General features: G+C 56.0%; 107 protein-coding genes and 1 other annotated feature (2 of these 108 running past the window's edge). Of the genes, 61 read left to right on the top strand and 46 right to left on the bottom strand.

Features of this window, described 5'->3' with window-relative positions; all coding sequences use genetic code 11:
- The 5 genes in view from atpH to IAE27_RS12930 are tightly spaced (at most 50 nt apart) and all read left to right on the top strand, a layout consistent with a single transcriptional unit that may run on beyond the window.
- On the top strand, nucleotides 1-354 hold the 3' portion of the coding sequence (atpH, locus tag IAE27_RS12950) for a F0F1 ATP synthase subunit delta (RefSeq protein WP_004107287.1). It extends 180 nt beyond the left edge of the window; 354 of the gene's 534 nt are visible here — the last part of the coding sequence; the start codon falls outside the window, past its left edge; it ends in the stop codon at nucleotides 352-354.
- A gap of 12 nt (nucleotides 355-366) precedes the next feature.
- Complete coding sequence (gene atpA / locus IAE27_RS12945; protein ID WP_004107281.1) at nucleotides 367-1,908, top strand: F0F1 ATP synthase subunit alpha; 1,542 nt, start codon at nucleotides 367-369, stop codon at nucleotides 1,906-1,908.
- Nucleotides 1,909-1,958: 50 nt separating this feature from the next.
- On the top strand, nucleotides 1,959-2,822 hold the full coding sequence (atpG, locus tag IAE27_RS12940) for a F0F1 ATP synthase subunit gamma (RefSeq protein ID WP_004107278.1): 864 nt from the start codon (nucleotides 1,959-1,961) through the stop codon (nucleotides 2,820-2,822).
- Between the two features lie 26 nt (nucleotides 2,823-2,848).
- A complete protein-coding gene (atpD, locus tag IAE27_RS12935; RefSeq protein ID WP_004107276.1) occupies nucleotides 2,849-4,231 on the top strand; it encodes a F0F1 ATP synthase subunit beta in 1,383 nt (460 codons plus the stop codon).
- A 20-nt stretch (nucleotides 4,232-4,251) separates the two neighbouring features.
- Nucleotides 4,252-4,671, top strand: a complete 420-nt coding sequence (locus tag IAE27_RS12930; protein ID WP_004107274.1) for a F0F1 ATP synthase subunit epsilon — start codon at nucleotides 4,252-4,254, stop codon at nucleotides 4,669-4,671.
- Between the two features lie 415 nt (nucleotides 4,672-5,086).
- On the opposite strand, the gene IAE27_RS12925 is transcribed toward IAE27_RS12930, so the two are convergent.
- The gene (locus IAE27_RS12925) at nucleotides 5,087-7,258 is read right to left on the bottom strand and encodes a right-handed parallel beta-helix repeat-containing protein (protein ID WP_049128942.1); all 2,172 of its coding nucleotides are present in this window, start codon (nucleotides 7,256-7,258) and stop codon (nucleotides 5,087-5,089) included.
- A 345-nt stretch (nucleotides 7,259-7,603) separates the two neighbouring features.
- On the opposite strand from IAE27_RS12925, the gene glmU reads away from it, so the two are divergent.
- The 10 genes from glmU (at nucleotide 7,604) to IAE27_RS12875 (ending at nucleotide 20,084) form a co-directional block, all read left to right on the top strand.
- On the top strand, nucleotides 7,604-8,974 hold the full coding sequence (glmU, locus tag IAE27_RS12920) for a bifunctional UDP-N-acetylglucosamine diphosphorylase/glucosamine-1-phosphate N-acetyltransferase GlmU (protein WP_004107268.1): 1,371 nt from the start codon (nucleotides 7,604-7,606) through the stop codon (nucleotides 8,972-8,974).
- Between the two features lie 180 nt (nucleotides 8,975-9,154).
- Complete coding sequence (glmS, locus tag IAE27_RS12915; RefSeq protein ID WP_004107265.1) at nucleotides 9,155-10,984, top strand: glutamine--fructose-6-phosphate transaminase (isomerizing); 1,830 nt, start codon at nucleotides 9,155-9,157, stop codon at nucleotides 10,982-10,984.
- Nucleotides 10,985-11,300: 316 nt separating this feature from the next.
- Complete coding sequence (gene pstS, locus IAE27_RS12910) at nucleotides 11,301-12,341, top strand: phosphate ABC transporter substrate-binding protein PstS (protein ID WP_004107263.1); 1,041 nt, start codon at nucleotides 11,301-11,303, stop codon at nucleotides 12,339-12,341.
- 191 nt (nucleotides 12,342-12,532) lie between these two features.
- Nucleotides 12,533-13,492: a phosphate ABC transporter permease PstC gene (gene pstC, locus IAE27_RS12905; protein ID WP_004107261.1), complete on the top strand. Its 960-nt coding sequence runs from the start codon at nucleotides 12,533-12,535 to the stop codon at nucleotides 13,490-13,492.
- Complete coding sequence (gene pstA, locus IAE27_RS12900; RefSeq protein WP_004107257.1) at nucleotides 13,492-14,382, top strand: phosphate ABC transporter permease PstA; 891 nt, start codon at nucleotides 13,492-13,494, stop codon at nucleotides 14,380-14,382. The genes pstC and pstA overlap by 1 nt, the downstream gene beginning before the upstream one ends.
- Nucleotides 14,383-14,429: 47 nt before the next feature.
- Nucleotides 14,430-15,203, top strand: a complete 774-nt coding sequence (pstB, locus tag IAE27_RS12895; protein WP_004107254.1) for a phosphate ABC transporter ATP-binding protein PstB — start codon at nucleotides 14,430-14,432, stop codon at nucleotides 15,201-15,203.
- 49 nt (nucleotides 15,204-15,252) lie between these two features.
- Entirely contained in the window at nucleotides 15,253-15,978 is a 726-nt protein-coding gene (phoU, locus tag IAE27_RS12890; protein WP_004107251.1) for a phosphate signaling complex protein PhoU, read from the top strand.
- Nucleotides 15,979-16,453: 475 nt separating this feature from the next.
- Nucleotides 16,454-18,100: a carbohydrate porin gene (locus tag IAE27_RS12885; RefSeq protein ID WP_200092497.1), complete on the top strand. Its 1,647-nt coding sequence runs from the start codon at nucleotides 16,454-16,456 to the stop codon at nucleotides 18,098-18,100.
- Nucleotides 18,101-18,140: 40 nt separating this feature from the next.
- A complete protein-coding gene (locus tag IAE27_RS12880) occupies nucleotides 18,141-19,307 on the top strand; it encodes an alpha/beta hydrolase-fold protein (RefSeq protein WP_064344048.1) in 1,167 nt (388 codons plus the stop codon).
- 54 nt (nucleotides 19,308-19,361) lie between these two features.
- Nucleotides 19,362-20,084, top strand: coding sequence for a glucosamine-6-phosphate deaminase (locus IAE27_RS12875; protein ID WP_004116725.1), 723 nt, complete (start codon nucleotides 19,362-19,364; stop codon nucleotides 20,082-20,084).
- A gap of 55 nt (nucleotides 20,085-20,139) precedes the next feature.
- Here the strand turns inward: IAE27_RS12875 and yieH are convergent, their stop codons facing one another.
- Complete coding sequence (gene yieH, locus IAE27_RS12870; protein ID WP_064344047.1) at nucleotides 20,140-20,805, bottom strand: 6-phosphogluconate phosphatase; 666 nt, start codon at nucleotides 20,803-20,805, stop codon at nucleotides 20,140-20,142.
- A 167-nt stretch (nucleotides 20,806-20,972) separates the two neighbouring features.
- Here yieH and adeP point away from each other — a divergent pair, with 167 nt between their 5' ends.
- The gene (gene adeP, locus IAE27_RS12865) at nucleotides 20,973-22,310 is read left to right on the top strand and encodes an adenine permease AdeP (RefSeq protein ID WP_004116723.1); all 1,338 of its coding nucleotides are present in this window, start codon (nucleotides 20,973-20,975) and stop codon (nucleotides 22,308-22,310) included.
- A gap of 84 nt (nucleotides 22,311-22,394) precedes the next feature.
- Here the strand turns inward: adeP and IAE27_RS12860 are convergent, their stop codons facing one another.
- The 8 genes from IAE27_RS12860 to IAE27_RS12825 form a co-directional block, all read right to left on the bottom strand.
- Nucleotides 22,395-22,961 (bottom strand): NADPH-dependent FMN reductase, encoded by a 567-nt coding sequence (locus IAE27_RS12860; protein WP_004116720.1) that lies wholly within the window; start codon nucleotides 22,959-22,961, stop codon nucleotides 22,395-22,397.
- A 37-nt stretch (nucleotides 22,962-22,998) separates the two neighbouring features.
- Nucleotides 22,999-23,736 (bottom strand): 4'-phosphopantetheinyl transferase family protein, encoded by a 738-nt coding sequence (locus IAE27_RS12855; protein WP_070556528.1) that lies wholly within the window; start codon nucleotides 23,734-23,736, stop codon nucleotides 22,999-23,001.
- A 148-nt stretch (nucleotides 23,737-23,884) separates the two neighbouring features.
- Nucleotides 23,885-24,844, bottom strand: coding sequence for an HTH-type transcriptional regulator YidZ (gene yidZ / locus IAE27_RS12850; protein WP_004107223.1), 960 nt, complete (start codon nucleotides 24,842-24,844; stop codon nucleotides 23,885-23,887).
- A complete protein-coding gene (locus IAE27_RS12845; RefSeq protein WP_070556526.1) occupies nucleotides 24,813-25,997 on the bottom strand; it encodes an MFS transporter in 1,185 nt (394 codons plus the stop codon). The genes yidZ and IAE27_RS12845 overlap by 32 nt, the downstream gene beginning before the upstream one ends.
- Nucleotides 25,998-26,194: 197 nt before the next feature.
- Nucleotides 26,195-26,659 (bottom strand): N-acetylneuraminate anomerase, encoded by a 465-nt coding sequence (nanQ, locus tag IAE27_RS12840; RefSeq protein WP_024274850.1) that lies wholly within the window; start codon nucleotides 26,657-26,659, stop codon nucleotides 26,195-26,197.
- Nucleotides 26,656-27,531 carry an N-acetylmannosamine kinase gene (nanK, locus tag IAE27_RS12835; RefSeq protein ID WP_070556524.1) on the bottom strand — a complete coding sequence of 292 codons (876 nt, stop codon included), beginning with the start codon at nucleotides 27,529-27,531 and terminating at the stop codon, nucleotides 26,656-26,658. Before nanK ends, nanQ begins: the two co-directional genes overlap by 4 nt.
- A complete protein-coding gene (locus tag IAE27_RS12830) occupies nucleotides 27,528-28,217 on the bottom strand; it encodes an N-acetylmannosamine-6-phosphate 2-epimerase (RefSeq protein WP_004107219.1) in 690 nt (229 codons plus the stop codon). Before IAE27_RS12830 ends, nanK begins: the two co-directional genes overlap by 4 nt.
- 50 nt (nucleotides 28,218-28,267) lie before the next feature.
- Nucleotides 28,268-29,758, bottom strand: coding sequence for an MFS transporter (locus IAE27_RS12825; protein WP_004107218.1), 1,491 nt, complete (start codon nucleotides 29,756-29,758; stop codon nucleotides 28,268-28,270).
- A 328-nt stretch (nucleotides 29,759-30,086) separates the two neighbouring features.
- Between IAE27_RS12825 and IAE27_RS12820 the strand changes: the two genes are divergently transcribed.
- Together IAE27_RS12820 and IAE27_RS12815 are read left to right on the top strand one after the other, a co-directional pair.
- Nucleotides 30,087-30,968 (top strand): MurR/RpiR family transcriptional regulator, encoded by an 882-nt coding sequence (locus IAE27_RS12820; protein WP_004107217.1) that lies wholly within the window; start codon nucleotides 30,087-30,089, stop codon nucleotides 30,966-30,968.
- Nucleotides 30,969-31,116: 148 nt separating this feature from the next.
- The gene (locus IAE27_RS12815) at nucleotides 31,117-32,007 is read left to right on the top strand and encodes a dihydrodipicolinate synthase family protein (protein ID WP_004116699.1); all 891 of its coding nucleotides are present in this window, start codon (nucleotides 31,117-31,119) and stop codon (nucleotides 32,005-32,007) included.
- Between the two features lie 65 nt (nucleotides 32,008-32,072).
- Here the strand turns inward: IAE27_RS12815 and IAE27_RS12810 are convergent, their stop codons facing one another.
- From IAE27_RS12810 to rpmH, 6 genes are all read right to left on the bottom strand, one after another.
- On the bottom strand, nucleotides 32,073-32,480 hold the full coding sequence (locus IAE27_RS12810) for a GNAT family N-acetyltransferase (protein WP_064398807.1): 408 nt from the start codon (nucleotides 32,478-32,480) through the stop codon (nucleotides 32,073-32,075).
- 140 nt (nucleotides 32,481-32,620) lie between these two features.
- A complete protein-coding gene (gene mnmE / locus IAE27_RS12805) occupies nucleotides 32,621-33,985 on the bottom strand; it encodes a tRNA uridine-5-carboxymethylaminomethyl(34) synthesis GTPase MnmE (protein WP_154022657.1) in 1,365 nt (454 codons plus the stop codon).
- A 93-nt stretch (nucleotides 33,986-34,078) separates the two neighbouring features.
- On the bottom strand, nucleotides 34,079-35,725 hold the full coding sequence (yidC, locus tag IAE27_RS12800; RefSeq protein WP_004107212.1) for a membrane protein insertase YidC: 1,647 nt from the start codon (nucleotides 35,723-35,725) through the stop codon (nucleotides 34,079-34,081).
- 2 nt (nucleotides 35,726-35,727) lie between these two features.
- A complete protein-coding gene (yidD, locus tag IAE27_RS12795) occupies nucleotides 35,728-35,985 on the bottom strand; it encodes a membrane protein insertion efficiency factor YidD (protein ID WP_004871831.1) in 258 nt (85 codons plus the stop codon).
- Entirely contained in the window at nucleotides 35,949-36,308 is a 360-nt protein-coding gene (gene rnpA, locus IAE27_RS12790) for a ribonuclease P protein component (RefSeq protein WP_004871829.1), read from the bottom strand. The genes yidD and rnpA overlap by 37 nt, the downstream gene beginning before the upstream one ends.
- 15 nt (nucleotides 36,309-36,323) lie before the next feature.
- Nucleotides 36,324-36,464, bottom strand: a complete 141-nt coding sequence (rpmH, locus tag IAE27_RS12785) for a 50S ribosomal protein L34 (protein ID WP_004871828.1) — start codon at nucleotides 36,462-36,464, stop codon at nucleotides 36,324-36,326.
- A gap of 621 nt (nucleotides 36,465-37,085) precedes the next feature.
- On the opposite strand from rpmH, the gene dnaA reads away from it, so the two are divergent.
- The 4 genes from dnaA (at nucleotide 37,086) to gyrB (ending at nucleotide 43,256) form a co-directional block, all read left to right on the top strand.
- Complete coding sequence (gene dnaA / locus IAE27_RS12780) at nucleotides 37,086-38,486, top strand: chromosomal replication initiator protein DnaA (protein ID WP_004107208.1); 1,401 nt, start codon at nucleotides 37,086-37,088, stop codon at nucleotides 38,484-38,486.
- A gap of 4 nt (nucleotides 38,487-38,490) precedes the next feature.
- Nucleotides 38,491-39,591 carry a DNA polymerase III subunit beta gene (gene dnaN, locus IAE27_RS12775; protein ID WP_004107206.1) on the top strand — a complete coding sequence of 367 codons (1,101 nt, stop codon included), beginning with the start codon at nucleotides 38,491-38,493 and terminating at the stop codon, nucleotides 39,589-39,591.
- 148 nt (nucleotides 39,592-39,739) lie between these two features.
- On the top strand, nucleotides 39,740-40,813 hold the full coding sequence (recF, locus tag IAE27_RS12770; RefSeq protein WP_004107198.1) for a DNA replication/repair protein RecF: 1,074 nt from the start codon (nucleotides 39,740-39,742) through the stop codon (nucleotides 40,811-40,813).
- 28 nt (nucleotides 40,814-40,841) lie between these two features.
- Nucleotides 40,842-43,256 (top strand): DNA topoisomerase (ATP-hydrolyzing) subunit B, encoded by a 2,415-nt coding sequence (gene gyrB / locus IAE27_RS12765; protein WP_004107195.1) that lies wholly within the window; start codon nucleotides 40,842-40,844, stop codon nucleotides 43,254-43,256.
- Between the two features lie 32 nt (nucleotides 43,257-43,288).
- Here the strand turns inward: gyrB and IAE27_RS12760 are convergent, their stop codons facing one another.
- Nucleotides 43,289-44,224 carry a LysR family transcriptional regulator gene (locus tag IAE27_RS12760; protein WP_108704370.1) on the bottom strand — a complete coding sequence of 312 codons (936 nt, stop codon included), beginning with the start codon at nucleotides 44,222-44,224 and terminating at the stop codon, nucleotides 43,289-43,291.
- Nucleotides 44,225-44,331: 107 nt separating this feature from the next.
- On the opposite strand from IAE27_RS12760, the gene IAE27_RS12755 reads away from it, so the two are divergent.
- From IAE27_RS12755 to IAE27_RS12720, 8 genes are all read left to right on the top strand, one after another.
- Entirely contained in the window at nucleotides 44,332-45,357 is a 1,026-nt protein-coding gene (locus IAE27_RS12755) for a zinc-dependent alcohol dehydrogenase family protein (protein ID WP_004107189.1), read from the top strand.
- 116 nt (nucleotides 45,358-45,473) lie between these two features.
- On the top strand, nucleotides 45,474-46,286 hold the full coding sequence (gene yidA / locus IAE27_RS12750; protein WP_004107186.1) for a sugar-phosphatase: 813 nt from the start codon (nucleotides 45,474-45,476) through the stop codon (nucleotides 46,284-46,286).
- A 243-nt stretch (nucleotides 46,287-46,529) separates the two neighbouring features.
- Complete coding sequence (gene dgoR / locus IAE27_RS12745; RefSeq protein ID WP_004107184.1) at nucleotides 46,530-47,219, top strand: D-galactonate utilization transcriptional regulator DgoR; 690 nt, start codon at nucleotides 46,530-46,532, stop codon at nucleotides 47,217-47,219.
- A complete protein-coding gene (locus tag IAE27_RS12740; protein WP_154022654.1) occupies nucleotides 47,216-48,091 on the top strand; it encodes a 2-dehydro-3-deoxygalactonokinase in 876 nt (291 codons plus the stop codon). Before dgoR ends, IAE27_RS12740 begins: the two co-directional genes overlap by 4 nt.
- Nucleotides 48,075-48,692: a 2-dehydro-3-deoxy-6-phosphogalactonate aldolase gene (locus IAE27_RS12735; RefSeq protein WP_070556516.1), complete on the top strand. Its 618-nt coding sequence runs from the start codon at nucleotides 48,075-48,077 to the stop codon at nucleotides 48,690-48,692. The genes IAE27_RS12740 and IAE27_RS12735 overlap by 17 nt, the downstream gene beginning before the upstream one ends.
- Nucleotides 48,689-49,837: a galactonate dehydratase gene (gene dgoD / locus IAE27_RS12730; protein ID WP_064370656.1), complete on the top strand. Its 1,149-nt coding sequence runs from the start codon at nucleotides 48,689-48,691 to the stop codon at nucleotides 49,835-49,837. The genes IAE27_RS12735 and dgoD overlap by 4 nt, the downstream gene beginning before the upstream one ends.
- Before the next feature lie 175 nt (nucleotides 49,838-50,012).
- Entirely contained in the window at nucleotides 50,013-51,350 is a 1,338-nt protein-coding gene (locus tag IAE27_RS12725; RefSeq protein ID WP_071845034.1) for an MFS transporter, read from the top strand.
- 51 nt (nucleotides 51,351-51,401) lie between these two features.
- Nucleotides 51,402-52,628, top strand: a complete 1,227-nt coding sequence (locus IAE27_RS12720; RefSeq protein ID WP_070556514.1) for a DUF3748 domain-containing protein — start codon at nucleotides 51,402-51,404, stop codon at nucleotides 52,626-52,628.
- A gap of 1 nt (nucleotide 52,629) precedes the next feature.
- Here the strand turns inward: IAE27_RS12720 and IAE27_RS12715 are convergent, their stop codons facing one another.
- Nucleotides 52,630-52,962: a YceK/YidQ family lipoprotein gene (locus tag IAE27_RS12715; RefSeq protein WP_024274847.1), complete on the bottom strand. Its 333-nt coding sequence runs from the start codon at nucleotides 52,960-52,962 to the stop codon at nucleotides 52,630-52,632.
- A gap of 300 nt (nucleotides 52,963-53,262) precedes the next feature.
- Nucleotides 53,263-53,337, top strand: a sequence feature (ROSE (Repression Of Heat Shock gene Expression) occurs in the 5'-region of heat shock genes and acts as an RNA thermometer to modulate expression.).
- Between IAE27_RS12715 and ibpA the strand changes: the two genes are divergently transcribed.
- From ibpA to IAE27_RS12700, 3 genes are all read left to right on the top strand, one after another.
- The gene (gene ibpA / locus IAE27_RS12710) at nucleotides 53,331-53,744 is read left to right on the top strand and encodes a small heat shock chaperone IbpA (protein ID WP_004107169.1); all 414 of its coding nucleotides are present in this window, start codon (nucleotides 53,331-53,333) and stop codon (nucleotides 53,742-53,744) included. (Overlaps the previous feature by 7 nt.)
- A gap of 116 nt (nucleotides 53,745-53,860) precedes the next feature.
- Complete coding sequence (gene ibpB / locus IAE27_RS12705) at nucleotides 53,861-54,289, top strand: small heat shock chaperone IbpB (RefSeq protein ID WP_004107167.1); 429 nt, start codon at nucleotides 53,861-53,863, stop codon at nucleotides 54,287-54,289.
- Nucleotides 54,290-54,485: 196 nt separating this feature from the next.
- Nucleotides 54,486-56,147: a putative transporter gene (locus IAE27_RS12700; protein ID WP_070556511.1), complete on the top strand. Its 1,662-nt coding sequence runs from the start codon at nucleotides 54,486-54,488 to the stop codon at nucleotides 56,145-56,147.
- On the opposite strand, the gene IAE27_RS12695 is transcribed toward IAE27_RS12700, so the two are convergent.
- Nucleotides 56,115-56,861: a GntR family transcriptional regulator gene (locus tag IAE27_RS12695; RefSeq protein WP_070556509.1), complete on the bottom strand. Its 747-nt coding sequence runs from the start codon at nucleotides 56,859-56,861 to the stop codon at nucleotides 56,115-56,117. The two genes, IAE27_RS12700 and IAE27_RS12695, sit on opposite strands and share 33 nt — an antisense overlap.
- Nucleotides 56,862-57,202: 341 nt before the next feature.
- On the opposite strand from IAE27_RS12695, the gene IAE27_RS12690 reads away from it, so the two are divergent.
- A complete protein-coding gene (locus IAE27_RS12690) occupies nucleotides 57,203-58,825 on the top strand; it encodes an alpha-glucoside-specific PTS transporter subunit IIBC (RefSeq protein ID WP_004107161.1) in 1,623 nt (540 codons plus the stop codon).
- Nucleotides 58,822-60,144, top strand: coding sequence for a 6-phospho-alpha-glucosidase (locus IAE27_RS12685; protein ID WP_004107159.1), 1,323 nt, complete (start codon nucleotides 58,822-58,824; stop codon nucleotides 60,142-60,144). Before IAE27_RS12690 ends, IAE27_RS12685 begins: the two co-directional genes overlap by 4 nt.
- Here the strand turns inward: IAE27_RS12685 and IAE27_RS12680 are convergent.
- On the bottom strand, nucleotides 60,141-61,034 hold the full coding sequence (locus IAE27_RS12680; RefSeq protein ID WP_200092494.1) for a helix-turn-helix transcriptional regulator: 894 nt from the start codon (nucleotides 61,032-61,034) through the stop codon (nucleotides 60,141-60,143). The two genes, IAE27_RS12685 and IAE27_RS12680, sit on opposite strands and share 4 nt — an antisense overlap.
- Before the next feature lie 175 nt (nucleotides 61,035-61,209).
- Here IAE27_RS12680 and IAE27_RS12675 point away from each other — a divergent pair, with 175 nt between their 5' ends.
- The 5 genes from IAE27_RS12675 to IAE27_RS12655 all read left to right on the top strand — a co-directional run bounded on the left by IAE27_RS12675 (nucleotide 61,210) and on the right by IAE27_RS12655 (nucleotide 65,877).
- A complete protein-coding gene (locus IAE27_RS12675; RefSeq protein ID WP_004107149.1) occupies nucleotides 61,210-62,925 on the top strand; it encodes a solute:sodium symporter family transporter in 1,716 nt (571 codons plus the stop codon).
- Entirely contained in the window at nucleotides 62,922-64,415 is a 1,494-nt protein-coding gene (locus tag IAE27_RS12670; protein WP_004107147.1) for a sulfatase-like hydrolase/transferase, read from the top strand. The genes IAE27_RS12675 and IAE27_RS12670 overlap by 4 nt, the downstream gene beginning before the upstream one ends.
- 235 nt (nucleotides 64,416-64,650) lie before the next feature.
- The gene (locus IAE27_RS12665; protein WP_004107145.1) at nucleotides 64,651-64,998 is read left to right on the top strand and encodes a YidH family protein; all 348 of its coding nucleotides are present in this window, start codon (nucleotides 64,651-64,653) and stop codon (nucleotides 64,996-64,998) included.
- A complete protein-coding gene (locus IAE27_RS12660) occupies nucleotides 64,988-65,350 on the top strand; it encodes a DUF202 domain-containing protein (protein WP_004107142.1) in 363 nt (120 codons plus the stop codon). Before IAE27_RS12665 ends, IAE27_RS12660 begins: the two co-directional genes overlap by 11 nt.
- Nucleotides 65,347-65,877: a hypothetical protein gene (locus IAE27_RS12655; protein ID WP_023321807.1), complete on the top strand. Its 531-nt coding sequence runs from the start codon at nucleotides 65,347-65,349 to the stop codon at nucleotides 65,875-65,877. The genes IAE27_RS12660 and IAE27_RS12655 overlap by 4 nt, the downstream gene beginning before the upstream one ends.
- Before the next feature lie 53 nt (nucleotides 65,878-65,930).
- On the opposite strand, the gene dsdA is transcribed toward IAE27_RS12655, so the two are convergent.
- Nucleotides 65,931-67,259 (bottom strand): D-serine ammonia-lyase, encoded by a 1,329-nt coding sequence (gene dsdA, locus IAE27_RS12650; RefSeq protein WP_004107134.1) that lies wholly within the window; start codon nucleotides 67,257-67,259, stop codon nucleotides 65,931-65,933.
- A 17-nt stretch (nucleotides 67,260-67,276) separates the two neighbouring features.
- Nucleotides 67,277-68,614, bottom strand: coding sequence for a D-serine transporter DsdX (dsdX, locus tag IAE27_RS12645; RefSeq protein ID WP_004116631.1), 1,338 nt, complete (start codon nucleotides 68,612-68,614; stop codon nucleotides 67,277-67,279).
- 223 nt (nucleotides 68,615-68,837) lie between these two features.
- Here dsdX and dsdC point away from each other — a divergent pair, with 223 nt between their 5' ends.
- Nucleotides 68,838-69,767: a DNA-binding transcriptional regulator DsdC gene (gene dsdC / locus IAE27_RS12640; protein WP_004107132.1), complete on the top strand. Its 930-nt coding sequence runs from the start codon at nucleotides 68,838-68,840 to the stop codon at nucleotides 69,765-69,767.
- A 126-nt stretch (nucleotides 69,768-69,893) separates the two neighbouring features.
- Here the strand turns inward: dsdC and emrD are convergent, their stop codons facing one another.
- The 4 genes from emrD to tisB all read right to left on the bottom strand — a co-directional run bounded on the left by emrD (nucleotide 69,894) and on the right by tisB (nucleotide 72,766).
- Nucleotides 69,894-71,078 (bottom strand): multidrug efflux MFS transporter EmrD, encoded by a 1,185-nt coding sequence (gene emrD / locus IAE27_RS12635; protein WP_004107131.1) that lies wholly within the window; start codon nucleotides 71,076-71,078, stop codon nucleotides 69,894-69,896.
- A 177-nt stretch (nucleotides 71,079-71,255) separates the two neighbouring features.
- Nucleotides 71,256-72,089, bottom strand: coding sequence for a DMT family transporter (locus IAE27_RS12630; protein ID WP_049591448.1), 834 nt, complete (start codon nucleotides 72,087-72,089; stop codon nucleotides 71,256-71,258).
- Between the two features lie 70 nt (nucleotides 72,090-72,159).
- Entirely contained in the window at nucleotides 72,160-72,606 is a 447-nt protein-coding gene (locus tag IAE27_RS12625) for a GNAT family N-acetyltransferase (RefSeq protein WP_016807673.1), read from the bottom strand.
- A gap of 70 nt (nucleotides 72,607-72,676) precedes the next feature.
- Nucleotides 72,677-72,766, bottom strand: coding sequence for a type I toxin-antitoxin system toxin TisB (tisB, locus tag IAE27_RS12620; RefSeq protein WP_004107126.1), 90 nt, complete (start codon nucleotides 72,764-72,766; stop codon nucleotides 72,677-72,679).
- Nucleotides 72,767-73,347: 581 nt separating this feature from the next.
- On the opposite strand from tisB, the gene ivbL reads away from it, so the two are divergent.
- From ivbL to IAE27_RS12580, 8 genes are all read left to right on the top strand, one after another.
- Nucleotides 73,348-73,443, top strand: coding sequence for an ilvB operon leader peptide IvbL (ivbL, locus tag IAE27_RS12615; RefSeq protein WP_004107123.1), 96 nt, complete (start codon nucleotides 73,348-73,350; stop codon nucleotides 73,441-73,443).
- A gap of 102 nt (nucleotides 73,444-73,545) precedes the next feature.
- A complete protein-coding gene (gene ilvB / locus IAE27_RS12610) occupies nucleotides 73,546-75,234 on the top strand; it encodes an acetolactate synthase large subunit (RefSeq protein WP_024274843.1) in 1,689 nt (562 codons plus the stop codon).
- A gap of 3 nt (nucleotides 75,235-75,237) precedes the next feature.
- Complete coding sequence (gene ilvN / locus IAE27_RS12605; protein ID WP_004107116.1) at nucleotides 75,238-75,528, top strand: acetolactate synthase small subunit; 291 nt, start codon at nucleotides 75,238-75,240, stop codon at nucleotides 75,526-75,528.
- Between the two features lie 178 nt (nucleotides 75,529-75,706).
- Nucleotides 75,707-76,300, top strand: a complete 594-nt coding sequence (uhpA, locus tag IAE27_RS12600; protein ID WP_004107112.1) for a transcriptional regulator UhpA — start codon at nucleotides 75,707-75,709, stop codon at nucleotides 76,298-76,300.
- A gap of 17 nt (nucleotides 76,301-76,317) precedes the next feature.
- Nucleotides 76,318-77,799: a signal transduction histidine-protein kinase/phosphatase UhpB gene (uhpB, locus tag IAE27_RS12595; protein WP_160887321.1), complete on the top strand. Its 1,482-nt coding sequence runs from the start codon at nucleotides 76,318-76,320 to the stop codon at nucleotides 77,797-77,799.
- A 9-nt stretch (nucleotides 77,800-77,808) separates the two neighbouring features.
- Nucleotides 77,809-79,128, top strand: a complete 1,320-nt coding sequence (locus tag IAE27_RS12590; RefSeq protein ID WP_004107101.1) for an MFS transporter — start codon at nucleotides 77,809-77,811, stop codon at nucleotides 79,126-79,128.
- A gap of 145 nt (nucleotides 79,129-79,273) precedes the next feature.
- Nucleotides 79,274-80,665 carry a hexose-6-phosphate:phosphate antiporter gene (gene uhpT / locus IAE27_RS12585; RefSeq protein WP_004107098.1) on the top strand — a complete coding sequence of 464 codons (1,392 nt, stop codon included), beginning with the start codon at nucleotides 79,274-79,276 and terminating at the stop codon, nucleotides 80,663-80,665.
- 177 nt (nucleotides 80,666-80,842) lie between these two features.
- The gene (locus IAE27_RS12580) at nucleotides 80,843-81,295 is read left to right on the top strand and encodes a DUF1198 domain-containing protein (RefSeq protein WP_004116616.1); all 453 of its coding nucleotides are present in this window, start codon (nucleotides 80,843-80,845) and stop codon (nucleotides 81,293-81,295) included.
- Nucleotides 81,296-81,379: 84 nt separating this feature from the next.
- On the opposite strand, the gene IAE27_RS12575 is transcribed toward IAE27_RS12580, so the two are convergent.
- Together IAE27_RS12575 and IAE27_RS12570 are read right to left on the bottom strand one after the other, a co-directional pair.
- Nucleotides 81,380-81,703 carry a helix-turn-helix domain-containing protein gene (locus IAE27_RS12575; protein WP_004116613.1) on the bottom strand — a complete coding sequence of 108 codons (324 nt, stop codon included), beginning with the start codon at nucleotides 81,701-81,703 and terminating at the stop codon, nucleotides 81,380-81,382.
- Nucleotides 81,687-82,046: a type II toxin-antitoxin system RelE/ParE family toxin gene (locus IAE27_RS12570; protein WP_004107091.1), complete on the bottom strand. Its 360-nt coding sequence runs from the start codon at nucleotides 82,044-82,046 to the stop codon at nucleotides 81,687-81,689. Before IAE27_RS12570 ends, IAE27_RS12575 begins: the two co-directional genes overlap by 17 nt.
- Nucleotides 82,047-82,258: 212 nt before the next feature.
- Here IAE27_RS12570 and nepI point away from each other — a divergent pair, with 212 nt between their 5' ends.
- Nucleotides 82,259-83,440 (top strand): purine ribonucleoside efflux pump NepI, encoded by a 1,182-nt coding sequence (gene nepI, locus IAE27_RS12565; protein ID WP_004107090.1) that lies wholly within the window; start codon nucleotides 82,259-82,261, stop codon nucleotides 83,438-83,440.
- A gap of 31 nt (nucleotides 83,441-83,471) precedes the next feature.
- On the opposite strand, the gene phnX is transcribed toward nepI, so the two are convergent.
- On the bottom strand, nucleotides 83,472-84,281 hold the full coding sequence (phnX, locus tag IAE27_RS12560; RefSeq protein WP_070556489.1) for a phosphonoacetaldehyde hydrolase: 810 nt from the start codon (nucleotides 84,279-84,281) through the stop codon (nucleotides 83,472-83,474).
- A 9-nt stretch (nucleotides 84,282-84,290) separates the two neighbouring features.
- Nucleotides 84,291-85,394, bottom strand: a complete 1,104-nt coding sequence (gene phnW / locus IAE27_RS12555) for a 2-aminoethylphosphonate--pyruvate transaminase (RefSeq protein ID WP_070556487.1) — start codon at nucleotides 85,392-85,394, stop codon at nucleotides 84,291-84,293.
- Nucleotides 85,395-85,534: 140 nt separating this feature from the next.
- Between phnW and phnR the strand changes: the two genes are divergently transcribed.
- The 5 genes from phnR (at nucleotide 85,535) to phnV (ending at nucleotide 90,416) form a co-directional block, all read left to right on the top strand.
- Entirely contained in the window at nucleotides 85,535-86,254 is a 720-nt protein-coding gene (gene phnR, locus IAE27_RS12550; protein WP_070556485.1) for a phosphonate utilization transcriptional regulator PhnR, read from the top strand.
- 370 nt (nucleotides 86,255-86,624) lie between these two features.
- Nucleotides 86,625-87,638: a 2-aminoethylphosphonate ABC transporter substrate-binding protein gene (gene phnS, locus IAE27_RS12545; protein WP_070556483.1), complete on the top strand. Its 1,014-nt coding sequence runs from the start codon at nucleotides 86,625-86,627 to the stop codon at nucleotides 87,636-87,638.
- Between the two features lie 5 nt (nucleotides 87,639-87,643).
- Nucleotides 87,644-88,756, top strand: coding sequence for a 2-aminoethylphosphonate ABC transport system ATP-binding subunit PhnT (gene phnT, locus IAE27_RS12540; RefSeq protein WP_070556542.1), 1,113 nt, complete (start codon nucleotides 87,644-87,646; stop codon nucleotides 88,754-88,756).
- On the top strand, nucleotides 88,756-89,616 hold the full coding sequence (gene phnU, locus IAE27_RS12535; RefSeq protein ID WP_070556481.1) for a 2-aminoethylphosphonate ABC transporter permease subunit: 861 nt from the start codon (nucleotides 88,756-88,758) through the stop codon (nucleotides 89,614-89,616). The genes phnT and phnU overlap by 1 nt, the downstream gene beginning before the upstream one ends.
- A gap of 2 nt (nucleotides 89,617-89,618) precedes the next feature.
- Nucleotides 89,619-90,416 carry a 2-aminoethylphosphonate ABC transport system, membrane component PhnV gene (phnV, locus tag IAE27_RS12530; protein WP_070556479.1) on the top strand — a complete coding sequence of 266 codons (798 nt, stop codon included), beginning with the start codon at nucleotides 89,619-89,621 and terminating at the stop codon, nucleotides 90,414-90,416.
- Between the two features lie 210 nt (nucleotides 90,417-90,626).
- Here the strand turns inward: phnV and IAE27_RS12525 are convergent, their stop codons facing one another.
- From IAE27_RS12525 to IAE27_RS12510, 4 genes are all read right to left on the bottom strand, one after another.
- On the bottom strand, nucleotides 90,627-92,006 hold the full coding sequence (locus IAE27_RS12525; protein WP_070556477.1) for a carbohydrate porin: 1,380 nt from the start codon (nucleotides 92,004-92,006) through the stop codon (nucleotides 90,627-90,629).
- 102 nt (nucleotides 92,007-92,108) lie between these two features.
- Nucleotides 92,109-92,411, bottom strand: coding sequence for a PTS lactose/cellobiose transporter subunit IIA (locus IAE27_RS12520; RefSeq protein WP_004107064.1), 303 nt, complete (start codon nucleotides 92,409-92,411; stop codon nucleotides 92,109-92,111).
- 108 nt (nucleotides 92,412-92,519) lie between these two features.
- Nucleotides 92,520-93,845, bottom strand: a complete 1,326-nt coding sequence (locus IAE27_RS12515; RefSeq protein WP_070556475.1) for a PTS sugar transporter subunit IIC — start codon at nucleotides 93,843-93,845, stop codon at nucleotides 92,520-92,522.
- An 11-nt stretch (nucleotides 93,846-93,856) separates the two neighbouring features.
- The gene (locus IAE27_RS12510; protein ID WP_004107048.1) at nucleotides 93,857-94,168 is read right to left on the bottom strand and encodes a PTS sugar transporter subunit IIB; all 312 of its coding nucleotides are present in this window, start codon (nucleotides 94,166-94,168) and stop codon (nucleotides 93,857-93,859) included.
- A 294-nt stretch (nucleotides 94,169-94,462) separates the two neighbouring features.
- Here IAE27_RS12510 and IAE27_RS12505 point away from each other — a divergent pair, with 294 nt between their 5' ends.
- Complete coding sequence (locus IAE27_RS12505; RefSeq protein ID WP_064344024.1) at nucleotides 94,463-95,404, top strand: LacI family DNA-binding transcriptional regulator; 942 nt, start codon at nucleotides 94,463-94,465, stop codon at nucleotides 95,402-95,404.
- A 23-nt stretch (nucleotides 95,405-95,427) separates the two neighbouring features.
- On the opposite strand, the gene IAE27_RS12500 is transcribed toward IAE27_RS12505, so the two are convergent.
- A complete protein-coding gene (locus tag IAE27_RS12500; protein ID WP_224250553.1) occupies nucleotides 95,428-95,724 on the bottom strand; it encodes a YicS family protein in 297 nt (98 codons plus the stop codon).
- 210 nt (nucleotides 95,725-95,934) lie between these two features.
- Here IAE27_RS12500 and IAE27_RS12495 point away from each other — a divergent pair, with 210 nt between their 5' ends.
- Nucleotides 95,935-96,897, top strand: a complete 963-nt coding sequence (locus tag IAE27_RS12495) for an Rpn family recombination-promoting nuclease/putative transposase (protein WP_070556540.1) — start codon at nucleotides 95,935-95,937, stop codon at nucleotides 96,895-96,897.
- Nucleotides 96,898-96,900: 3 nt separating this feature from the next.
- Here IAE27_RS12495 and IAE27_RS12490 read toward each other — a convergent pair whose 3' ends face one another.
- From IAE27_RS12490 to IAE27_RS12450, 9 genes are all read right to left on the bottom strand, one after another.
- A complete protein-coding gene (locus tag IAE27_RS12490; protein ID WP_004107039.1) occupies nucleotides 96,901-97,803 on the bottom strand; it encodes a DMT family transporter in 903 nt (300 codons plus the stop codon).
- Nucleotides 97,804-97,952: 149 nt separating this feature from the next.
- Nucleotides 97,953-98,261 carry a CcdB family protein gene (locus IAE27_RS12485; RefSeq protein ID WP_064344021.1) on the bottom strand — a complete coding sequence of 103 codons (309 nt, stop codon included), beginning with the start codon at nucleotides 98,259-98,261 and terminating at the stop codon, nucleotides 97,953-97,955.
- 2 nt (nucleotides 98,262-98,263) lie between these two features.
- Nucleotides 98,264-98,500, bottom strand: a complete 237-nt coding sequence (locus IAE27_RS12480) for a type II toxin-antitoxin system CcdA family antitoxin (protein ID WP_064344020.1) — start codon at nucleotides 98,498-98,500, stop codon at nucleotides 98,264-98,266.
- Between the two features lie 105 nt (nucleotides 98,501-98,605).
- Entirely contained in the window at nucleotides 98,606-100,039 is a 1,434-nt protein-coding gene (gene murP, locus IAE27_RS12475) for a PTS N-acetylmuramic acid transporter subunit IIBC (protein ID WP_200092492.1), read from the bottom strand.
- Nucleotides 100,040-100,063: 24 nt separating this feature from the next.
- Entirely contained in the window at nucleotides 100,064-100,966 is a 903-nt protein-coding gene (murQ, locus tag IAE27_RS12470; RefSeq protein ID WP_134883454.1) for an N-acetylmuramic acid 6-phosphate etherase, read from the bottom strand.
- A gap of 161 nt (nucleotides 100,967-101,127) precedes the next feature.
- The gene (locus IAE27_RS12465) at nucleotides 101,128-102,294 is read right to left on the bottom strand and encodes a multidrug effflux MFS transporter (RefSeq protein WP_004107034.1); all 1,167 of its coding nucleotides are present in this window, start codon (nucleotides 102,292-102,294) and stop codon (nucleotides 101,128-101,130) included.
- Between the two features lie 50 nt (nucleotides 102,295-102,344).
- The gene (locus IAE27_RS12460) at nucleotides 102,345-103,709 is read right to left on the bottom strand and encodes an efflux transporter outer membrane subunit (protein ID WP_004107033.1); all 1,365 of its coding nucleotides are present in this window, start codon (nucleotides 103,707-103,709) and stop codon (nucleotides 102,345-102,347) included.
- A gap of 3 nt (nucleotides 103,710-103,712) precedes the next feature.
- On the bottom strand, nucleotides 103,713-106,820 hold the full coding sequence (eefB, locus tag IAE27_RS12455; RefSeq protein ID WP_070556469.1) for a multidrug efflux RND transporter permease subunit EefB: 3,108 nt from the start codon (nucleotides 106,818-106,820) through the stop codon (nucleotides 103,713-103,715).
- Complete coding sequence (locus tag IAE27_RS12450) at nucleotides 106,820-107,944, bottom strand: efflux RND transporter periplasmic adaptor subunit (RefSeq protein WP_004107028.1); 1,125 nt, start codon at nucleotides 107,942-107,944, stop codon at nucleotides 106,820-106,822. Before IAE27_RS12450 ends, eefB begins: the two co-directional genes overlap by 1 nt.
- A 452-nt stretch (nucleotides 107,945-108,396) precedes the next feature.
- Between IAE27_RS12450 and IAE27_RS12445 the strand changes: the two genes are divergently transcribed.
- Nucleotides 108,397-108,813 (top strand): GNAT family N-acetyltransferase, encoded by a 417-nt coding sequence (locus IAE27_RS12445; RefSeq protein ID WP_070556465.1) that lies wholly within the window; start codon nucleotides 108,397-108,399, stop codon nucleotides 108,811-108,813.
- Between the two features lie 178 nt (nucleotides 108,814-108,991).
- Here the strand turns inward: IAE27_RS12445 and IAE27_RS12440 are convergent, their stop codons facing one another.
- The gene (locus IAE27_RS12440) at nucleotides 108,992-109,639 is read right to left on the bottom strand and encodes a TetR/AcrR family transcriptional regulator (protein ID WP_004107023.1); all 648 of its coding nucleotides are present in this window, start codon (nucleotides 109,637-109,639) and stop codon (nucleotides 108,992-108,994) included.
- 80 nt (nucleotides 109,640-109,719) lie between these two features.
- On the opposite strand from IAE27_RS12440, the gene IAE27_RS12435 reads away from it, so the two are divergent.
- A complete protein-coding gene (locus tag IAE27_RS12435; RefSeq protein ID WP_016809975.1) occupies nucleotides 109,720-111,216 on the top strand; it encodes an MDR family MFS transporter in 1,497 nt (498 codons plus the stop codon).
- Here IAE27_RS12435 and IAE27_RS12430 read toward each other — a convergent pair.
- The gene (locus IAE27_RS12430; protein ID WP_004116538.1) at nucleotides 111,213-112,127 is read right to left on the bottom strand and encodes a LysR family transcriptional regulator; all 915 of its coding nucleotides are present in this window, start codon (nucleotides 112,125-112,127) and stop codon (nucleotides 111,213-111,215) included. The genes IAE27_RS12435 and IAE27_RS12430 overlap by 4 nt on opposite strands.
- Nucleotides 112,128-112,229: 102 nt before the next feature.
- On the opposite strand from IAE27_RS12430, the gene IAE27_RS12425 reads away from it, so the two are divergent.
- Entirely contained in the window at nucleotides 112,230-112,856 is a 627-nt protein-coding gene (locus tag IAE27_RS12425) for a pyridoxamine 5'-phosphate oxidase family protein (protein ID WP_004116533.1), read from the top strand.
- Nucleotides 112,856-113,265, top strand: the 5' portion of a protein-coding gene (locus tag IAE27_RS12420; RefSeq protein ID WP_004107014.1) for a DUF1348 family protein. Its footprint extends 61 nt past the window's final position; 410 of the gene's 471 nt are visible here — the first part of the coding sequence; its start codon is at nucleotides 112,856-112,858; its stop codon lies off the right edge, out of view. Before IAE27_RS12425 ends, IAE27_RS12420 begins: the two co-directional genes overlap by 1 nt.

Here is a 113,265-nt window from a genome sequence, read left to right as displayed (position 1 = left end):
TTTATCGCGGTTTGTGGTGAGCAACTGGACGAAAACGGTCAAAACCTGATTCGGGTAATGGCTGAAAATGGTCGTCTGAATGCGCTCCCTGATGTTCTTGAGCAGTTCATTCACCTGCGCGCTGCCAGTGAGGCAACCGCAGAGGTAGAAGTTATTTCTGCCGCTCAGATGAGCGAAGAACAGCTTGCGAAAATCACCAGCGCGATGGAAAAACGTCTGTCACGCAAAGTTAAGCTGAATTGCAAAATCGATAAGTCTGTAATGGCAGGCGTTATCATCCGTGCGGGTGATATGGTCATTGATGGCAGCGTACGCGGCCGTCTTGAACGCCTTGCAGACGTCTTGCAGTCTTAAGGGGACTGGAGCATGCAACTGAATTCCACCGAAATCAGCGAACTGATCAAGCAGCGCATTGCTCAGTTCAATGTTGTGAGCGAGGCTCATAACGAAGGTACTATCGTTTCTGTAAGTGACGGTGTTATCCGCATTCACGGCCTGGCCGATTGTATGCAGGGTGAGATGATCGCTCTGCCGGGTAACCGTTACGCTATCGCACTGAACCTGGAGCGCGACTCCGTTGGTGCGGTTGTGATGGGTCCGTATGCTGACCTCGCCGAAGGCATGAAGGTTAAATGTACTGGCCGTATCCTTGAAGTTCCGGTTGGCCGCGGCCTGCTGGGACGTGTGGTTAACACCCTGGGTGCACCGATTGATGGTAAAGGCCCGCTGGAGCACGACGGCTTCTCTGCCGTTGAAGCTATCGCTCCGGGCGTAATCGAACGTCAGTCCGTCGATCAGCCGGTGCAGACCGGTTATAAATCCGTTGATGCCATGATCCCAATCGGTCGTGGTCAGCGTGAACTGATCATCGGCGACCGTCAGACCGGTAAAACCGCTCTGGCAATCGACGCCATCATCAACCAGCGTGATTCCGGCATCAAGTGCGTCTACGTGGCAATCGGCCAGAAAGCGTCCACCATTTCTAACGTGGTGCGTAAACTGGAAGAACACGGCGCGCTGTCTAACACCATCGTTGTGGTTGCAACCGCATCTGAATCCGCCGCGCTGCAATACCTGGCTCCGTATGCCGGTTGCGCAATGGGGGAATACTTCCGCGACCGCGGTGAAGATGCGCTGATCATTTATGATGACCTGTCTAAACAGGCCGTTGCTTACCGTCAGATTTCCCTGCTGCTCCGCCGTCCACCTGGACGTGAAGCATTCCCGGGCGACGTATTCTACCTCCACTCTCGTCTGCTGGAGCGTGCTGCACGTGTTAACGTCGAATACGTTGAAGCTTTCACCAAAGGTGAAGTGAAAGGTAAAACCGGTTCTCTGACCGCTCTGCCGATTATCGAAACCCAGGCGGGTGACGTTTCTGCGTTCGTTCCGACCAACGTAATTTCTATTACCGATGGTCAGATCTTCCTGGAAACCAACCTGTTCAACTCCGGTATTCGTCCTGCGGTTAACCCGGGTATCTCCGTATCCCGTGTTGGTGGTGCAGCTCAGACCAAGATCATGAAGAAACTGTCCGGTGGTATTCGTACCGCGCTGGCACAGTATCGCGAACTGGCGGCGTTCTCGCAGTTTGCTTCTGACCTTGACGATGCAACCCGTAAGCAGCTGGACCACGGTCAGAAAGTAACTGAACTGCTGAAACAGAAACAGTATGCGCCGATGTCCGTTGCGCAGCAGTCTCTGGTTCTGTTCGCGGCAGAACGTGGTTATCTGGCGGATGTAGAGCTGGCGAAAATCGGTAGCTTTGAAGCCGCTCTGCTGGCTTACGTCGACCGTGATCACGCTCCGTTGATGCAAGAGATCAACCAGTCCGGTGGCTATAACGACGAAATCGAAGGCAAGCTGAAAGGCATCCTCGATTCCTTCAAAGCAACCCAATCCTGGTAAAGTCTGGCGGCTTGCTTTAGGGCAGGCCGCAAGGCATTGAGGAGAAGCTCATGGCCGGCGCAAAAGAGATACGTAGTAAGATCGCAAGCGTCCAGAACACGCAAAAGATCACTAAAGCGATGGAAATGGTCGCCGCTTCCAAAATGCGTAAATCGCAGGAGCGCATGGCAGCCAGCCGTCCTTATGCAGATACGATGCGCAAAGTGATCGGTCACCTTGCGAACGGTAATCTGGAATATAAGCACCCTTACCTGGAAGAACGCGACGTTAAACGCGTGGGCTACCTGGTGGTGTCTACCGACCGTGGTCTGTGTGGTGGCTTGAACATTAACCTGTTCAAAAAGCTGCTGGCGGAAATGAAAGCATGGTCCGATAAAGGCGTTCAGTGCGAACTCGCAATGATCGGCTCGAAGGGCGTGTCTTTCTTTAATTCCGTTAGCGGTAATGTTGTCGCCCAGGTGACGGGTATGGGGGATAACCCATCCCTGTCCGAACTGATCGGTCCGGTAAAAGTGATGTTGCAGGCCTACGATGAAGGCCGTCTGGACAAGCTGTATATTGTCAGCAACAAATTTATTAACACCATGTCTCAGGTTCCAACCATTACTCAGCTGCTGCCGTTACCGGCTTCAGAAGATGGTGAGTTGAAGCGTAAATCCTGGGATTACCTGTATGAACCCGATCCGAAAGCGCTGCTGGATACCCTGCTGCGTCGTTATGTGGAATCTCAGGTTTATCAGGGTGTGGTAGAAAACCTGGCCAGCGAGCAGGCCGCACGTATGGTGGCGATGAAAGCCGCGACCGACAATGGCGGCAGCCTGATTAAAGAGCTGCAGTTGGTATACAACAAAGCTCGTCAGGCCAGCATTACTCAGGAACTCACCGAGATCGTCGGTGGAGCATCCGCGGTATAACCAGGTTAATTCGTAGAGGATTCAAGATGGCTACTGGAAAAATTGTCCAGGTAATCGGCGCCGTGGTCGACGTCGAATTCCCTCAGGATGCCGTACCGCGCGTGTACGAGGCTCTTGAGGTACAAAATGGTAGTGAGAATCTGGTGCTGGAAGTTCAGCAGCAGCTCGGCGGCGGTATTGTTCGTACCATCGCCATGGGTTCTTCCGACGGTCTGCGTCGCGGTCTGGAAGTCAAAGACCTCGAGCATCCGATCGAAGTCCCGGTAGGTAAAGCAACGCTGGGTCGTATCATGAACGTACTGGGCCAACCGGTAGACATGAAAGGCGACATCGGCGAAGAAGAGCGTTGGGCGATTCACCGCGCAGCGCCTTCCTACGAAGAGTTGTCAAACTCTCAGGAACTGCTGGAAACCGGCATCAAAGTTATCGACCTGATGTGTCCGTTTGCGAAGGGCGGTAAAGTTGGTCTGTTCGGTGGTGCGGGTGTAGGTAAAACCGTAAACATGATGGAGCTGATCCGTAACATCGCGATCGAGCACTCCGGTTACTCCGTGTTTGCGGGCGTAGGTGAACGTACTCGTGAGGGTAACGATTTCTACCACGAAATGACCGACTCCAACGTTATCGATAAAGTATCCCTGGTGTATGGCCAGATGAACGAGCCGCCGGGAAACCGTCTGCGCGTTGCGCTGACCGGCCTGACCATGGCTGAGAAGTTCCGTGACGAAGGTCGTGACGTTCTGCTGTTCGTCGATAACATCTATCGTTACACCCTGGCCGGTACAGAAGTATCCGCACTGCTGGGTCGTATGCCTTCAGCGGTAGGTTACCAGCCGACTCTGGCGGAAGAGATGGGCGTTCTGCAGGAACGTATCACCTCCACCAAAACGGGTTCTATCACTTCCGTACAGGCGGTATACGTACCTGCGGATGACTTGACTGACCCGTCTCCAGCCACCACCTTTGCGCACCTTGACGCAACCGTGGTACTGAGCCGTCAGATCGCTTCTCTGGGTATTTACCCGGCAGTTGACCCGCTGGACTCCACCAGCCGTCAGCTGGATCCGCTGGTTGTTGGTCAGGAGCACTACGACACCGCTCGTGGCGTTCAGTCCATCCTGCAGCGTTATCAGGAACTGAAAGACATTATCGCCATCCTGGGTATGGATGAACTGTCTGAAGAAGATAAACTGGTGGTAGCTCGCGCACGTAAGATTCAGCGCTTCCTGTCCCAGCCGTTCTTCGTGGCAGAAGTATTTACCGGTTCTCCGGGCAAATACGTCTCCCTGAAAGACACCATCCGTGGCTTTAAAGGCATCATGGAAGGCGAATACGATCACCTGCCGGAGCAGGCGTTCTACATGGTCGGTTCTATCGACGAAGCCGTGGAAAAAGCCAAAAAACTTTAACGCCTTAATCGGAGGGTGATATGGCAATGACTTACCACCTGGACGTCGTCAGCGCAGAGAAGCAAATGTTCTCTGGTCTGGTCGAGAAAATCCAGGTAACGGGTAGCGAAGGTGAACTGGGTATTTACCCGGGGCACGCGCCGCTGCTCACCGCCATTAAGCCTGGTATGATTCGCATCGTTAAGCAGCACGGTCACGAAGAATTTATCTACCTGTCAGGCGGCATTCTTGAAGTGCAGCCGGGTAGCACGACCGTTCTGGCTGATACGGCAATTCGTGGCCAGGATCTCGACGAAGCGCGAGCCCTGGAAGCGAAACGTAAGGCTGAAGAGCACATTAAGAGCTCTCATGGTGACGTGGATTACGCTCAGGCGTCCGCGGAACTGGCCAAAGCGATCGCTAAACTGCGCGTTATCGAGTTGACCAAAAAAGCGATGTAACACCGGCTTGAAAGTTAAAAAGCCAGTCTGGTTTCCAGGCTGGCTTTTTTTATGGCTTCGTTTCAGAAATAACAAAACTAAAAAGATGGTTTAAAAAATTTGTGATGAACATCTCATTTTTGTTGATCGTTTGGAGAATGCAGCGTAGACTTTGTTTTGTGATGTAAGTCACAAAAAATGCATCATAAAACGTAATCACTATCCAGGAAGAGATCATGAAACTGCTTAATAAAATCGTCGCTTTTTTCAGTGCTATGAACGTAACCTTCGGTACGTTCAACCACTAAGAAGTCAACTTTCCAGGCTGTTTTTGCGCTGTACCGCTAACTAAAATGACAACACATGCGGTGTGAAACAGACAGAAAGTGAAAAGGTCGCCCCAGGGCGACCTTTATGTTTTTCACGTATAGCGGGGTTAATTACGGCTGAGGAAGTTACCGGTATTGAAGCTGCCGTCAGCCTCACGTATTAGCGGGTCAGGCAGCGCCAGAGTCTGGTAATCGGCGCTGTTAATGCTTTTTCCTTGAGCGTTGATGCTTTTACCTCCGTGGATAAAGTAGTTGCTATCGTCGATATTCCCGACAACGGCATCGTCATATTTCCCCGGCTGGCTACGTAAGGAAAGGTTCTCGCTGAACGTGCCCTGGGTTTCCGGCGCGCCGTATGGGCTTGGGCGGAACAGGTAGTTAAAGCGCTGGTTATCCACCGCGACGTTGTTGACCACCACCAGCTTGCCGGGATTGAAGTTGTCGGTGAAACCGTCGAGATGGTTCCCGATGGCGATGCTGTTACGTACCTCATGAGCAACCGGCTGCCCTTCCCCGCCGAGCTTAAAACCGTTGCTGGTATTATTGCGGGCAATAGAGTTCTCGATCACCACAACGCCGTTTGCACCGTCCTCAATCTTATTAAACAGATCGAAACCGTCGTCGATGTTATCGTGCGAGTAACAGCCTTCCAGCCGGTTCCCCTCTCCTACGCGCATTTTTACGGCGAAGCCATCGGCGTTTATTTTTCCCGGATCTTCGTTGCTAAAGGATTCTGAATTCACCACCCGGTTATAGCTGGCCCACAGCGGGCGTCCAACATCCGCCGGTGAGGAAATTTGAATGCCGGTATCATCGTTACGATAAGCGGTGACGTTCTCAATCAGGTTATGGCTACCCTGTATGCGCAGGCTCTTATCCGTAATCTCTACTCCATTGATATGCCAGTAGCTGGCATCCAGCAGTAGCCCGTGTATTACCGCTTTACCGGTGGCTTTCAGGGTCTTGGTTTTGTCTTTCAGGCCGCTGGCGCTCAGAGGGATGACGGTTTGCGGGTAGTCTCCGGCGGCTAATATAATTTCCCCGCCAGCGGGTACGAGCTCGACGGCGGAGGCTAAATCCAACGGCGACTCTGCCGTGCCTTTGGCCTGCGCTTGCCCCTCAGGTGCAGCATAGAGCGTATTGCCTGTGATATTGGCACTCTGTTCCACCGTCAGCGTCTGGGTCAGCGTTTTTGCGCTGGTGGTCGGCGTAAAGGTAACTTCGAACGTGCTTTTATCTTTCAGAACGGCAGGCTGGGTAAACATCTCACCGGCTTTCACGGCTTTATCCTGCCCGATCACCACTTCATCCTGGCGAACGGTGATGCGCCCGTCACTATTGGTACGCGCCTGTAGGATGTACTTTTTGTCCTGGCTTTTTGTTCCCGAGGCAATTTGCATGACCGGCGGCCAGCTTTTAGCGATATACGGCGCAGAGGGAACAGTATTTGCCGCTGACGTGGTGAGCGAGGCGTTGCTGACGGTGATTTTAGCGTTACGAGAAGCAAAAAAACCGACGTAGTAATGTTCTTTATCCTGTTGAGCAATCAGATCGGCGTGAGGAACCTGCTGGCTTACCCATTTTTCACTGCCCGTCGCTGCCCAGGAAGTAATAAACCCGTCGTTGGTGCGTTCCAGCCTGAGCTGGAACGTCGGCGTTTGCTGTATATCGATTTTTTCTTTATAACTCTGACGCTTTATTGATGCCCCCGCATTGCCCCACGGCTGGGTTATCCCTTCCCGGCTGATAGCCTGCAGCTTAATATGCGAGTGATCTTTTTTATCCTGCGTCATAATGGCGTTCATCACCATATTGGACGCCGCCGGGAACTCTTCATAACCGACCTTCAGCGGCTGTTGACGCGGAACTCCTATTACATCGCGCACCAGCAGTCCTGCCCCTTCCTGTGCTGCCGGGCGAGCGCCATTTTCCGGGCCAAACTGATTGACGGTCACCGTTGCCTGCAGGATAAAATTCTGACTGGTCGGAAGTTGGGTATAAAAGAAGGTCAGTCCGTCGTGGGAGTTGGCAATTTTACCTCCCCGGCTTTCAATAGTAATGGGTTGGCTGAGATCGGCGACGTCCTGCGGCGTCAGTTTTTTACCGGCGATAGTGACATCATTGACGCCAATCTTTTCAGGCAGAACATTCGAGGAAAAATTGCTGTCCGTGGATTGCCCGAAGGCGATAGCGCGCCACTGAGGGCCTTCGTTGGCCTGCAGCGGTAGCGCGATCATCGTACTGCAAAGGGTTAATGCCAAAGGTATTTTGTTATTCATTCTTTTCTCCTGGGTAATTATTGATCGGCATTATCAGGAAAATGAAATGGTGTTTCTATTTATCACGTCACAATTAATGAATATTAAAACTGCGTTTTATTTTATGGGTTTTCTTTATTTACCCGCCAAAAAAACAGCAAAAGCAGAGGGATAGCCTGGCCACCCCCTCATAAAAATGATTTTTTTGCGCGAAACGGGTTTGCGCTGACTAAAAATAGCCCCCTAAAATGATGTATTGCGTGAAGCCTGCGCGTTTTATCTCCGTCTCGTTTCATGATGAAAAATATGTAGATATTTCAACGTGAAAGGCTTTTACTTTTCGTTCTAACAGCAGTCAGGATGCGTATGTCAAACAGTCCGATGAGCGTGGTGATTCTTGCCGCAGGCAAGGGTACCCGCATGTATTCCGATCTTCCCAAGGTGCTGCATTCGCTGGCCGGCAAGCCAATGGTTCAGCATGTCATTGATACGGCTAAAGAATTAGGTGCTTCCGCTGTCCATCTGGTCTACGGGCACGGCGGCGATCTCCTTCGCCAGACGCTGCACGAAGATAAGCTAAATTGGATCTTACAGGCTGAACAGCTGGGTACCGGCCACGCCATGCAGCAGGCGGCGCCGTTCTTCAAAGATGATGAAGATATCCTCATGCTGTACGGCGATGTACCGTTGATTTCCGTCGAAACATTAAAGCGCCTGCGAGAAGCGAAACCGCAGGGCGGCATCGGTTTGCTGACGGTGAAGCTGGACGATCCGACCGGCTATGGCCGCATTACGCGCCATAACGGTGCGGTAACCGGCATTGTTGAGCATAAAGACGCCAGCGAAGAGCAGCGTCGGATTCAGGAAATTAATACCGGAATTCTGGTCGCCAACGGGGCGGATCTCAAACGCTGGCTGGCTAAGCTGACCAATAATAACGTGCAGGGCGAATATTACATTACCGATATTATCGCCATGGCCTATGCCGAAGGTCGCGAAATCGCGGCAGTCCATCCTCAGCGCCTAAGCGAAGTGGAAGGCGTGAATAACCGGCTGCAGCTATCCCGCCTGGAACGCGTCTGGCAGTCTGAAAAGGCGGAAGAACTTCTGCTCGCAGGCGTAATGCTTCGCGATCCGGCGCGTTTTGACCTGCGCGGCGTGCTGAAACACGGGCGCGATGTCGAAATAGATACTAACGTTATTCTCGAGGGGCATGTTGTTCTGGGCAATCGGGTGAAGATCGGCTCCGGCTGCGTGATCAAGAACAGTACCATTGGCGATGACTGCGAGATCAGTCCTTATACCGTAGTGGAAGATGCTCATCTTGAGGCCGCCTGTACTATCGGGCCATTCGCACGGCTGCGCCCTGGCGCGGAGCTCCTGGAAGGCGCGCACGTCGGCAACTTTGTCGAAATTAAAAAGGCGCGTCTGGGGAGAGGCACGAAAGCCGGGCATCTTTCCTACCTCGGAGACGCTGAGATTGGCGATAACGTCAATATCGGCGCCGGCACCATCACCTGTAACTATGATGGCGCAAATAAACATAAAACGGTGATCGGCGATGACGTGTTTGTTGGTTCGGACAGCCAGCTGGTCGCTCCCGTGACCATCGGCAAGGGAGTCACCATTGCTGCAGGAACGACGGTAACGCGCAACGTTGCCGACGATGAGTTAGTTTTAAGCCGCGTGCCGCAGGTTCATAAACAGGGCTGGCAGCGCCCGGTGAAGAAGAAGTAACGCTTTTCTCTTTCGCCCTTTTGGGGGAAAGAGCGGGGTGAGGGGATAAAATAATCCTCCCCCCACGGCAGTGCCCATAAAAATAACCCCACTCTCTACAAGGCTCGGGGCGCCCGGAAAAACGGGTAAACAGGTTGACCGACAACGTATGGCATACAGCCAAAATCGGAATGAAAAACTATGTGTGGAATTGTTGGCGCAGTCGCGCAGCGTGATATTGCTGAAATCCTTCTCGAAGGTTTACGTCGTCTGGAATACCGCGGTTATGACTCCGCCGGTCTGGCAGTCGTCGATAACGAAGGTCATATGAACCGCGTTCGTCGCCTTGGGAAAGTCCAGATGCTGGCCCAGGCGTTGGAGGAACATCCGTTGCACGGTGGGACGGGAATTGCCCATACCCGCTGGGCGACGCACGGCGAACCCTCTGAAGGCAACGCGCATCCGCATGTTTCTGACCATATTGTGGTCGTGCATAACGGAATTATCGAGAACCATGAGCCGCTGCGCGAGCTGTTGCAGTCGCGGGGCTACGTTTTCGCCTCCGAGACTGACACCGAAGTTATTGCGCATCTGGTTCACTGGGAGCTGGAACAAGGCGGCACCCTGCGTGATGCTGTTCTGCGGACTATCCCGCAGCTTCGCGGCGCTTACGGTACCGTGATTATGGATTCCCGCGATCCGGGTACGCTGCTGGCCGCTCGTTCGGGCAGCCCGCTGGTTATTGGCCTGGGGATGGGAGAAAACTTCATTGCCTCCGATCAGCTGGCGCTCCTGCCGGTTACCCGCCGCTTTATCTTCCTCGAAGAGGGGGATATTGCGGAAGTCACCCGTCGTTCGGTCACTATCTTTGATAAATCCGGCGCCGAAGTGCTGCGCCCGGATATTGAATCCAGTCTGCAGTATGATGCAGGCGATAAAGGTATCTATCGCCACTATATGCAGAAAGAGATCTACGAGCAGCCGAACGCGATCAAAAATACCCTCTCCGGGCGCATTAGCCACGGTGAAGTTGATTTAAGCGAACTGGGCCCGCAGGCTAACGAGCTGCTGTCTCAGGTTGAGCATATTCAGATCATCGCCTGCGGTACCTCCTACAACTCAGGAATGGTTTCCCGTTACTGGTTTGAATCGCTGGCCGGTGTGCCGTGTGATGTCGAAATCGCTTCTGAGTTCCGCTATCGTAAATCGGCCGTGCGTCGCAACAGCCTGATGATCACCCTCTCGCAGTCCGGCGAAACGGCGGACACCCTCGCAGGTCTGCGCCTGTCTAAAGAGCTGGGCTATCTGGGCTCGCTGGCGATTTGTAACGTGCCAGGTTCATCACTGGTGCGGGAGTCCGATCTGGCGATGATGACCAATGCCGGGACGGAAATCGGCGTCGCTTCGACTAAAGCCTTCACTACGCAATTGACCGTTCTGCTGATGCTGGTGGCGAAACTGGCGCGTCTTAAGGGCCAGGATGCCGCGATTGAACACGATATCGTGCATGGCCTGCAGGCGCTGCCGAACCGCATTGAGCAGGTGCTCTCGCAGGACAAGCGCATTGAGGCGCTGGCTGAGAATTTCTCTGATAAACATCACGCGCTGTTCCTCGGACGTGGCGATCAGTACCCCATTGCCCTTGAAGGGGCGCTGAAGCTGAAAGAGATCTCCTATATTCACGCGGAAGCCTATGCCGCTGGCGAGCTGAAGCACGGTCCGCTGGCGCTGATTGATGCAGAAATGCCGGTGGTTGTGGTCGCGCCGAACAACGAACTGCTGGAAAAGCTGAAATCCAATATTGAAGAGGTTCGCGCCCGCGGCGGCCAGCTGTACGTCTTTGCTGACGGCGATGCGGGTTTCACCAGCAGCGATAATATGCACATCATTGAGATGCCGCACGTTGAAGAGGTGATCGCGCCAATCTTCTATACTGTACCGCTGCAGCTGCTGGCTTATCACGTCGCGCTGATCAAAGGAACTGACGTCGATCAGCCGCGTAACCTGGCGAAATCGGTGACCGTGGAATAACGGTTTTTACATCGTGAAAGGGCTGCCATCCGGCAGCCCTTTTTATTTACGGCGAACGGCGAGATCCCACCCGCTTTATGACAGTCTGTCATTTTTGCGACGCTTTTTTGCCGTCATAAAAATAAAATTTTTCGGCAATATTTTCCTCATTATCTTTATTAACAATATGATTTGTATTGTTTTTATTTATCGTAAAATCCCGCCTTTTGGCTTGTCATAAAACTGTAATAATTCGTACATTTTACTGTCACCTGTTTGTCCTATTTTGCTCACCATAGCTTCGAAACAATGGTTTACGAATCCAGCAGGAGACATTATGAACGTTATGCGTACCACCGTCGCAACAGTTGTCGCCGCGACCTTATCGATGAGTGCTTTCTCTGTTTTTGCAGCAGCAAGCCTGACTGGCGCTGGCGCAACTTTCCCCGCGCCGGTGTATGCCAAATGGGCAGATACCTATAACAAGGAAACGGGTAATAAAATCAATTACCAGGGTATCGGCTCCTCTGGCGGCGTAAAACAAATTACGGCCAACACCGTAGATTTCGGTGCCTCTGATGCCCCTCTGGCTGACGACAAACTGGCTCAGGAAGGTCTGTTCCAGTTCCCGACCGTGATCGGCGGCGTGGTGCTGGCGATCAACCTGCCTGGCGTGAAATCAGGCGAGCTGGTGCTTGACGGTAAAACGCTGGGTGATATCTACCTGGGCAAAATCAAAAAATGGGATGACGAAGCGATTGCTAAGCTCAACCCGGGTATGAAACTGCCTTCTCAGAACATCGCGGTTGTTCGCCGTGCGGATGGCTCCGGCACCTCCTTCGTTTTCACCAGCTACCTGGCGAAGGTGAACGAAGAGTGGAAATCTAAAGTCGGCGCGGGTTCAACCGTTAACTGGCCGACCGGGCTGGGCGGTAAAGGCAACGACGGCATCGCCGCGTTCGTTCAGCGTCTGCCGGGCTCAATCGGCTACGTAGAATATGCCTACGCGAAACAGAACAACCTTGCTTATACCAAACTGCTGTCTGCCGATGGCAAGCCGGTGAGCCCGACGGAAGACAACTTCGCTAACGCGGCGAAAGAAATCGACTGGAGCAAATCCTTTGCACAGGATCTGACTAACCAGAAAGGCGACAATGCCTGGCCGATCACTTCTACCACCTTCATCCTGGTTCACAAGGCTTCCAACAAGCCAGAGCAAACCGCTGAAGTGCTGAAGTTCTTCGACTGGGCGTATAAGAACGGCGGTAAAGAAGCTAATGCGCTGGATTATGCCACCCTGCCGGATAGCGTGGTTGAGCAAGTTCGCGCAGCATGGAAGACCAACGTAAAGGACAGCAGCGGTAAAGCGCTGTACTAATACCCGTCTTACGTCGAGTTACAGGGACGATGGCAGCGCTTGTTCATCCCGGGAGCATAGATACGCTATGTGACCAGGGTGAACAAGCTTGCTACCTGCCTGCAGCTCGAATTATTTAGGGTATGGCATTACCTTTGCCAGAAAGATCAGTAAACTACGATTTTTTCTGGCCCGAAACTGAAGAGTAACGTATGGCTGCAACCAAGCCGGCATTTAACCCTCCGGGGAAAAAGGGTGACATAATTTTCAGCGTGCTGGTAAAACTGGCGGCGCTGATTGTGCTATTGATGCTTGGCGGCATCATCGTCTCCCTTATCATCTCGTCCTGGCCAAGCATTGAGAAATTTGGCTTTGCCTTTCTGTGGACCAAAGAGTGGGATGCGCCAAACCAGATTTTCGGCGCCCTGGTGCCCATTTACGGGACGCTGGTCACCTCATTTATCGCGCTGCTGATCGCCGTACCGGTGAGCTTCGGTATCGCGCTGTTCCTGACGGAACTTTCACCCGCCTGGCTGAAGCGCCCGCTGGGTATCGCTATTGAACTGCTGGCCGCCATCCCCAGTATCGTTTACGGCATGTGGGGTCTGTTTATTTTCGCTCCACTGTTTGCGACTTACTTTCAGGAGCCGGTTGGCAACGTTTTGTCGACCATTCCGTTCGTTGGCGCGCTCTTTGCGGGTCCGGCGTTTGGTATCGGCATTCTGGCGGCCGGCGTCATTCTGGCCATCATGATCATTCCTTACATCGCTGCCGTTATGCGTGACGTTTTTGAACAGACGCCGGTAATGATGAAAGAGTCCGCATACGGTATCGGTTGTACAACATGGGAAGTTATCTGGCGTATCGTTCTGCCCTTTACCAAAAACGGCGTGATTGGCGGGGTGATGCTCGGACTGGGGCGCGCGCTGGGGGAAACCATGGCGGTAACCTTTATTATCGGCAACACCTACCAGCTCGATAGCGCTTCGCTGTATATGCCAGGTAACAGCATCACCTCCGCGCTGGCGAATGAGTTTGCCGAAGCGGAAACCGGACTGCACGTTGCAGCCTTGATGGAACTGGGTCTGATTCTGTTCGTTATCACCTTTATTGTTCTGGCCGCATCAAAGTTTATGATCATGCGCCTGGCTAAGAACGAGGGGGCACGCTAATGGCGACGATTGAATTACAAACCACCGCAGAGCTGGCGGAATCCCGTCGCAAAATGCAGGCGAAACGCCGCATGAAAAACCGCCTCGCCCTGACGCTATCGATGGCGACCATGGCGTTTGGCCTGTTCTGGCTTATCTGGATCCTGATGTCCACCGTCACTCGCGGCATCGACGGCATGAGCCTGGCGCTGTTTACCGAAATGACGCCGCCGCCTAATACGGCGGGCGGCGGTCTGGCGAACGCCCTGGCAGGTAGCGGATTGTTGATCCTGTGGTCGACGGTTATCGGTACCCCTCTGGGCATTCTGGCGGGGATTTATCTGGCGGAATATGGCCGTAAATCCTGGCTGGCTGAAGTCATTCGTTTTATTAACGACATCCTGCTTTCCGCGCCGTCGATTGTGGTCGGTCTGTTTGTATACACCATCGTCGTTGCGCAAATGCAGCACTTTTCCGGCTGGGCGGGCGTGATTGCGCTGGCGCTGCTGCAGGTGCCTATCGTGATTCGTACTACTGAAAATATGCTGAAGCTGGTGCCGGATAGCCTGCGCGAAGCGGCCTATGCGCTCGGTACGCCAAAGTGGCGAATGATTTCTGCGATCACCCTGAAAGCATCGGTCTCCGGCATTATGACCGGTATCCTGCTGGCCATTGCCCGTATCGCCGGGGAAACGGCGCCGCTGCTGTTCACCGCGCTCTCCAATCAGTTCTGGAGCACCGACATGATGCAGCCGATCGCTAACCTGCCGGTAACGATTTTCAAATTTGCCATGAGTCCCTTTGCGGAGTGGCAGCAACTGGCATGGGCCGGGGTATTGATTATCACCCTGTGCGTATTGCTGCTGAACATTCTGGCGCGCGTTATTTTCGCGAAGAATAAACACGGTTAATTTTTGCGGCGCGGCGAAACGCGGCGCCGAACGAGGAAAAGAACGAGATGAGTATGGTGAATACGACCCCGGGTAAGCTTTCAGTTCGTAACCTGAACTTCTACTACGGAAAATTCCATGCCCTGAAAAACATCAACCTGGATATCACAAAAAACCAGGTGACGGCGTTTATCGGTCCGTCAGGCTGCGGTAAATCCACGCTGCTGCGTACGTTCAACAAAATGTTTGAGCTGTACCCGGAGCAGCGTGCAGAAGGTGAAATTCTGCTGGATGGCGATAATATTCTGACCAATACCCAGGATATCGCGCTGCTGCGTGCCAAAGTCGGCATGGTATTCCAGAAGCCGACGCCGTTCCCGATGTCTATCTATGACAATATCGCCTTTGGCGTGCGTCTGTTCGAGAAACTCTCCCGCGCGGATATGGACGAGCGAGTGCAGTGGGCTTTGACCAAAGCCGCATTATGGAATGAAACCAAAGATAAACTGCATCAGAGCGGATATTCTCTCTCCGGCGGTCAGCAGCAGCGTCTGTGTATCGCGCGCGGTATCGCTATTCGTCCGGAAGTGCTGCTGCTGGATGAGCCCTGTTCGGCGCTGGACCCGATCTCTACCGGGCGTATTGAAGAGCTGATCACCGAACTGAAACAGGATTACACCGTCGTTATCGTGACCCACAACATGCAGCAGGCCGCGCGTTGCTCCGACCATACGGCGTTTATGTATCTTGGCGAGCTGATTGAATTCAGCAACACGGACGATCTGTTTACCAAACCCGCTAAGAAGCAAACTGAAGATTATATTACTGGCCGCTACGGTTGATTGCCCTTCTGCTTTCAGGCTCTAACCTATTGGGCAATCAGGAGATACCATGGATAACCTAAATCTTAATAAACATATTTCCGGCCAGTTCAATGCCGAACTGGAGTACATCCGCACCCAGGTCATGACCATGGGTGGGCTGGTGGAGCAGCAGCTTTCTGATGCTATCACCGCAATGCATAACCAGGACAGCGAACTGGCAAAGCGCGTTATCGACGGCGATAAGCAGGTCAATATGATGGAAGTGGCGATCGATGAAGCCTGCGTGCGCATCATCGCCAAGCGTCAGCCGACCGCCAGCGACCTGCGCCTGGTGATGGCGATTATCAAAACCATCGCCGAACTGGAACGTATCGGTGACGTTGCGGATAAAATCTGCCGCACAGCGCTGGAAAAGTTCTCCCAGCAGCACCAGCCGCTGCTGGTGAGTCTGGAATCGCTGGGGCGCCATACCGTGCAGATGCTGCACGATGTGCTGGATGCTTTTGCCCGTATGGACCTTGATGAAGCGGTGCGGATTTATCGTGAAGATAAGAAAGTCGACCAGGAATATGAAGGCATCGTGCGCCAGCTGATGACCTATATGATGGAAGATTCGCGCACTATTCCCAGCGTCCTGACCGCGCTGTTCTGCGCCCGCTCGATTGAGCGTATTGGCGACCGCTGCCAGAATATCTGCGAATATATTTTCTACTTCGTTAAAGGTCAGGATTTCCGTCACGTTGGCGGCGACGAACTGGATAAACTGCTGGCGGGAAAAGATCCTAAAGAGTAATGAATCACAGAGACTAATTCTGATATAAGGATATATCAGAATTAGTTATGATTAATGCAGTGGCTATTTTTTTATTCGCAAAAATTGATGCGATTTTCATCACAAATAATAATTTCGCCAATTGTGGTTTGATTTTTATAGCGTAACAATGTGGTTCATTAATCGGGTGACTTGTCGTTACAGGGCCCGAATAAATACGCTGGATTGTTACTGCGTAAGCAGGCAAAACCTGACATCACCGTTAACCGGGTGATGTCAGGTTTTTTTTTGCCAAATAATCCACCCGCAGTAAATCAATGGGATTGTTACCGCCGTGCGGGCAAAACCTGAAGAAAATCGCCTCTGTTTTATACAGGGAGTTTTCTTCAGGTTTTTTTATGCGATGCAAGGATGTCTGAGAATACACCATGCCTTCACGCAGGTTGTTATTTTTTCGCGATATTCAATTGCACTCATGTTTATATAAAGGGAACTTATGTTTAAAAAAAATCTGATTACATCTGCCATACTTATTATGGCGCCGCTCGCTTATTCGACGCATGCTCTGGCGGAATCGCTAACGGTCGAACAGCGCCTTGAGCTTCTGGAAAAGGCGCTTAAAGATACGCAGTCCGAACTTAAAAAATATAAAGATGAAGAGAAAGCCAGAAATCAAATCTGGATCGCCAATACGCAGTCCGGCACCAACACACAACGTGCTTCTACGCAGGTTGCCAGCGCTCCCGCACCGGCCGGCGGCGCAGAAAAACCAGCCGCGGTTGTGGTGAAAAACGAACAGCCCGCGGCGAATGGCGAGTCCATTTATAGCTCGATGACAATGAAGGATTTCAGCAAGTTTGTGAAGGATGAAATTGGCTTCAGCTATAACGGCTATTACCGTTCCGGCTGGGGGACCGCATCTCATGGTTCACCAAAGTCCTGGGCGATTGGCTCGCTCGGTCGCTTCGGTAATGAATACTCTGGCTGGTTTGATTTACAGCTTAAGCAGCGGGTCTATCAGGAAGACAATAAGCGGGTTGATGCCATCGTGATGCTTGACGGTAACGTCGGGCAGCAGTATTCCTCCGGCTGGTTTGGCGATAACGCTGGCGGCGAGAACTATATGCAGTTCTCTGATATGTACGTAAATACCAAAGGTTTCCTGCCATTCGCGCCGGAGGCGGATTTCTGGGTGGGTAAGCACGGCGCGCCGAAAATTGAAATCCAGATGCTGGACTGGAAAACGCAGAGAACCGATGCCGCAGCAGGCATTGGTCTTGAAAACTGGAAAGTGGGCGCGGGTAAATTTGATATCGCGCTGGTGCGCGAGGACGTCGATGACTACAACCGCACGTTGACCAAAAGCCAGCAAATTAACACCAATACTATTGATATTCGTTATAAAGAGATCCCTCTTTGGGATAAAGTATCACTGATGGTCAGCGGTCGTTATGTCGCGGCCAATCAGAGCTCATCTGAGAAATATAATGAAGGTAATAATGGATATTATGAATGGAAAGATACCTGGATGGCGGGAACGTCGTTAACGCAGAAGTTTGATAACGGCGGATTTAACGAATTTTCCTTCCTGCTGGCAAATAACTCCATCGCCAGCAGCTTCTCGCGCTACGAGGGATCCAGCCCGTATACCACCTTTAACGGCAGATACTATGGCGATCACACCAACGGCACCGCCGTTCGTTTGACCTCTCAGGGAGAAACCTATTTGAGTGATGACATCATTCTGGCGAACGCCATCGTTTACTCTTTTGGTAATGATGTCTACAGCTACGAGACCGGCGCGCACTCTGATTTTGAGTCTATTCGCGCCGTCGTGCGCCCGGCCTGGATTTGGGATAAATATAACCAGACCGGCGTTGAGCTGGGCTATTTCAAGCAGCAGAACAAAGATATCACCGGCAAGAAATATAACGAATCCGGCTACAAAACCACCCTGTTCCATACCTTTAAAGTGAATACCAGTATGCTGACCTCCCGCCCGGAAATTCGTTTCTATGCGACTTATATTAAAGCGCAGGATATCGACCTGGATAAGGCAGCCAACAGCAATACTCGCAGCATTTTTGAAGACGGTAAGAACGACCAGTTTGCCGTAGGCGCCCAGGCTGAAATCTGGTGGTAAGGCTGGTTCCGGTCAGGACAAATTCTCAAGAGGAATATCGATGAAACGACATGCTATTTACTTCGCTCTGGCGCTGGCAGGCGCTGCGTTTACCACTCATGCCGCGCCATTCCCGGCCACCCCGAGCGCGGCGATCCCGGTCAGCCAGTATATTACCCAGGTTAACGGCGATAAGAGCATTACCTTCCGCCTGTTTGCCCCGGATGCAAAACGGGTATCCGTGGTAACGGGGGCAACGCCGGATACCTTCGTCTCCCATGATATGACCAAAGACGAGCAGGGGATCTGGACATGGAAAAGCGAAGCGATGACCCCGAACCTTTACGAATATTATTTTGATGTCGACGGATTCCGCTCTGTCGACACCGGTAGCCGCTATCAAAAACCGCAGCGACAGGTGAATACCAGCCTGATTCTGGTTCCCGGCAGCATTCTTGACGATCGCGCGGTGGCTCACGGCGAGCTACGAACTCTGACCTATCACTCAAAGGCCCTGAATTCTGAGCGTCGCGCCTACGTGTGGACGCCGCCAGGCTATACCGGTAGCGGCGAGCCGCTGCCGGTGCTCTACTTCTATCACGGTTTTGGCGACAGCGGCCTGTCGGCTATCGATCAGGGACGTATCCCGCAAATCATGGATAACCTGCTGGCGGAAGGCAAAATCAAGCCCATGCTGGTGGTGGTGCCGGATACCGAAACCGATATTCCTGAAGCGGTTGCGGAAAACTTCCCGCCGCAGGAGCGGCGTAAAACCTTCTATCCGCTGAATGCGAAAGCGGCTGATAAAGAGCTGATGAACGATATTATTCCGCTGATTGATGAGCGCTTTAACGTGCGTAAAGACGCGGATGGCCGGGCGCTTGCCGGGCTGTCGCAGGGCGGTTATCAGGCGCTGGTCTCCGGAATGAACCATCTGGAGAGCTTCGGCTGGCTGGCAACCTTCAGCGGCGTAACGACAACGACGGTACCGGATGCCGGCGTTGAAGCACAGCTAAACCAGCCGCAGGCGATCAACAAGCAGCTGCGTAACTTTACCGTCGTCGTGGGTGAGAAAGACGTGGTCACCGGTAAAGATATCGCCGGCCTGAAAGCGGAGCTGGAGAAGCAGAAAATCAACTTTGATTACCATGAGTATCCGGGCCTCAACCATGAAATGGACGTCTGGCGCCCGGCCTACGCCGAGTTCGTTCAGAAGTTGTTCAAATAAAATTAAGGGGCCAGTTTGCTGGCTCCTTATCTTCAATACCTTGAGGGAGACAATATGAAATTAATCGTGACGGAAGATTATGCGGAGATGAGCCTGGTCGCCAGCCATCACGTTCTGGGCTATATCACCGCGCCGCGCAGGGTGAATCTGGCGGTGACGGCAGGCAGTACGCCGAAAAAAATGTATGAACATCTGACGGCCGCGATTAAAGGTAAACCGTTCTATTCTCAAGTCCATTATTACAACTTTGACGAGATCCCATTCCGTGGACAGGATCGTGAAGGCGTGACCATTTCCAATTTGCGCAACCTGTTTTTCACTCCCGCTCAGATCCCGGAAGAGAACATTCACAAGCTCAGCCATGAAAATTTTATGCATCACGACCAGCGGTTACAGGAAGAAGGGGGCCTCGATCTGATGGTGATGGGCCTCGGCGCCGACGGCCATTTTTGCGGTAACTTGCCGAATACCACGCGCTTCCACGATGCGACGGTGGAAGTCCCTATCGTCGGAGATATGGTGGGCCTTGTCGCTCACGGCGAAATGGGCGGCGACTTCTCTGCGGTGCCGGATAGCTACGTCACGATGGGGCCGAAAAGCGTTATGGCGGCGAAAAACCTGCTGCTTATCGTCAGCGGCGCCGCAAAGGCGCGGGCGCTACAAGAGGTGATTGAAGGCGAAGTCAGCGAGCGGGTTCCGGCATCAGTGCTGAAACTGCATCCATCCCTGGTGATAGTGGCTGATAAAGCGGCGGCTGCGGAATTGAGACAACCGTAATCCACTTTCAGCGTAGCGCAGGCGGGACGCGTCCTGATAGCGCTACGCTCCGGGTTTATCGCGTTATATTCCAGCCGCGCGCTTGCCATAGTTCAGGTAGCTCTTCCAGGCGGGTAAAGGTCGTCACCTTCGGATGGTCGATCGGCTTATTATGCGGATCGGCGCAGAAGTAGAACACCTCCATTCCGGCGGCAATCCCTGACTGCGCGCCTGCGCTGGAATCATCAACCAGAATGCAGTTTTCGACGTTAACGTTCATCGCTTTTGCGGCATGCAGCATCAGGGCCGGATCGGGCTTCCAGCGCTGAATATCATAGCCGCTGTAAAGACGCTCGGGAAAATGGTGCAGCATTCCGGTTTTACCCAGAGAGTGCTGCATTTTGCTCACCGGACCGTTGGAGACCACGCACATCGGCACGCTGACCGCGTCCAGTAGCGCCTGGGCGCCAGAGATGACTTCCAGTTCGGTATCAAACAGGCGGGCGACTTCATCGCGGTACACCGGCTCAAGGGTCGCCTTATCCAGATTAACGCCGTACTCCGCGTTAATGGTGTCGATAATCTCGTACAGCTTTACGCCCTTGAAGCGCTTAAAAATCTCCTCTAAATCCAGCGTAATGCCGAATTCCCTGAACATGTGAACGTAGGCGCGGGAGCAGATCACCTCGCTGTCGACCAGCGTGCCGTCACAGTCGAAAAATACTGCTTCTGGTTGGGTCATGTCGTTTCCATTTTAATAAGTTAACGTTTTCGTCTTGCTGATTTGTGAGACGCAATCGTTGCCGTATAAGCAAAATCGATGAAAAAAAGTATCTCACAACCGCCCTTATTGTCGCATTTTGGTATAGGATAGCGACGAATTTTCCCTCCTTTGTTCGGAAACCGATAATGAGTCAACAACAAACCAGCCAGTCTTCTGGCCAGGGTCTGCTGGAGCGCGTGTTCAAACTGCGTGAACACGGCACGACGGCACGCACCGAAGCGATTGCAGGTTTCACCACCTTTCTGACGATGGTGTACATCGTTTTCGTTAACCCACAGATCCTCGGCGTGGCGGGTATGGATACCAGCGCCGTTTTCGTCACAACCTGTCTGATTGCTGCATTCGGCAGCATCATGATGGGGCTGTTCGCTAACCTTCCGGTGGCCCTGGCGCCGGCGATGGGGCTAAACGCCTTCTTTGCTTTTGTCGTGGTACAGGCGATGGGTTTGCCCTGGCAGGTCGGGATGGGCGCGATTTTCTGGGGCGCCGTTGGCCTGCTCCTGCTGACGATTTTCCGCGTGCGCTACTGGATGATTGCGAATATCCCGGTTAGCCTGCGTATTGGTATCACCAGCGGTATCGGCCTGTTTATCGGTATGATGGGCCTGAAAAACGCGGGCGTTATCGTCGCCAACCCGGAAACCTTGGTGAGTATCGGCAACCTGACGTCTCACAGCGTGCTGCTGGGTATTCTTGGCTTCTTTATTATTGCTATTCTGGCTTCCCGCAACATCCACGCGGCGGTGCTGGTTTCTATCGTGGTCACCACTTTGCTGGGCTGGATGCTGGGTGACGTTCACTACAGCGGCATCGTTTCCATGCCGCCGAGCGTAACGACGGTCATTGGCCATGTTGACCTGGCAGGTTCGCTGAATCTTGGCCTGGCAGGAGTGATCTTCTCGTTTATGCTGGTGAACCTGTTCGACTCCTCCGGCACCCTGATCGGCGTAACCGACAAGGCCGGGCTGGCCGATGCTAAGGGCAAGTTCCCGCGTATGAAGCAGGCGCTGTTTGTCGATAGCGTATCCTCCGTTGCGGGGTCTTTTATCGGTACCTCTTCCGTCACTGCCTATATTGAATCTTCCTCTGGGGTTTCCGTGGGCGGCCGTACCGGCTTAACCGCCGTGGTGGTGGGCATTTTGTTCCTGCTGGTGATCTTCCTGTCGCCGCTGGCGGGCATGGTCCCTCCTTATGCCGCAGCCGGCGCGCTGATTTACGTTGGCGTCCTGATGACGTCCAGCCTGGCGCGCGTGAAGTGGGATGATTTAACCGAATCCGTTCCTGCGTTTATTACCGCCGTGATGATGCCGTTTAGCTTCTCCATTACAGAAGGTATTGCCTTAGGCTTTATCTCTTATTGCGTGATGAAGATTGGCACCGGCCGGCTGCGCGATCTCAGCCCGTGCGTTATTGTAGTTTCACTGCTGTTCGTGCTGAAGATTGTGTTTATTGACGCGAAATAAACAGTAAGCCCTTTTCTGTGAAAAGGGCTTTAGCATTTACACCCTCTCCGCGAGGGAGAGGGGCGGGGTGACATCCCTTTTTATTCAGGCCTTAACTCGCTGAATATACTCGGCAAAAGCGCTAAGCTGCCCGGTCAGATGATCGAGCGTGCCCTGATCGACAACTTTCCCCTCCTGCGGATCCACTTTATTCTGAATCACGCCGCCCATAAACTCGGGCTTATTCATCACCATCGCATCGAGGAATACCAGAATCTGACGCAGATGATACTGGCAGCGCGCGCCGCCAATGGCCCCCATAGAACTGGTCTGGATCAGAACCGGCTTGCCGGATAGCGGTTGTTCCGGGAGACGAGACAGCCAGTCGATGGCGTTTTTCAGGCCGCCGGGCACCGAGTAGTTATATTCCGGCGTAACGATAACCACGCCATCCGCCTCACGAATTTGCTGCGCGATATCCTGAACGCTTTGTGGGAAACCCTCTTCCTGCTGCACGTCGGCATCATAGAGAGGAATATCGCCAATGGACGGTAACGCGGAAACTTCCATACCCGCGGGCGCGATGCCGGGCAGGGTACGTGCGACCATGGCATTAAAAGAGCCTTTGCGCAGACTTCCGAGTAACGTAACAACTTTCAACGTATCAGACATGATTGCTCCTTTGCATCATGATGGCCGGGAACACCGGTCAGTTGAGGGAGAAGGCTTTTTCTACCGGTAAACTGGTGAAGCGCATCAGCCGGGCGGATGGTTCTTTAGCACGGGCCTGCGCGTCAGGCAGGCTGAGCCAGCCCTCTTTCGCGTTATATTCCCAGACTTTTAGCTGGCCAATATCCGGGCTGGCGGCAATAGACCAGACCAGCACCGTTTCGGCGTCGCAGACGGCTTCGATTGACTGCGTCCCGCTTGTCCGCAACCGTCCGGAGCCCGGGAGAAGCTGCAGGTTCAAGGCGGTTTCGCCGGTCAGCTTCATCACGCTTTTGCGTAACGCATCAAGCTGCGCGCGCGCTTCGTCAGGATCGTGCTGATTGCTAATCCATATTCGCTCATTACTGTTAAATACGTAACGTTCCGTATCGTGCGATGCATGTAACGCGCGGGAAGCGTGCGGCAATTCCATATCCAGGCCGCAATCGCCTTCGGTGGTTAAGGCAACGCCGACGATATTTCCGGCATAGGAGATGGAGAAACGCGGGAGATGTTCGTCGCGAAAAGCCGGTTTTCCATTCTCTTCGTCAATAATTTCGGGGAGTTCACTGATGCCGTACAACATAAAGAGGAGTTCTGCGAGGAGTGACCGGGATGCGCGATATCGGCTTTGTCGGTACTCAGGCAGGCGTCTGGCGGATTGATGACAGGCCGCTGACAGGCGTGTGGATAGCGGCTCCCGGGTGTTGAGTATCCCTCTTGCAAAATGCGTTGCCATTCTTCGCTCCGTGATTAATGGTCAATGATAAAAACTGCAAATGATATTATTGCTCAGAATTACCAGGTTTTAATGTGGAAATCATCTCTTGAAAAGGGAAATTGCGTGAATTTTACAATTTATTGCGCAAAGGGGGGCAAACCGGGAGCTATAGCGGTTCGGCGTAGAGCTGCCTGAGCGTTTCCCGTAGCCAGACGATCTTCGGGTTATAACTGTTGCGCTTATGCCAAAGAAGGGTAAAGGGGACGCGTATTTTCTCCAGCTGCGACGGTTCCAGCGGCAGAGGTAAGCAAACCAGCGGCAGGTGGTGCTGCTGATTGTAACGCTGGCAGTAACGCGGAGCGGTGGCCAGCATCGTATGATTGGGCTGAGCGGCCATAAATAACGACTGCTCAAAACCCGGAACGGTCAGCGCCACGGTGCGTTTATGTCCCAGATCCTGCAGGACATCGTCCAGCGCCCAGGTGTCGCTTTGTTCCCAGCAAATATTAATGTGCGGATAGCGCAAGAACGTGTCCAGATTCCACTCTTCGCTCAGCGCGGGATGATCGGCGCGCAGCCATACCTGCGGGAGATCGGTAAACAGGATTTCAAAATCAATATACCAGGGCAGCAGGCTAAGCTGCTCCCGGGAGCGAGGATGTGTTTCCCTGCCGCAAAATCCGATATCGACTTCACCGCGAATAATCGCATCCAGCGAATCGTAATCCCAGTTACGCAGGCGGATCAGCGCCTGAGGATAGCGCTGGTAAATCCGCTGCGAAAGCGTATTGAGAAGGATCATCAGCAGCGGCGACTCTGCCGCCAGCTCAAACTTTAGCCCGCTGGGCATAGTGTGATGAGGCTTATCAAGGATCTGATTGCCCATCTGCATCCAGTCCGCCAGATCCTGCTCCATACTGCTCATCAGCGGCGTGGGCGATAGCCCCAGAGGCGTTTTGACAAACAGCGGATCGTCAAACCAGGCGCGCAGCTTGGCCAGCGATTTGCTTACCGCTGACGGCGAGACGTTCATCCGTTTCGCCGTGCGGGTGACGCTGAGCTCCTGAGTTAAGAGCTGCAGGCAGAGCAGCAGATTAAGATCGAGACTCGACAGGGGTTTCTTCATAGCGTTGCGCAGCCCGCGCCGGAGAGGCGACCATAATCAGAACAATGCTCACTATGCTACAGGCAATAAGTATCCCGATCAGCATATTCATCGCGCTGAGTCCGATGATGGCCGCCAGCCAAATCCACAGAGAAGAGCCGCAAACCTGAGCTATCCCTAAAACTGAACTCGCTACGCCAGCGCGCAGGGTGAATGGCCCGAGGGCCTGACTCATCGCCACGCCAAAGCCTGCGGAGAACCCTGCGCAAATCAGTCCCAGCCCCAGCATCGTCACCGTCTGGCTGGTGGACAGACTCAGCAGCACGCCCGCGCTAAAGAACAGCGCCTGTGAGGTCAGCATGAGCGTGCGGGGTTTAAATAGCGTCAGAGCAAACGGCGTCGAAAACGAAACCACCATGCTCACGAGCGCCATAAGCGCCATGGTCATGGAATAGGTACCGCGATCGAAGCCCATCACCTCCATCATCAGCACCGGTGAGACGTTAACGTAGGTCAGAATAGCCGTCACGCTCAGAGTAGTCATCACGATTCGGCTGAGGAAAAAGCGATTGAGCAGCGACTCCGGGACGATATTTTGCTGCTTTGCCGCGTGCGGAACGGATGTTGGTCGCGTTTCCCGCAACACAAATATCGACAGCAATCCCACCAGAGCCCCCATGCCGCTCATGGTATAGAACAGGGTCTGCCAGGGGAATTTCAGCATAATCAGATGACCGATTACCGGGGCCAGAACCGGAATAATGCAGGTAATACCATTAAGGAGAGAAAGCACTTTTGCCCGGCGGCGATCGTCCAGGGTATCGCGCAATACCGCAAAGGCGACCACGTAGCAGCTGCCCGCGCCAATACCCTGAATAAAACGCCCGGCCAGGAAATGGGCGCTGCCCTGCGCCTGCGAGCAAAGAAGAGAGGCCAGCAGGAAAACGACGGCGCCGAAAATCGCCACCGGCTTCCGGCCGGATTTGTCGGCTATACGGCCAGCAAACAGCATCGCCGCGGCCATTCCTGCCAGGTAAACTGAAAAGGCGATGTGCAGCTGCGCTTCACTGGCCCCCAGATCCTGCGCAATGCGCGGCAGGCCGACCAGATACATATCGATGCCGGATGGATAAAGCAGAACCAGCGCAAAACTGCAGATAAGAAAGCGTGCCATAGAACCCCTCACATAAGATTGCCGTAAAGCATAGTGGGGTTCGTGCGGTAGTACGAGTTGCCATTTGGACAACAATGTTTTCCTGAGAGGAAACGGGAGACGCAAGAGACACTTTTCATGCCCGTATAAATCGGTATGGTGGGTTTGATTCAGGGGATACCGTCCCGCCAGCGGGTCTGGCGGGCGGCGGAGGCTTGTCAGGCCAGCAGCGTGTGATTAACTTTAATCACCGTTTTTTTTATCTCAACGCTCTCTGCGCCCTGCACGCCTGGCTTATGCGGCTCGCCCGGCAAGAAAATGGCAAACATACCGGGCTTCAGCACTACCTGCTGCTGGTCGGCAATGGTTGAACATAGCCGGTAGTCCTCCTCGTGGTGCCATGTTTCGCACTCCCGGGCGCTATCGACCACGCCATAATGGATTGTTTCTTCGCCTTCCAGCAGGATCTGTATATCAATAAATTTTTCGTGCAGCTCCGCTTTTTTACTTTCCGCCGGCTGCGTAGCGAAGCGCATGACGTTCATATAAATATCATCGCCCTGTAAATCATAACGCCCGGGTTCACACTGCTGCGGCTGGGCCTTAACGGCCAGCCTCACAGCCTCAAGCAGAACGGGTGATAGTCCTGCGCATTCCGGGTGATGGATATCGCCGATAATCATAATGCTTTGTCCTCTGCTAACAACGCCGCGCCAATCAGCCCGGCATCATGCTGATAGTGTGCGGCTACAATAGGGGTGTGATATACCGCAGGCTCCTGCGCCAGATATCTTTCAACCAGGGGAATATAGCCGGGCGCCAGCCCGATACTGCCGCCCAGGACGGCATACTGGCAGTTATAGCTGGCCTTCATGTCGGCAATCAGCCGGGCGATGGTTTGCGCCGAACGGTGAACTAAGGATGTCGCCTGGGAATGGCCGCTCTGCGAAAGAGCAAAAATGGTTTTGGCCGTCATTCCCTGCAGATCGTCAGTTGCCAGCGCGGCGATCCCCCTTCCGGATGCAATAGCCTCCACGCAGCCAATACGCCCGCAGCCGCAGCGCGGGCCGTGCGGGTCAGCCAGCGTATGGCCGATATGTCCGGCCAGCCCCTCCTTGCCGGACAAGAGCTTACCGTGGCAGACGATACCGCCGCCCACGCCGGTAGAGATGGTGATGAAGACCATCTCGCTCGCATCGGCAGCCAGAGCGTGATATTCGGCCCAGGCTGCCGCCTGCGCATCGTTCACCGCCAGGCACGGCAGCCCCGTTAGCTGCGCCAGCGTGTCCCTAAGAGGAAACTGCGCCAGCCCGCCCAGGTTATCCGGGTTTAACGCCGTCAGAACGCCGTGACCAATAATGCCCGTGGAGGCGACCGCTACCTGCCGGGACCGGCCTGCGAAAGGCGCAACCAGCTCGCGTAACGCTTCCGTTAGCGCCGCCGGCGTTTTGCTGGCTGGCGTTGGCTGCGTCTGTTTTTCCAGCACGCGATGCTGAGCATCGACCAGCGCGGCGGCCAGCTTGGTGCCGCCGATATCAATTGCCAGCGTGGTCATAGCGCAGCCTCAGTCAGCGCATCGCGGTACCACTGGCAGATGTGTTCCAGACGCGTAATCGCTGAGCCGACGGTCACCGCCCATGCGCCGTGCTTTATCGCCTGCGCCGCCAGCGCCGGGGAGTTAAATCGGCCTTCGGCAATGACCCGGTATCCTTTGGCGCTCAGCGCCTGCACTAGCGGGAAATCCGGTTCGGTAGGTACCGCATCCGTGGTATACCCGGACATCGTTGTCCCGATAATGTCTGCGCCAAGATTGTGGCACTCAGTCCCGTCCTCCAGGCTGGAGCAGTCTGCCATCGCCGCGCAGCCACGCTGATGAATTCGGTCAATCATTGCCTTAACGCCAACCGGACGCGGGCGATCCGTACCGTCGAAGGCGATAATATCCGCCCCCGCCTGCGCCAGCGCGTCTACATCTTCCAGAAATGGCGTAATGCGCACCGGCGAGTCCGGCAGATCGCGCTTGATGATGCCAATAATCGGTACTGAAATCAGCTCGCGGGTCGCCTTCAGGTTGTTAAGGCCTTCAATTCGTACTGCGACCGCCCCCGTATTGACCGCCGCCAGCGCCATAGCCGCGACGATTTCAGGTTTATCTAACGGGCTACCCGGTACCGGCTGGCAGGAGACAATGAGGCCACCCAATTGTTTAACGTTACTATCCAAATCATCAAATAAAGACATAGCACTATCCCTTACTTCCGTTTGCGCCCGACAGAGCCGGGCGCATGAATTTAGTGTTTATCGCAAAGCGGAGCGTTCGCTTTGTCGTGACCAACCAGTGCGCCGCTGAACGGTTTACCATCAATAGCGTCATGGGTACGTAGCGCTTCCGGGCGAATCCAGCGCTGTACTCGGGACGGCATATCCAGACCAATCAGCAGGATCACCACAAACGTCAGTCCGAAGGAGAGCGACCCCAGCGCCGTACCCAGATGCATGTGCTGTGCGACCAGCGCGCCGAGGACCGGCGCAGCCGCCCCGCCCAGGGCGCCTACGTTATAGGTGAAACCCAGACCGGCAGCGCGCTGGTCGGTGTCGAAGTAGCCACCGATCAATTTCGGTAAGATCCCGGCAATCCCCTGACCCAGCATCTGCTGGAAGAAGAGAAGGATGCCCAGACCCCAGAGGCTGGAGCCGCCGATGGCGAAGACCGGAATAATCAGAACCTGCGATGCCAGCAGGCTGTAAACGTAGGCTTTTCGCGTGCCCAGCCAGTCGCCGAGGAAACCGCCGACGATGCAGCCGACGGCTGCGCCGAATCCGCTAAAGAAGAGCACCTTCGCGACCGTCGACGGATCGTATGCCAGCTCGGTTTTCAGATAGGTCGGCAACAGCGCCTGGATAGGCCAGGAGTAGAGAAAGGCGAACAGAACGACAACCATCAGCATCACGCCGGTCGGCCAACGTTTTCCGCTGCTCTGTACCATAAAGCTGATGAAAATGATGGTGCAGACGAGCGCCAGCGCAATCACCACGAGCGGATTGTGCAGGTTTCCGGCGAAGCAGAACCAGAGCGCGGCCGTTGCGGCCAGCGTCATCAGCATATTCATGGCGCGATATTTACCGCGATAGAGGATATCCACCATCGTCCGCACCGGCGTTTTTTTCGTCTGGCGCTCTGTCCAGTCTTCCGTTTCCGGAATATTTTTACGCAACCACAGCGCGAAAATAATCGGCAGAATGCCGAGGAAGAACAACGCGCGCCAGCCCCACAAGGGGACCACCAGACTGTAAACCTGCGCCGCTACGACAGCGCCGACGGAAAAGCCGGAAATCAGGAAGCCGCTGGCTTTATTTCGCAAGTGTTTTGGCCAGCTTTCAATCACATAGGTGGCGCTGGAGCCGTACTCTCCGGCCATTCCCATTCCAATCACCATACGGGCGATAAACATGGAGGTGTATCCGGGCGCAAAGCCGCAGGCCAGCGTACCGACGGAGAAAAGAATAATACTGCTGACCATCGCGAGGCGGCGGCCATAGCGATCACCCATCGCCCCCAGCAGCAAGCCGCCGAACCAGCGGGAGATAAACGCCGCCGAGATAATACTCGCCGCCTGTACCGTGGTGAGCTGGAATTCGCTTTGTACTTCGGTGAGCACCAGAGCAATTAAAACGAAATCAAAACCATCCAGTAAATAGCCCAGCCAGGCTGCGGAAAACGCCCGCCACTGCGACTTATTGAGGTGCTTATACCATGGTTTGGTACTTATTATTTCACTCATATGCTCTCCTGTGATGAGCAACGTTTTTATGCTGTAGGGCCAAAAAAAAGCAGGGTGCCGCGCACCCGAATGAAGTTAAACTCCAATTAATGTATTTTTTAGAAGTTAAACACCACAAGGGCTTTGCATGAGATATGTGAACAAGATCATGGTCACAGGCGAGGGGGAATGAAAAAAGGCGATCTGACTCACGCGATGAGACGTAATATGTTTTTGCCGCGCCGGGGATAGCCGCATCACCACGGCGTTTTTTAAAAAACCATATTGCCTGGCGCTGAACTGTCCTCCATCATGAGCGCCTGATAATCGCGTAAACAGTAGGGAAGAGATGACGACTCCGACTTCGCCGGTCAAAGCCGGGAAAATACTTGATACCCTGGGGGCGATGCAAAGCAGTATGACCCGCGTCGGGAAAAGCATCGCGCAGTATGTGATCGCTTCCCCGCATAAGGTGACTCAGCTTTCGATTGCCGATCTCTCAGAGGAAGTGAACGCGGGCGAAGCATCGGTGATCCGTTTCTGTCGACAGCTGGGCTATAAAGGTTTTCAGAACTTCAAAATGGAACTGGCCATTGAGCTGGCCATGAACGATAGCGATGACAACAGCACGCTGCTGGAGGCTGAAATTCAGAAAACCGACGATGCGCACACCATCGGCCTGAAGCTCCAGGGCGCCATCTCGACCGTGCTTTCGGAAACGCTAAATCTGCTGGATATGGAGCAGGTGGAACGGGTCGTGGAGGCGCTGCATACTTGTAATTGCGCCTATATCTTTGGCGTTGGCGCTTCCGGACTGACCGCCGAGGAGATGAAGCATAAGCTGATGCGAATCGGGCTGCGCGTCGATGCCTTAACAAATAATCACTTTATGTATATGCAGGCCGCGCTGCTCAAGGTTGGCGATGTCGCCATCGGCATCAGCCACTCCGGACATTCGCCGGAAACCGCGCACGCCCTCGATCTGGCAAGGCAGGCTGGAGCCACCACCGTCGCCTTAACGCATAACCTCGGATCGCCATTGAGTAAAGTCGCTGATATTACGCTCATTAACGGCAACCGACAGGGGCGCCTGCAGGGTGACTCTATCGGCACTAAAACGGCGCAGCTCTTCGTTCTGGATCTCATTTATACGCTGCTGGTGCAGAGAGATCCGGAAGCCGCCCGCGCGAATAAACTGCGAACGATGGATGCTCTGTCCATGCTCAAGTAGAGCGAATTTAGTGCGATTCGTCACAATCTGATACTCCCGTTTTTTCCCCCTGCCGGTAACCTGTTGCAACCGGCATCGTTAGCCCCTAGGATGGAGTAATACTTCAAAATTAATTAATTTAAGAAGAAAAACACCATTAGAGGATTACATGACAAAGTTAACAGGTCTTATTGCCGCCCCCCATACGCCTTTTGATGCCAACGGCGAAGTCAACTACCCCGTTATCGATCGGATTGCCGAGCATCTGATTGCGCAGGGCGTTAAAGGTGCTTACGTCTGTGGGACGACCGGAGAAGGCATCCACTGTTCCGTAGAAGAGCGTAAAAAAATTGCCGAGCGCTGGGTCGCGGCAAGCCAGGGACAATTAAGCATTACGCTACACACCGGGGCTCTCAGCATCGCCGATGCGCTGGAGCTCAGCCGCCATGCTGAAACCCTGGATATTTTTGCCACCTCGGTCATCGGACCGTGCTTCTTCAAACCGTCAACCGTCGACGATCTGGTGGAATATTGCCGTATTATCGCCGCCGCCGCGCCGTCAAAAGGCTTCTATTACTACCACTCCGGCATGTCGGGTCTGAGCCTGGATATGGAGCAGTTCCTGATCGCGGCAGCGGATAAAATCCCGAACCTGTCCGGTATGAAGTTTAACTCCGCGGATATGTATGAGTTCCAGCGCTGCCTGCGCGTCAACAATCGCCAGTTCGATATTCCGTTCGGCGTGGATGAGTTTTTACCCGCAGGCCTGGCCTGCGGCGCCGTCGGCGCGGTTGGCAGTACTTATAACTATGCGGCGCCGCTCTATCATCGTCTGATCGACAGCTTTAACCGGGGAGACCATCAGGATGTTGCCGCCTGTATGGATAAGGTTATCGCAATTATTCGCGTCCTGGTTCAGTACGGCGGCGTTGCGGCCGGGAAGCTGGCGATGCAGCTGCACGGTATTGACGTCGGCGATCCGCGCCGCCCGCTGCGCCCGATGACCAGCGAGCAAAAGCGCGTCGCGCTGGATGCTTTTCGCGCTGCCGATTTTATTTAATCGTTAAGCGCATCGACTGGCATCCGCGGGATACCGTATCCCCGGATGCTTCTTTATCAGCGACGTTATTTCCAGATCTTTGCCATACCTTCACTTTCTGGCCTGACGCTGGAAAAGCCAAATTTTGCGTACAGCTCGGGAACATCCGCCACCAGCGAGACGTATGCCCCTTTAAACGCGTTTTCATCCAGCCAGGCGACAATTTTTTGCATGATTTGGCGACCAAGCCCTTTTCCCTGATGAGCGGGATCAACGGCGACGTCGACGATTTCAAAGTTCAGCGCGCCGTCGCCAACGATGCGCCCCATCCCAACGGGCATGCCCTTATAGAGAATATGCACGCCGTAGCAGCTATGCGGCAGTCCCGCGCGGGCGCCTTCCAGCGGGCGCGGGGACATACCAGAAATGATGCGCAGGCGGCAAAAGTCTTCCGCAGAAGGCACGGTATCAATCAGGGTGTAATCACTCAACATGGTGGTATCCGGTACGATTAAAGCGAGGGTATCGATCAGGGTAATAGAGAAAGCGCTGTGCCGTGAAGACGTAAAGGGAAAATAATAAACCCGCTTTAACAGGACGTTAAGGCGGGTTAGTCAATGCTCACAAACTGAGATTACTTACCAATACAGAAACTGGAGAAAATGCGCCCCAGCAGGTCGTCGGAGGTAAACTCACCGGTGATTTCGCTCAGGTTCTGCTGGGCCAGGCGCAGCTCTTCCGCCAGCAGCTCGCCAGCCCAGGCGCCCAGCAGCTGCGCTTTACCCTGCTGCAGATGCTCTGCGGCATCGGACAGCGCCTGCAGGTGGCGACGGCGCGCCAGAAAGCCGCCTTCCATATTGGTCTCAAAACCCATGCACTGCTTGAGATGATTGCGCAGCACGTCTACGCCCTCGCCGGTACGCGCCGAAAGGCGGACAAGTGAGTGGTCATTTACTTCGCTCAACCCCAGCGTTTCGCCGGTAATATCCGCTTTGTTGCGCACCACGGTAATCGGCAAATTTTTCGGCAGACGGGCGATAAAATCTGGCCAGATATCCGCCGGATCGGTCGCACCGGTGGTGGTGCCGTCGACCATGAACAGTACGCGGTCGGCTTGTTCAATCTCCTGCCAGGCACGCTCTATGCCGATGCGCTCGACCTCGTCGTTCGCATCGCGCAGGCCGGCGGTATCAATGATGTGCAGCGGCATACCGTCAATGTGGATATGCTCGCGCAGAACGTCGCGGGTGGTTCCGGCAATATCGGTGACGATAGCCGCTTCCCGGCCCGCCAGCGCGTTCAGCAGGCTTGATTTCCCGGCGTTCGGCCGCCCGGCAATGACCACCTTCATCCCTTCGCGCAGCAGGCTGCCCTGGCGCGCCTCGGCGCGCACGGCGTCGAGATCGGCGATAACCGCGTTAAGCTGGGCTTCGATTTTACCATCGGAGAGGAAGTCGATCTCTTCGTCCGGAAAATCAATGGCTGCTTCGACGTAGATGCGCAGGTGAGTCAGCGCTTCCACCAGATGGTTGACGCGAGTAGAGAATGCGCCCTGCAGCGAATTCAGCGCTGAACGAGCCGCCTGCTCGGAGCTGGCGTCGATCAGGTCAGCAATCGCTTCGGCCTGGGCTAAATCGAGCTTATCGTTCAAAAACGCGCGCTCGGAGAACTCGCCGGGCCTGGCGATGCGCACACCCGGAAGCGTCAGAATACGTTTCAGAAGCAGGTCGAGAATAACAGGGCCGCCATGGCCCTGAAGCTCCAGCACGTCTTCACCAGTAAAGGAGTTCGGGCCGGGGAACCACAGGGCAATACCCTGATCCAGCGCGCTGCCGTCGCTGTCTTTAAACGGCAGGTAGTCGGCATAGCGCGGTTTCGGCAGCTTGCCCAGCACCGCCTGCGCAACGTCGCGCGCCTTCAGGCCAGAGATGCGCAGGATGCCCACACCACCGCGTCCCGGTGGGGTTGCCTGGGCGACGATAGTGTCGTTATGGCTCATGGTGACTCTCTATGTAGATGTAAAAAAGGCGGTCTATTGACCGCCTTCTCTGGCATTAACGTTACCGTAAATACTCAAAATAATTCAAGAGTATCAGGATTTTTTCTTCTCGCGGCTATGCAGACCACGCTTCTCCAGACCACGGTAAATCAGCTGCTGCTGAATAATGGTGACCAGGTTGCTGACGATATAGTAAACCACCAGACCAGACGGGAACCACAGGAAGAACACCGTAAAGATGACCGGCATAAAGGTCATGATCTTCTGCTGCATCGGGTCGGTCACGGTAGTCGGAGACATCTTCTGAATGAAGAACATCGTCGCGCCCATGATGATCGGCAGGATGTAGTACGGGTCTTGCGCAGACAGGTCGTGGATCCACAGGATAAACGGCGCATGACGCAGTTCAACCGAGGCGCTCAGCATGTAGTACAGCGCAAGGAAGATTGGCATCTGGATAATCAGCGGGAAGCAGCCACCCAGTGGGTTAACCTTCTCCGCTTTATACAGGGCCATCATCTCCTGGCTCTGACGCTGCTTGTCGTCGCCCAGACGCTCGCGCATTGCCTGAATCTTCGGCTGCAGCATACGCATCTTCGCCATGGAGGTGTACTGCGCTTTGGTCAGCGGGTACATGATGCCACGAACGATAAAGGTAATGACGATGATGGAGAAGCCCCAGTTGCCCAGATAGCTGTGGATCCATTTCAGCAGCTTGAACAGCGGCTGAGAGATAAACCACAGCCAGCCGTAGTCGACGGTCAGGTCAAGATGCGGCGCAACGGCGGCCATTTTGTCCTGAATGGCCGGGCCGACCCACAGGGTGCTTTCCAGCTTGTCGGTTTGACCCGGCTGGACCAGAACCGGCTGAGATTTGTAGCCGATAGCCACAAGACCGTTGCCAAGGTTCGCGGTATAGAAGTTGTTAGTGCCGTTGTTCTGCGGAACCCATGCGGTAGTAAAGTACTGCTGCAGCATGGCAACCCAACCGTTTTTGGTGCTGACGTTCAGGTTTTCGTTATCAACGATAGTATCGAATTTATATTTTTCGTACTTCGTTTCAGACGTTGAGTACGCCGCGCCACGGAAGGTGTGCATGGTAGTCAGGCCACCGGTCTGGGTGTCGCGATGCGTCGGCAGGTTAGCGGTTTGCTTCAACTGGCCAAAGGTTGAGATTTCCAGCGGTTTTTCGCTGGCGTTCTCTACGCTATAGCCGACGTTCACCGCATATTCACCGCGCTTCAGGGTGAAGGTTTTGGTGAATACGTTGCCTGCTTTATCGGTGTACGTGAGCGGAATGACGATTTCGTTCTGGCCATCAGCCAGCACAAACGCATCTTTATCGACGTTATACAACGGACGCGGTCCGTTTGCCGGATTGTCCGGGCCATCACGACCGGTTAAACCGCTCTGCGCCTGATAGGTAAACTGCGGCGAAGTTTCCAGAAGCTGGAATGGCTCAGTTGATTTCAGCTCTTTCGGATAATCCAGAAGCAGCGCCTGCTCAACATCACCACCGCGGGTGTTGATGGTCAGGTCAAGCACATCGGTTTTTACCGTAATCAGTTTCCCCTGGCCACTGGCCGGTACGCCCTGGTCGGCGGCGCTACCCGTTGCTGTGGTCGTTGTCTGCGTGGTCTGCTGCTGAGGCTGAGGATTGTTATCCTGCTCCCAGGCTTGCCAGATCATGAAAGACACGAACAACAAAGCGATGATAAGAAGATTGCGTTGCGAATCCATCGTTAGTGTTCTCTGGTATCAAATGGTCCAGGCGGGACGGGATCGTCACCACCAGGGTGTAAAGGGTGGCATTTTAATACGCGTTTCACCGTCAACCAACTGCCTTTTATCAATCCAAACCTGCGCAATGCCTCAATTCCGTATTGAGAACAGGTTGGCGTGAAACGGCAGTGCGGCCCGAGTAGCGGACTAATCAGGCGCTGATAGACCCGAATCAGGCCTATCAGGACCCGCGAGCCAGGCGACAGTGGCGGCGCCATAATTTTTCCAACGCTTCCGAGAGAGCACGGTTATCGAGGTCGGCAACCCCTTTCTTCGCCACCACCACGAAATCCATTGGCGGGAGTTCATGTTGACGTAAACGGAAGCTTTCACGCGTCAGACGTTTGATCCGATTGCGTTCATGCGCACGCTTAACGTTTTTCTTGGCGACGGTAAGACCGATGCGGGGATGCCCCAGCGAATTTTGGCGGCCGAGGATGGTGATTTGCGGCGTGCCAGCCCGTAATGGCTGCTGGAAGACGAAAGTGAAATGACTGGGAGTTAACAAACGTAACTCCCTGGGAAATGCGAGCTTAACCACTCAGGGTTAGCTTTATTACTTGGAAACGGTCAGACGAGCGCGGCTTTTAGCACGACGACGTGCCAGAACCTGACGACCATTTTTAGTAGCCATACGAGCACGGAAGCCGTGAGAACGGTTGCGCTTCAGTACAGACGGTTGAAAAGTGCGTTTCATGGCGATTTCTACCTAAACTTGAATAATTTCACTGACTTTCGCGTAAATCCGAACGAATTTCGAACGGCCTACGCCTCAGCGTGGGTGATTAAAGAGGCCGGATTGTAATAATTGTACACTCCGGAGTCAATTCTCTTTCCTTATTTCTCGCACCTTGCCGCACAAAAAACAGGCGATGGCGCGCTGCGGAAAACGGGCATTACGCGCCGGGTGGGGGATTATACGACCTGGTGGATAAAGCGCAAGGATCGTAAAGGATCTTTGTTAGATCGATTAGGCTCAAAACCCGCGTAGCTCATTAATTTTTCCAATATGCGGCTGAAATCGTGCTTCACTCCAGCCAGGATCGATTACACTTATCCAGCTTCGATCCTTCCTGTGGATAAATCGGGAAGAATCTGTTGAGAAACACAAGATCTCTTTCTCAGTTTAGGCTATGATCCCCGGTCCCGATCGGGATCCAGAGATCCGCATCGGGTAATAACCGCAGATAGCGGTTCGCACGTCACCCCTTTTGTGCAGGGGCTTTTCGGCTATGCAGGGTCTTGTCGACGTGTGCCAACAATCACGATTGTTTCAGTTTCTCTTTATATATCGATTTTTGTTCGAGTGGAGTCCGCCGTGTCACTTTCGCTTTGGCAGCAGTGTCTTGCCCGATTGCAGGATGAGTTACCAGCCACAGAATTCAGCATGTGGATACGCCCTTTGCAGGCGGAGTTGAGCGATAACACGCTGGCACTGTATGCGCCAAACCGTTTTGTGCTCGATTGGGTAAGGGATAAATACCTCAATAATATCAATGGACTCCTCAATGATTTTTGCGGTGCGGATGCCCCACAGCTGCGCTTTGAAGTCGGCGCGAAGCCTGCCGTTCAGATGCAGAGAGGCGCGGTAAGCGTTGCCGCGGTCGCCCCTGCGCAGCAGGTTCAGACGGCGCGCGTTGCCCCGACTATCGTGCGTCCAGGCTGGGATAACGTGCCGGCGCCGGCAGAACCGACCTATCGCTCCAACGTCAATGTGAAACATACGTTTGATAACTTCGTCGAGGGTAAATCTAACCAGCTGGCTCGCGCGGCGGCGCGTCAGGTAGCGGATAACCCCGGCGGCGCGTATAACCCGCTGTTTCTTTATGGCGGCACCGGCCTGGGTAAAACTCACCTTTTACACGCGGTTGGTAACGGGATTGTGGCGCGTAAACCCAACGCAAAAGTGGTTTACATGCACTCCGAGCGCTTTGTGCAGGACATGGTAAAAGCTCTGCAAAACAACGCCATTGAAGAATTTAAGCGCTACTACCGCTCCGTTGACGCCCTGCTGATCGATGATATCCAGTTTTTTGCTAATAAAGAGCGCTCGCAGGAAGAGTTTTTCCATACCTTTAACGCCCTGCTGGAAGGCAATCAGCAGATCATCCTGACCTCGGATCGCTATCCGAAGGAGATCAACGGGGTTGAAGATCGTCTGAAATCACGCTTCGGCTGGGGTCTGACGGTTGCGATCGAACCGCCAGAGCTGGAAACTCGCGTGGCGATCCTGATGAAAAAAGCGGATGAAAACGACATCCGCCTGCCGGGCGAAGTGGCGTTCTTTATCGCCAAGCGTCTGCGCTCTAACGTACGTGAGCTCGAAGGGGCGCTGAACCGCGTTATCGCCAATGCTAACTTTACCGGCCGGGCCATCACTATCGACTTCGTCCGCGAAGCGCTGCGCGATCTGTTGGCTTTACAGGAAAAACTGGTCACCATCGACAATATTCAAAAGACGGTGGCGGAGTATTACAAAATTAAGGTAGCGGACCTGCTGTCTAAACGCCGCTCCCGTTCGGTGGCGCGCCCACGCCAGATGGCGATGGCGCTGGCAAAAGAGCTGACCAACCATAGTCTGCCGGAAATCGGCGATGCGTTTGGCGGTCGCGACCATACCACCGTCCTGCACGCTTGCCGCAAGATTGAGCAGTTGCGTGAAGAAAGCCACGATATCAAAGAAGATTTTTCCAATTTAATCAGAACATTATCCTCGTGACGCTATGAAATTTACCGTAGAACGTGAACATTTATTAAAACCGCTGCAACAGGTGAGTGGTCCTTTAGGTGGTCGTCCGACGCTACCGATTCTTGGCAACCTGCTCCTTCAGGTTACCGATGGCGCGCTGTCGCTGACCGGTACCGATCTGGAAATGGAAATGGTCGCGCGCGTTGCGCTGATTCAGCCGCACGAAGCGGGAGCAACAACCGTTCCGGCGCGTAAATTTTTTGATATCTGCCGCGGCCTGCCTGAAGGCGCGGAGATCGCGGTACAGCTGGAAGGCGAACGTATGCTGGTGCGTTCCGGGCGTAGCCGTTTCTCGCTCTCGACGCTACCGGCGGCGGATTTCCCTAACCTTGACGACTGGCAGAGCGAAGTTGAGTTTACCCTGCCGCAGGCGACCATGAAGCGCCTGATTGAGGCGACGCAGTTTTCGATGGCTCACCAGGACGTTCGCTATTACTTAAACGGTATGCTGTTTGAAACCGAAGGCAGCGAACTGCGCACCGTAGCGACCGATGGCCACCGCCTGGCGGTCTGCTCTATGCCGCTGGAAGAGTCCTTGCCCAATCATTCGGTGATCGTGCCGCGTAAAGGCGTGATTGAGCTGATGCGTATGCTTGATGGCGGCGATACGCCGCTGCGCGTACAGATCGGCAGCAACAACATCCGGGCTCACGTTGGCGACTTTATCTTTACTTCGAAGCTGGTCGATGGTCGCTTCCCCGACTATCGCCGCGTACTGCCGAAGAACCCGGACAAGCATCTGGACGCCGGTTGCGATATTCTCAAGCAGGCCTTTGCCCGGGCTGCGATTCTTTCTAACGAAAAATTCCGCGGCGTGCGCCTGTATGTCAGTGAAAATCAGCTGAAAATCACCGCCAATAACCCGGAGCAGGAAGAAGCGGAAGAAATTCTGGACGTTACCTATGCCGGTACGGAAATGGAAATCGGTTTTAACGTCAGCTATGTACTGGATGTGCTGAACGCACTGAAGTGTGAGAACGTACGTATTCTCCTGACGGATTCCGTTTCGAGCGTGCAGATTGAGGATGCGGCTTCGCAATCCGCAGCCTACGTCGTCATGCCCATGCGATTGTAGAATCTGCAAAGGGGCTGGTTTACTTGCCATTTCGCCTTCCGGCAGTGCTCGAAATGCTCACGTACTTCGTGTACGCTCCGCTTTCTGCGCGCTGGCGGTAGACGAACTGGCTGCGACACCTACGCCCCTTGAATGATGACGAGCTGATATGTCGCTATCCCGACTTCTAATCAAAGACTTCCGCAATATTGAAAATGCGGATCTCGCCTTATCCCCCGGCTTTAACTTCCTGGTTGGCGCCAACGGCAGCGGCAAAACCAGCGTGCTTGAAGCTATCTATACGCTCGGCCACGGTCGGGCGTTTCGTAGCTTGCAGATTGGCCGCGTGATTCGTCACGAGCAGGAGTCATTTGTTCTGCACGGTCGCCTGCAGGGCGAAGAGCGAGAAGTCGCCATCGGCCTGACGAAAGATAAGCAGGGCGACAGCAAGGTTCGTATCGACGGCACTGACGGCCATAAAGTGGCGGAGCTGGCGCTTCTGATGCCGATGCAGCTGATTACGCCAGAGGGGTTTACTTTACTCAACGGCGGCCCCAAATACAGAAGAGCGTTCCTTGATTGGGGATGCTTCCACAACGAAGCCGGATTCTTTACCGCCTGGAGCAACCTGAAGCGCCTGGTGAAGCAGCGCAACGCCGCGCTGCGTCAGGTGAGTCGCTATGCCCAGCTGCGGCCATGGGATCTTGAGCTGATCCCGCTGGCGGAGCAAATCAGCCGCTGGCGCGCCGAATATAGCGCCGCTATTGTCGAAGATATGGCGGATACCTGTCGGCAGTTTTTACCTGAGTTCGCCCTCACCTTTTCTTTCCAGCGCGGCTGGGAGAAAGAAACGGATTATGCTGAGGTGCTGGAACGAAATTTCGAACGCGATCGCATGTTAACCTATACCGCGCACGGTCCGCACAAAGCGGATTTCCGCATTCGTGCCGACGGCGCGCCGGTAGAGGATACATTGTCGCGCGGGCAGCTTAAGCTGCTGATGTGCGCCCTGCGGCTGGCGCAAGGTGAGTTTTTGACCCGCGAGAGCGGGCGACGCTGCCTGTACCTGATAGATGATTTTGCCTCGGAACTCGACGACGCGCGGCGCGGGCTGCTGGCCAGCCGTTTAAAAGCCACGCAGTCGCAGGTTTTCGTCAGCGCCATTAGCGCTGAACACGTTATAGACATGTCGGACGAAAATTCGAAGATGTTTACCGTGGAAAAGGGTAAAATAGCGGATTAACCTAAGATTAAATGAGCGAGAAACGTTGATGTCGAATTCTTATGACTCCTCCAGTATCAAAGTCCTGAAAGGGCTGGATGCGGTGCGTAAGCGCCCGGGTATGTATATCGGCGACACGGATGACGGCACCGGTCTGCACCACATGGTATTCGAGGTTGTGGATAACGCTATCGACGAAGCGCTCGCAGGTTACTGTAAAGACATCGTTGTTACGATCCACAGCGATAACTCCGTCTCCGTACAGGATGACGGCCGCGGTATTCCAACCGGTATTCACCCGGAAGAGGGCGTGTCGGCGGCGGAAGTGATCATGACCGTTCTGCACGCAGGCGGTAAATTCGATGATAACTCCTATAAAGTTTCCGGCGGTCTGCACGGCGTAGGCGTTTCCGTTGTTAACGCCCTGTCGCAGAAGCTGGAGCTGGTTATTCAGCGCGATAACAAAATTCACCGTCAGGTTTATGCCCACGGCGTGCCGCAGGCTCCGCTGGCGGTTACCGGCGAAACCGAAAAAACCGGTACCATGGTGCGCTTCTGGCCGAGCTACGAAACCTTTACCAACGTTGTCGAATTCGAATACGAGATTCTGGCAAAACGCCTGCGCGAGCTGTCGTTCCTGAACTCCGGAGTGTCGATTCGCCTGCGCGACAAGCGCGACGGCAAAGAAGATCATTTCCACTACGAAGGCGGTATCAAAGCCTTTGTGGAATATCTGAACAAAAACAAAACGCCGATCCACCCGAATATTTTCTATTTCTCCACTGAAAAAGACGGTATCGGCGTTGAAGTTGCGCTGCAGTGGAACGACGGGTTCCAGGAGAATATCTACTGCTTTACCAACAATATCCCGCAGCGCGACGGCGGTACTCACCTGGCGGGCTTCCGTGCGGCGATGACGCGTACCCTGAACGCCTATATGGATAAAGAAGGCTACAGCAAAAAAGCGAAAGTCAGCGCTACCGGCGACGACGCCCGTGAAGGCCTGATTGCCGTGGTTTCCGTGAAGGTGCCGGATCCGAAATTCTCCTCGCAGACCAAAGACAAGCTGGTCTCCTCTGAGGTGAAATCGGCGGTCGAACAGCAGATGAACGAACTGCTGAACGAGTACCTGCTGGAAAACCCGTCTGACGCAAAAATCGTTGTGGGCAAAATCATCGATGCCGCCCGTGCGCGTGAAGCCGCGCGCCGCGCGCGTGAAATGACCCGCCGTAAAGGCGCGCTGGATCTGGCTGGCCTGCCGGGCAAACTGGCGGATTGCCAGGAACGCGACCCGGCACACTCTGAACTGTACTTAGTGGAAGGGGACTCTGCGGGCGGCTCTGCTAAGCAGGGGCGTAACCGTAAGAACCAGGCGATTCTGCCGCTGAAGGGGAAAATCCTCAACGTTGAGAAAGCGCGCTTTGACAAAATGCTCGCTTCGCAGGAAGTGGCGACGCTGATTACCGCGCTGGGCTGCGGCATTGGTCGCGACGAGTACAACCCGGACAAACTGCGCTACCACAGCATCATCATCATGACCGATGCGGACGTCGACGGCTCGCACATTCGTACGCTGCTGTTGACCTTCTTCTACCGTCAGATGCCGGAAATCGTTGAGCGCGGCCACGTCTATATTGCCCAGCCGCCGCTGTACAAAGTGAAGAAAGGCAAGCAAGAACAGTACATTAAAGACGATGAGGCGATGGATCAGTACCAAATCTCCATCGCGCTGGATGGCGCAACGCTGCACACCAACGCCAACGCGCCGGCCCTGGCCGGAGAGCCGCTGGAGAGACTGGTTGCCGAGTATAACGCCACGCAGAAAATGATTACGCGTATGGAACGTCGTTATCCTAAAGCGCTGCTCAAAGAGCTTATCTATCAGCCGACGCTCGCAGAGGCCGACCTGGCGAATGAGCAGACCGTGACGCGCTGGATCAACGCCCTGGTGAGCGAGCTGAATGAGAAAGAGCAGCACGGCAGCCAGTGGAAATTTGATGTCCGCGAGAACGCCGAGCTGCAGCAGTTTGAGCCGATCGTTCGCGTGCGTACCCACGGCGTGGATACCGATTATCCGCTGGATCATGAGTTTGTCACCGGGCCGGAATACCACCGTATCTGCGCGCTGGGCGAAACGCTGCGCGGTCTGATTGAAGAGGATGCCTTTATTGAGCGCGGCGAACGCCGTCAGCCGGTTGCCAGCTTTGAACAGGCGCTGGACTGGCTGGTGAAAGAGTCGCGCCGCGGCCTCTCTATCCAGCGCTATAAAGGTCTTGGCGAGATGAACCCGGATCAGCTGTGGGAAACCACTATGGACCCGGATAGCCGCCGCATGCTGCGCGTGACCGTGAAGGATGCGATTGCCGCTGACCAGCTGTTCACCACCCTGATGGGTGACGCCGTTGAACCGCGTCGCGCCTTTATCGAAGAGAACGCCCTCAAAGCGGCGAACATCGATATTTAATCGTCGTCTACAGCCCTACTCAGGCCGCGCGTTTAGCGCGGCTTTTTTGCGGGCGCAGGCATATCCAGCGACATCACGGACGGTAAACGGCTGGCGAGCATATCGACGGCAATTCTCACCCTCAGCGGTAGATGCGGCGTCTGTTGCCAGACCGCATGAACGTCGAAGCGCACATCCGGCGCTTGCTTTAAAAGCGGGACGAGTTTTCCCTGATGAATTTCTTTGCTGGCCATCCAGCAGGGCAGCCATGCAATGCCGTGGCCGGCCAGCGCAGCGTCGCAGATTGCCTGCAAATCATCCATATTGAGCGATGAACGGGGAGTAAAGGTGTGCGAGACTCCTTCTTTATCCATCAGCTGCCAGGATAGCACTCTGCCTGCTTGCAGATAGTTAATGGCCGTATGGTGGGGTAAATCATCAACGCTTTGTGGCAGCCCCTTCTTCAGCAGGTAATCCGGCGCGGCGCACAGCACCATGCGGTGTTCTCCCAGCTTTCTGGCGACCAGAACGCTGCTGTCCTGAAGGGGGCCGTTACGCACCGCCATATCAAACCCTTCCTCGACGAGATCCACCACACGATCGCTGAATGACATCTCCAGCTCGAGACCTGGGTGTTCCTGCGCAAGCTCGATCAGCAGTGGGGCCACGCACTGGCGACCAAACAGCACCGGCATGGCCACACGCAGGCGGCCACTAACCTGCTGTTTCCCTGTTTCCAGCAGCGACTCTGCTCCACGAATTTCCTCCAGCGCGCGCTGACAACGTTCATAAAAAAGGGCGCCGTTGTCGGTCAGGCTTTGGCTGCGGGTCGTACGTTGAAACAGACGTACCCCCAACCGCTCTTCAAGCCGAGCGATACTCTTTCCTACCGCCGAGCGCGACAAATGCAAACGAATTGCGGCCTGAGAAAAACTTCCCGCCTCAACGGCGGCCACAAAAACCGGAATATCCTTCAGCGTATCGGTCATGGATTGTATCTTTTCAGTCACCAATAGAGGGAAAACTTATCGCCACTGGTTACCCATGGTCAACGGTAAACTGTCACTTCAAGCTTATTTGATGGCAGGAGTGAAAAATGACGCAGACAATGCAACGCTGGTCTATGGACGCCCTCGGGCGTGAGAACCTCAATCTTATTCAGGCGCCTGTTCCGCAGCCGGGCCCGGGTGAAGTCCGCGTGCGGGTGAATGCCGTTGCGCTCAACTATCGCGATAAGATGGTCATTGAAGGCACCATGCCTATTGCGCTTTCCTTCCCGTTTACGCCGGCGTCTGATATGGCGGGCGTGGTGGAGAGCACGGGTGAGGGCGTCACGCGTTTCAAACCCGGCGCTCGGGTGATCTCCACCTTTTTCCCGGAGTGGATCGACGGTAGACCAGCGTCAGATGCCCGCACTTTGCCTTATAAAACCACCGGCGGGTACTTCCAGGGCATGCTGGCTGAGTACGTGGTTGTGAATGAAAACTGGCTGGTGGCTGCACCGGAAACCCTTGATGATGCAGAGGCCAGCACGCTCCCTTGTGCAGGGCTTACCGCATGGTTCGCGCTGGTGGAACGCGGTCATTTACACGCCGGGCAATCGGTGCTGGTACAGGGGACGGGCGGTGTGGCGATATTCGCTTTGCAAATTGCAAAAGCACAGGGGGCAAAGGTTTTTGTCACATCAGGAAGTGATGAAAAACTGGCGCGGGCTAAACAACTTGGCGCCGATCATGGGATAAACCGGCTCAAAAGTGATTGGACGGAAGGAATTTACGAACTGACCGCCGATCGCGGCATCGATCATATTATTGAAACCGTTGGCGGGGAGAATCTGCGACATTCCCTGCGCGCCGTTGCGGTTCATGGTCGCATATCGGTCATTGGCGTGCTGGCCGGGAGTGAAATCTCGCTACCGGCTGGCGAACTGTTGCTGAAATCCCCGGTGATTCAGGGTATTGGTGTCGGGCACCGTCGTGCGCTGGAAGATTTCGTCCGCGCCGTTGACGTGACCGGGTTAAAACCGGTGATTGAACACCGTTACCGTTTTAACCAGCTTGAACAGGCGCTTGAACATCTCGATCGCGGGGCGTTTGGTAAAATCGTTCTGACCCGCGAGTAAGATCCCGGTCCCCGGGTTCTGCCTAAAAAGAGGGTGTTCCGCTGCGTAATGTAGCTCTGTTTTTGTAGGCTTAATCGCGTTAGCATGAGTAAGGACTCATCTTACCCGGGGATTTCATGGCTATTAAACTAATCGCAATCGATATGGACGGCACGCTGCTGCTGCCTGACCATACCATCTCTCCTGCGGTGAAAACCGCGATTGCCGCAGCCCGCGAACGCGGCGTCAACGTGGTGTTAACCACCGGACGACCTTACGCAGGTGTGCACAGCTACCTGAAAGAACTGCATATGGAGCAGCCGGGAGATTACTGCATCACCTACAACGGCGCTTTAGTACAGAAGGCAAGCGACGGCAGTACCGTTGCGCAAACCGCGCTGGGCTACGACGACTATCGCTATCTGGAACAGCTGGCCCGTGATGTCGGCTCCCACTTCCACGCGCTGGATCGTAATACCCTGTATACCGCTAACCGCGATGTAAGCTATTACACGGTGCATGAATCCTACGTGGCGACAATCCCGCTGGTCTTCTGCGAAGCCGAAAATATGGATCCCAACATCCAGCTGTTGAAAGTGATGATGATCGATGAACCGGCCATTCTGGACCAGGCTATCGCCCGCATCCCGGCTGAAGTGAAAGAGAAATACACCGTGCTGAAAAGCGCGCCCTACTTCCTGGAAATCCTTGATAAACGCGTCACCAAAGGCACCGGCGTGAAATCGCTGGCCGATACGCTGGGTATCAAGCCGGAAGAGGTGATGGCGATTGGCGATCAGGAAAATGACATTGCAATGATCGAATATGCAGGCGTCGGCGTGGCGATGGACAACGCGATCCCTGCCGTCAAAGAAGCGGCAAACTTTATCACCAAATCCAATCTGGAAGACGGTGTGGCATATGCTATTGAAAAATATGTCTTAAACTAAAAATCGTTTTCTGAAAAACCCGCGTTTATCGCGGGTTTTTTTATACCCTGAGTTTACCCCGCCAGAAAATCTTCATGCCTGATTGTCGTTTTTGTGATCTAAATTGTAGTACAACATGTTTGTATTGTACTACATTGTGCCCATGGCGATGACGAGTGGTATCACGTTAGTACTACAAAGTTGCGGTCAAATCCGCCTGTCGCGGTAAAGTAGAGAGGTACATCCAGAGCACAAGGACTCTCCATGACTCTCAATAAAACCGATCGCATCGTCATCACGCTGGGCAAGCAGATTGTCAGCGGTAAATACGTTCCCGGCTCTGCGCTGCCCGCGGAAGCCGAGCTGTGTGAGGAGTTTGCTACCTCGCGCAATATCATTCGCGAAGTGTTCCGGTCATTGATGGCCAGGCGACTGATTGAAATGAAGCGCTATCGCGGCGCATTCGTTGCCTCGCGCAACCAGTGGAATTATCTCGACACCGACGTTTTACAGTGGGTGCTGGAGAGCGATTACGACCCGCGGCTGATTAGCGCGATGAGCGAGGTACGTAATCTGGTTGAACCGGCGATAGCCCGCTGGGCGGCAGAGCGCGCAACATCGAGCGACCTGGCGCAAATAGAAGAAGCGCTCAACGACATGATCGCCAACAACCAGGACAGGGAAGCGTTTAACGAAGCGGATATTCGCTACCACGAGGCGGTGCTGCAGTCGGTACATAACCCGGTACTGCAACAGCTCAACGTGGCGATCAGCTCGCTACAGCGGGCGGTATTTGAAAGGACCTGGATGGGCGATGAGGCCAACATGCCGAAAACGCTCCAGGAACATAAGGCGCTGTTTGACGCCATCCGGCATCAGGACAGCGAAGCGGCGGAGCAGGCGGCGCTCACCATGATCGCCAGCTCGACACGAAGGTTAAAGGAAATCACATGACATCTCGCTACATCGCAATTGACTGGGGATCGACAAACCTGCGCGCCTGGCTTTATCAGGGCGAGCAGTGTCTGGAGAGCAGGCAATCGGAAGCAGGCGTCACGCGCCTGAACGGACACTCCTCCGCAGCGGTGTTTAGCGAAATAACCGCGGGCTGGCGCGACAGCGCTACCCCGGTAGTGATGGCGGGAATGGTCGGCAGTAATGTCGGCTGGAAGGCGGCGCCCTACCTGCCGGTTCCCGTCCATTTTTCCGCCATTGGCGAACAATTAACCGCTGTTAGCGACCAGGTCTGGATTATTCCCGGACTCAGCGTCTCTCGCGACGATAACCATAATGTGATGCGCGGCGAAGAGACTCAGCTCCTCGGCGCGCGGGCAATAGCTCCTTCCTCCGTCTACGTTATGCCCGGCACCCACTGCAAATGGGTGCAGGCTGACCGCCAACAAATTAGCGACTTTCGCACGGTGATGACCGGCGAACTCCACCACCTGCTGCTGCGCCACTCGCTGGTCGGCGCCGGGATACCGGAGCAGGTCTCAGCTCCTGACGCGTTTAACGCCGGGCTTGAGCGCGGCCTGCATTCGCCAGACATCCTGCCGCAGCTTTTTGAGGTACGCGCTGCGCACGTGCTGGGCTCACTGCCGCGCGAACAGGTGAGCGAATTTCTCTCCGGCCTGCTGATTGGCGCGGAAGTCGCCACCATGAGCGCCCATTTCCACGATCGCCAGGTCACCCTCGTTGCCGGAGAGGCGCTGGCAGACCGCTATCAGCAGGCGCTTGGCGCTATCGGCCGTCAGACGACCGTGGTGTCAGGCGACACCGCATTTCAGACCGGAATAAGGAGCATCGCCCATGCAGTGGCAAACTAAACTACCGCTTATCGCTATTCTGCGCGGCATTACGCCGGAAGAGGCGCTGGAACATGTCGGCGCCGTCATTGATGTTGGCTTCGACGCCGTTGAAATCCCGCTCAATTCTCCGCAGTGGGAAAAAAGCATTTCCGCCGTTGTTGAGGCTTATGGCGACAGAGCGCTGATAGGCGCGGGCACCGTACTTAAGCCTGAACGTGTGGACAGGCTTGCCGAAATGGGCTGCAGGCTTATCGTTACGCCCAATATTCAGCCAGAGGTGATTCGCCGCGCGGTGAGCTTCGGCATGACCGTTTGTCCCGGATGCGCGACGGCGACGGAAGCTTTTACCGCGCTGGATGCTGGCGCACAGGCTTTAAAAGTATTCCCTTCCTCGGCTTTTGGCCCTGACTACATCAAAGCGCTAAAAGCCGTTTTGCCGCCGGAGGTGCCCGTTTTCGCCGTGGGCGGCGTGACGCCGGAGAACCTGGCGCAGTGGCTAAAAGCTGGTTGTACCGGTGCCGGGCTGGGCAGCGATCTCTATCGCGCCGGGCAATCCGTAGAGCGTACCGCACGGCAGGCGGCAGCATTTGTTAAAGCGTATCGAGAGGCAGTGCAATGAAAATAACCAAACTCACCACGTATCGTTTACCCCCGCGCTGGATGTTTTTAAAAATTGAAACCGACGAAGGCGTGATTGGCTGGGGCGAGCCCGTGATTGAAGGGCGCGCGCGCACCGTGGAGGCAGCGGTGCATGAGCTCGGCGATTATCTGATAGGCCAGGATCCGGCGCGGATTAACGACCTGTGGCAGGTGATGTACCGCGCGGGCTTTTATCGCGGCGGCCCGATTTTAATGAGCGCCATTGCCGGTATCGACCAGGCCCTGTGGGATATTAAAGGCAAAGTGCTGAATGCCCCGGTCTGGCAGCTGATGGGGGGCCTGGTACGTGACAAAATCAAAGCCTACAGCTGGGTTGGCGGCGATCGGCCGGCAGAAGTGATTGACGGTATCAAAAAGCTGCGCGGAATTGGTTTTGATACCTTTAAATTAAATGGCTGCGAGGAGCTGGGGCTGATCGATAATTCTCGGGCGGTGGACGCTGCGGTGAATACCGTGGCGCAAATTCGCGAAGCGTTCGGCAATGAAATTGAATTTGGTCTCGATTTCCACGGTCGCGTGAGCGCGCCGATGGCGAAGGTACTTATCAAAGAGCTGGAGCAATATCGCCCGCTATTTATTGAAGAGCCGGTTCTTGCCGAGCAGGCAGAATACTATCCGCGGCTGGCGGCGCAAACCTCGATTCCTATTGCGGCGGGCGAACGCATGTTCTCGCGCTTCGAGTTTAAACGCGTGCTGGAAGCCGGTGGGCTGGCTATTCTGCAACCCGACCTGTCGCACGCCGGCGGTATTACCGAGTGCTATAAAATCGCTGGAATGGCTGAGGCCTATGACGTGGCGTTGGCGCCGCACTGCCCGCTGGGACCCATTGCGCTTGCCGCCTGTTTACATGTCGATTTTGTCTCCTATAACGCCGTCTTCCAGGAGCAAAGTATGGGCATTCACTATAACAAGGGGGCGGAATTACTCGACTTTGTAAAAAATAAAGAAGACTTCAATATGGAAGGCGGCTTCTTTAAACCATTAATGAAGCCAGGGCTTGGCGTAGAGATCGATGAAGCGCGGGTAATTGAATTAAGTCAAAATGCGCCGGACTGGCGTAATCCGTTGTGGCGGCATGAGGATGGTAGCGTCGCGGAATGGTAAATGCTCTTCATATTTCACGCCACAGGTGCGTTGGCTGCGATTGCGCACCCCGGTCACTTACTAATGTAAGCTCCCGGGGATTTGCAATCTTGCCGCCTTCCTGCAACGTGAACTATTTAGAGCATTCGTAAGCAAAAATATAAATTTTAAACACACCCTCTGTAAATTACCGGGCATGGTGAGCGGCTTCGCTATGCCCAAAATCTGGAGACAGATTGCGATGGATATTTCAGTTACAGCTGCAAAACCCGGGCGTCGTCGTTATTTGACGCTGATTATGATCTTTATTACCGTGGTGATTTGTTATGTTGATCGCGCCAACCTTGCCGTGGCATCGGCGCATATTCAGGAAGAGTTTGGTATTACCAAAGCGGAAATGGGATATGTATTTTCCGCCTTCGCGTGGCTGTATACGCTTTGCCAGATCCCCGGCGGTTGGTTCCTTGACCGCGTGGGATCGCGACTAACCTACTTTATCGCTATTTTTGGCTGGTCAGTGGCGACGCTACTGCAGGGATTTGCCACGGGACTGATGTCGTTGATTGGTCTGCGCGCGATTACCGGGATCTTTGAAGCCCCGGCTTTTCCCACTAATAATCGCATGGTGACCAGCTGGTTTCCGGAGCACGAGCGCGCATCAGCCGTCGGTTTTTACACTTCAGGACAGTTTGTCGGGCTGGCATTCCTGACCCCGCTATTAATCTGGATTCAGGAAATGCTGAGCTGGCACTGGGTATTTATCGTTACCGGCGCTATCGGGATAATATGGTCTTTAATTTGGTTTAAGGTTTATCAGCCGCCGCGTCTGACAAAAAGTATCAGCAAAGCCGAACTGGATTATATTCGCGACGGCGGTGGCCTGGTAGACGGCGATGCGCCTGTTAAAAAAGAGGCGCGGCAGCCGCTGACCAAAGCCGACTGGAAGCTGGTATTCCATCGCAAACTAATCGGCGTTTACCTCGGGCAGTTTGCCGTAACCTCCACGCTGTGGTTCTTCCTGACCTGGTTCCCTAACTATCTGACCCAGGAAAAGGGGATTACGGCGCTGAAAGCGGGCTTTATGACAACGGTGCCGTTCCTTGCCGCCTTTGTTGGCGTGCTGCTCTCCGGCTGGCTGGCGGACAGGCTGGTCCGAAAAGGCTTCTCGTTAGGCGCCGCGCGTAAAACGCCAATTATCTGCGGGCTGCTGATCTCGACCTGCATCATGGGGGCGAACTACACCAACGATCCGGTGTGGATTATGATCCTGATGGCGCTGGCCTTCTTCGGCAACGGCTTCGCTTCCATTACCTGGTCGCTGGTATCGTCGCTTGCGCCGATGCGGCTTATCGGGCTGACCGGCGGTATGTTTAATTTCGTCGGCGGGCTGGGCGGTATCACCGTTCCGCTGGTGGTGGGTTATCTGGCCCAGGACTATGGTTTTGCGCCTGCGCTGGTTTATATTTCCGTTATTGCGCTGATTGGCGCGCTTTCTTACATCCTGCTGGTGGGGGATGTCAAACGCGTAGGCTAATTCTTTCCGATACGATACCCTGATGCGAAAGTCTCGTATCAGGGTATCTTTATGAAACAAGTCACCTTTGCTCCCCGTCATCATCAGCTTACTAACACTCGCACCTGGACGGCAGACAGCCGCTGGCTGGTCTTTGACGTTCGCCCTTCTGGCGCTTCCTTTACCGGCGAAACCATCGAGCGGGTGAATGTCGATACGGGAGACGTTGAGATCCTCTACCGTGCCGGGCAAGGCGCATACGTTGGCGTGGTGACCGTTCATCCATCGGTAGATAAATATGTCTTCATCCACGGCCCGGAAAACCCTGACGAGGGCTGGCATTACGATTTCCACCATCGACGCGGCGTGGTGACGTACCAGGGAGAAACCCACAACCTGGATGCGATGAATATTACCGCTCCCTATACTCCCGGCGCGCTGCGCGGCGGCAGTCATGTGCATGTTTTCAGTCCGAACGGTGAATTTGTCAGCTTTACCTATAACGACCACGTGCTGCATGAACGCGATCCGGCGCTGGATTTGCGCAACGTTGGCGTGGCGGTTCCCTATGGCCCGGTAGTACCGCGTGGCGATCATCCACGTGAATACGGCGGCAGCCACTGGAGCGTGCTGGTCAGCCGTACAACGCCAACCCCGGCGCCGGGCAGCGACGAGATTAATCGCGCCTATGAAGAGGGATGGGTGGGCAACGGGGCGCTGGCGTTTATTGGCGATACGCTGGCGATAAATGGCGACAAAGTGCCGGAGCTGTTTATTGTCGAACTGCCGGAGAGCGAACGGGGCTGGAAGCAAGCGGGTGATGCGCCGCTGGCAGGAACGCAAACCACGATGCCGGCGCCTCCTGCCGGCGTTGTTCAGCGTCGCTTAACGTTTACCCACCAACGCCGTTATCCAGGGCTGGTGACTACGCCCCGTCATTGGGTACGCGCCAATCCGTCGGCGACGGACATCGCTTTTCTGATGCGCGATGAGGCTGGCGTGGTGCAAATGTGGCTCATTTCGACGCGGGGGGACGGGCTGCGGCAGTTGACCCACAACCGCTCCGATATCCAGTCGGCGTTTAACTGGCATCCCTCAGGAAAATGGCTGGGCTTTGTGCTGGAAAACCGCATCGCGATCTGTGACGCGCAGAACGGGGAAATCGACTTTTTGACCGATGAGCATGCCCATCCGCCATCGGCCGATGCGATCGTCTTTTCGCCAGACGGCAAACAGCTTGCCTGGATGGAGGAGGTGGACGGTTACCGCCAGCTCTGGGTAACCGAAACGGCGCGCTAAATCAGGGGGTTGGCATCCGCGCTGGCGGGATCACGGAATTGGTCGCCAGCGTCTCTTCCTCGCTCTTTTCCACGCGCGATTTCACCGAACTGTCGGTACGGAACATATCCCACGGCAGCAGCAGCGTGTCCATGACCGCCGTGAGCGGCATATCCAACGCCACCAGCGATTTCGTGCCCCAGTTTGCGTCGCTATCCCCGAGCATCTGCGCGCTGGCGCGCGTTCCAGGATAGGTTCCTTCCTTGCCGCCAGTATGTGACATCACGCTGGAGCAACCGCCCAAACTTATTATCCCGCCGAACAGGACCAGCTTTAAAAGACCGTTTTTCATCATTCTTCCGTCATCGTTACGGGCGTTGATAGAACCTTCGAAGTACAACCTCATTCAGAATGCGGCCAGCGGGGAAGCAGTCTGAAGAATGGCGTACCTATCGGTTATATCGGGCCATTCCATGGATGCATAGTGCCATTGCGCCGCACTGTGGCAGGCGTCGCACTTTGCCTTTTGTGCTGTCACTCCAGTCTAAGCAATAGACTGCAAACTGCAAAAAATTTTGCCTTTTTCCCCTTGAAAAGACCATGGATATACCCATTTTAGGAATGTGTCTCCCTGAGAATACGCCGAATGGGTATTCCGGGTAATAACGGCCTGTCCATGATGGAAGGTCAGATAATTCTCGCTGATTTCAGGAGCTATGTATTATGCGTAATTTCGATCTCTCCCCGCTGTATCGTTCTGCTATTGGTTTCGACCGCCTTTTCAATCTGTTAGAAAATAATCAAAGCCAGAGCAATGGCGGCTACCCTCCGTACAACGTTGAGTTAGTAGACGAGAACAACTACCGCATCGCGATTGCCGTTGCCGGTTTTGCCGAGAGCGAACTGGAAATTACCGCCCAGGATAATCTGCTTATTGTAAAAGGCGCCCATGCCGGCGAGCAGAAAGAGCGTACCTACCTGTATCAGGGCATCGCTGAGCGCAACTTTGAGCGTAAATTCCAGCTCGCAGAAAATATTCATATTCGCGGCGCTAACCTGGTAAACGGTCTGCTGTATATCGACCTTGAGCGCGTTATTCCTGAAGCGAATAAACCGCGCCGTATCGAAATCAACTAATTTGATGGGCCGCGAAGGCGGCCCGGTATTGCTGAAAACAGTGCCCGCCGTCAGGGGGCAAAGGCGAATCCGCAGGATTTGCAAACATCCACTCGCTTCTTAGAAGGAGAAAGACTATGCGTAACTACGATTTATCCCCGCTTCTGCGTCAATGGATCGGTTTTGACAAACTGGCCAACGCGCTGCAAACCGCCGGTGAAAGCCAGAGCTTCCCGCCTTATAACATTGAAAAAAGTGACGATAACCACTATCGCATTACCCTTGCGCTGGCCGGTTTCCGTCAGGAAGATTTGGATATCCAGCTTGAAGGCACGCGCCTGACGGTAAAAGGCGCGCCGCAGCAGCCGGAAAAAGAGACCAAATGGCTGCACCAGGGGCTGGTTAACCAGGCATTTAGCCTGAGCTTCACGCTCGCCGAAAATATGGAAGTCTCCGGGGCAACCTTTACCAACGGCCTGCTGCATATCGATTTGACCCGCAACGAGCCGGAACAGATCGCCCCGCAGCGCATCGCCATCAGCGAGCGCCCTGCGTTACAGAGCTAATTAAGCGAATCACTTATAAGGCCCCGATTTTCGGGGCTTTTTTGTGCGTGATACACATTACTTTGTCCTTTCTTGTTGTGTTCAACAAAATGGTCGTTGGCTGATCCCGTGATTATTGTGCGCCAGGCGGCATACAGCCTGGTGACTACCGGTCATAATCCTCATTGTGCGTAATGTTATACACAGGGAAGAGACGATGAGTGATATAGCATTGACCGTTAGCGTATTGGCGCTGGTGGCGGTAGTCGGATTGTGGATCGGCAATGTAAAAGTGCGCGGTGTCGGCTTCGGTATCGGAGGCGTGCTGTTTGGCGGTATTATCGTCGGCCACTTTGTAGACCAGGCGGGCATTACGCTCAGTAGCCCCATGCTGCACTTTATTCAGGAATTCGGCCTGATCCTCTTCGTGTACACCATCGGGATCCAGGTGGGGCCGGGCTTCTTCGCTTCGCTGCGCGTCTCTGGCCTGCGGCTTAACCTGTTCGCCATTCTGATTGTGATTCTCGGCGGTCTGGTTACCGCGGTCCTGCATAAACTGTTCGATATTCCTCTCCCCGTGGTGCTCGGGATCTTTTCCGGTGCGGTAACCAACACGCCTGCGCTGGGGGCCGGGCAGCAGATCCTGCGCGACCTTGGCGTGCCGCTTGATACCGTCGACCAGATGGGTATGAGCTACGCCATGGCCTATCCTTTCGGCATTTGCGGCATTTTGCTGACCATGTGGCTGGTCCGGCTGTTTTTCCGCATCAACGTTGAGAAAGAGGCTCAGCAGTTTGATGAAAACAGCGGCAATGGCCATGCGCATCTCCAGACCATCAACGTGCGGGTTGAAAACCCCAACCTGAACAATATGGCGATTCAGGATGTGCCGATGCTTAACAGCGACAAGCTGATCTGCTCGCGTCTCAAGCGCGAGGAGATGCTGATGGTGCCCGCGCCGAATACCCTGATTCAGCTTGGGGACCTGCTGCACCTGGTCGGGCGACCGGAGGATTTGCACAACGCTCAGCTGGTGATTGGCAAGGAAGTTTCCACTTCGCTCTCCACTCGCGGTACCGATCTGAAAGTCGAGCGCGTGGTGGTGACCAACGAAAAAGTATTGGGTAAACGCATTCGCGATCTGCACTTTAAGCAGCGCTATGATGTGGTGATCTCGCGGCTCAATCGCGCCGGGGTTGAACTGGTCGCCAGCAGCCATGCCAGCCTGCAGTTCGGCGATATTCTTAACCTCGTCGGCCGCCCGGAGGCGATTGATGCGGTAGCCGCCGAGCTGGGCAACGCCCAGCAAAAACTGCAGCAGGTGCAGATGCTGCCGGTATTTATCGGCATCGGCCTGGGCGTGCTGCTGGGCTCCATTCCGCTGTTTATTCCGGGATTCCCGGCGGCGCTGAAGCTGGGTCTGGCAGGCGGGCCGCTGATTATGGCCCTGATCCTCGGACGTATCGGCAGCATCGGTAAGCTGTACTGGTTTATGCCGCCCAGCGCCAACCTTGCGCTGCGCGAACTGGGCATCGTGCTGTTCCTCGCGGTGGTTGGCCTGAAATCCGGCGGCGATTTTGTCGCAACGCTGATTGAAGGCGACGGGATGAGCTGGATTGTCTACGGCATCTTTATCACCGCGATACCGCTGCTGACGGTGGGTATTCTGTCGCGCATCCTGGCGAAGATGAACTACCTGACCCTGTGCGGGATGCTGGCCGGCTCAATGACCGACCCTCCGGCGCTGGCGTTTGCCAATAACCTGCATGCCACCAGCGGCGCGGCGGCGCTCTCCTACGCGACCGTTTATCCGCTGGTTATGTTCTTACGTATTATTACCCCGCAGCTACTGGCGGTGCTGTTCTGGGGGATAGGCTAACGGGTGCTCCGTCTGGACGCGCCGCAGATGGTAGTCCACCTGATATTCGCTGGCGTTACGGAACATCACCGAGTAGTTAAGAAATTCGCCGCTGTCGCTGTAGGAAAGGGAGGTTATACGCAGCAGCGGCGTCTGTTCCGGCACGTTCATCGACTGCGCCAGCTGCCTGTCCGCCAGCACCGGCGACAGCGTTTCATAGTTACCGCTAATGGTTATTCCGCACTCCTTCTCAATGTAATCGAACTTCGATCCCTCCAGGTGCACCAGCGACAGATTGCGAAACAACTTTACCGGCATATAGCTATCCTCCAGCATTAGCGGCTTGCCATCGACATAGCGTACCCGGCGCGAGAAGTAGATCCGTTCATCAATTTGTATCCGCAGCAGGCTGGCGATAGCCGGGGGCGCGGGCATCACCTCAAAAACCAATACCCGGCTGACCACCTCTTTGCCCTGCTTGCGCAGCACTTCGGCCAGTCCGGTTAGATTGCTGGTTTCATGATGCAGGTCTTTACGGGCGACATAGGTGCCGGAGCCGTGCCGACGCACTACCAGTCCCCAGCTGACCAGCAGATCGATGGCTTTGCGGATGGTCATGCGCGCAACGCCGAACTCTTCCGCCAGCTTTTTTTCGCTCGGCAGCGGGCTGCCAATATCGAAATCGGAAGAATTAAGCCGTAAACGTAATCTGTCGGCGATAGATTTGTAGATCACCAGTAGACCTCTATTAACGTTGTCACCATTCATGTCAGATAAAAAATTATCTATAAAAAACAGATTAATACTTAGAAAAAGAAAATATTAATCAGGCTAATGTAAACGCCATAATTCATCATGTCTAATTTTTTACGAGAAAGTAGACAACATTGATGTAATTAAAACCATGAAAGCGATCACGAATCGCAACGGCGCCGCATGTTGCCGCTCGGGCAAATTTCTATTCTCGTTTCAGGCCAGTACAAATAATTACCCTGAATCATTCACCGCGGTACGTGAAGCATGCCGGGTATGGATAAGGCCACTCACCCTATGAGTTGTTATATGAGGATTTTCAAATGCTCAGTCAAATACAACGCTTTGGCGGCGCCATGTTTACCCCGGTTTTACTCTTTCCTTTCGCCGGGATCGTGGTGGGTATCGCCATTATGTTGCGTAACCCGATGTTCGTCGGCGAAGCGCTCACAGCACCCGATAGTTTATTTGCTCAGATCGTTTACATTATTGAAGAGGGCGGCTGGACCGTCTTTCGTAATATGCCGCTGATTTTTGCCGTCGGTTTGCCGATCGGCCTGGCGAAACAAGCTCAGGGCCGGGCTTGTCTGGCGGTACTGGTCAGCTTCATGACCTGGAACTATTTCATCAACGCCATGGGGATGACCTGGGGCCACTTCTTCGGCGTCGACTTCTCCGTTGAACCAACGGCAGGCAGCGGCCTGACGATGATGGCCGGGATAAAAACGCTCGATACCAGCATTATTGGCGCGATCGTTATCTCCGGGCTGGTGACCGCCCTGCATAACCGCTACTTCGATAAACCGCTGCCGGTGTTTCTGGGGATTTTCCAGGGCTCCTCGTTTGTGGTGATTGTCGCCTTCCTGGCGATGATTCCCTGCGCCTGGCTGACGCTGTTGGGATGGCCAAAAGTGCAGATGGGTATCGAATCCCTGCAGGCCTTTTTACGCTCGGCCGGGGCGCTGGGCGTCTGGGTCTATATCTTCCTTGAACGTATCCTGATCCCGACCGGTTTACACCACTTCGTCTATGGACCGTTTATTTTCGGCCCGGCGGTAGTGGAAAGCGGTATTCAGGTTTACTGGGCGCAGCATTTACATGAATTCAGCCAGAGTACCGAGGCGCTGAAAACCCTGTTCCCGGAAGGCGGATTCGCGCTGCACGGTAACTCGAAGGTCTTTGGTTCCGTGGGGATCGCGCTGGCGCTCTACTACACCGCAGCACCGGAAAACCGCGTGAAAGTCGCCGGTCTGCTGATTCCTGCCACCTTGACCGCCGTACTGGTGGGAATAACCGAGCCGTTAGAGTTCACCTTCCTGTTTATCTCGCCGCTGCTGTTTGCCGTCCATGCGGTGCTCGCGGCCACTATGGCGACGGTGATGTATATCTGCGGCGTGGTAGGCAACTTTGGCGGCGGCCTGCTCGACCAGTTCCTCCCGCAAAACTGGATCCCGATGTTCCACAACCATGCGTCGATGATGTTTATCCAGATAGGCGTTGGCGCATGCTTCACCGCGATCTACTTCGTTATCTTCCGCACTCTGATTCTGCGCCTGAACCTGAAAACGCCGGGCCGTGAAGAGAGTGAAATTAAGCTCTACAGCAAAGCGGATTACCAGGCCGCGCGCGGCAAAACCAGCGTTGCGGGGGCTACAGATACCAAACTGGGCCAGGCCGCCGGCTTCCTGCAGGCGCTGGGCGGAGCGGGCAACATCGAGAGCATCAATAACTGCGCCACCCGGCTGCGCATTGCGCTGGTCGATATGGCGAAGACCCAAAGCGACGACGTCTTTAAAGCGCTGGGCGCCCACGGCGTAGTCCGCCGCGGCAACGCAATTCAGGTCATCGTCGGCCTGCACGTTCCTCAGGTCCGCGACCAGCTGGAAACCCTGATAAAAGATTCTCTACAGACCGAACAAACCACCATGACGGAGGCAGTATCATGAAAAAATTCTCAGTTGTTATCGCAGGCGGCGGCAGTACCTTCACCCCGGGCATCGTGCTGATGCTGTTAGCGAACCAGGATCGCTTCCCGCTGCGGTCGTTGAAATTTTACGACAACGACGGCGCGCGTCAGGAGACCATCGCCGAGGCGTGCAAAGTCATTCTCAAAGAGCAGGCGCCGGATATCGCGTTCAGCTACACCACTGACCCGCAGGCGGCCTTTACCGACGTTGATTTCGTGATGGCGCATATCCGCGTGGGCAAATATCCGATGCGTGAAAAAGATGAAAAAATTCCGCTGCGTCACGGTGTGCTGGGGCAGGAAACCTGCGGTCCTGGCGGTATCGCCTACGGTATGCGCTCCATCGGCGGCGTTCTGGAACTGGTGGACTATATGGAAAAATATTCGCCAAACGCCTGGATGCTGAACTACTCCAACCCGGCGGCAATTGTGGCGGAAGCGACCCGTCGCCTGCGTCCGAACGCTAAAATTCTCAACATCTGCGATATGCCGATCGGTATCGAAGGGCGCATGGCGCAAATCGTGGGTCTTAAGGACCGCAAACAGATGCGCGTGCGCTACTACGGTCTGAATCACTTCGGCTGGTGGACCTCGATTGAAGATTTACAGGGCAACGATCTGATGCCGAAACTGCGCGAACATGTGGCGAAATTCGGCTATGTGCCGCCGTCAAACGACCCGCATACCGAGGCCAGCTGGAACGATACCTTCGCCAAGGCGAAGGACGTGCAGGCGCTGGATCCGGATACGATGCCCAATACTTACCTCAAGTATTATTTGTTCCCGGACTACGTCGTGGCGCACTCTAACCCGGAACGTACCCGCGCCAACGAGGTGATGGATCATCGCGAGAAAAACGTCTTTAGCGCCTGCCGGGCCATTATTGAGGCCGGTAACTCATCCGCGGGGGATCTGGAAATTGACGAACATGCTTCCTATATCGTCGATCTGGCGGCGGCAATTGCTTTTAATACCCAGGAACGCATGCTGCTGATTGTGCCGAACAACGGCGCGATTCATAACTTCGATGCCGATGCGATGGTGGAAATTCCGTGCCTGGTTGGCCACAACGGACCGGAACCGCTGACGGTTGGCGATATTCCGCACTTCCAGAAAGGGATGATGAGCCAGCAGGTCGCGGTGGAAAAACTGGTGGTGGATGCCTGGGAACAGCGCTCTTACCATAAGCTATGGCAGGCGATTGCGCTGTCGAAAACCGTGCCGAGCGCATCGGTCGCCAAAGCGATTCTTGATGACCTGATCGCGGCCAATAAAGAGTACTGGCCGGAACTGCATTAATCCTGCTGACCGGCATCCATAGGGTGCCGGTCATTCATTTTTAGTACCGCTGAGGGCGCATAGCCGAAGCGGCGTTTAAACGCCTTGCTAAAATGAAAGGAGTCGAAGAAGTTCAGCATCTCCGCCACCTTACCCACCGTATTCCCCTCCTGCTTTAATAGCGACTGCGCCAGCTCAAGCTGGGCGTTAAGGTAATACTCCTTTGGCGTTTTGCCGGTATAACGCAAAAAGAGGCGCTGCAGCCAGGGTTCACTGCACTGCATAGCATCAGCCATATCGGCTACGCTCCAGCGCTTTTGCGGATTAGCGTGTAGAGCGGCAATCAGTTTTTCCAGTTTTTGCAGTTGACGATCTTTTTTGCCATTTTCGGCGATCAGGCAAATCCATTGATAAATGATTTTCGTGAGGTAGGCGACGGCCAGATTATTCTTTAGCGGATCGCGGTCAGCAATCAATAAGGCCACTTCATTGAGTTCCTTATTAAAAATATCGGCGTGATAAATAGTGCCGATTTGTAATACCGGAATAGGCATCAGCGTAGTAGGAATAAATTCCATCCAGTATTGTTCCCAGACCAATCCGGCGCAGTGATAGGATTTGATCTCGATGGGTTTTAAGAATATGACGCAGTTACCGTTTAAGGTTATTTCAGTGTGGTCTCTGAGATATATTTTACCACATCCCTGGAGCGTATATATCGCCACCCACGAGTTGGCGATAAGCGGTTTCTTTTTATCGCGCGGCCAGCTGACCCGGTAGCTTTCATCGGCCAGGGTATGCCATAGCGAGAGCAGTGAAATCCCGCTTGAGATCACATTTTCTTCCAGAACTAACGGAATGTTATACGTAGTTTCGTTTTTTACATGCGAAATCTGTATTTTTCCATTCATTTTAATTTCCCATCAGCCAATGATGCCTGCAACCTGATGAGGTGAATTTAGCAAGAAATAGCCTTGCAGGGATACATTGCATCTCGTTTTATATAAATCATCGCCTTACCTGGATAAAACGCTATTCCTCTGTACCGGATAGCGCCGGGATATAATGACAAATAAGGGCTTTAAGATGAATGCCATACAAATTTTGAGCTTTGTCGGGTTTACATTGCTGGTGGCTATCATTACCTGGTTTAAGGTAAGAAAAGCGGATACCGGCTCGCAGCAGGGCTATTTCCTTGCCGGCCGTTCGCTGAAAGCGCCGGTCATTGCCGCCTCGCTGATGTTAACCAACTTATCGACCGAACAGCTGGTGGGATTATCGGGCCAGGCTTACAAAAGCGGCATGTCGGTTATGGGCTGGGAGGTGACATCGGCGGTGACGCTGATTTTCCTGGCGCTGATCTTTCTTCCCCGCTATCTGCAGCGCGGTATCGCCACCATCCCGGACTTTCTGGAAGAGCGGTACGATAAAACGACCCGCATTATTATCGACTTCTGCTTTCTTATCGCCACCGGTATCTGCTTTTTACCCATCGTGCTTTACTCCGGCGCGCTGGCATTGAATAGCCTTTTTCATATTGGTGAATCGCTGGGTCTGACCCAGGGCGCCGCCATCTGGTTACTGGTGATTTTGCTCGGTCTGGCCGGGATTTTATACGCGGTGATCGGCGGCATGCGCGCGATGGCAATCGCTGATTCCATTAACGGAATCGGCCTGGTGATTGGCGGCCTGATGGTACCGATTTTTGGCCTGATGGCGATGGGGAAGGGGAGTTTTTTACAGGGTATCGAGCAGCTGACGACGGTACACGCGGAGAAGCTGAACTCCATCGGCGGCAGCAGCGACCCCCTACCGATTGGCGCGGCGTTTACCGGCCTGATTTTGGTGAATACCTTCTACTGGTGTACTAATCAGGGGATAGTGCAGCGCACCCTGGCGTCAAAAAGCCTGGCGGAGGGGCAGAAAGGGGCGCTGCTGACGGCGGTTCTCAAGATGCTCGATCCGTTGATTCTGGTGCTTCCCGGTTTAATTGCCTTTCATCTCTACCAGGATCTGCCGAGCGCGGATATGGCTTATCCGACGTTGGTCAACAAGGTCATGCCGCTTCCGCTGGTCGGTTTTTTTGGCGCCGTTCTGTTTGGCGCCGTTATCAGTACCTTTAACGGCTTTTTAAACAGCGCCAGTACCCTGTTCAGCATGGGAATTTACCGGCGCATCATCAATGAAAACGCCCAGCCGGAGCAGCTGGTGCGCATTGGGCGGAAATTTGGCCTTTTTATTGCGGTGATCTCGGTGATTGTCGCGCCGTGGATCGCTAATGCGCCGCAGGGACTGTATAGCTGGATGAAGCAGCTCAACGGTATTTATAACGTGCCGCTGGTAACCATCATCATTATGGGCTTCTTCTTTCCGCGTATCCCGGCGATCGCCGCCAAAGTAGCGATGGGGCTGGGGATTGTTAGCTACATCACGATTAATTACCTGGTGAAATTTGATTTCCATTTCCTCTACGTGCTCGCCTGCACGTTTTGCATCAACGTGGTGGTGATGCTGGTTATCGGCTTCATTAAGCCGCGGGCGACGCCGTTTACATTCCATGATGCGTTTGCCGTTGATATGCAGCCGTACCGGCACGTGAAAATTGCCTCGGTGGGCATTCTGTTCGCGATGATCGGCGTTTACGCGGGCCTCGCCGAGTTTGGCGGCTACGGCACTCGCTGGCTGGCGGCGGTGAGCTACGCCATTACCGCAGCGGTCATTATCTATCTGATTTACAGCAGCTGGCGGGAACGCCGCTCCGCTCCAGCTTCCTATGCTATCGATGTGAAGGAAAAATCATGAGTCGCCCCAATTTCCTGTTTATTATGACCGATACCCAGGCTACCAATATGGTGGGTTGTTACAGCGGTAAGCCGCTGAATACCCAAAATATTGATTGTCTGGCCGCCGAAGGTATCCGCTTCAATTCCGCCTATACCTGCTCGCCGGTATGCACCCCGGCACGTGCCGGGCTGTTTACCGGAATCTATGCCAACCAGTCCGGCCCGTGGACCAATAACGTCGCGCCGGGGAAAAACATCTCCACCATGGGGCGCTACTTTAAGGATGCGGGTTACCGCACCTGCTATATCGGCAAGTGGCATCTGGATGGTCACGACTACTTTGGTACCGGCGAGTGCCCGCCCGAGTGGGACGCTGACTACTGGTTTGACGGCGCGAATTACCTCGCAGAGCTGACCGAGGAAGAGATCGGCCTGTGGCGTAACGGCCTGAACAGCGTAGAAGATTTACTGCAGCATGGGATAGATGAAACCTTCACCTGGGCGCACCGCATCAGCAACCGGGCGGTCGACTTCCTGCGCCAGCCCGCCCGCGCTGACGAGCCGTTCCTGATGGTGGTTTCCTACGATGAGCCGCACCATCCGTTTACCTGCCCGGTAGAGTATCTGCGCAAGTACCAGGACTTTTATTATGATCTTGGGCCAAAGGCTCATGACTCGCTCGCCGATAAACCGGAACACCATCGCCTGTGGTCGCAGGCGATGCCCTCCCCGGTAGGTGAAGATGGGCGCTATCATCATCCGCTCTACTTTGCCTGCAACGACTTTGTCGACGATCAGATTGGTCGGGTGATTAACGCCTTAACGCCACAGCAGCGGGACAATACCTGGGTTATTTATACTTCCGATCACGGCGAGATGATGGGCGCCCATAGGCTCATTAGCAAAGGCGCGGCGATGTATGACGATATCACTCGTATTCCGCTGATCATGCGCCCGCCGCAGGGCGTACCCATGCAGATCGACGCGCCGGTCAGCCATATCGACCTGCTACCGACGATGATGGCGCTGGCGGGTATCCCTAAGCCCGATATTCTGCCGGGGGATAATATTCTTAACGCCGATACCTCGCGCGGGGTGATGGTGGAATTCAATCGCTATGAGATTGAACATGACAGCTTTGGCGGGTTTATCCCGGTGCGCTGCTGGGTGACGGATGAGTACAAACTGGTGCTTAACCTGTTTACCAGCGATGAACTGTACGACAGAAAAAACGACCCGGATGAGCTGTATAATCTTATTAATCGCCCCGATTTCGCCGACGTTCGCTGTCAAATGCACGATGCGCTGCTTAACTATATGGATAAAATCCGCGACCCGTTCCGTACTTATCAATGGAGCTTGCGTCCGTGGCGGCCGGATGCCCTGCCGCGCTGGATGGGCGCTTTCCGCCCGCGCCCGCAGGACGGCTACTCGCCGGTCGTGCGCGACTATGACACTGGACTGCCGACGCGGGGCGTGAAGGTGGAGGAGAAAAAACAGAAGTTTTGACGAGTTCAACGCGCGGGCAAAGAGCGCTCGTCAGATATTGCCCGGTAGAAACGCGGCCCCGCTGGGCCATAACTTGCACGATATGGCCGCCCATCATCGGCCTGATAGCCCGACTTTAAGCAGCTGTCAGGCCTGAACTTTCTCTGAAATGGGGCGATTATTAATGCCTTCGGCTTTGGCTCTCAGGTAGAATCGCCGGTATTTTACGCAATCGGGAACCCATCAAGGAGTTATGATGAAAATATCCCGCCTTGGCGAAGCACCGGATTACCGCTTCTCGCTGGCCAATGAACGTACCTTTCTGGCGTGGATCCGCACTTCTCTCGGCTTTCTGGCCGGTGGCGTTGGCCTCGACCAGCTGGCGCCGGATTTCGCCACGCCGCTGATTCGCGAAATCCTCGCTCTGCTGCTGTGCCTGTTTGCCGGCGGTCTGGCGATATACGGCTATTTACGCTGGCTGAGCAACGAAAAAGCGATGCGCCTTAAGCAGGATTTGCCCTATACCCGCACGTTGCTGCTGATCAGCATTCTGTTGACCATCGTTATCGTGGTGGTGATGGCGCTGGTGCTCTATGCCGGATAATCGTCGGGCGCGTCGTGAGAGCGATCCGGGGCTGCAGCCGGAGCGCACGTCGCTGGCCTGGTTTCGAACCCTGCTGGGCTATGGCGCGCTGCTGGCGCTGGCGATTAAGCACCACTGGCATCAGGCGGGGCTTCCATTCTGGATCTCGCTGGGCATATTGCCGTTCGTTGCCATTATCCTCTGGCGCTATACCCGCAGCCGTAATCTGATGAACGTCGAGCAAAGCGATTTTGCTCAGCCGCAGGCGGTTCGTGACAAATTTTTGATCGCATTCGCAGTACTTTCCCTGTCATTGTTGTTTGCTGTAACCCATATACGACAGGTGATTTTGTTTATTAAGGATGTGACATGACAGGATGTCAGGCTGACTACGGTGACGATCGGCACTGCGGCAACTGCCAGTCTCTGGCGAGCGATATTCCCGTGCAGGAAGTGATCATTCATCGTCAGGAGTGTGAACGCCCCGAGCTCGTCTACCATCAGTTGAGCGCCCAGGGGGCAGTGGCTATCAAGTTTATTCCCCATCTGCAGCCCGCCGACGCCCGTCTGTGGGGGGATTTTCTTTGCGCGGTTTTCGCGATTTGGGTCAAAGAAGATGCTAATCGTATCGTCGTGCCGCTTTTTGAGGCCACGCTGCGCGCATGGCGCGGCGAGTCAGTGCAGTATGCTAATAATCCGCCGGGGCCGGCCTGCGCTGGCTGCGCCTGGCTAAGATTATGCGGTGGGGGCTGCCCGCAGCTGCGTCTGGAGGATGGCTCCAATGCCCTTTGTGAGGGATACCGGCAGTTTTATAGCTGGAGCGCTCCCTATATGCGCGTTCTGCGCGATCTACTCAATCAGCACCGTTCGCCGGTTGAGCTTATGCATCTGCTGCGCTAAAAAAATGGCGACGAAAGAGGCTTCGTCGCCATCGTATTCCCCTTGCTGCAGGTTTACCGTCCTTTTGCCAGATACTGCGCCATCTCCTCTTCCGGCACCATGCCGCCGCCGGTTGCCCACACCAGATGGGTCGCATTGCGCATCTGCTCAGCGGTGAAACCGTGCATCTGCTGATACGCCTGGCTGGCGCAGACCCGCTGCGGCCCGGCCATGCCGGCCAGAGCGGATGGCTCCAGGCGAATACCTTCTTCTTCGGCTAGCCAACCCAGCATATCGTACATGGTCTGGTCATCGAGAGAGTAGAACCCATCCAGCAGGCGCTCCATTGCCCGACCCACGAAACCGGAGGCGCGGCCTACCGCCAGGCCGTCTGCGGCGGTCAGATTATCAATCCCCAGATCCTGAACCGAAATCTGGTCATGCAGACCGGTATAGACACCCAGCAACATGCACGGGGAGTGGGTCGGTTCGGCGAAGAAGCAGTGTACGCTATCGCCAAACGCCAGCTTCAGGCCAAACGCCACGCCGCCGGGGCCGCCGCCAACGCCGCACGGCAGGTAAACAAACAGAGGATGACTGGCGTCCACTACGCGCCCTTCGCGCGCAAACTGCGCTTTTAGCCGCTCGCCGGCCACGGAGTAGCCGAGGAACAGGGTGCGCGAGTTCTCGTCATCGATAAAGAAGCAGTTCGGGTCGGACTCGGCGGCTTGCCGTCCCTGCTCAACCGCCACGCCGTAATCCTCTTCGTACTCCACCACCGTTACGCCGTGGCTGCGCAGTTTGGCCTTTTTCCACGCTCTGGCGTCGGCGGACATATGTACCGTCACCTTGAAGCCGATGCGTGCGCTCATAATGCCAATCGACATTCCCAGGTTGCCGGTGGAGCCAACGGCGATGCTGTACTGGCTGAAGAAGGCCCTGAACTCGGGGGTTAGCAGCTTACGATAATCATCGGTTGTGTTTAATAATCCCGCGTCGATCGCCAGTTTTTCCGCATGCGTCAGCACTTCATAAATGCCGCCGCGGGCCTTAATCGAGCCGGAAATCGGCAGGTGACTGTCTTTTTTCAGCAGCAGATCGCCGCCAATCGGTTGATGAAAGGTTTTTTCCAGCCGGGCCTTCATTGCCGGGATGGCTACCAGTTCTGATTCGATAATACCGCCAGTGGCTGCGGTTTCCGGAAAGGCTTCCGCCAGGTATGGCGCAAAACGATCGAGCCGGGCGTGGGCGTCCTGAACGTCTTCTGTCGTCAGGCCAACGTAGGGTAACCCTTCCGCCAGCGACGTCGTTGACGGGTTAAACCAGGTGGTTTCTTTCAGGGCTATCAGTTCCTCCAGCAGAGGAAACTGCGCGAGTAAATTGGTCATGTCAGCGTTTTTCATATTACGTCTCTTTGCGCTCAGATGATGAAAGAAAGCAGGAATGTACCGGCCAGTGCAAGCAGCGAAGCGATAAAGGTCGCTGTGGTATAGTATTTGAACGTTTCGTTAAGGCTTGCCCCGCAGTACTGCTTAACCAGCCAGAACAGGGAGTCCGTCACGATAGTGCAGCCAATCGCGCCGGAGCCGATGGCGATAGCGATGATTTCCGGGCTCACGCCGGGATAGAGCGGCAGCATCGGTGCGACGATGGCGGTTGCGCCCATCATTGCCACGGTGGCGGAACCGACTGCGGCATGCAGAATCAGCGCCACCAGCCAGGCCAGCAGAATCGGGTGCATATCGAGGTTCGACAGAATTACCGCCAGCGTATCGGCCAGACCGCTGGTCTTGAGGATGGCGTTGAAGGCCCCGCCTGCGCCGATAATCAGCAGGATATTGGCGATAGAGCCGAAGCAGTTTTCCGTATGCGTCAGCAGGGTGCTCATGCCCATATTCTGACGGATGCCCAGCACGTAATAGGCCACAAAGACCGCGATAAACATGGCGGTGATGGGGTTACCGATAAACTCCAGCAGCATATATAGCGTGCCGCCTTTGGTCATATTCAGTTCGGCGATGGTTTTTACCAGCATCAGGCCGATCGGCAGCAGGACGGTAAACAGGGTGGCGCCAAGCGAAGGCAGGGTCTCTTCTTTGCGCACTTCGAGATTGGCAAATTCAGCCGGAACCGCTTTAAACGGCAGGCGGTTGCCGAGCAGCCGCAGGAACAGCGGGCCGCCGACCAGCGATGCCAGCAGGCCCACCAGCAGACCGTAAACGATCACCGTGCCGATATCCGCGCCCAGCTTGTTGGCGACGAACAGCGCTGCCGGATGCGGCGGCACCACGCAGTGCACCGCCATCAGCGCCGTACACAGCGGGATGGCCAGCTTGAGCAGCGACGTGTTGGTCTTTTTGGCAATGGAAAACGCCAGCGGGATCAGCAGCACCACGCCTACTTCAACGAACAGCGTGATCCCGCAAATCAGGCCCACCAGCACCATAATGACGTCAGCGGACAGCCAGCGGCAGCGCTGAAGCGTCAGGCCGATACGCTCAGCCGCGCCGGAGACCTCCATCATTTTGCCGAGAATCGTCCCCAGCCCAATTACCGCCGCCAGGAAGCCCAGCGTGCCGCCAATCCCGCTCTCGATGGCGTTAACCATATCCAGCGGGCTCATGCCCATCATGGCGCCGACGAAAAAGCTGGCCAGCAGCAGCGCCAGAAACGGGTGAAACTTCAGTTTGACGATAGTTAACACAATCAACACGATGCTGATCAGCAGCGTGCTCACAACCCAGATCTGAGATTCCATACCCCACCTCGCCTGTGAATAATCTATCGCTATTGAACAGAAAAACGGCGCCTGCTGACAAACGATATAAACGGCCCTTCAGATGAACCAGATTGAATCAAAAAGGTGATTTTGCTCTAAAATTGTCTGTTATGTGTGCTATGAATCACTTTTATTCATCTTTAACGCGCAGCTGGCGCGAAAAATTTCTTACACTCGGCGGGGAATAGTGAAGGAGTAAGAGATGGAAACACTAAAAGAGTTAGGCACTCGCCTGCTTAACGGCTGGCAGCTATCGAAGCTGTATACCTTTGAAGTCGCCGCCCGGCATGAGTCGTTTGCGCTGGCGGCGGAGGAGCTGTCGCTGACGCCGAGCGCGGTGAGCCACCGTATCAACCAGCTGGAAGAAGAGCTGGGGATCCAGCTGTTTGTGCGCTCGCATCGCAAGGTAGAGCTGACGCATGAAGGTAAGCGGGTGTACTGGGCGCTGAAGTCCTCGCTGGATAGCTTAAACCAGGAGATTCTGGATATTAAAAATCAGGAGCTGTCGGGAACCTTAACGGTGTATTCGCGCCCGTCCATCGCCCAGTGCTGGCTGGTGCCTGCGCTCGGCGATTTTACCCGCCGCTATCCGTCGATATCGCTCACCGTGCTGACCGGCAACGATAACGTTAATATGCAGCGTGCGGGCATCGATCTGGCGATCTACTTCGATGATGCGCCTTCATCGCAGTTGAGCCACCATTTTCTGATGGATGAGGCCATCGTGCCGGTCTGCACGGCGAACTACGCGCGCCAGCATCAGCTACCGCAGAATCCCGGCAATCTTCGCCACTGTACGCTGTTGCACGATCGTCAGGCCTGGAGTAACGATTCCGGCACCGATGAGTGGTTCAGTTGGGCGCAGACATTCGGCATCGAGTTGCCGCAATCGTCGGGTATTGGCTTCGATCGTTCGGATTTAGCGGTGATTGCCGCGATGAATCACGTCGGCGTGGCGATGGGGCGTAAGCGGCTGGTGCAAAAGCGCCTGGAGAGCGGAGAACTGATCGCGCCGTTCGGCGAGATGACCCTGAAATGCCATCAGCACTACTACGTGACGACCCTGCCGGGCCGTCAGTGGCCGAAAATCGATGCTTTTATCCACTGGCTGCAGAGCCAGGCACAATTATGATGACCGGCTTAGTTTCATCCCGGTGGCGCTGTGTGTATGACCGGGCTACGGGTTTACCGGCGTCCGTCATTTTGTCGCCCGGGTAAGACGCGCCGCGCCGCGACCCGGGGAACCCGCAAAGAAGCCTTAAACCGGCTGCTGATGTTGATGAAACCGCGATGCCAGCGGCAGCCAGCACAGCAGAATCAGCAATCCCATCAGCATCATCAGCAGGCCGAGGCTGCCCTGGCCGGTTTGCGGCATCATCGCCGACAGCCACGCGAGCACGCCGGAACCGATGTTTTGTAATCCGCCCACTAACGCCCCGGCGGTGCCTGCAAGGAACGGGAAAGGTTCCATCGCGCCGCTGGTCGCCAGCGGAAACAGCATTCCTGCGCCAAAGAAGAACAGCGCAGCAGGAACCAGCAGGGTCCAGACGGTCATCACGCCCAGCAGGCCCGGTATCCACATCAGCACGCCCGCCAGCAGGCAGCAAATCACCGACTGCCACATCAGCGTCGGGAAGCGTTTGTTTGGCCGCCCGGCAAACCAGGCACCAAAGAACGCCGCCGGAATCGGCAGAATAAACAGAATGCTGACCGACATACTGCTCAGTCCCAGCACTGCCCCCATCAGCACCCCGGAACAGGCTTCGAATACGGCAATGCCCGCGAGGCCGCCGATCAGCATCAGCAGATAGCAGTTGAACGCGCCGGTACCGAACAGCGTTTTATAGTTGGTGATGAGACGGGTGCGCGGTGCGCCGGTGGGCCGGGTTTCCGGCATCCAGCGCGCCATGCTGAAGGTGACGCCAGCGCAAAGAATCAGCAAGAATACGAAGCAGGCCCGCCAGTTCCACAAGGTATCAAGAATACCGCCAATCAACGGGGCCAGCAGTGGGCTTACCAGAATTCCCATATTCAGCAGGCTATTGGCGTGCCTGAGCTGCGCGCCTTCATACAGGTCACGCGGCAGGGTACGCGCCATCACGCCGCCGACGCCGGTACCCATTCCCTGCAGTGCGCTGGCGGCGATCAACACCGGCAGACTATGGGTGGTAATGGCAATCAGCGTCGCCAGCATAAAAATAGACATCCCAACGAGGATCACCGGACGCCGGCCAACGCGATCGGAGAGCGGGCCGTAGAAAAGCTGCGAGACGCCGTAGGTCAGCAGATAAGCGGCCATCACGCTCTGTACTGCGCCTTCACGCACGTTTAGCGATACCGCCATATCGGCAATCGCCGGGATATAAATGGTCTGCGCCATCTGGCCGACGGCCACCAGCAGTACCAGCATCAACAACAAATTGAAGTTCTTATGCCGTTTCATGTCGATGAATACTTTGTAGAAAGTTGAAGGTAAAGAATATGTGACTGGCACATCCGCAAAACGATGGAGGAATCTACCATATTAAAATGACAGAACAACCCTGTAAGGGGGGATTATCGGGGATGTTCAGGCAGGTTTTGTAAACAACAATCGGCAACTAATGTTGCCATGTGTGGTTTACGACAGCCGCAGCAGAATCGCCCCGGCGGCAATGCCGCAGGCAGCCACGATGCGTAATGGAACCATCTTTTCTTTCAACAGGATAAACGCGATAACCGCGCCAAAAAGAATTGAGGTTTCGCGCAGGGCGGCGACCACCGCCAGCGGCGCCTGGGTCATTGCCCACAGCGCCAGGCCATAAGAACCCATAGTGCCAACGCCGCCGACCAGGCCTTTCTTCCAGTGCTGGCGCAGATAGCGGCTGGCCTGCGGGCGTCGGGCAATCATCGCCCAGCCCAGCAGACAGAAGCCATTCATAAAAAAGGTCCATAGCGTATAGCCCAGTGCGGTTTCTGAAAGCCGCACCCCGGTTCCGTCTACCAGCGTATAACCGGCAATAAAGCAGGCGTTGATCAGCGCTAATAGGATACCGGTGCTTGAACGGGATCGGCCGTTAAACGCCATCGCCAGTATCGCCAGGCAGATGACGCCGATGCCCAGCCACGCCAGCGGAGAGAGGTGGTCGCCAAGGAAGATAACGCTGATTATCGCCACCAGCAGCGGCGCGGTTCCGCGCATCAGCGGATAGGTCTGGCTCATATCCGAGACCTGATAGGTTTTCGCCACCAGCACCGTATACACCACCTGTAGCGCGCAGGAGACAGCAAGAAACGGCACGCTGGCCAGCGTCGGCTGGGGGGCAAAAGGGAGCAAAACCAGGGCGAGGAGCGAGGCAGAGCCGCTAACGCCAATCGCCGCGTACATTTTATCGCCGCTGGCTTTAACGATAGCGTTCCAGCTTGCGTGAAGCAGGGCGGCGAACAGCAATATACAGAATACGGTAATGGTCATTGCAGCCTGGCGCTGGGGGATAAATCGTCACTGGACTGTAACATGGGCGCGCTTTGGCAACCAGAGACAGCTAGAGCGAACAAAACAGGCGATGGGTGACCCGCGGTTCATCATAGACCGGGCGAAATCCCAGATTTTCATAAAACGACCAGGCCGTTGACGGCGCATGGGTGTTGAGAAAATCAAAGCTGGCGCCGGAGTGGGTAATAACCGAGACCAGCAGCTGATGCCCGATCCCCTGCCGACGGTGGCGCTCGCCGATATATAAATGGCGGATGCGGCCGGCTCGCGGCTGCTGGCTAAAAGGGTCGACATTGAGCCCGCAAACCCCAACCAGCTGCCCAAATGCAAAAGCGCCCAGCAGCTTTTCTCCCGGCGCGTTAAAGCGGTTTATCCCGCTCTGCCAGTTCTCCGCCAGGCGGCCCAGCATATTCAGGTTTTGCGTCAGGCTTTCGGCGCGTAGTGCCGAAAAACCGGGTTCGTCCGGGGTGATGGCGGCAATCAACAAGGGGGCCATAATTTTCTCCGTCAGGTTAGCCTGTAGAGGGGCGGTTTCCCGCCCCTCTCAGGTGCGACTTGAACCTGAATCAGCGGAACTGTTTCAGGACTGCATCAAGTAGTTGCAACACGGCAACCATGAGTTTCAGGATCAGAACAACGATATCCACTCCGCCCATACGCGTCTCCTCTGGTTCAGGAGCACAACCGGCTGGCGTACCTTTCCGCCGCCTGTTGCCAGCCAGGGTATACCCGTCATCATTCAGGCGCGACCAGTGGGTTGCGGGCTAAATGTTCGGGGTATTTGTTGACGTAACACAGTGTGCTCTTCTGGGGTTAAGGCGCTGACGGCACCACCCGTTTCAGCCAGGACTTTTTTTGCGCCGGTAAAAGTGCGGCCCCAGATTCACCCTGCGTACCCCCTCAGTATAGAATGAATACTGTATGTATGAACAGTATTTTTTGGACAAATTTGCATACGCGATCCATACTCTAAATCAGCAAAAACCGTCGTGAAAATTGCGCCTTCTTCCCCGATCGCGTATACTTTTTTCGTTGACGTAATACAGTGTGCTTGCGGCCACCAACCGTAAAACACCGAGCAGAAAACCTCGCCGCGGCGGGGTTTTTTGTTTTTATCCCGCCGCAAATTAATGTGATCTTCCGCGCAGTTTTTCCTGGTTGAAAATAAATCCATTGTGAAATGACAAAAGCTGTGTTTGTATAAATTCATTCCCTTTTTTGAGACAACAGGTCCCTAATGAACGCTACCACGCTGACTTCGACCCTACTACTAACCGCGCCTGCCGCGGTGGTCGTCGTGTCTGTGGTGGTCGTCGTCGGCAACGCGCCGTAGGGTCCGGAACAACACGAATTCCAAACCCCGCCGGCGCAAACCGAGCGGGGTTTTTCGTTTCATGCCCCCCGGTAAGTCGGCCCAGAATAAAAGGACTGGAGCATGGCAAGTTCGGGCACAACATCACAAAAAATGCGCTTCACTGGCGCACAGTTAGTCGTTCATTTACTGGAGCGTCAGGGGATCACTACGGTCAGCGGCATTCCGGGCGGCTCCATCCTTCCGATTTACGATGCGTTAAGTCAAAGCACTCAGATCCGCCATATTCTGGCGCGTCACGAGCAGGGCGCGGGATTTATCGCCCAGGGCATGGCGCGCACCGAGGGCAAACCGGCGGTGTGTATGGCCTGTAGCGGCCCGGGAGCCACTAACCTGATCACCGCTATCGCCGATGCCCGTCTGGATTCGATTCCGCTGGTGTGCATTACCGGCCAGGTTCCGGCCTCAATGATCGGCACCGATGCCTTCCAGGAAGTTGACACCTACGGTATCTCTATCCCCATCACGAAACATAACTATCTGGTACGCAACATCGCTGAACTGCCGCAGGTGATGAGCGACGCGTTTCGCATCGCGCAGTCCGGGCGACCAGGGCCGGTGTGGATAGATATTCCTAAGGATGTTCAGGCCGCGACCATTGAGCTCGATGCCCTGCCGGAACCCGGCGCCCGTACGGCGGCTCCGATGTTCGATAGCGCCAGCGTGCGTGAAGCGGCGGCGATGATTAACGCCGCGCAGCGTCCGGTGCTCTATCTGGGCGGTGGGGTGATCAACGCGCCTGAGCACATTCGCCAACTGGCGGAAAAAGCCAACCTGCCGACCACCCAGACCCTGATGGCGCTGGGGATGCTGCCGAAAGCGCATCCGCTGTCGCTGGGCATGCTGGGGATGCACGGCGCGCGCAGCACCAATTTTATTTTGCAAGAGGCTGATTTATTGGTTGTTTTAGGGGCGCGTTTTGATGACCGGGCGATTGGTAAAACCGAGCAGTTCTGCCCGAATGCGAAAATTATTCACGTTGATATCGACCGCTCTGAGCTGGGTAAAATCAAACAGCCGCACGTGGCGATTCAGGGCGATGTTGGCGAAGTGCTGGCGCAGCTGATCCCGCAGGTCGAGGCGCAGCCGCGCAGCGAATGGCTGCAGCTGGTGGCCGATCTGCAGCGGGAGTTCCCCTGCACCATTCCGCAGGAGCAAGACCCGCTTACCCACTATGGCCTGATTAACGCCGTTGCCGCCTGCGTTGACGATGAGGCAATCGTGACCACCGACGTCGGCCAGCACCAGATGTGGGTCGCGCAGGCGTATCCGCTGAACCGTCCGCGCCAGTGGCTGACCTCCGGCGGCCTCGGCACCATGGGCTTTGGTCTGCCTGCCGCGGTAGGCGCGGCGCTGGCTAACCCGCAGCGCAAGGTCATCTGCTTCTCCGGAGACGGCAGCCTGATGATGAACATTCAGGAAATGGCTACCGCGGCGGAAAATCAGCTGGACGTGAAAATTATCCTGATGAATAACGAAGCGCTGGGGCTGGTTTATCAGCAGCAGAGCCTGTTCTATAAGCAGGGCGTATTCGCCGCAACCTATCCTGGCATGGTCAACTTTATGCAGATTGCCGCCGGTTTTGGTCTGCAAACCTGTGATTTAAATAACGAAGCCGACCCGCAGGCGGCGCTGCAGGCGATTATCGACCGCCCGGGTCCGGCGCTGATCCACGTGCGTATCGATGCTGAAGAAAAAGTGTATCCGATGGTACCGCCGGGTGCGGCCAATACTGAAATGGTGGGGGAATAAGCCATGCAACAAGCGACTCATGAAAACGTTATTCTACAGCTCACCGTGCGCAACCATCCCGGCGTGATGACCCACGTTTGCGGCCTGTTTGCCCGCCGCGCATTTAACGTGGAAGGCATTCTTTGTCTGCCAATTCAGGACAGCAACCAGAGCCGCATCTGGCTACTGGTCAACGACGATCAGCGCCTCGGGCAGATGATTAGTCAGATTGAAAAGCTGGAAGACGTTGAGAAAGTGGTACGCAATCAGTCCGATCCCTCCATGTTCAGCAAAATTGCGGTGTTCTTCGAATAATCGCTCGCGGCTTGAACCGCGGCGCGCGATAGACAAAATCACTCAAGCCGCATCAGGGCGGCAAGTATGAGCATCCCCGGGCGCTTACTCAGGTAAGCGACTGGGGGACAGAGGCAGCTTGAAGGATGACGTTTATACCGTTAAGGTAAGCGCGTTTTTTATCCTCCCAGGAATCGCCATGACCACAATCGCCCTTATTGACGATCATCTTATCGTCCGCTCCGGCTTTGCCCAACTGCTGGGGCTGGAAGCCGATTTTCAGGTCGTCGCAGAATTCGGTTCCGGGCGCGAAGCGCTGGCGGGGCTGCCCGGCCGCGGCGTGCAGGTCTGCATCTGCGATATCTCGATGCCGGATATCTCCGGGCTTGAGCTGTTAAGCCAGCTACCGAAAGGAATGGCGATCGTAATGCTGTCGGTGCACGACAGTCCGGCGCTGGTGGAGCAGGCGCTGAACGCCGGCGCGCGCGGTTTTCTCTCCAAGCGCTGCAGCCCGGATGAGCTGATCGCTGCCGTCCGCACCGTGGCGGCCGGCGGCTGCTATCTGACGCCGGATATCGCCATGAAGCTGGCGGCCGGACGACGGGACCCGCTGACCAAACGCGAACGCGAAGTGGCGGAAAAGCTGGCGCAGGGGATGGCGGTAAAGGAGATTGCCGCCGAGCTGGGCCTGTCGCCAAAAACCGTGCACGTTCATCGTGCCAATCTGCTGGAAAAGCTGGGCGTCAGCAACGACGTTGAGCTGGCGCGCCGCATGTTCGATAGCTGGCAATGAACGCCTTTCTCTCCCGGCTGCTCTCGGTTATCGGCTGTTGCTTTATCTTTTCCGCCGCGTGGTTTTGCCTGTGGAGCATCAGCCTGCACCTGGTAGAGCGTGCCGATCTTGCGGTGCTGCTGTTTCCCTTCGGGCTGCGTCTTGGCCTGATGCTGCAGTGCCCGCGCGGCTACTGGCCGGTTCTGCTGGGCGCGGAGTGGCTGCTGATCCTCTGGCTGGCGCAGGAAGTTGCGCTGGCGCACCCGATAATATTGATGACCGGAAGTCTGTTGACCCTGCTGCCGGTGGCGCTGATCTCGCGCTATCGTCAGCAGCGCGACTGGCTCACCCTGCTGCGCCAGGGGGGCGCGTTGATCGCCGCTGCGCTGCTTCAGTCGCTGCCGTGGCTGCTGGAGGGTAAAGAGGGGCTGAACGCGCTGCTGCTGACCCTGACCGGCGGCCTGACGCTGGCTCCCACTTGCCTGGTGATTTGGCACTATCTCACCAGCACCGTCTGGCGGCCGCTGGGGCCATCGCTGGTCTCGCAGCCGGTGAACTGGCGCGGGCGGCATCTTGTCTGGTACCTGCTGCTGTTCAGCGTCAGCCTCTGGCTTCAGCTGGGGCTACCCGCCGAGCTCTCACGATTTACGCCCTTCTGCCTGGCGCTGCCGATTATCGCTCTGGCCTGGCATTACGGCTGGCAGGGCGCGCTGATCGCGACCCTGATGAACGCTATCGCGCTGATCGCCAGCCAGACCTGGCACGAACACCCGGTGGATTTATTGCTTTCGCTGCTGGCGCAAAGCCTGACGGGCCTGTTGCTGGGCGCCGGCATTCAGCGGCTGCGCGAGCTGAACCAGTCGCTGCAAAACGAGCTGGTGCGTAACCAGCGGCTGGCGGAACGCCTGCTGGAAACCGAAGAGAGCGTACGTCGCGAGGTCGCCCGCGAGCTGCACGATGATATCGGCCAGACCATTACCGCCATCCGCACCCAGGCGGGGATCGTCCAGCGTCTGGCGCCGAACAGCGCCAGCGTCAGGCAGAGCGGGCAGCTGATTGAACAGCTTTCGCTCGGCGTCTATGATTCGGTGCGCCGCCTGCTGGGCCGCCTGCGCCCGCGCCAGCTGGACGATCTGACGCTTGAGCAGGCGGTTCGCTCGCTGATGCGCGAAATGGAGCTGGAGGATCGCGGTATGGTCAGCCATCTGGAGTGGCGTATTGATGAGTCGCTGCTGAGTGAAAACCAGCGAGTCACCCTGTTCCGCGTTTGTCAGGAGGGGCTGAATAATATTGTCAAACACGCCAGCGCCAGCGCCGTCACGCTGCAGGGCTGGCAGCAGGAGCAGCGGCTGATGCTGGTGCTGGAGGACGACGGCTGCGGCCTGCCGCCGGGCTCCGGTCAGCAGGGCTTTGGCCTCACCGGCATGCGCGAACGCGTCAGCGCGCTGGGCGGCACCTTAACCATCTCCTGCACCCACGGCACCCGCGTTTGCGTCAGCCTGCCGCTGCGCTACGCCTGAGGAACGACGATGTTTGCCTTTTTGAAATCTCCGCCCGATGCTCCGCCGATTACCGATAAACAGGCGCTGGACGAGCGCTACCGCTACTGGCGTCGACATATTCTGCTGACCATCTGGCTGGGCTATGCGCTGTTTTATTTTACGCGTAAAAGCTTTAATGCCGCCGTGCCGGAAATCCTCGCCAGCAACGTACTGACGCGTAGCGATATCGGTCTGCTGGCAACGCTGTTCTACATCACCTACGGGCTATCGAAGTTTTTCTCCGGTATTGTCAGCGACCGCTCTGATGCTCGCTATTTTATGGGGATTGGTCTGGTCGCCACCGGCGTAGTGAATATCCTGTTTGGCTTTTCCACTTCGCTGTGGGCCTTCGCGCTGCTGTGGGCCCTGAACGCCTTCTTCCAGGGCTGGGGGTCGCCGGTGTGCGCGCGTCTGCTGACGGCCTGGTATTCGCGTACCGAACGCGGCGGCTGGTGGGCGTTGTGGAACACGGCGCATAACGTCGGCGGGGCGCTGATCCCGATGGTGGTTGGCGCGGCGGCGCTGCACTACGGCTGGCGAACGGGAATGATGATTGCCGGCATGCTGGCGATCCTCGCCGGGCTGTTTCTCTGCTGGCGGCTGCGCGACCGGCCGCAGGCGGTAGGGCTGCCCGCAGTAGGCGACTGGCGTCACGATGAACTGGAGATTGCCCAGCAGCAGGAAGGGGTAGGGCTGACCCGCAAAGAGATCCTCACCAAATACGTGCTGTTGAATCCCTATATCTGGCTGCTCTCGCTGTGCTACGTGCTGGTGTATGTGGTGCGAGCAGCGATTAACGACTGGGGCAATCTCTATATGTCGGAAACGCTCGGCGTTGATCTGGTCACGGCGAATTCTGCGGTCACCATGTTCGAGGTAGGCGGTTTTATCGGCGCGCTGGTGGCGGGCTGGGGCTCGGATAAGCTGTTTAACGGCAATCGCGGGCCGATGAACCTGATTTTCGCCGCCGGGATTTTGCTGTCGGTCGGCGGCCTGTGGCTGATGCCGTTCGCCAGCTACGTGATGCAGGCGGCCTGTTTCTTTACCGCCGGCTTTTTCGTTTTTGGCCCGCAGATGCTGATTGGCATGGCGGCGGCGGAGTGCTCGCACAAAGAGGCGGCGGGGGCGGCAACCGGCTTTGTCGGGCTGTTTGCCTATCTTGGCGCGTCGCTCTCCGGCTGGCCGCTGGCGCAGGTCATGGAGATCTGGCACTGGAGCGGTTTTTTCGTGGTCATCGCCATTGCTGCCGGCATCTCTGCTCTGCTGCTGCTGCCGTTTCTAAATGCCCAGGCGCCGCGAGAAGCGTGATCTGCCTCACCTTTCTCCGCCGAATGGCGTAAAACTAAGAAATTTTCCCGGTTTCGCCTGGACGCTGTCTCAGGCGGGTCTTCCGGCTGATTTTTACAATGCCTGCTATTCGCAGGTAGTAAATCAGCTCAGGAGTCACCCAATCATGCTGGCCTTCTTAAACCAGGTGCGCAAGCCTACCCTGGACCTGCCGCTCGAAGCGCGGCGCAAAATGTGGTTCAAACCGTTCATGCAGTCGTATCTGGTGGTTTTCATCGGCTATCTGACCATGTACCTGATCCGCAAAAACTTTAATATCGCGCAGAACGACATGATCTCCACCTACGGGTTGAGCATGACGCAGCTGGGGATGATCGGCCTCGGGTTCTCTATCACCTACGGCGTGGGTAAAACGCTGGTTTCTTACTACGCAGACGGTAAGAACACCAAGCAGTTCCTGCCGTTTATGCTGATCCTCTCGGCCATTTGTATGCTCGGCTTCAGCGCCAGCATGGGCGCGGGGTCGACCAGCCTGTTCCTGATGATCGCCTTCTACGCCCTGAGCGGCTTTTTCCAGAGCACCGGCGGGTCGTGCAGCTATTCGACCATTACCAAGTGGACGCCCCGCCGTAAACGCGGCACCTTCCTCGGCTTCTGGAATATCTCTCACAACCTCGGTGGCGCCGGCGCCGCGGGCGTGGCGCTGTTTGGCGCGAACTATCTGTTCGACGGCCACGTCATCGGGATGTTTATCTTCCCGTCGATTATTGCGCTAATCGTCGGTTTTATCGGCCTGCGCTTCGGCAGCGACTCCCCGGAATCTTACGGTCTCGGTAACGCCGAAGAGCTGTTTGGCGAAGAGATCAGCGAAGAGGATAAAGAGACGGAAGAGAACGCCATGACCAAATGGCAGATCTTTGTCGAGTACGTGCTGAAGAACAAAGTTATCTGGCTGCTGTGTTTCTCCAACATCTTTCTGTACGTGGTGCGCATCGGCATTGACCAGTGGTCCACCGTTTACGCTTTCCAGGAGCTGAAGCTCTCCAAAGAAGTGGCGATTCAGGGCTTTACCCTTTTTGAAGTAGGCGCGCTGGTCGGCACGCTGCTATGGGGCTGGCTGTCGGATCTGGCAAACGGTCGTCGGGCGCTGGTAGCCTGCATTGCGCTGGCGCTGATTATCGCCACCCTTGGGGTTTATCAGCACGCCAGTAACCAGTACGTTTATCTCGCATCGCTGTTTGCGCTGGGTTTCCTGGTTTTTGGCCCGCAGCTGCTGATCGGCGTTGCCGCAGTAGGCTTTGTGCCGAAAAAAGCGATTGGCGCAGCCGACGGGATCAAGGGCACCTTTGCCTATCTGATCGGCGATAGCTTCGCCAAGCTCGGCCTCGGGATGATCGCCGACGGAACGCCGATTTTTGGCCTCACCGGCTGGGCGGGGACCTTTGCGGCGCTGGATGCGGCGGCAATTGGCTGCATCTGCCTGATGGCCATCGTTGCGGTGTTTGAAGAACGTAAAATCCGCCGTCAGAAAAAGACACAAACTTTGCAGACTGCCTGAGTCATTGGGTGTGAGTCACTTTGCCCGGCCTTTGCGCCGGGCTTTTTTATACCTCTTGCCGGGCGGTTTGATGATAGCGAGACGAGGTCGCGATAAGTCACATTCTGGTACCACCGACAGTCGACAGCGGGCAATTTCCCATTATGATAGTGGTGCTGCGATTGAATGAGAGGATGCATGATCTGGTTAGGATTGGCCACGCTGATAGTGGTATTTGTTGTGGGATTTCGGGTACTTACCTCTGATTCACGCCGTGCGATTCGCCGTCTGAGCGAACGGTTAGGCATTACGCCGGTACCGCTGGAATCGATGATCGATCAGCTGGGAAAAACGGCCGGTAACGAGTATCTGCGCTACCTGGAACGGCCGAATGAAGCGCATTTGCAAAATGCCGCTCAGGTGCTGCTGATTTGGCAGACTGCTATCGTCGACGGCAGCGAGCAGAACCTGCATTACTGGTATCGGTTGATGAAAAAGGCCCGCCTCGCGGCGCCAATTACCGAAGCGCAAATTCGCCTCGCGCAAGGTTTCCTTCGCGAGCTGGAGCCGGAAGTGAGCGAGCTGCACGCTTTACAGGAGCGCTATAACACGCTGTTTTTACCCGAAGATGGCGTCCACTGGCTACACTGATAGCGCTTCCCTGTGCACTGTTGGCTTCGTTAAAACTCCTCCTGACGAGACCAACTATGCAAAAGTCATCACCTCAAAGTGGCATCATGCCAGCACTTCTAACCCATGTTTTTGCACGATATTGAGTAATTTCAATGCCAGCCCACCGGGGCGTTTTGCCCCGCTTTCCCATTTTTGGACCGTGGACACGCTGGTGTTCAGATAGCGGGCAAAAACCGGCTGACTGACGTTGAGTTGGTCACGTAGAGCCTTAATTTCACCAGGTTGGAAATCGCTTACGCGGCTGATGCATGTTTCATCAAAGCTGCGCATCGTCTCCTGCGCGATCGCATCAACACTGTATAAACCTGCGGCAGCGCTATGGATAGCTTCAAAGGCGGGGCTTTTGAATTTAGTTTTTGCAGTCATGACAAATCTCCACCAATTCTTTTCTCTTAACCAATGCCGCCATTTTCTCCTCGCTGAGAAGGGAATAATGCCTGGCTAACTCACGGAACGCCGCGAGTTCTCGGTTATCGATATTGGCGATATCCTGTTTGGCGTATAAAAATGTGTAAAACCAATGCTCAGCACCCTTTGCCAGGATGATTGCGCGATCGCGATTTTTATTGAGGCGTTTTTTGTAAACGCCGCCACCAAGGTTATCTACTTTTCCCTGGAGAGTGGCTTCAATCGCTTTGCAAAGTTCGTCGTCATCAATCGCATGAGCCCGGGCTTCCCTGGTAAACCATTTTGTTTTAAAAATACGCATTGGCTGACATCCTGTAACCATAAATATAGCACCAAGTGCTATGTTATTTCTTCCTCTTACTGTTACGGAATACCTAAAAACGTGATTTTCCGGTTATGCGAGCAGCTACGCAGGTACTTTGCAAAGCCTGAAAAGTTGTCAAAACGTTAAATTCGTCACATTTTAAATGTTACACTGCGCGGCTCCTCCGTATTCAACCATGCAGGTAACTTATGACTCCTTCGAATGCCTCTGCGCCGCAGGCTAATCAGGCGGCGCGACCCAACTGGTCGGCGGTTTTTGCGGTGGCCTTCTGCGTTGCCTGCCTGATTACCGTTGAGTTCCTGCCGGTAAGCCTGCTTACGCCGATGGCGCAGGATTTGGGCATCTCAGAAGGCGTTGCCGGGCAGTCGGTCACCACCACCGCGTTTGTGGCGATGTTTGCCAGCCTGTTTATCACCTCGATCATCCGCAGTACCGATCGTCGCTACGTGGTGATTCTGTTTTCCGTCCTGCTGACCGTCTCTTGTCTGCTGGTCTCCTTTGCCAACAGTTTCTCCTTGCTTCTGGTGGGGCGCGCCTGCCTGGGGCTGGCGCTTGGCGGTTTTTGGGCGATGTCGGCGTCGCTCACCATGCGGCTGGTGCCGATGCGCGTGGTGCCCAAAGCGCTGTCGGTCATTTTCGGCGCGGTATCGATAGCGCTGGTGATCGCCGCGCCGCTCGGCAGCTTCCTCGGCGGGATTATCGGCTGGCGTAACGTCTTTAACGCCGCCGCGGTGATGGGCGTGGTCTGTACGATTTGGGTGTTGAAGGCGCTGCCCTCTTTGCCTGGCGAGTCGACCTCGGCGCAGCAAAATATGTTTGGCCTGTTAAAGCGCCCCGGCGTAATGGCCGGGATGTGCGCCATCTTTATGGCCTTCGCCGGCCAGTTCGCCTTCTTTACCTATATTCGCCCGGTGTATATGACGCTGGCGGGCTTTGACGTTGACGGCCTGACGCTGGTGCTGTTGAGCTTCGGTATCGCCAGCTTCGTCGGCACCTCGCTCTCTTCGATGCTGCTCAAACGATCGGTGAAAGCGGCGCTGGCGGTTGCCCCGGTGGTGCTGGCCATCAGCGCGGCGGTGCTGGTGCTGTGGGGGGAGAGTAAAATCGTGGCGTCGGCGGTGGCCGTTATCTGGGGTTTTGCCTTCGCGCTGGTGCCGGTTGGCTGGTCAACGTGGATCACCCGCTCCCTGTCCGATCAGGCGGAAAAAGCCGGTTCGATTCAGGTGGCGGTGATCCAGCTGGCCAATACCTGCGGCGCAGCGGTGGGCGGCGTGGCGCTGGACCACCTTGGTCTGCTCTCGCCGCTGGTCCTCTCCGGTACATTAATGCTGCTCACCGGTGTACTGGTGGCGACGAAAGTACGGGTGTAATCGGCCGCAGTCAGGCGAACCGTCAATAAATCTACGGGCGTTCGCCCTGCGCCAGGCGACGGTTGATGTCGGCAATGACGCCCGGTAAATCCGCCAGCGTATCCACGACGTAATGCGCCCCGGCGGCGGACAGCTTCCCGGCGGCGTGCTCGCGGCGGGCGGCGATCTCTTCGGCGCTCATCTGCTGATATTCCTCCCAGCTGGCGCCGAATTCGTTACCGGAAACCGCCAGACCCACGCTCCACATCCCGGCGTTTAATCCTTCGGTAATGCCGGGAGCGGAATCATCAACCTTGACGCAGTGGGCTACCGAGTCGATGCCGAGGACAATGACGTTCTGCAACGCCATCCATGGTCCCGGCCGTCCCCCGACGGCGAGGTCGTCCGTCGCTACCCAGTGGTCAGGCGCATAGCCCTGCGCGGCGGCGGCCGGCGCCAGCTTTTCCATCACCGGACGCGGATAGCCGGAACAGGAGCCAATTTTTATACCTTCGGCGCGCAGCGCGGCAATGGTGTCGACAACCCCGGCGATTGGCGCAGCAAAATCGACGACTTTAGCAATCTGCAGCGGCATAAACGCGGCATAGATCGCATCGATATCGGCAGCGTTCATCGCGCGGCCAAACTTCGCCTGCCAGCGGGCGTCCACGGAGGGGAGTTTCCCCAGCGCTGCAATATGCTGCCATTTGCCGAGACCCATCGGCACCCTGGCTTCTTCGAGTGTAATCTCCACGGCAAAAGCCTGACGGAAGGCCTCAACGAAAATCTGCGTCGGCGCGAAGGAGCCAAAGTCGACGGTGGTGCCTGCCCAATCAAGAATAACGGCGTTAATACGGTTCATGATGGTTCCTTAGCGTTGCCAGTACATGGCGTTTTTAATGGCCGCCAGCAGGGCGGTGATGTCGGCGTCGTACACTTCGCCAATGTTGCCGATACGGAAGCAGTCGCTTTGCGACACCTTGCCCGGGTAGATCACGAAACCCTGCTCTTTAAGCCGCTGATAGAAATCCTTAAAGCGATACTGCGGCGCATCCGGGGAGGAAAACGCGGTGATGATCGGCGAGTGCAGGCTATCGTCGAGCAGCGGCTGAAAGCCTAATGCGCGCATTCCGGCCACCAGACGCTGCTGGTTAGCGCAGTATCGCTGGTGACGTGCGCTCACGCCGCCTTCCTCCGCCAGTTCTTTTAACGCCTGGGCAAAGGCCAGCACGGTATGAGTTGGTGAAGTAAAGCGCCACTTGCCGTGGTTATCCTCCATGCAGCGCCACTGGGCGTAGAGATCCAGCGACAGCGAGCGCGAGCGGCCCTGACAGTTTGCCAGTTCCGCTTCCCGGGCAATGACGAAGGCGAAGCCCGGCACCCCCTGTATGCATTTGTTGGCGGAGCTGATCAGATAGTCAATGTTCAGCGCGGCGACGTCCATGGGAATGCCGCCGAAGCTGCTCATGGCATCGACGATGTAGCGTTTGTCGTACCGTTTTGCCAGCGCCGCCACCGCTTCGATCGGGTTGAGCATACCGGTTGTCGTTTCGCAATGGACCATAGCGATATGGGTGATCGCCGGGTCGGTTTGCAGGATCCGTTCGATCGCTGCAGCGTCCGGTCGCGCGACTTCACCGCAGTCGTAAGGGTGGTGCGCAATGTTCAACAGTTTCGCCATCTCGATCATGCGCGCGCCGTAGGCGCCATTGCTGATAATCAAAATCTTGTCCTGCACGCCGATCGCGCTGCCGAGCACTGCCTCAACCGCGTAGCTACCGCTGCCTTGCAGCAGTACTGAAGTGTAGCCGTCGGCGGGCGTCGCCAGTTCCACCAGCCGTTGGCGGATGGCCTGAACCACGCCGAGATTGTAGTCATCGTCCCAGGTACAGCTGTCGAACAGCATCGCCTCTTTTACCGTACGGGAAGTGGTCAGCGGGCCGGGGGTCAGCAGCAGATAATTGCGTGGAGTCATCTATTTCACCATTTGGTCTATACCAGATACTTTTTATAATGGCGATCGTCTGCGGAAAAGGTCAAAGGGAAAGTGGCGCTGCAACAAAAAATTCATCTGGTTATGTATAATGAGCGCATCAAATTTGGCAGCGAGCGAACATGAAATCACCCTCTGGCGAGACGCCACAGTATCTGCTGATCAAGGCGCAGCTACAGGCGCGTATTCAAAACGGCGCGTTGAAGAGCGGCGATAAACTGCCTTCCGAGCGCGAGCTGTGCGCGCTGTTCAATACCACGCGTATTACGGTGCGCGAGAGCCTGGCGCAGCTTGAGGCCAGCGGCGTGATTTATCGCGCCGACCGCCGCGGCTGGTTTGTCACGCCGGAGCGGCTTTGGCTGGATCCGACGCAAAATACCAACTTCCATAAGCTGTGCCTGGAACAGGGGCGGGAGCCGAAAACGGTGCTGCTGGACGGGCGTTTAACCGCCGTTCCGCTGGACGTTATGGCGCCGCTGGCGCTGCAGCCATTCGATCAGGTTTACCTGCTCACCCGTCTGCGTTATGCCGACGGGCGGGCGATTTGCTACTGTGAAAACCACTGTCTGCCCGCCAGGGTTCCCGAGCTGCTGCGCCATGATTTAAACGGCAGCCTGACCGAGATTTATCAGACCCGCTATGACCTGATATATACCAGTATGCATCTGTCGTTCTGGCCCACCTCGATGCCGCCCCAGGCCGCCGACGCCCTGGGGGTGATGGAAGGGCGTCCGGCGCTGCTGCTGCGCCGGCTCAACTACGATCAACATGGGCGAATTCTCGATTACGATATCGAGTACTGGCGTCACGACAGCCTGCGCATCGAAGTCGATACCCATTGATTTTATGAGTCCTGTCCGAGCATTTTCCCCGGGTTGCGGCTGGCGCCTTACCCGGGCTACGGGTTCACCGCCGTCTGCGGACGGGTGGCCCGGACAGGCGCGTCAAGCGCCGCCTCCGGGATAGGTCTCGGTATTGAACGCCTCAGAGCCGGCGTCCCGGTGGCGCTGCGCTGACCGGGCTACGGATTCACCGCCGTCTGCGGACGGGTAGCCCGGACAGGCGCGTCAAGCGCCGCCTCCGGGAGCGGTATATCTCCCTCGGTTTAACCCTTTCGCCACACTTCATTCATCGTTTTGTCATAAAGCCCCGGTAGCGTGAACGTCAATCTGGTATAGACCATAAAGATCACCATCCGAAGAGGCTGATACGATGAAACTCTCCCGACTTGCTCTGTTAACCGTTACCGTACTCGCCAGCGCCCCGGTGTGGTCCGCTGAGGTTGTCACCGTTTATTCCGCCGACGGCCTGCACGACGGCGACAACAGCTGGTATCAGAACCAGTTTGCCGCTTTTACGAAGGCAACGGGCATCAAAGTGCAGTACGTTGAAGGCGGCTCCGGAGCGATTGTCGAACGGCTGGCAAAAGAGCGCACCAATCCGCAGGCGGACGTGCTGGTGACGGTGCCGCCGTTTATCCAGCGCGCCGCCAAAGAACAATTACTGGCCGAATTTAAGCCGCAGGGCAGCGACCAGATCCCCGGCGTCCACGACCGCTACTCGCCGCTGGTGAACAACTATCTGACCTTTATCTATAACAGCAGGCTGCTGAAAACCGCGCCGGCCAGCTGGCAGGATCTGCTCGATAGCCGTTTCAGGAACAAGCTGCAGTACTCGACGCCGGGACAGGCGGGCGACGGTACGGCGGTCATGCTGCAGGCGTTCCACAGCCTGGGCAGCAAAGATGCGGGGTTCGATTATCTGGGTAAACTCCAGACCAACAATGTCGGACCATCGGCTTCTACCGGTAAGCTGACCGCGCTGGTCAATAAAGGTGAGCTGTACGTCGCTAACGGCGATCTGCAAATGAACCTGTCGCAGATGGCGCGTAATCCGCATGTGCAAATCTTCTGGCCCGCAGATGCTAAAGGCGAACGCAGCGCGCTGGCGCTGCCCTATACCATCGGTCTGGTGCAAAACGGCCCGAACGGTGAAAACGGTAAAAAGCTGATTAACTTCCTGCTCGATAAGCCCGCTCAGGCCAGCGTTAGCGCGCTCTCCTGGGGGCTGCCGGCGCGCAGCGACGTGACGCCGGAAGACGCTAACTTTAAAGCGGCGAAAGCGGCGCTTAACGGCGTGAAAAGCTGGGAACCCAACTGGGACGAGGTTGCGGCTTCACTGTCGGCGGATATTGCCCGCTGGCATCAAGTCACCGACAGCGAGTAAGCGTGATGTTAATGAAAACGACCGTCGCTCATCCCCCGTCATCGACGGGAACGTCCGGGATCACTCTCGACTCGCTGCGCGTTTCTTATCACGGCAACGTGGTGCTGAAGCCGCTGACCTTAACTATTGAACCGGGTGAAGTGCTGGCGCTGATCGGTCCATCCGGATCCGGAAAAACCACGGTGCTGCGGGCGATAGCCGGATTTGTACAGCCGGCGGGCGGGCGGATTTTGCTGGGCGACACGGATGTCACCCACCTGCCGCCGTATCAACGCGGCCTTGGCATGGTGGTGCAAAACTACGCCCTGTTTCCGCATATGAAGGTAGAAGATAACGTCGCCTTCGGCCTGCGGGCGCAGAAGCAGCCGAAAACGGAGATAGCTGCACGCGTCAAAGACGCCCTGAAAATCGTCGGCATGGCGGATTACGCCAGCCGCTATCCGCACCAGCTATCCGGCGGCCAGCAGCAGCGCGTCGCGATTGCCCGCGCCATCGCCGTACGTCCGCGGGTCTTGCTGCTTGATGAGCCGCTCTCGGCGCTGGATGCGCAAATCCGTCACAACATGGTGGAGGAAATTGCCCGCCTGCACCGCGAACTGCCGGAACTCACAATTCTCTACGTTACCCACGATCAGACCGAAGCCCTGACCCTGGCGGACAAGATTGGCATCATGAAAGACGGCTCGCTCATTGCCCATGGCGAAACCCATCAGCTTTACCACTATCCGCCTAATCGTTTCACCGCCGAGTTTCTCGGACGTGCCAATATCCTGCAGGCGACGGCGCTGAAAGATACCGCAGGGCCTGGCCTGGTCAGCATCAGCTGCGGCGGTGGATTGATTACCGCTTTCAGCCGCGGCGGTCAGCACGGCAATAATAAGCTGCTGTGTATTCGTCCGCAGCATATGAGCCTCGTGCCGCGAACGGCCACCAGCAACCGGCTTAACGCTACCCTGCAGTCGGTGCACTGGCAGGGCGATTTGACCCACCTGCTATGCGACGTGGCCGGGGAGGCGGTGCGCATTGTGATGACCCACGTGGATCCGCTGCCGCGGGCCGGCGACAGGCTGGCGCTCTATTTTGAACCCAACGATGCGGTCCTGATTGAGGTGTCATAATGTCGCAGATCCTAACGCTCCCGCGTCGCTCTGTTCAGCTGCGGCCCTTACTGTGGCTTCTGCCGCCGCTGCTGGTGCTGGCGACCCTGTTTTTCTACCCGCTGCTGCTGATCGGCGAACAGGCGCTACGTGATGCCAGCGGTCACCTGAGCCTTGAAACCTTCTGGCAGGTCGTGGGATCCCGGCGCTTTATCAACGCGTTGCTCAATACGATGCAAATCGCGGTCTTCGCCACCCTGGGCTGCCTGCTGCTCGGCAGCATCCTGGCGCTGATTCTGGTGTTTATTCCCTTTCCCGGCAGCCAGTTGATCAGCCGGGTGATTGATACCTTTATTGCCCTGCCGACCTTTCTCATTACCCTGGCGTTTACTTTTATCTACGGCTCCGCGGGTTTGCTGAATGGTGCGCTAATGTCGCTATTGTCTTTCGAACTGCCGCCGATCGATTTTCTTTATTCCATTCAGGGCGTGATTCTGGCGGAAATCACCGTTTTCACGCCTCTGGTGATGCGTCCGCTGATGGCCGGGTTGCGGCAGATTGATAAAAGCCAGCTAGAGGCGGCGAGTATTCTCGGCGCGCATCCGCTGCGGGTTATCGGCCAGGTGATTTTCCCGGCGGCGCTGCCGGCGCTGATGGCGGGCGGTAGCCTGTGCCTGCTGCTGACGACTAACGAGTTCGGCATCGTACTGTTTATCGGCGCCAAAGGTGTGAATACGCTGCCGATGATGGTGTACAGCAAGGCTATTCTCGAATCGGATTACAGCCAGGCCTGCATGATTGCCCTGATAAATATTCTGCTGTCGCTGGGACTGTTTATAATCTATCGCCTGGCCGCCGCGCGTACCGGCGTGAGGAGCTAACGATGTTGATTTGGTCGCGTAAAGGCCGCGCGGCGGCGGGCGCGCTGGCGGCAACGCTGTTTGCCGGATTCTTCTTCCTGCCGCTGGCGGTGATTTTGATGTCCAGCCTGAGCCAGCAGTGGAACGGCCTGCTGCCGTCCGGTTTTACCCTTGGGCACTTTGTGAACGCCTTTCGCGGGGCTGCGTGGGATGCGCTCTTTTCCAGCCTGATGGTTGGATTTTGCGCCAGCCTGCTCGCTCTGCTGTGCGGCACGTGGGCTGCGCTGGCTCTGCGCCAGCACGGCGCGAAGCTGCAAAAATATCTTGGGCTGGCGTTCTATTTACCGAGCGCCATTCCTTCGGTATCGGTGGGTTTAGGCATTCTGGTGGCTTTCAGCCAGGGGCCGCTACAAATGAACGGTACTTTCTGGATCGTGCTGGCGGCGCACTTCGTGCTGATTTCTGCGTTTACCTTCAGCAACGTCTCCACCGGTCTGACGCGGATTTCCGCCGATATTGAAAGCGTCGCCTCCAGCCTCGGGGCATCGCCGTGGTATCGCCTGCGCCATGTCACGCTGCCGCTCATGGCTCCGTGGATGATCTCCGCGCTGGCGCTGAGCCTGTCGCTGTCGATGGGGGAGCTGGGCGCGACGGTGATGATCTATCCGCCGGGCTGGACGACGCTGCCGGTGACGATTTTCAGCCTCACCGATCGCGGCAATATTGCCGATGGTTCGGCGCTGACCATCGTGCTGGTGGGCATCACGCTGCTGCTGATGATTAAGCTTGAGCGCATTGCCCGCCGGATGAGCCAGAGGTAATCATCACATCGGGCGACGGATTCACCGTTGCTCGGTAGGGAAGCCCGGGTAAGGCGTTACGCCGCCACCCGGTGAATACGCCGGGATAAATATATCGATGCGGCTTCTTCCCGGCTCGCGCTGCGCTTAGCCGGGCTACAGGTTCACCGTTGTCTGCGGTACGCTAGCCCGGATAAGGCGACAGCCGCCATCCGGGACGGCTTCACAAGCTTAGAACCACGCTTCAAACATGCCGCCAACGTTCAGCGAATCCAGCTGTTCGTCTTTGGTGCCGTTGACCTTTGCGGTGCGCTTGTTATCTACCTGACCGCCGGTCACGTAGAAGCGCAGCATCGGGCGGAACTCCGGCCCCATACCGATGGCGATATTCTGCGACAGCGTCAGCTTCCAGCCGTGGTTATCGCCGCCCTGGTCGTAATCGACGCGCTGATAGCCCGCTTCCAGCCAGGTGGAGTGGACATCGTTCCAGAAATACATCGGACGGACAATGGCGCCGTAGTTTTTACGATTGTCGGTATTGTCTTTACCGTTGTCATAGTCGTGGAAGGCCAGCAGATATTCGATCTGCGCCTGCTGGGTGAATTTATGCAGCCCTTCAAAGCTGACATAGATAGCGGTGAGATCGTCGGTCTTGTTATAGACGCTGTTATCCGAGTTGTCGGAGTAGCGCAGAATCACTTTATTGACGCCGCTGTCGTTGGTGTGGCTCAGCACCAGCCCGCCCTGCCAGGCTTCGAGACGCTCGTCGCTGTCTACCGCTTTCGAATCGAAACCGTAGTTGGCGTAAACCTCAACGTCGATCGGCCCGGCTTTAAGATTATGGGTTTTAGTGGTCAGCGCATAGTGGCCATCATCGCCGGTTCCGGAGCCGCCTGTACAGGTGATGCGCGACGGGTTCGCTTCGTCGGCCATCACTTCCGGGCTACAGGATTCCACCTGCGACACCGCCGCCACGTCAAACTGTACGCCGCCGATATCAAAGTTTTTCACCCCGGCGCCCTGGCCGTCGTGGTTCATCCAGAAGTAGTCGTTAATCCCCTGTTGCGGGCGCTGATGGAAGTCGCGGCCGGCCCAGATATAGGCGTTGGGGTTAGACTCCAGCACGTTGGTAACGCCGACGTAGGCTTTTTTCAGGTTAACTTCGTCGCTCCAGTGGTCAAACATGACGTTGATATCCCAGATCGCGCCTTGACTGCTCTTAAAGGCTTTGGTTATCTGAAATTCGCCGCCGTTGCCTTCGTTGCCTAAACGACCGATCGCGGAGGCGCCGTTATAGGAACCATCCACGCCGACAAACTTCTGATCGCCGGTCTGGAACTGCGCGCCGTAGCGGGCGTAGCCGCTGAACTTCAGGCCGAAGGGGATCGCCATATCCGGCGTGGCTGCGGTGGTCTGTGGGTTGGTAATGACGTCCACTTTTTTATCGGCGGCGGCATCGATTTTCGCCTGGCGTTCGGCCAGGGCTTTATCGACGGCTTTGGCGACAATGGCGTCGATCTGTTCCTGAGTAAATTCTTGTGCAAATACGGAAACTGGGCACAGCGCGGCGACGACCGCCATGGTTAATGGCAGTATTTTTACAGTTTTCATCATTATCTCGCTTTTAGTAATTTATATATTTAGATAATAGCTATCCCGCCAGGATAAGCTGGTTTATTTATTCCGGGTACAGTTGCTAAATATTGATATAAATTAACGCTGGTATAAATGAATAAGCTCTTCTGAAAATTCACGCGCGAGCAGCGAATTCATCAGATGGTCCTGAGCATGCACCATAATGAGGGTCATCGGCTGGCGCGCTTGGCCCGCATCCTGCGCGATAAGCTGGGTTTGCATCTGGTGCGCCCGGCGGGCGTAGCCATCGGCTTCATTCAGCAGCAAGCGCGCTTCATCTATATTACCGCTACGGGCACAATGCAGCGCTTCAAAACATAATGAGCGTGACTGTCCCGCATTAACGATAATTTCCATTACCGCATCTTCTAGTTCAATCATAATAGTTCCTGAGGTCATTAACCTTATTATTTAAATAATGCAGTGAAAGTCCCTTTTCCGCATTATTTATGCCGTCATGATAAATATGCTATTAAATATATGAGTTAATTATTGGCTGACCGTTTCGGCAACCGGCACCGCAGCTTTGGCTTTTTCGACTTCAGTTTTCATTAATGAGCGTTCATAGGCGCGGAGGAATGGCAGATAAATTACCGCTGACATCACCATGCAAATTAAGCACATCACCACCGGGCTTAGCGTCCAGTTTGCAGCCCAGGATGCACCGATAGGGGCCGGGGTCGTCCACGGGGTCAGCGAAACGACCTGGCTGAGCCAGCCGAGGCGCGTCGCACCGTAAGCCAGAACGGCGTTAATCATCGGGACAAAGACGAACGGGATAAACATCATCGGGTTCATGATTATCGGCGCACCGAACAGAATCGGTTCATTGATATTAAAGAAGCTCGGAACGATACCCATTTTGCCAATGGTGCGCAGGTGAGCTACGCGGCTACGCAGCAGCAGGAAGGCCAGCGGAAGCGTGGAGCCGACGCCGCCAATCAGCAGATAGTGGTCCCAGAAACCCTGCAGATAGACATGGGGCAGAGCCGCGCCGGCCGCCAGCGCTGCCTGGTTCGCCGACAGGTTGGCCATCCAGAAGGGGTTCATAATGCCGGTCACGATCAGCGAGCCGTGGATCCCGGCGAACCAGAAAATCTGACACATCAGCACCGACAGCATTATCGCCGGCAGAGAGTCAGAGGCGGAAACCAGCGGCTCCAGCAGGTGCATAATCGCCTGCGGCAGAATCATACCGGTCTGCGCTTCGATAAACAGATTCAGCGGATGCAGTGTCGCGATCACCACCAGCACCGGGATAAGGATTTCGAACGAGCGCGCGACGCCGGTCGGCACCTCTTTCGGCAGACGAATCGTAATGTTGTTCTGCTTCAGCCAGGCGTAAACGCGGGTAGAGTAGATAGCGGTGATCAAAGCGGTGAAAATACCCTGACCAGAGAGATACTGGGTGGAGATTTTGCCGTCGGCATACGGCGCGGCAACCAGTAAGAAAGCCATAAACGCCAGCAGACCGGACATCACCGGATCGAGCTGGAACTGGCGTCCCAGGCTGGCGCCGATTCCCACCGAAATAAAGAACGTCATCACGCCCATGCTGAGGTTAAACGGCAGCATCAGCTGTTCGCGATACTGCTGGGAGAAGTCCAGCCAGCCGCGGGCGAAACCGTTAGTGGTATCCGGCGAAAAAGGCGGAAAGATAAATACCAGCATGAATGAGCCGATGATCATAAACGGCAATGCGGCAGTGAAACCATCGCGAATCGCGATAACGTATTTCTGCTGTCCAAGGCGTCCTGCCAGCGGGGTAATTGATTGCTCGATCACGGCAATCATGGACTGATACAGAGAACTCATTTGTACACCTCTTAATGCGCTTCGATCAGCGACAGGGCATAATCCAGAACGTTGTCTCCCCGCTGCATCCCGTAATCCATGGTGTTAATTGGCTGGACCGGAATATTCAGGGGCGCGGCTTTCTCAGATAAGGTTTTCAACATGTACTTCACCTGGGGCCCAAGAAGCACCACCTGGTACTGCGGAAACTGCATATCAAATTCGGAAACTCCATAGGCATCAATCTGCACCGGCAGGGCGCGTTCCTTCGCGGCATCGACCATCTTTCTGACCAACAGACTGGTGGACATCCCGGCAGAGCAGCACAGCATAATCTTGTACATCGACGATCATCCTCAAAATGTAAAAAGTTATTGCGTGGATGATTTGATATCAGACGGAAACCGGTTTCCATTTATAAAAAACATAACTGTGATAACCGTCAAGATCCATCAGTCAAAGGGTGTGTTAATTAGATTTGGCTCACAGATTTTCGTGATTTTTGCTACGTTTTTCCGCGAAACGGAAAATCGGTTTCCAAATAAAAAAGGAAACGGATATACTGCCGCTGGTTATTATTGAAGCGATTCAGGTTTATGGATTTACGGGGATCGGATTAGCCCTGTCAGGGGAAAATAATGTCTACTATCAACGATGTATCACGATTAGCTGGGGTATCTAAAGCCACAGTCTCTCGGGTGTTGAGCGGTTCGCGCGGCGTAAAGGAAGCCAGCCGGCAGGCGGTATTACAGGCGGCGGAAGAACTCAACTACCGGCCGAACATGATAGCGCAATCTTTACTGAGTCAGACCACCGGCTGCATCGGCGTGATCTGCGCCCAGGACAACATCAATCAAACCACCAGCTATCTCTATGCGCTGGAAAAGCAGCTCAGCCAGCACCAGAAGCATCTGCTGCTGCGTTTTGCCAACAGCCGCGGTAGGGTGCTGCACTCTCTGGAAGAGTTAACCTGCGGTTTATGCGACAACGTGCTGATTATCGGCGCCCGGTTTCCGCTCAATATCGACCGTCCTGACGTGGTGCTGATCGACTGTCTGGAAAGCGAAGGGGCGAACAGTATTCATTTTGACCACGCATTCGCGGCGGAAACGGCCTGTAACTATCTGATAAGCCAGGGGCGCAGGCAGATTGCGCTTATCCACCCGCAGGGCAGCGGCTTTGCAGACCAGGTCCTGCTGGGCTATAAGCACGCGCTGGAAAAGAATTTTCTGCCGTTTAATCGCAACCTGGTTTTTCTCGACAGTCATTCGCCATCCGTAGCGGTGCAGGAGCTGGTGAATAACGCAACAACCTTGAACTTCAATGCGTTATTGGTTGCCAACGAGCAGCAGGCGCAGTTGGTGGTGCCGCAGCTCCAGGCATTTAACCGCGCGGTGCCGGAAAAAGTCATGGTATTCAGCCTGGCGGGCTCGTTACAGCTGCCCGGTATTCCGACTATCCCGGCGATTGAATATTCAATGGACGCGATGGCCAGCCGGATAGTCAACTGGCTGACCGAGAAGACGCAAATGCTCGGCAGTAGCCCGCTGCGCGGGGATTTGATCATCCCGAACCGCTGATGGCGTCCAACCCGCCGCCGGAATCAGGGCGTTGGGCACTGAATGCCGCTAATGGCCTTCTGATAAGCGGCGCTGTTGTTTTTATCCAGCGCCCGCGTCGCGCTTTGTACGGCGGTCTTATTTTCCGCTGATTCCAGCACGCGGTTAGCAAACTGCGTATCATCCAGCGCGCTGCTGGCAGGGCAGTTTTTCCTCACATCCTTCACGATCTGCTGCTTCTGCTGTTCAAACTTCAGTCCGGAGAGCGGCGCGGCTGTGGCCAGATGGGGTAGCATCAGGCTGGCTGCCAGCGAAAGCGCAATACTCATTCTCTTCATCATGGATATCCTTATTTTTATTAAAGGGTTTTTCTAACTATAGACACATTCCCGAAATAACCATTTTGCGTGCCGGTTTCCGCAAAAATGCATCCGTTTCAGCCGCTGAAATTTATCTTCCGTACCGGCAAGCAAAGCCGCAGATGCGCAGATGCCCCCCTTTCTTTTGATGGATATATTTCTGCCATTGCGTTTCAGGGATGGCGGAGAATGATGAAAAAAGGAACCTCCTCGACGCCGCACGACGCGGTTTTTAAGCAGTTTTTATCGCATCCCGAGTGCGCCAGGGATTTTATCGACATTCATCTTCCCGCGTCGCTGCGCCAGCTATGCGATCTGCAAACGCTCAGGCTGGAGTCAGGCAGCTTTATTGAAGCGAATTTACGCGCCAGCTACTCCGACGTGCTGTGGTCGCTAAAAACCAGCGGCGGTGATGGCTATATCTACGTGGTGATTGAACACCAGAGCACGCCGGATGCGCATATGGCATTCAGGCTGATGCGCTACGCGCTGGCGGCGATGCAGCGTCATCTGGATGCCGGGCATAAAACGCTGCCGCTGGTGGTGCCGATGCTGTTTTATCACGGCGCGAAAAGCCCTTATCCCTTCTCGCTTTGCTGGCTGGATGAGTTTACCGATACGCAGACAGCGCGACGACTTTATGCCGCCGCTTTCCCACTGGTGGATATTACGGTGGTGCCGGATGACGACATTATGCAGCACCGGCGTGTAGCGTTGCTGGAGCTGATTCAAAAGCATATTCGCCAGCGCGATTTACTTGGCCTGGTGGAGCGATTAGCAGAGCTGTTGGTTAAAGGTTGCGCTAATGACAGCCAGTTGAAAGCGCTGTTTAATTACATGCTGCAGTGTGGTGATGCGCCTCATTTTGGTGAATTTCTTCACGAGGTCGAGCGGCGCGTTCCTCAACATAAGGAGGTACTCATGACGATTGCGGAAAGGCTACGGCAGGAAGGGAGACAAGAAGGCAAGTTGGAGGGCAAGTTAGAGGGCAAGTTAGAAGGTAAACAAGAGGGTAGACAAGAAGAAGCGTTGCGTATTGCTCGTTCATGTCTGGAACAGGGATTTGAGCGCGAGCTGGTGCAGGTGGTTTGTGAGCTGTCGGATGACGATCTGAAGATGCTGCAAACTCAGGTCGCAGCATCTCCGGCCAGATAATTGTCAGCCTGTTTTCACCCGCCGCCGCGAATCCATGGCGATCAGCACCACCGACGAGAGAATCAGCAGCGTGCCCAGCCAGTCCGGCAGGCTAAAGGTAATGCCGAGCAGCAGCAGCGAGAGCAGGGCGCTACTCAGCGGCTCCGCGCAGCTGAGGATCCCCGCCTTCGCGCCGCCAATCTTCTGCGCGCCGTTCAGGTAGAGGCTGAATGTCAGCGAGGTGCCAATAACCACCAGGTAGAAAAAGGCCAGCAGCAGGCCGCCGGTCACCACAAAATGGTTGCCCTGTCCGGCGTAGAATGGCAGCAGCATGGCGCCGCCGAGCAGCATGCTCCAGCCGACAATCGGCAGGGTGCCGTAGCGGGCAATCAGCGTCGATGGATATGTCGTGTAGAACGCGGCGGCAAATGCCGAAGCAATCCCCCAGAACAGCGCTGCGGGAGAAATCGACAGCGTTGTCGGATTGCCGTGGGTCACCAGCAGAAATGTGCCCGCCAGCGAGGTACCGATGGCCGCCAGCACCAGCGGACTGGGGCGCGTTTTGCGGGCGATGGCAAACCACGCAACGATAATTGTCGGTGACAGGAACTGCAGCACCGTCGCGGTGGCGGCGTTTGATTTCTCGATGGTCATCAGAAAGGTGTACTGCACGGTGAGCGCCCCGAACAGCGAAAAAATCAGCAAACTGATAGCGTCCTGGCGATTTTGCAGGACGCGGAAAATTTTATCGCCGTGAACGAACGAGAGCATCAGAAGAATCAGACCGGCGAACAGCAGGCGCGTCATGGTCAGAAACGGCGATGACATCTGACTTTGCTGCATAATATATTGCGCGCAGACGCCGGAACTGCCCCACAGCACGGCGGCGATCAGTACGTTAAGCATCCCTTTTTTGCTGGAGCCCATCTTTCCCTCAGGTGAAATATCGCAAAGGGGGCATCATAGCATGAGCGCGTCCCGGTAGCGGGGCAGGAAATGGTAGTGGGAGTATTTGCGTGCCCCTTGCGGCGGAAGACCGTTGGGTTTGGCGATCTGACGCGTAAGCTGGTAGCGAGTTAGATCCCGTCGAAAAGAAAATCCATTGAAGCTTTAACGACTTCGCGCTGGTGATTCAGATTACAAACCTCTTCACCCAGAACACGATGTGGGATGCTGGCGAGTTCGTGAGTCATCACGACGTATTCTTCCCCTTCTACGGTGACAAGCGGTGTTAAACGATCGGCGCGTGGACCTTTATAGTTTTTCAGTGGAAACAGTGGAATCACAACCCGAGTATTGCGCTCGCCGATAATGTCACTCTGTACATCAAGGAGGTAAGGATACGCAGCAATTCGACCTGTATTCTTATAAACGTAATACTGCATATTTAGAACGTCCTGTATTCATCAGAGAGAAGTCCATTTTCCTCAGTTAAATTATTGAGGTAGTCGATTGCCAGGGCATTTTCTTTTTGCCAGCGGGCTATTTCGAGGCTGTGGATTTCGCTTTTTAGAGCGTTAGTCAACGTTAGAGACAGATTGATGCCGACCTCACGAGCCTGTTTGACCAGGCCAGGGTCCAGTGTCACGCTGACGTTCTGCTTATTGCGTTTTGCGGCTGGCATAGGGAATCTCCTGTGTAATCTACACGTGTAGATTACACAGAAATAAATAAACCCGCCATTCGGCGGGTTAAAAAACATTCAATTTTTATGCGCCGGGCGCACGTCTTAGCTTAAATCAACGTTTTTACTGCCGAACAGCCAGGTGAGGGCAAATCCGCAGAGATAAGAGACCGCCAGCCCGGCGGCATACACCGCCATACCGGCGTAGATCCCGCTGCCGGAGGTCATCAGCGGCAGCGCCACCAGCCCGGACGGGCCAAATACCGTATTCAGGCCAACCGGCAGCCCCATCCAGGCGATGAGCCCGAGAAAGAAACCGCCGCAAGCGCCGCCGAGACAGGCGGTGATAAACGGCTTCATACGCGGCAGCGTGACGCCGTAAATCAGCGGTTCGCCGATACCGAGGAAGCCGGGGATAATTGCCCCTTTAATCTGCGTGCGCAGCAGAGAACCGTGCTTCGCCCGCCAGAAAAGCGCCAGCGCCGCGCCAACCTGTCCGGCCCCGGCCATGGCCAGTATCGGAAACAGCGAGTTAAACCCCTGCGCATCCACCAGCGCGAAATAGACCGGCACGAAGCCCTGATGGACGCCGAATATCACCGCCAGCAGGAACAGGCCGGCCAAAACCGCAGATCCGAACGGGTTACCGTTAAGGTGCAAAAACAGCCATGACATCCCGGTAAACAGCCAGCCGCCGATCGGCATAATAACGGTAAACGTTATCGCGCCCATGATCAGCAGCGTCACCGCCGAGGTGAGGATCATATCGAGGTTGGCAGGCATGAAGCGTCGCACCTGCTTCTCCACCCACGCGCCGATAATCGAGGCGATCAGTACGCCGATAATATTGCCGCGCGGGTCAATACCGTGGCCGAAGAAGGTCGAAATTCCGGAATAGAAGCCGCTGGTGGCTTCCGGGTTATAGCCGAGGACAAACAGCGCAGCGATGATCGCTCCGTTGACTCCGGAGCCGCCGAAAGCTTTCTGGGCGTTATAGCCGATCAGGATGCTCAGGAAGGTAAACATTCCCTTGCTGAACACCTTCATGTAGCCGATCAGCGCCAGCAGCGTCGCATTCGGATGCGCGTTTTCAAGGACGAATATCTGCTCCGCCAAAGTGGCGAACCCCAGCAGCAGGCCGACGGCGATAAAACCGGGAATGAGTGGGGTGAAAATAGTAGCGAATTTCGCGAGGAATTTTTGAATGCCGCTGGTTTGCTTGCTCTTCAGCGCCTGTTTCTTTTCGGCGGCGACGTCGGCCAGCGATGGCGCCTCCGCCGGCGCGTCTTCCAGTAACGCGTTCATCATTTCCGCCGCGCTTTGCGCCTTGCCGGGCCCAAGGACGACCTGGAACTGTTCATCGCTAACGATAACTCCCATCACGCCGTCAATCTGACGGATGGCGGCGCTGTCGGCCCGTGATTCATCGCGTAGGGTCAGGCGCAGCCGGGTCATACAGTTGCCCGCCTGCGCGACATTCCCGGCTCCGCCCACGTGCTGCAGGATCCGCGCTATCATCTCTTTATTTATTTTCGCCATTGCAGATTCCCCGTGAGTCAGCGGTCAGGAGTGGCTCAGCGCCTTGCGGATATAGCCGTTATTTTTTGCCAGCAGCGCCTGAGCCTCCGCGGCGCTTAAATCAGCCAGCACCATCACAATCGCCGTTTTGCAGTGGCGATCGCAGGCTTCCAGCGCGCTCTGGGCGGTAGCGCGATCGCATTCGGTCGCTTCCATGACGATGGACACCTGGCGCTCGATAAGCTTGGCGTTGGTCGCTTCAACGTCCACCATCAGATTGCTGTAAACCTTGCCGATGCGAATCATCGCCCCGGTGGAAATCATATTCAGCACCAGCTTCTGCGCGGTGCCCGCCTTCAGGCGCGTTGAGCCGGTCACCACTTCCGGACCCACGACCGGCGTAATGGCGACGTCCGCCAGTTGGGCCATTTCGCCGTGCGGGTTACAGCTGACGATGGCGACAAAAGCGCTCTGGCTATGGGCATACTCCATCGCGCCGATGACGTACGGCGTGCGTCCGCTGGCGGCCAGGCCGACCAGTATGTCGCGGCTGCTAAAGTTCAGGTTCTGCAAATCCATCGCCCCTTGGGCTTTGTTGTCTTCGACGTTTTCCACGGCGCTCAGGATCGCTTTATGACCCCCCGCGATAATGCCCACCACCTGCTCCGGTCGGGTACCGAAGGTCGGCGGGCACTCGCTGGCATCAAGGATCCCCAGGCGACCGGAAGTACCCGCGCCAATGTAAATCAGGCGCCCTCCCGCCTGCAGCGCCGCCGCGACGTTATCCACGACCTGGGCAATTTGCGGCAGATAGGGGGTAATGGCGTGGGCCACCTTCCGATCTTCCTGGTTAATCACCGTCAGCATCTCTTCGGTGGAAAGGGTATCAATGTTGACGCTATTGGCGTTGCGGCGCTCGGTCAGCAGTTTGCTCAGGTCGATACTCATAGGAACCTCTTTATTCACAGTGGCGGGCAGTATAAGGAATTAATTATTCCTTTCCTGTGAAGGTTATCACGATTGGTGTTGAAGAAATAATAGGTGATTTCAGCACTGGCGGGAAAGATGGCGGTAATAAAATTGGAATTTTTTATTACCGCCGGAGAAGATTATACCGTGGGCCGCGGCTTTTTCAGGCCAATCAGCAGCGCGGCCAGATAGCAAAGGCTCATCGCGAAACTCATTTTGAGCATCGTTTCGCCGCCGAGTCCGGCCAGCGGCGCGGCAATACCGCCGAACACAAACATCAGCGTGCCCATCAGGGCTGACGCGGTGCCGGATTGACGGGCATTAATGGCATTCATCGCTTCCGCACCGGCGACGGTGCTGATACCGCTCATCATAGAAACGGTAAAAAACAGGCCGACCAGCGCCAGCGTCGGCAGCGGTAGCCAGGCGAAGAGCAGGGTGATGGCGGCAAACGTCACTGCCAGCAGCTGGCCGCCGCGCAGCAGGGCTTCGGCGCTGAAGCGGCGTGCCAGGCGGGAAAAGATCAGCGCCGCGATAATCAGCCCGATGCCGTTTAGGCCGAACAGCAGGCTGAACTGCATCGCGCTCATGGCATATTCGCTCTGGATAACGAACGAAGATGAGCCGATATACGAAAATAGCCCGGCCATCATAAAGGCCTGAATCAGGCAGTAGCGCATAAAGCGGCGGTTTTTCAGTACCGGCGCCTCATCCTGCTGCTGCGTAACCGAGGCGGCGCTTTTAACCGGCAGCGTTTCGTGCAGCACCGTCAGGCTGAGCAGCAGCAAAATAATGCCGATCGCCGCCATCGCCCAGAACAGAATACGCCAGTCGAAGGCGGTGATGATCCAGCCGCCGAGTACCGGTGAAAGCACCGGCGCAATGCCGTTAACGGTCATCAGCAGGGCGAAAAACTGGGTCAGCAGAGTGCCCTGATACTTGTCGCGGGCGATGGAGCGCGACAGCACCGAGCCGCCCGCGCCGGCGAAGCCCTGCAGAAAGCGCCAGGCGATCAGCATATGGATATCGTAGGTTATCGCGCACATCGCCGAGGAGAAGATAAACAGCAGCAGGGAGAGCGCCAGCGGCTTTTTACGGCCAATGCGATCGCTCAGCGGGCCGAAAAACAGCTGCCCAAGGCCGAGACCAATCAGCGCCGCCGTGAGCGACAGCTGGGTCTGCGTGCCAGTGGCGCTGAGCTGCTGGGTGATTTCCGGCAGCGCGGGCAGATAGAAGTCGGTACACAGCGGCCCAATGGCGCTAAGCAAACCGAGAACCACGACCCAGGAGAGAGAAATTCGGGACATATCAACGAGCTCCTTGTCATCAAACCGGGCGTTGCCGCCCGACAAAAGTGTTAGCTGGCGCCGCCTCCCAGCGACTGCCAGAGGGTAATGCGGTTTTCCAGATCGGTCTGCTGGAGGGAGATCAGCGTGGCCTGCGCCGACCACAGCGTTCGCTGGGCGGTCAGCACCGACAGATAATCTCCGACCCCGGCCTGATAGCTCTTCATCGCAATATTCAGCGATTTCTGCTCCGCCGCGACGTATTTATTCTGCGCGTCCAGCTGTTCGCTGAGCGTTTCCCGGCGCGCCAGCGCGTCGGCGACATCCTTAAAGGCGCTCTGAATGGTCTTCTCATAGGTGGCGATCAGACCCTTTTTCTCCGCTTCAGCGTAGCGCAGCTGCGCCAGGTTGCTGCCGCCGGTAAACAGCGGCAGGCTGATGGACGGCGCGAATGACCACACCTGCATGCCGTGGCTGAACAGCGACGAGAGCGAGTCGCTGCCGACCCCGGCGCTGGCGGTCAACGAGATGGACGGGAAGAAGTTGGCCCGCGCCGCGCCGATATCGGCGTTAGCGCTCTTCAGATTATGCTCCGCTTCCTGGATATCCGGGCGGCGCAGCAGTACCGATGAAGAGACGCCCGCCGGCACCAGGGTGATACTACGATCGCCAAGGCTTTCAAGGGTGCCGGGCAGCAGGCTATCCGGCACGGTTTCTCCGGCCAGCAGGTTGAGCGCGTTTTTATCCTGCGCCACCAGCGTGCGGTAGCTGGCGACGCTGGCGCGCGCCTGCTGATAAACGCTTTCCGCATCGCTCAGGTCGCCAGCTGAGGCGGTGCCGACTTCCATCTGGCGGGTGACGATGTTGCGCGAGTTCTCCGCGCTGGCCATGGTTTCCTGCGCCAGCGCCAGATTGCTGTTGTCCGCGGCGAGGGTTATCCACGCGGTGGTCAGATCGGCAATCATCGTCAGACGCGTATTCTGAGCGGTGAATTCGCTGGCAAGCCAGGTTTCCCGCGCCGCGCGCGTCAGGCTTTGGTTCTTACCAAACAGATCCAGCTCGAAGCTGGAAACCGCGCCGTCGGCTTCCGCTGACGAGGTGAGACCGCTGGCCACCGTTTTACTGCGGGTATGGCTCAGCTCGGCGTCGAGGGTCGGAAACAGCGAGGCGCGGGTTTCACCAAACTGGGCGCGCGCGGCTTCGATGTCGGCCAGCGCTTTCTGCACGTCGCGGTTGCTGGTTAACGCGATGTTCACCACTTTTTTGAGGCGGGCGTCATTCACTACCTGCTGCCAGTCGCTGACCACCGCGGTTGCCTCGCCGTGGCTGCCCGGCAGGGTCGCTGGCACAGGCGCGGCCGGGCGCTCATAGTTCGGATCGAGAGAGACGCAGCCCGCCGTCAGGAGCGCAACAAAGACTAAGGTAAAACGAAACATAACTTACTCCTGAGAAGAACGATGGCGGGTGAAGAAGCGTTTCACCAGCACAAAGAACAGCGGCACGAAGAACACCGCCAGCAGCGTCGCGGTCAGGGTTCCGCCGATAATCCCGGTACCGATCGCCACGCGGCTGTTGGCCCCTGCTCCGGTGGCGATCGCCAGCGGCAGCACCCCGGCAATAAACGCCAGCGAGGTCATCACAATAGGTCGTAGGCGGGTCTGCGCGGCGCGCATGGCGGCACGCGACAGGGAATAGCCCTCTTCCACCGCCGATTCGGCGAATTCGACGATCAGGATGGCGTTCTTCGACGACAGGCCGATAGTGGTTAACAGCGCCACCTGGAAGTAAACGTCATTGTTCAGACCGCGCATCCATGCCGCCAGCGCCGCGCCGAGCAGCCCAAGCGGGATCACCATGATCACCGAGAACGGTACCGACCAGCTCTCATACAGCGCCGCGAGGCACAGGAAGACCACCAGAATCGAGATGGCGTAGAGGCTCATCGCCTGGCCGCTGGCGAGTTTTTCCTGCAGCGACATGCCGCTCCATGCCCAGGTGGTACCGGCCGGCAGGTCATTGGCCAGGGCTTCCATCTTGTCCATTGCCGCGCCGGAGCTGAAGCCGCTGGCGTTTTCGCCCTGGATTTCAAAGGCGGCGGAGCCGTTGTAGCGCACCAGGCTCTCCGGGCCGTATTGCCAGTGGGTGGTGGCGAAGGCGGAGAACGGCGTCATGCTGTCATCGCTGCCGCGTACGAACCATTTACCGAGGTCGGACGGCACGGCGCGGGCGTCGCTTTCGCCCTGGATATAGACCTTCTTCACGCGACCGCGATCGATAAAGTCGTTAACGTAGGTCCCCCCCCAGGCGCTGGAAAGAGTATCGGTGACATCGCTTAACGACAGCCCGAGCGACACGGCTTTGTTATTATCGATATCCACCTGCAGCTGCGGCATTTGCGGCAAATCGTTGGCGCGTACCGACTGCAGCTCGGAACTTTGATTCGCCGCGGCCAACAGCTGGCTGCGCATTTTCATCAGACTGTCGCGATCGGTGCCGCCGCTGGCCATCAGTTCGAAGGTGAAACCGTTACTCTGCCCCAGTCCATCTACCGACGGCGGGGTCATGGCGAACAGGGTGGCGTCGCGAATGCTGCCGAGCTCTTTGGTGGCGCGCAGGGCGATGGCCTGAGCGGTATTTTCTTCGCCTTTACGTTCGGACCAGTTTTTCAGCGACACGAAGGCCATCCCGGCGTTTTGTCCGCTGCCGCTAAAGCTAAAGCCGTCAACGGTAAAGATCACGTCGGTATTGGCTTTCTCTTTTGTCAGGAACCAGTCGGTGACCTGGCGGCGAACCTCGGCGGTGCGTACCGCCGTTGCTCCGGCGGGCAGCGTGTACTGGACCATGATTTCGCCCTGATCCTCCGTCGGCAGGAAGCTGCCCGGCAATTTCCACATCGCCAGCGCCATGCCGCCGCAAATCAGGGCAAAAGCGCCCATCATCATCGCCGAGCGACGCAGGCCGCCGACAACACGATGCTGATAGCCCTGCTCGGTGCGTCCCCACAGGCGGTTAAAGGCGCCGAAGAAACCTTTGGTATGCGGTTTCGAATGGCTCAGCAGCGCGCCGCACAGCGCCGGGGTTAAGGTTAAGGCGACCACTACCGAGAGCATCATCGCCGAGATAATGGTCACTGAAAACTGGCGATAAATCACCCCGGTTGAGCCGCCGAAGAAGGCCATCGGCAGAAATACCGCCGAGAGCACCAGGGCAATGGCGATCAGCGCGCCGGAGATTTCACCCATCGATTTTTCGGTGGCTTCGCGGGCGGGCAGCCCCTCGTCGCGCATGATACGCTCGACGTTTTCCACCACCACGATGGCGTCATCCACCAGCAAGCCTATCGCCAGTACCATCGCAAATAGCGTCAGGGTGTTGATCGAGTAGCCGAACAGCGCCAGCACGCCGAAGGTGCCCAGCAGTACGACCGGAACCGCCACCGCCGGGATCAGCGTGGCGCGGAAGTTTTGCAGGAACAGATACATCACGCAGACCACGAGGATTATCGCCTCGAATAGCGTCTGAATCACATCCTCCACCGAGATTTTGATGAACTCGGTGCTGTCTTTCGGGTAAGCGATATCGTAGCCCTGCGGCATCTGGCGCTGGAACTCGGCAATCTTGTTTTTTACCAGCGTCGCGGTATTCAGGGCGTTAGCGCCCGGCGCCATCATTACCGCGATCCCCGCAGCCGGATGGCCGTTAAGATTGGCGGAAGCGGTGTAATCTTCGCTGCCCATTTCAACGCGGGCAACGTCGCTCAGGCGCACCACCGAACCGTCGCTCTTGCTCTTGACGATAATCTCTTTGAACTGGGCGACGGTTTGCAGCCGCGACTGAGCGCGTACCGTGGCGGTCAGCTGCTGCGCGTTGGAGGCGGGTAGCGCGCCGATTTTACCGGCGGACACCTGTACGTTCTGCGCCTCTATAGCCGATTGCACATCGGATGGCATCAGCGAATAGGAGGCCAGTTTGGTCGGGTCCATCCAGATGCGCATGGCGTATTCGGCGCCGAACACCTGCAGACTGCCGACGCCTTCTATACGCGCCATCGGATCCTGCATGTTGCTGACCAGCCAGTCGGAGATATCGGAGCTGGTGGCTTTATTGTTTTTGTCATACACCGCGAGGATCAGCAGGAAGCTGCTCTGCGATTTCTCCACCGTTACGCCAGACTGCTGAACTTCGCTCGGCAGACGGGATTCCGCCTGCTGCACTTTGTTCTGCACCTGAACCTGGGCGGTATCCGGATCGGTACCCTGCTCGAACGTGACGGTAATGCTGACCGAGCCGTCGGAGCTGCTGGTGGATGTAAAGTAGAGCAGGTTATCCAGTCCGGTGAGCTGCTGCTCAATCACCTGGGTGACGCTGTTTTCCAGGGTTTCCGCAGAGGCCCCGGTGTAGGTGGCGGAGATTTTTATCGCCGGCGGCGCGACGTCAGGATACTGGGCGACAGGCAAGGTGCGGATAGCCAGAATCCCGGCGAGCATAATCAGAATGGCGATAACCCAGGCGAAGACCGGGCGTCGCACAAAGAAGCGGGAAAACATCAGGCGTTGCCTCCGTCATTTTTGACTTCGGCGGCTTTGACCTGCTGGCCAGGCGCCACTTTGCCGGTCCCTTCGACAATCAGCCGGTCGCCGCTCTTCAGACCGTTGACGATCAGCCATTTGTCGCCGTAGGTTTCGCCGGTTTCCACGCTGCGCTGTTCAACCTTGTTATTAGCATCAACCACCAGCGCGGTGGCATCGCCTTTGGCATCGCGGGTAATGCCCTGCTGCGGGGCGAGGATCGCATCGTTCATAATGCCTTCGTCTATGCGGGCGCGAACGAACATGCCGGGCAGTAGCACATGCTGCGGATTGGGGAAGACCGCGCGCAGCGTGACCGAACCGGTCGATTCATCTACCGCCACTTCGGTCAGCGCCAGGCGACCTTTTTCGCTGTAGGTGCTGCCATCTTCAAGGGTCAGGGTCACGTTGAGCGTATCGCTGTTGCTCGCCAGGCTTTGCTTACGCAGACGCAGCAGATCGACGCTGGATCGGGTGAGATCGACGTACATCGTATCCAGGCCGCGTATCGTCGCCAGCGCGGTGTCCTGATCGGCGGATACCAGCGCCCCCGGCGTGACGGATGAGATCCCGATGCGCCCGGCAATCGGCGCGGTCACGGTGGTCCAGTTCAGGTTGATACGCGCGCTTTCCAGCGCCGCTTTTTTCGACTCGACGCTGGCTTTATCCTGATTACAGGTCGCTATTGCGTCATCGGCGTCCTGACGGGAGACGCCGTTATCTTTGACCAGCACCGCGTAGCGCTGGGCTTTTTGACAGTCGGCGGTCACCAGCGCCTGGGCCTGTTTCAGCGATGCGGCGGCTTCGTTAAACGTCGCTCGATAGCTTGACGGGTCGATTTGGTACAGCGCCTGTCCGGCTTTGACCATATCGCCTTCGGTAAACAGGCGTTTTTGTACGATCCCGCCCACCTGCGGGCGAACTTCAGCGCTAAGCGAGGCGGTGGTGCGTCCGGTCAGGCTGCTTACCACCGGGACAGGTTGCCCCTGCAGAGTGACGACGCCGACTTCCGGCGTCATCTGCTGCGGGGAGGAGGTTTGCGCATTATCGCACCCGCTAAGGAGAAATAATGCTGCTGCGATGGGGGCTATAGTGTATTTCATTATATTTTCTCAGGATGAACGACGTCCGCCCCGCAAATTCACTGGCGGGGTGATGGGCCGGGCGATGATGCATCTCCGGGCAAGCACAAATAACAAAGTGGGAAATAAATATTCCTGTTTGCAGTAAATAACTCGGTGAATACCGCTATTGATTGCGCGGTTTTTCCGAGATTTTCCTGTGCGGCGAATACGGCATCAGACGGCGGTTACAGGCTCTGAACCGAGTAGTCATGCCTGCTACAGGCTATTTATCACGGGTTTCTCCATGGTTTAAGATGATGAGAATGATCGTTCTCATTTTTTCCATTATACGTCTGAACCGAATGATGGGAAGATTTTTTACACAAAATTTAGTGCAGGGAATTTAGTCAGGAAATAATGGAGAAAAAAAGGATATTTTGTGAAAGTAGGGTGGTGAATGGTCTGTGAAAAATAAAAAATGGAGATAATCAATGGCATTAATAATAACAGAGAACATTAATCCTACCGATCAAGAAGAGCTGCTGGCGGGCCTGCGGGAATACAATTTGCGCTTTCTCGACCCGGCTCAGTTCGGCGAGCTGGGCGTTTATTTACGCGATGAAGCTGGCGCGATGCGCGGCGGGTTGATTGCCAAACGCAAAGGCAGCTGGCTGTGCATTGAGTATTTGTGGGTCAGCGAAGCTTCGCGCGGCAGCGGCCTGGGCAGCGAGCTGATGTATGAAGCGGAATCTCAGGCGCGGTCGCGTGGCTGCAGCCATATGCTGGTGGATACGTTCAGCTTTCAGGCGCTGCCGTTTTATCAGAAGCTGGGCTATCAGCTGCAGATGTCGCTGCCGGATTTTCCGCACGCGGGTATGCAGCGCCATTATTTATCGAAAGTCTTGTAAATCTGGCTTCAGGAGACCATCCCGGAGGCGGCGCTGTGCGCCTGTCCGGGCTACCCAATTGCAGACGGCTGTGAACCGGGTTAAATCCCCCGGATGGCGGCTGCGCTTATCCGCGCTACTCAACCGCAGACGGTTATAAACCTGTAGCCCGGCTAAGCGCAGCGCGAGCCGGGGGGAATTAGCCGCCGATGCCATTGTCTGTCAACGCCAGGGCATGGCTGACAATCATCTCCCGGTCTACCGATTTTAACCGCGGATCGGTGTGGGTGCGGGAGAACGGCACCAGCACCAGGCTTATCAGAGTGGTAAACAGCAGCTCCGGGGAGAGCGCCGGATTAAGCTTGCCCTCCCGCTGCCAGCGGCGCACCGTCTCCAGCATCTTATGATACTTCTCATCGCCAAAACGCGCGTGCATATGCTGGCGCAGCACCGGCATCTCGCCGATGATCTCCTGCATCCACAGCGGCGCGAACCACGCATTTTTCTCCGCCATGGTCGCCAGGGTTTTAATGAGCAACGTAAAAGCGGTGACCGGATCGTCGCCGTGCGCGACAAAAATCTGTCCGATCTCGCTGCGTAGCGGCATAAAGCGCTCCTCAACCAGCTTTTCCACCAGCGCTTCGCGCGAGCTGAAGTAGTAGTGCAGCATCGCGGGCGTCACCCCCGCCTCTTTAGCAATGGCGTTCAGCGAAATTCGGGCGATCCCGTGGCGCGCAAACAGCGCCAGGGCAATATCCATCAGCTGTTCGCGGTTGGCGGAGCCGGATTTTTGCCCGCGCGGACGACCGGGGCGACGCGGCGCTTCGTTGTCTTTTTGTGCTGACATCTTGTGGCGATCCCTTGACCAGATTCATCATTTCCCTAAATATTAATTATGCATTTAATTAATTTCAAGCGAGTGATGCTATGACATCTGAAGTCGCCACCCAACCGGCGGTACCCTCGATCCGCCTGCTCTTCAGCGCCCTGCTGCTGGTGATGCTGCTCTCGGCGCTGGATCAGACTATCGTCTCCACCGCGCTGCCGACCATCGTCGGTGAACTTGGCGGGCTGGATAAGCTTTCCTGGGTGGTCACCGCCTATATCCTGAGTTCGACCATCGCGGTGCCGCTGTACGGCAAATTTGGCGATCTGTTCGGGCGCAAAATTGTCCTGCAGGTGGCGATTGTACTGTTTCTTGCCGGTTCCGTTCTTTGCGGGTTGGCGCAAAATATGACCCAACTGGTGCTGATGCGCGGCCTGCAGGGGCTGGGCGGCGGCGGCCTGATGGTGATCAGTATGGCGGCGGTGGCTGACGTTATCCCTCCCGCCAGACGCGGCCGCTATCAGGGGCTGTTTGGCGGCGTCTTTGGCCTGGCGACGGTCATCGGGCCGTTAATTGGCGGCTTCCTGGTGCAGCACGCCTCCTGGCGGTGGATTTTTTATATCAACCTGCCGCTGGGGCTGTTTGCGCTGCTGGTGATCGGTGCGGTTTTTCACAGCAGCAACAAACGCAGCCAGCATCAGATCGACTGGCTGGGAGCGATCTATCTCAGCATGGCGCTGCTGTGCATCATCCTGTTTACCTCCGAGGGCGGCAGCGTCCGCGCGTGGAGCGACCCGCAGCTGTGGTGCATCCTGGCGTTTGGTCTGGTCGGGATTGTTGGCTTTATTCATGAAGAGCGGCTGGCCAGCGAGCCGATTATTCCGCTCTCCTTGTTCCGCAACCGCAGCTTTTTGCTGTGCAGCCTGATTGGCTTTGTTATCGGCATGGCGCTGTTTGGCTCGGTGACCTTTCTGCCGCTCTATTTACAGGTGGTCAAAGAGGCGACGCCGACCGAGGCGGGCCTGCAGCTAATTCCGCTGATGGGTGGCCTGCTGCTGACGTCAATCATCAGCGGCCGCATTATCAGCCGCACCGGCAAGTATCGCCTTTTTCCGATTATCGGCACTCTGCTGGGGGTCATCGGCATGGTGCTGCTGACGCGCATCACTATTCACTCCGCGATGTGGCAGTTGTACCTGTTTACCGGGGTGCTGGGGGCGGGCCTGGGGCTGGTGATGCAGGTGCTGGTGCTGGCGGTGCAGAACGCGATGCCCGCGCAGATGTACGGCGTGGCGACCTCCGGGGTCACGCTGTTTCGATCGATTGGCGGTTCCATCGGCGTGGCGCTATTTGGAGCGGTGTTTACGCATGTGCTGCAAAGCAATCTCCAGCGCCTGCTGCCGGAAGGCGCGCAGCTGCCGAGGGCGCTGAACCCGGCGGCGGTGCAGAATCTTCCGGCGGAGATTCGCCTCGATTACCTGGATGCCTTCGGGTCCGCTATTCATGCAGCGTTTCTGATGGCCGCCTGCATTATGGCGGTAGCGTTCGCGCTCTCCTGGTTCCTGAAAGAAGCGCCGTTAAAAACCACCGCAGGCTAGACGGCGGCGGCAATACGTAACAGCGCCTGGCGCAGTGCCGGTGTGGCAAAATCGATAAATTTACGCAGCTTGAGCGGAGCCAGATCCCGGGAGGTGTACAGCAGGTGCACCGGCACAGGTTCCGGCTCCGTCGCTTGCAGGATCATCCGTAATTCGCCGCGGGCCAGGCCATCGATCGCCTGGTAATGCAGCAGTCGGGCCACGCCGACTCCCTGGCGGGCAGCCTCGGCGGCGCTCTCCGGCGTGGTCAGTGACAGCACCGGCTGCACTAGCACCAGCCGGTCCTCCGCCTCTTCGGCGTGAAAGCGCCAGCCGCGGTAAGGCATCGGTGATTCAATACCAATGATTGGTAGCGCGGCCAGCTCGCGCGGGCGTTGTGGTATGCCGTGTTTTTCCAACAAAGCCGGGTGGGCGCAGGTCACGATGCGCATCTCGCCCAGCCGGGTGGCCACCATCCCGCTGTCCGGTAGCGGGCCGATACGTACCGCTAAGTCAATATGGTCGCCCACCAGGTCGGCATTGCGGTCGCTGAGCAGCAAACGGACGCGAATCTGCGGGTAACGAGCGAGAAAACGGGCGACTATCGGTAAAACATGCAGGCGCCCAAACATGGTTGGGGCTGAGAGAACCAGTTCGCCTTTTGGCTCCTGATATTCACCCGCCGCCTGGCGCTCGGCGCGCTCTACCTCTTCCAGAATGCGCCGCGCGGCGGCGACATAATCGACGCCGGCATCGGTCAGCGTCAGCTTGCGCGTAGTGCGGATCATCAGGCGTACGCCGAGGGTATTTTCCAGTTCGCCAATCTGGCGACTGACGGTAGTCAGGGGCATATTCAGCGCCCGCGCAGCCGCCGACATACTGCCGAGTTCGGTCACTTTTACCAGCAGCGCCATCGCGCTAAGTCGGTCCATAATTATCCCGTTTTACGGAAAGATGATTGTCATATTCCCACTATTATCTTTTCTGCCAGCACAGTCCATGATGAGTTACGCCGCAACGCATCGGGAGGATCTATGCCAGCAGAATTTCTTGATATCGCCATGACGCCGGACGTAATGGATGTCCAGCATGAAATGGGCAGCGATGAGCTGTGGCAGGCGCCGCATCGCCAGCGCCGGGGTGAGCGCTTCGGCGCCAGCGAGGAGGCGATGATTGTCACCCGCGACAGCTTCTATCTGGCCACCCTTTCGCAAACCGGCTGGCCCTATGTTCAGCATCGCGGCGGTCCGGTGGGCTTTGTGCATCTGCTGGATGAAACCACCCTGGCGATGGCGGATTTTTCCGGTAATCGCCAGTACATCACCACCGGCAACCTGCGCGGCAGCAATCGAGCCTGTCTGTTTTTGATGGATTACCCGCGGCGTGCCAGGCTGAAAATCTACGCCACCGTAGAGGTTGTGGCGGTGGATGCCGACCCGCAGCTGCTGGCGCGGGTGGCCCCGGAGAACTATCGGGCCCGGATTGAGCGCATTTATCGTTTCCGCTTACAGGCTTTTGACTGGAACTGCCCGCAGCATATTACCCCGCGCTACACCGCCCGACAGGTGGCGGAGTATAGCCAGACGCTGCAACAGCGTATTGACGAGCTGGAGCGGGAAAATCAGCGTCTGCAGCAGCGTATTCATACAGGAGATTCATGATGACCGAACAACGTCCGCCTCTGCCGCCGTTCACCCGCGAGAGCGCCGCGCAAAAAGTCCGAGCCGCTGAAGATGGCTGGAACAGCCGCGATGCCGCTAAGGTCGCGCTGGCCTATACCGTCGATAGCGAATGGCGTAACCGCAGCGAATTTGTTCACGGCAGAACGCAGATTATCGACTTCCTGCAGCGCAAATGGCGTAAAGAGCAGGAGTACCGGCTGATTAAGGAGCTGTGGGCGTGGAACGATAATCGTATTGCGGTACGCTTTGCCTATGAGTGGCACGACGACAGCGGCAACTGGTTTCGTTCATACGGCAACGAAAACTGGGAGTTTGATCGGCACGGCCTGATGCAGACGCGCTACGCCTGCATCAACGATCTGCCGATAACCGAAAGCGAGCGTCTGTT

The organism is Klebsiella sp. S69 (assembly GCF_016516145.1).
GTDB classification, from domain to species: Bacteria; Pseudomonadota; Gammaproteobacteria; order Enterobacterales; family Enterobacteriaceae; genus Klebsiella; species Klebsiella oxytoca.
This window is presented reverse-complemented; position numbering and strand designations above follow the sequence as displayed.

Excerpts from the sequence above, each read along its gene's own strand:
- atpA (WP_004107281.1), top strand. The coding sequence starts at position 367 with ATGCAACTGAATTCCACCGAAATCAGCGAACTGATCAAGCAGCGCATT.
- atpG (WP_004107278.1), top strand. The coding sequence starts at position 1,959 with ATGGCCGGCGCAAAAGAGATACGTAGTAAGATCGCAAGCGTCCAGAAC.
- atpD (WP_004107276.1), top strand. The coding sequence starts at position 2,849 with ATGGCTACTGGAAAAATTGTCCAGGTAATCGGCGCCGTGGTCGACGTC.
- IAE27_RS12930 (WP_004107274.1), top strand. The coding sequence starts at position 4,252 with ATGGCAATGACTTACCACCTGGACGTCGTCAGCGCAGAGAAGCAAATG.
- IAE27_RS12925 (WP_049128942.1), bottom strand. The coding sequence starts at position 7,258 with ATGAATAACAAAATACCTTTGGCATTAACCCTTTGCAGTACGATGATC.
- glmU (WP_004107268.1), top strand. The coding sequence starts at position 7,604 with ATGTCAAACAGTCCGATGAGCGTGGTGATTCTTGCCGCAGGCAAGGGT.
- glmS (WP_004107265.1), top strand. The coding sequence starts at position 9,155 with ATGTGTGGAATTGTTGGCGCAGTCGCGCAGCGTGATATTGCTGAAATC.
- pstS (WP_004107263.1), top strand. The coding sequence starts at position 11,301 with ATGAACGTTATGCGTACCACCGTCGCAACAGTTGTCGCCGCGACCTTA.
- pstC (WP_004107261.1), top strand. The coding sequence starts at position 12,533 with ATGGCTGCAACCAAGCCGGCATTTAACCCTCCGGGGAAAAAGGGTGAC.
- pstA (WP_004107257.1), top strand. The coding sequence starts at position 13,492 with ATGGCGACGATTGAATTACAAACCACCGCAGAGCTGGCGGAATCCCGT.
- pstB (WP_004107254.1), top strand. The coding sequence starts at position 14,430 with ATGAGTATGGTGAATACGACCCCGGGTAAGCTTTCAGTTCGTAACCTG.
- phoU (WP_004107251.1), top strand. The coding sequence starts at position 15,253 with ATGGATAACCTAAATCTTAATAAACATATTTCCGGCCAGTTCAATGCC.
- IAE27_RS12885 (WP_200092497.1), top strand. The coding sequence starts at position 16,454 with ATGTTTAAAAAAAATCTGATTACATCTGCCATACTTATTATGGCGCCG.
- IAE27_RS12880 (WP_064344048.1), top strand. The coding sequence starts at position 18,141 with ATGAAACGACATGCTATTTACTTCGCTCTGGCGCTGGCAGGCGCTGCG.
- IAE27_RS12875 (WP_004116725.1), top strand. The coding sequence starts at position 19,362 with ATGAAATTAATCGTGACGGAAGATTATGCGGAGATGAGCCTGGTCGCC.
- yieH (WP_064344047.1), bottom strand. The coding sequence starts at position 20,805 with ATGACCCAACCAGAAGCAGTATTTTTCGACTGTGACGGCACGCTGGTC.
- adeP (WP_004116723.1), top strand. The coding sequence starts at position 20,973 with ATGAGTCAACAACAAACCAGCCAGTCTTCTGGCCAGGGTCTGCTGGAG.
- IAE27_RS12860 (WP_004116720.1), bottom strand. The coding sequence starts at position 22,961 with ATGTCTGATACGTTGAAAGTTGTTACGTTACTCGGAAGTCTGCGCAAA.
- IAE27_RS12855 (WP_070556528.1), bottom strand. The coding sequence starts at position 23,736 with ATGGCAACGCATTTTGCAAGAGGGATACTCAACACCCGGGAGCCGCTA.
- yidZ (WP_004107223.1), bottom strand. The coding sequence starts at position 24,844 with ATGAAGAAACCCCTGTCGAGTCTCGATCTTAATCTGCTGCTCTGCCTG.
- IAE27_RS12845 (WP_070556526.1), bottom strand. The coding sequence starts at position 25,997 with ATGGCACGCTTTCTTATCTGCAGTTTTGCGCTGGTTCTGCTTTATCCA.
- nanQ (WP_024274850.1), bottom strand. The coding sequence starts at position 26,659 with ATGATTATCGGCGATATCCATCACCCGGAATGCGCAGGACTATCACCC.
- nanK (WP_070556524.1), bottom strand. The coding sequence starts at position 27,531 with ATGACCACGCTGGCAATTGATATCGGCGGCACCAAGCTGGCCGCCGCG.
- IAE27_RS12830 (WP_004107219.1), bottom strand. The coding sequence starts at position 28,217 with ATGTCTTTATTTGATGATTTGGATAGTAACGTTAAACAATTGGGTGGC.
- IAE27_RS12825 (WP_004107218.1), bottom strand. The coding sequence starts at position 29,758 with ATGAGTGAAATAATAAGTACCAAACCATGGTATAAGCACCTCAATAAG.
- IAE27_RS12820 (WP_004107217.1), top strand. The coding sequence starts at position 30,087 with ATGACGACTCCGACTTCGCCGGTCAAAGCCGGGAAAATACTTGATACC.
- IAE27_RS12815 (WP_004116699.1), top strand. The coding sequence starts at position 31,117 with ATGACAAAGTTAACAGGTCTTATTGCCGCCCCCCATACGCCTTTTGAT.
- IAE27_RS12810 (WP_064398807.1), bottom strand. The coding sequence starts at position 32,480 with ATGTTGAGTGATTACACCCTGATTGATACCGTGCCTTCTGCGGAAGAC.
- mnmE (WP_154022657.1), bottom strand. The coding sequence starts at position 33,985 with ATGAGCCATAACGACACTATCGTCGCCCAGGCAACCCCACCGGGACGC.
- yidC (WP_004107212.1), bottom strand. The coding sequence starts at position 35,725 with ATGGATTCGCAACGCAATCTTCTTATCATCGCTTTGTTGTTCGTGTCT.
- yidD (WP_004871831.1), bottom strand. The coding sequence starts at position 35,985 with ATGGCGCCGCCACTGTCGCCTGGCTCGCGGGTCCTGATAGGCCTGATT.
- rpmH (WP_004871828.1), bottom strand. The coding sequence starts at position 36,464 with ATGAAACGCACTTTTCAACCGTCTGTACTGAAGCGCAACCGTTCTCAC.
- dnaN (WP_004107206.1), top strand. The coding sequence starts at position 38,491 with ATGAAATTTACCGTAGAACGTGAACATTTATTAAAACCGCTGCAACAG.
- recF (WP_004107198.1), top strand. The coding sequence starts at position 39,740 with ATGTCGCTATCCCGACTTCTAATCAAAGACTTCCGCAATATTGAAAAT.
- gyrB (WP_004107195.1), top strand. The coding sequence starts at position 40,842 with ATGTCGAATTCTTATGACTCCTCCAGTATCAAAGTCCTGAAAGGGCTG.
- IAE27_RS12760 (WP_108704370.1), bottom strand. The coding sequence starts at position 44,224 with ATGACCGATACGCTGAAGGATATTCCGGTTTTTGTGGCCGCCGTTGAG.
- IAE27_RS12755 (WP_004107189.1), top strand. The coding sequence starts at position 44,332 with ATGACGCAGACAATGCAACGCTGGTCTATGGACGCCCTCGGGCGTGAG.
- yidA (WP_004107186.1), top strand. The coding sequence starts at position 45,474 with ATGGCTATTAAACTAATCGCAATCGATATGGACGGCACGCTGCTGCTG.
- dgoR (WP_004107184.1), top strand. The coding sequence starts at position 46,530 with ATGACTCTCAATAAAACCGATCGCATCGTCATCACGCTGGGCAAGCAG.
- IAE27_RS12740 (WP_154022654.1), top strand. The coding sequence starts at position 47,216 with ATGACATCTCGCTACATCGCAATTGACTGGGGATCGACAAACCTGCGC.
- IAE27_RS12735 (WP_070556516.1), top strand. The coding sequence starts at position 48,075 with ATGCAGTGGCAAACTAAACTACCGCTTATCGCTATTCTGCGCGGCATT.
- dgoD (WP_064370656.1), top strand. The coding sequence starts at position 48,689 with ATGAAAATAACCAAACTCACCACGTATCGTTTACCCCCGCGCTGGATG.
- IAE27_RS12725 (WP_071845034.1), top strand. The coding sequence starts at position 50,013 with ATGGTGAGCGGCTTCGCTATGCCCAAAATCTGGAGACAGATTGCGATG.
- IAE27_RS12720 (WP_070556514.1), top strand. The coding sequence starts at position 51,402 with ATGAAACAAGTCACCTTTGCTCCCCGTCATCATCAGCTTACTAACACT.
- IAE27_RS12715 (WP_024274847.1), bottom strand. The coding sequence starts at position 52,962 with ATGATGAAAAACGGTCTTTTAAAGCTGGTCCTGTTCGGCGGGATAATA.
- ibpA (WP_004107169.1), top strand. The coding sequence starts at position 53,331 with ATGCGTAATTTCGATCTCTCCCCGCTGTATCGTTCTGCTATTGGTTTC.
- ibpB (WP_004107167.1), top strand. The coding sequence starts at position 53,861 with ATGCGTAACTACGATTTATCCCCGCTTCTGCGTCAATGGATCGGTTTT.
- IAE27_RS12700 (WP_070556511.1), top strand. The coding sequence starts at position 54,486 with ATGAGTGATATAGCATTGACCGTTAGCGTATTGGCGCTGGTGGCGGTA.
- IAE27_RS12690 (WP_004107161.1), top strand. The coding sequence starts at position 57,203 with ATGCTCAGTCAAATACAACGCTTTGGCGGCGCCATGTTTACCCCGGTT.
- IAE27_RS12685 (WP_004107159.1), top strand. The coding sequence starts at position 58,822 with ATGAAAAAATTCTCAGTTGTTATCGCAGGCGGCGGCAGTACCTTCACC.
- IAE27_RS12680 (WP_200092494.1), bottom strand. The coding sequence starts at position 61,034 with ATGAATGGAAAAATACAGATTTCGCATGTAAAAAACGAAACTACGTAT.
- IAE27_RS12675 (WP_004107149.1), top strand. The coding sequence starts at position 61,210 with ATGAATGCCATACAAATTTTGAGCTTTGTCGGGTTTACATTGCTGGTG.
- IAE27_RS12670 (WP_004107147.1), top strand. The coding sequence starts at position 62,922 with ATGAGTCGCCCCAATTTCCTGTTTATTATGACCGATACCCAGGCTACC.
- IAE27_RS12665 (WP_004107145.1), top strand. The coding sequence starts at position 64,651 with ATGAAAATATCCCGCCTTGGCGAAGCACCGGATTACCGCTTCTCGCTG.
- IAE27_RS12660 (WP_004107142.1), top strand. The coding sequence starts at position 64,988 with ATGCCGGATAATCGTCGGGCGCGTCGTGAGAGCGATCCGGGGCTGCAG.
- IAE27_RS12655 (WP_023321807.1), top strand. The coding sequence starts at position 65,347 with ATGACAGGATGTCAGGCTGACTACGGTGACGATCGGCACTGCGGCAAC.
- dsdA (WP_004107134.1), bottom strand. The coding sequence starts at position 67,259 with ATGAAAAACGCTGACATGACCAATTTACTCGCGCAGTTTCCTCTGCTG.
- dsdX (WP_004116631.1), bottom strand. The coding sequence starts at position 68,614 with ATGGAATCTCAGATCTGGGTTGTGAGCACGCTGCTGATCAGCATCGTG.
- dsdC (WP_004107132.1), top strand. The coding sequence starts at position 68,838 with ATGGAAACACTAAAAGAGTTAGGCACTCGCCTGCTTAACGGCTGGCAG.
- emrD (WP_004107131.1), bottom strand. The coding sequence starts at position 71,078 with ATGAAACGGCATAAGAACTTCAATTTGTTGTTGATGCTGGTACTGCTG.
- IAE27_RS12630 (WP_049591448.1), bottom strand. The coding sequence starts at position 72,089 with ATGACCATTACCGTATTCTGTATATTGCTGTTCGCCGCCCTGCTTCAC.
- IAE27_RS12625 (WP_016807673.1), bottom strand. The coding sequence starts at position 72,606 with ATGGCCCCCTTGTTGATTGCCGCCATCACCCCGGACGAACCCGGTTTT.
- tisB (WP_004107126.1), bottom strand. The coding sequence starts at position 72,766 with ATGGGCGGAGTGGATATCGTTGTTCTGATCCTGAAACTCATGGTTGCC.
- ivbL (WP_004107123.1), top strand. The coding sequence starts at position 73,348 with ATGAACGCTACCACGCTGACTTCGACCCTACTACTAACCGCGCCTGCC.
- ilvB (WP_024274843.1), top strand. The coding sequence starts at position 73,546 with ATGGCAAGTTCGGGCACAACATCACAAAAAATGCGCTTCACTGGCGCA.
- ilvN (WP_004107116.1), top strand. The coding sequence starts at position 75,238 with ATGCAACAAGCGACTCATGAAAACGTTATTCTACAGCTCACCGTGCGC.
- uhpA (WP_004107112.1), top strand. The coding sequence starts at position 75,707 with ATGACCACAATCGCCCTTATTGACGATCATCTTATCGTCCGCTCCGGC.
- IAE27_RS12590 (WP_004107101.1), top strand. The coding sequence starts at position 77,809 with ATGTTTGCCTTTTTGAAATCTCCGCCCGATGCTCCGCCGATTACCGAT.
- uhpT (WP_004107098.1), top strand. The coding sequence starts at position 79,274 with ATGCTGGCCTTCTTAAACCAGGTGCGCAAGCCTACCCTGGACCTGCCG.
- IAE27_RS12580 (WP_004116616.1), top strand. The coding sequence starts at position 80,843 with ATGATCTGGTTAGGATTGGCCACGCTGATAGTGGTATTTGTTGTGGGA.
- IAE27_RS12575 (WP_004116613.1), bottom strand. The coding sequence starts at position 81,703 with ATGACTGCAAAAACTAAATTCAAAAGCCCCGCCTTTGAAGCTATCCAT.
- IAE27_RS12570 (WP_004107091.1), bottom strand. The coding sequence starts at position 82,046 with ATGCGTATTTTTAAAACAAAATGGTTTACCAGGGAAGCCCGGGCTCAT.
- nepI (WP_004107090.1), top strand. The coding sequence starts at position 82,259 with ATGACTCCTTCGAATGCCTCTGCGCCGCAGGCTAATCAGGCGGCGCGA.
- phnX (WP_070556489.1), bottom strand. The coding sequence starts at position 84,281 with ATGAACCGTATTAACGCCGTTATTCTTGATTGGGCAGGCACCACCGTC.
- phnW (WP_070556487.1), bottom strand. The coding sequence starts at position 85,394 with ATGACTCCACGCAATTATCTGCTGCTGACCCCCGGCCCGCTGACCACT.
- phnR (WP_070556485.1), top strand. The coding sequence starts at position 85,535 with ATGAAATCACCCTCTGGCGAGACGCCACAGTATCTGCTGATCAAGGCG.
- phnS (WP_070556483.1), top strand. The coding sequence starts at position 86,625 with ATGAAACTCTCCCGACTTGCTCTGTTAACCGTTACCGTACTCGCCAGC.
- phnT (WP_070556542.1), top strand. The coding sequence starts at position 87,644 with ATGTTAATGAAAACGACCGTCGCTCATCCCCCGTCATCGACGGGAACG.
- phnU (WP_070556481.1), top strand. The coding sequence starts at position 88,756 with ATGTCGCAGATCCTAACGCTCCCGCGTCGCTCTGTTCAGCTGCGGCCC.
- phnV (WP_070556479.1), top strand. The coding sequence starts at position 89,619 with ATGTTGATTTGGTCGCGTAAAGGCCGCGCGGCGGCGGGCGCGCTGGCG.
- IAE27_RS12525 (WP_070556477.1), bottom strand. The coding sequence starts at position 92,006 with ATGAAAACTGTAAAAATACTGCCATTAACCATGGCGGTCGTCGCCGCG.
- IAE27_RS12520 (WP_004107064.1), bottom strand. The coding sequence starts at position 92,411 with ATGATTGAACTAGAAGATGCGGTAATGGAAATTATCGTTAATGCGGGA.
- IAE27_RS12515 (WP_070556475.1), bottom strand. The coding sequence starts at position 93,845 with ATGAGTTCTCTGTATCAGTCCATGATTGCCGTGATCGAGCAATCAATT.
- IAE27_RS12510 (WP_004107048.1), bottom strand. The coding sequence starts at position 94,168 with ATGTACAAGATTATGCTGTGCTGCTCTGCCGGGATGTCCACCAGTCTG.
- IAE27_RS12505 (WP_064344024.1), top strand. The coding sequence starts at position 94,463 with ATGTCTACTATCAACGATGTATCACGATTAGCTGGGGTATCTAAAGCC.
- IAE27_RS12500 (WP_224250553.1), bottom strand. The coding sequence starts at position 95,724 with ATGATGAAGAGAATGAGTATTGCGCTTTCGCTGGCAGCCAGCCTGATG.
- IAE27_RS12495 (WP_070556540.1), top strand. The coding sequence starts at position 95,935 with ATGAAAAAAGGAACCTCCTCGACGCCGCACGACGCGGTTTTTAAGCAG.
- IAE27_RS12490 (WP_004107039.1), bottom strand. The coding sequence starts at position 97,803 with ATGGGCTCCAGCAAAAAAGGGATGCTTAACGTACTGATCGCCGCCGTG.
- IAE27_RS12485 (WP_064344021.1), bottom strand. The coding sequence starts at position 98,261 with ATGCAGTATTACGTTTATAAGAATACAGGTCGAATTGCTGCGTATCCT.
- IAE27_RS12480 (WP_064344020.1), bottom strand. The coding sequence starts at position 98,500 with ATGCCAGCCGCAAAACGCAATAAGCAGAACGTCAGCGTGACACTGGAC.
- murP (WP_200092492.1), bottom strand. The coding sequence starts at position 100,039 with ATGGCGAAAATAAATAAAGAGATGATAGCGCGGATCCTGCAGCACGTG.
- murQ (WP_134883454.1), bottom strand. The coding sequence starts at position 100,966 with ATGAGTATCGACCTGAGCAAACTGCTGACCGAGCGCCGCAACGCCAAT.
- IAE27_RS12465 (WP_004107034.1), bottom strand. The coding sequence starts at position 102,294 with ATGTCCCGAATTTCTCTCTCCTGGGTCGTGGTTCTCGGTTTGCTTAGC.
- IAE27_RS12460 (WP_004107033.1), bottom strand. The coding sequence starts at position 103,709 with ATGTTTCGTTTTACCTTAGTCTTTGTTGCGCTCCTGACGGCGGGCTGC.
- eefB (WP_070556469.1), bottom strand. The coding sequence starts at position 106,820 with ATGTTTTCCCGCTTCTTTGTGCGACGCCCGGTCTTCGCCTGGGTTATC.
- IAE27_RS12450 (WP_004107028.1), bottom strand. The coding sequence starts at position 107,944 with ATGAAATACACTATAGCCCCCATCGCAGCAGCATTATTTCTCCTTAGC.
- IAE27_RS12445 (WP_070556465.1), top strand. The coding sequence starts at position 108,397 with ATGGCATTAATAATAACAGAGAACATTAATCCTACCGATCAAGAAGAG.
- IAE27_RS12440 (WP_004107023.1), bottom strand. The coding sequence starts at position 109,639 with ATGTCAGCACAAAAAGACAACGAAGCGCCGCGTCGCCCCGGTCGTCCG.
- IAE27_RS12435 (WP_016809975.1), top strand. The coding sequence starts at position 109,720 with ATGACATCTGAAGTCGCCACCCAACCGGCGGTACCCTCGATCCGCCTG.
- IAE27_RS12430 (WP_004116538.1), bottom strand. The coding sequence starts at position 112,127 with ATGGACCGACTTAGCGCGATGGCGCTGCTGGTAAAAGTGACCGAACTC.
- IAE27_RS12425 (WP_004116533.1), top strand. The coding sequence starts at position 112,230 with ATGCCAGCAGAATTTCTTGATATCGCCATGACGCCGGACGTAATGGAT.